Below are 114,007 nucleotides of genomic sequence, written 5' to 3' on the forward strand. Positions count from 1 at the left end.
GTGCCGCAAGAAGCATTTATGGCGGTCCTGAAAATGGACGACAGTCCGAAAAAATAATAGAAGCCGCCGCAGTCCTGTACTGCGGCTTCTTTCTGTAAAGAAGGTGAATCCGTTGAAATCAGCTTATATCCATATTCCATTTTGTGAGCATATTTGCCACTACTGCGATTTCAATAAATATTTTATTCAAAGTCAGCCTGTCGACGAGTATTTAAACGCACTCGAACAGGAAATGATAAATACATTAGCAAAAACTGGGCAGCCAGACCTCAAAACAATCTTTATCGGAGGAGGCACGCCGACCTCCCTGTCTGAGGAACAGCTCAAAAAGCTGATGGACATGGTCAATCGCGTGCTGAAGCCATCAAGCGACTTATCGGAATTTGCAGTAGAAGCGAATCCGGACGACTTGTCCGCAGAGAAATTAAAGATATTAAAAGAAGCAGGCGTAAACCGCCTCAGCTTTGGTGTTCAAACATTCGAAGACGATCTGTTAGAAAAAATCGGCCGAGTGCATAAGCAAAAAGATGTATTCGCCTCTTTTGAAAGAGCGCGGGAAATCGGTTTTGAGAATATCAGTCTTGATCTAATGTTCGGGCTCCCGGGGCAAACCCTCAAGCATCTGGAACATTCCATAGACACTGCTTTATCACTGGATGCCGAGCATTATTCCGTATACTCCCTTATTGTAGAACCGAAAACGGTATTTTATAATTTGATGCAAAAAGGGCGGCTTCATCTTCCGCCGCAGGAGCAGGAAGCTGAAATGTATGAGATGGTGATGAGCCGGATGGAAGCTCACGATATTCATCAATATGAAATCAGCAACTTTGCTAAGGCGGGCATGGAATCCAAGCACAATCTGACGTATTGGAGCAACGAACAATATTTTGGTTTCGGAGCAGGGGCCCACGGATATATCGGCGGCACACGAACAGTGAACGTCGGACCTGTTAAGCATTACATTGACCTGATTGCTGAAAAGGGTTTTCCGTACAGAGATACACATGAAGTGACAACAGAAGAACAGATTGAGGAAGAAATGTTTTTAGGTTTGAGAAAAACAGCCGGAGTCAGCAAAAAACGATTCGCAGAAAAATACGGCCGTTCCCTGGATGGACTTTTCCCAAACGTATTAAAAGACCTCGCTGAAAAAGGGCTGATTCACAATTCGGAGTCTGCCGTTTATTTGACTCATCAAGGGAAATTATTAGGCAATGAAGTTTTTGGCGCTTTTTTGGGTGAGTTATAATTGACATTTTTCTTGTGGTTTGATACTTTTGTTATAGAATTAGCACTCACTTATTGAGAGTGCTAACAGAGGTGATGATGATGTTAACAAATCGTCAGCTGCTGATCCTTCAGGTTATAATCAACGATTTTATTAAATCGGCACAGCCGGTAGGATCGAGAACTCTTTCGAAAAAAGATGAAATCACATTTAGCTCTGCAACAATTAGAAACGAGATGGCTGACTTGGAGGAATTGGGCTTTATTGAAAAAACCCATTCATCCTCAGGGCGTGTTCCGTCAGAAAAAGGGTATCGGTACTATGTTGACCATTTGCTGTCACCCGTTAAACTGACGAAAAGCGACCTGGACCAAATCCACTCGATCTTCAAAGAGAAAATTTTCGAGCTGGAGAAGACAGTTCAAAAATCAGCGCAAATTTTGTCCGATCTGACGAATTACACATCCATCGTACTCGGGCCGAAGCTGAGTGAGAATTACCTTAAACAGATTCAAATCATACCGATTCAGCCTGATATGGCGGTAGCGATTCTCGTTACCAATACGGGGCATGTGGAAAACAAAACGATTAACTTTCCGGCCAAAATGGATCTGTCTGATATTGAAAAACTGGTAAATATACTGAACGACCGTTTAAGCGGCGTTCCAATGGATGAACTGAATGAGCGCATATTTAAGGAAGTTGTCATGTACCTAAGACAGCACATTAAGAACTATGACAATATACTCGATGCGCTTCGTTCAACCTTTCATTCCACAAATCACGTCGAAAAGTTGTTTTTTGGCGGAAAAATCAATATGCTAAATCAGCCGGAGTTCCATGATATTACCCGAGTTCGGTCGCTGCTTTCATTAATTGAGAAGGAACAGGATGTTCTCAAGCTGGTTCAATCCCCGCACACGGGAATTTCGATTAAAATCGGGAAAGAAAACGACTATGAAGAGATGGAAAACTGCAGTCTGATTACGGCTTCTTATTCCGTAGACCAGAAACAGATCGGCTCAATTGCGATCATCGGTCCGACCCGCATGAATTATTCCAGGGTTGTCAGCCTGCTTCAGCATGTGACTTCGGACTTGTCAAAAGCATTAACAAATTTGTATGATGAATAAGGGAATTTTGGCAAATTTTATCGAAGGGCAGCGCCTGCTCTTCTCCTTACACTTTGAGGGAGGTGAACACAATGTCAGAAGAAAAACAAACCGTTGAACAAAACGAAACAGAAGAGCAAGAAATCATTGAAGAACAAGCTGCTGCTGATGAACAGCAGGAGGAAACAAATGAAAGCGAACTTCTTCAAAATCAAATTAACGAATTGCAAGGTTTGCTTGAGGAAAAAGAAAACAAACTTTTGCGTGTTCAAGCAGACTTTGAAAACTATAAACGACGCAGCCGTTTAGAGATGGAAGCGTCCCAAAAATACCGTTCTCAAAATATCGTGACTGATTTGCTGCCGGCTCTTGACAGCTTTGAACGAGCGCTTCAGGTTGAAACCGACAATGAACAGACGAAAAGTTTGCTCCAGGGAATGGAAATGGTCCACCGTCAGCTCGTAGAAGCCTTGAAAAAAGAAGGCGTCGAAGCCATCGAAGCTGTAGGGCAGGAATTTGATCCTAATCTGCACCAAGCCGTTATGCAGGCTGAAGACGAAAATTACGGCTCCAACATTGTTGTTGAGGAAATGCAAAAAGGCTATAAGCTGAAGGATCGCGTCATTCGCCCTTCCATGGTCAAAGTGAATCAATAATTACATAGCAGGAGGTTATTCAAGTGAGTAAAGTTATCGGAATCGACTTAGGAACAACAAACTCATGTGTGGCAGTGCTTGAAGGCGGCGAGCCTAAAGTTATTGCTAACGCTGAAGGAAACCGCACAACGCCATCAGTTGTTGCATTCAAAAACGGCGAACGCCAAGTAGGGGAAGTGGCTAAACGCCAATCTATCACAAACCCTAACACAATCATGTCTGTTAAACGCCATATGGGTACTGACTATAAAGTGGAAATTGAAGGGAAAGATTACACTCCTCAAGAAGTGTCTGCTATCATCCTTCAACACCTTAAATCATACGCTGAAAGCTATCTTGGCGAAACAGTATCAAAAGCAGTTATCACAGTTCCTGCTTACTTTAACGATGCTGAGCGTCAAGCGACAAAAGACGCTGGTAAAATTGCAGGTCTTGAAGTAGAACGTATCATCAACGAACCTACTGCAGCAGCGCTTGCATACGGACTTGATAAAACAGATGAAGATCAAACGATCCTAGTATACGACCTTGGCGGCGGTACATTCGACGTTTCAATCCTTGAACTTGGCGACGGTGTATTCGAAGTTCGTTCAACTGCAGGTGACAACCGTCTGGGCGGGGACGATTTTGACCAAGTCATCATCGATCACCTTGTATCTGAATTCAAAAAAGAAAACGGCATTGATCTGTCAAAAGACAAAATGGCGCTTCAACGTTTGAAAGACGCAGCTGAAAAAGCGAAAAAAGATCTTTCCGGGGTATCTTCTACGCAAATTTCTTTACCGTTTATCACAGCTGGAGAAGCAGGACCGCTTCACCTTGAACTTACATTAACTCGCGCTAAATTCGAAGAGCTTTCTTCTCATTTAGTAGAGCGCACAATGGGTCCTGTCCGTCAAGCGCTTCAAGATGCAGGACTTTCTGCAAGCGAAATCGACAAAGTTATCCTTGTCGGCGGATCAACTCGTATCCCTGCCGTACAAGAAGCAATCAAAAAAGAAACTGGAAAAGAAGCGCATAAAGGCGTAAACCCAGATGAAGTTGTGGCGCTTGGTGCTGCGATTCAGGGCGGCGTTATCACTGGTGACGTAAAAGACGTAGTTCTTCTTGACGTTACACCGCTTTCTCTCGGTATCGAAACAATGGGCGGCGTGTTCACTAAACTGATCGACCGCAATACGACGATCCCGACAAGCAAATCTCAAGTGTTCTCAACTGCTGCTGATAACCAAACAGCTGTTGATATCCATGTTCTTCAAGGTGAGCGCCCAATGTCTGCCGACAACAAAACACTCGGCCGCTTCCAGCTTACTGATATCCCGCCAGCACCGCGCGGCGTACCGCAAATCGAAGTTTCTTTCGATATTGACAAAAACGGTATCGTAAACGTAAGAGCGAAAGACTTAGGCACAGGAAAAGAACAAAATATTACAATCAAATCTTCTTCAGGTCTTTCTGATGATGAGATCGAACGCATGGTAAAAGAAGCGGAAGAAAATGCTGACGCTGATGCGAAGAAAAAAGAAGAAATCGAAGTCCGCAACGAAGCAGATCAGCTTGTTTTCCAAACTGAGAAAACATTAAAAGATCTTGAAGGCAAAGTGGATGAAGAACAAGTGAAAAAAGCCAACGATGCCAAAGACGCTTTAAAAGCGGCGATTGAGAAAAACGAATTTGAAGAGATCAAAGCGAAAAAAGATGAGCTTCAAGCAATCGTCCAAGAGCTTTCTATGAAGCTTTATGAAGAAGCTGCTAAAGCACAGCAAGCTCAAGGCGGAGCAAACGCTGAAGGCAAAGCGGATGACAACGTTGTCGACGCTGAATACGAAGAAGTAAACGACGACCAAAACAAAAAATAAATTCTTTTTAAAGTCAGTCCCGCTTCCGGGGCTGACAGAAAAGAACACATTTCATAATCTGATTCAATGATTAGAAAGTCAAAGTCAGGCATCTCTTGGCTTTGACTTTTTTTCTTGCCCGGGATAAAAGGAATTGAAAAATCATAATTCAAAATGATACAATCTAATTTATGTGAGAAATTCGGGAGAGTGAAGCGAGATGAGTAAGCGTGATTACTATGAAGTGCTGGGAGTAAGTAAGAGCGCTTCAAAGGATGAAATTAAAAAAGCTTATCGGAAGCTGTCAAAAAAATATCATCCAGATATTAATAAAGAAGCCGGATCAGATGAAAAATTTAAAGAGGTAAAAGAAGCGTACGAAGCGCTGTCAGATGACCAAAAACGTGCGCATTACGACCAATTTGGGCATACTGATCCTAATCAGGGCTTCGGCGGCGGAGGTTTTGGCGGCGGCGATTTCGGCGGTTTTGGTTTCGATGATATTTTTTCAAGTATTTTCGGCGGAGGCACAAGACGAAGAGATCCAAACGCACCGCGCCAAGGTGCCGATTTGCAATATACGATGACCCTGTCGTTCGAGGATGCCGCTTTCGGTAAAGAAACAACGATTGAAATTCCGCGCGAGGAAACGTGCGACACATGTAAAGGCTCAGGTGCGAAACCTGGAACAAACCCGGAAACGTGTTCCCACTGCGGAGGCTCCGGCCAGTTAAACGTGGAGCAAAATACGCCGTTTGGAAAAGTCGTGAACAGACGGGTCTGCCACCACTGTGAAGGTACGGGCAAAATTATTAAAGACAAATGTGCGGATTGCGGCGGCAAAGGAAAAATCAAAAAACGCAAAAAAATCAACGTGACAATTCCAGCCGGTGTAGATGACGGACAGCAGCTTCGTCTCTCGGGACAGGGTGAACCAGGAGTAAACGGCGGCCCTGCAGGGGATTTATTTGTCGTGTTCCACGTGCGCGCCCACGAGTTTTTCGAGCGTGACGGCGATGATATTTACTGTGAAATGCCGTTAACGTTTGCTCAGGCTGCTCTTGGAGATGAGGTAGAAGTTCCGACGCTGCATGGAAAAGTGAAATTGAAAATTCCAGCCGGTACACAAACAGGAACGAAATTCAGATTAAGAGGAAAAGGCGTTCAAAATGTCAGGGGCTATGGACAGGGTGACCAGCATATCGTCGTCCGCGTCGTTACGCCGACAAACCTGACAGATAAACAAAAAGACATTATCCGCGAATTTGCCGAAGTCAGCGGAAACCTGCCTGACGAACAGGAAATGAGTTTCTTTGACAAGGTAAAACGCGCGTTTAAAGGCGATTAATTATTGGATGAGGAGTTGGTAGTTTTGAAATGGTCCGAATTAAGCATTCACACAACACATGAAGCGGTCGAACCTATCTCAAATATATTGCATGAAGCTGGTGCAAGTGGGGTTGTGATAGAGGACCCGCTTGATTTAATTAAAGAACGTGAGAATGTGTACGGGGAAATCTACCAGCTCGACCCCAATGATTACCCAGATGAGGGTGTCATTGTCAAAGCATATCTGCCGGTTAACAGTTTTCTGGGCGAAACTGTAGACGGCATTAAAGAAACGATTAATAATCTCCTTCTTTACAATATTGATTTGGGCAGAAACCACATCACTATTTCTGAAGTAAATGAAGAAGAGTGGGCGACTGCCTGGAAAAAGTATTATCATCCTGTGAAAATTTCTGAAAAGTTTACAATTGTGCCGACGTGGGAGGAATATACGCCGGTCCATACTGATGAACTGATTATTGAAATGGACCCGGGAATGGCTTTCGGCACAGGGACACATCCAACAACCGTACTCTGCATTCAGGCGCTTGAACGCTTTGTGCAAAAGGGTGATAAGGTGATTGATGTCGGCACTGGTTCGGGAATTTTAAGTATTGCGGCTGCAATGCTAGAGGCTGAATCGGTTCATGCCTACGATCTTGATCCCGTGGCTGTAGAAAGTGCACGCCTCAATCTCAAGCTGAACAAAGTCAGCGATATTGCTCAAGTGAAGCAAAACAATTTGTTAGACGGGATTGAAGGGGAACATGATGTAATTGTGGCCAATATTTTGGCTGAAGTCATTCTTCGCTTTACTTCACAAGCGTACAGCCTGTTAAAAGAGGGCGGCCACTTTATTACGTCAGGAATCATCGGTCATAAAAAACAAGAAGTAAAAGAAGCACTGGAACAAGCTGGCTTTACCATTGTAGAAATCCTTTCAATGGAAGATTGGGTCAGCATTATTGCGAAAAAATAACAGTTAGTAGGTGTCACAGCGTATGCAACGATATTTTATCGAGCTCACGAAGCAGCAAATAAAGGAAGCGCCGGCTTTTTCGATTACCGGCGAAGATGTTCATCATATTGTAAACGTGATGAGAATGAATGAGGGAGATCAGATCATCTGCTGCTCTCGAGACGGCTTCGAGGCAAAATGTGAACTTCAATCTGTTTCCAAAGATAAAGTGTCCTGCCTTGTGATGGAATGGACGAATGAAAACAGAGAGCTTCCGATAAAGATCTATATTGCGAGCGGCCTCCCGAAAGGAGATAAGCTTGAATGGATTATCCAAAAGGGAACTGAGCTCGGAGCTCATGCCTTTATTCCTTTCCAAGCCGCGCGTTCTGTTGTCAAGCTGGATGACAAAAAGGCAAAGAAAAAGCGGGAAAGATGGACGAAAATTGCGAAGGAAGCGGCTGAACAATCGTACCGTAACGAAGTGCCGCAAGTGATGGATGTCCATTCTTTTCAGCAGCTTCTTCAAAGGATGCAGGATTTCGATAAATGTGTCGTTGCATACGAGGAGTCATCGAAGCAAGGGGAAATAAGCGCATTCAGCGCGGTTGTAAGCAGCCTTCCGAAAGGATCATCTCTTTTGATCGTATTTGGTCCCGAAGGCGGTTTAACAGAAGCGGAGGTTGAACGGCTCACTGAGAAAGACGGTGTGTCGTGCGGCCTTGGACCGAGAATTTTAAGGACAGAAACCGCTCCGCTATATGCGTTGAGTGCGATTTCTTATCAAACAGAGTTATTAAGAGGTGATCAGTAATGGCAACTGTTGCTTTCCATACGCTTGGCTGTAAGGTCAACCATTATGAAACAGAAGCAATCTGGCAGCTTTTCAAAGAAGCGGGCTATGAAAGAAGAGACTTTGAACAAACAGCTGATGTATATGTCATTAATACATGTACAGTAACTAATACTGGAGATAAAAAAAGCCGCCAAGTGATCAGACGCGCCATTCGTCAAAATCCTGACGGTGTCATCTGTGTCACAGGCTGCTACGCGCAAACCTCACCTGCTGAGATTATGGCGATCCCTGGTGTCGATATTGTAGTTGGAACACAGGACCGTGAAAAAATGCTTGGCTACATCGACCAATACCGTGAAGAACGCCAGCCGATTAACGGCGTAAGCAACATCATGAAAGCAAGAGTATATGAAGAGCTCGATGTGCCTGCTTTCACGGACCGGACAAGAGCGTCATTGAAAATACAGGAGGGCTGCAATAATTTCTGCACATTCTGTATCATTCCGTGGGCGCGCGGCCTGCTACGCTCCCGTGACCCTGAAGAAGTCATTAAACAAGCGCAGCAGCTTGTCAATGCCGGCTATAAAGAAATTGTTCTTACAGGTATTCACACGGGCGGCTACGGCGAGGATATGAAAGATTACAACTTCGCTAAGCTTTTAAGCGAATTAGACTCTCGTGTAGAAGGCGTGAAACGGATCAGAATTTCTTCAATTGAAGCCAGCCAAATCACTGACGAAGTGATCGAAGTCTTAGACCGCTCAGATAAGATAGTGAATCATTTGCATATTCCTATCCAATCCGGATCAAACACAGTGCTTAAACGGATGAGACGCAAATATACAATGGAATTCTTTGCAGACCGTTTAAACAAATTGAAAAAAGCACTGCCAGGCTTAGCTGTTACTTCTGATGTAATTGTAGGGTTCCCTGGTGAAACGGAAGAAGAATTTATGGAAACCTATAACTTTATTAAAGAACATAAATTCTCTGAACTGCATGTTTTCCCTTATAGTAAACGTACAGGAACACCAGCTGCGCGAATGGAAGACCAAGTGGATGAAAACGTGAAAAACGAACGTGTGCACCGCCTGATTGCTCTTTCTGACCAGCTTGCAAAGGAATACGCTTCTCAGTATGAAAATGAAGTGCTTGAGATTATCCCTGAGGAAGCGTTTAAGGAAACAGAAGAAGAAAATATGTTTGTCGGTTACACAGACAATTATATGAAGGTTGTTTTCAAAGGCACGGAAGATATGATCGGCAAAATTGTAAAAGTCAAAATCCTGAAAGCAGGTTATCCTTACAACGAAGGGCAATTTGTCCGCGTTGTTGAGGATGAAATAACTGAACATATGCGTTTGTCTTCTTAACCTAAAAAACCGGTGCATTTAAAATGTCCCGGTTTTTTATTTAGCTGGGATTAGAAGGTGAATCAATCGGTAAAACAAGTTTGTAAGCGGAAGAAATAAAAGAGCTGTCACTACATTAAATAAAAGGCTGAAATGGGCAATCCTTTGGGCGGGATCGGGTGATAACTGTTCTACAAAGCCAGTCGCTGCGGTCAGAAAAGGCAATACTAGAGCCACGCCTAGCACATTAAACACCACATGGGCATACGCTGTCTGTTTCGCCGCATATCCGCCGGATACAGCCGCCATGACAGCTGTAATGCATGTCCCGATATTTGATCCGAGCACAACGCTCATCGCCTGTGTCAATCCGATAATCCCTTCATTCATAAAACTCATTAAAATGCCGATACAGACAGAGCTGGAATGAATGATGGCAGTTAACACCATTCCGATGAGCAAAGCTGACCAGTTTGAATCGTTAACGTGGTATAGAACGTCGGCGCCCGTTTTCAGCTTTGTCAGCGGCCCGGCAAGGTGGCTGAATCCACTGATGCAAAAGAAGATGATGCCCAATCCGAGGAAGCTTGTTCCCAGCTGTTTTAAAGGATACCTGCCAGTCAGAAAAAACAATAAACCGCCTATTAAAAGAACCCAAATCAAAATATCCATTTTGATGGCAATAAATTCAGTTGTAAAAGTAGAGCCAACATTTGTCCCCAGAATCATCGGTATCGTCCGCTTAAAAGAAAGAACGCCTGCACTGACAAAGCCGATGACAATGACCATAAAGGCTGAACTGCTCTGAAGTATCCCCGTAAATACAATGCTGATAAGAAACGCTTTTAGCGGGTGATCCGTAAATAATAGCAAACGGTCTTCAATTTTTGAGTACGCCATCGATATTAAGCCTTTTCGAAGCATATTCATGCCTGCGAGAAAGAATAATATAAGAGCTGTAAAACTGATCAGAATCAACATCCTATTCACCAACCCCTTTCCATCATTATATAGACAGGCAGTCTCACTCATGACGGAAAAGTGAACTCACTTAGTTGACCTGACTGATGGCTTATATTATAATGTCAAAGTACATGTTTATATGTGTAACTTAAAGGTAGTCGATTGGTGTATTCGGAGGGAGGGAAAGAGAATGTCAAAAACGGTCGTTAGAAAAAACGAATCGCTTGAAGATGCTCTTCGTCGCTTCAAACGCAGTGTATCAAAGACAGGTACTTTGCAAGAAGCAAGAAAGCGTGAATTTTATGAAAAGCCTAGCGTAAAGCGCAAGAAAAAGTCTGAAGCTGCTAGAAAACGCAAATTCTAAAAGAGGGTGGATTTATGAGTCTTCTTGAGCGTCTCAACCAGGATATGAAGCTGTATATGAAAAACCGTGAGAAAGACAAACTGACTGTCGTTCGAATGGTTAAGGCTTCACTTCAAAATGAAGCAATTAAGCTTAAGAAAGACAGTTTGACCGAGGATGAGGAACTCACTGTCCTTTCTCGTGAACTTAAGCAACGTAAAGACTCCCTCCAGGAATTTTCAAACGCTAATCGTTTAGATTTAGTAGATAAAGTTCAAAAAGAGCTGGACATTTTAGAAGTTTATTTACCTGAGCAGCTGTCAGAAGAAGAGCTGCGTACAATCGTAAATGAAACCATCGCAGAGGTCGGTGCGAGCTCAAAAGCGGACATGGGCAAAGTGATGGGGGCAATTATGCCTAAAGTAAAAGGTAAAGCTGACGGAAGTTTAATTAATAAGCTTGTGAGCAGTCAACTGTCTTAAATGGCAAAGAAAAGGACATCTTTCTAAGAGAGATGTCTTTTTTTATACATAAAAAAATGAAACCTTTGATACATTTGTTACGTATGAAGAGAAGGCACTTATTATAAAAGGAAGGAGGGATACACAGCCCTTGCTTCAAATCAAAGGATTCCGTGCTGTTCTTTTGAGTATATTTTTACTTTCTTTATTTGGCGTACAGCTGAACGCAAAAGCAGAAAAACAAACTGTATATGTGATCCCGGTTGAGAAAAATGTCGAACAGGGTCTCGCCTCGTTTTTGTCCCGTTCGTTACAAGATGCAAAGGATGCACATGCAGCCCATATTATTCTTGATATCAATACACCGGGGGGATTAGTCAAATCTGCTATTGATATGGCGGATGTGATCACCGAAAGCGAGATCCCCGTAACTGCATATGTAAACAAACGCGCGTTGTCTGCTGGTGCATACATTGCGCTGCAAGCCGATCACATTTATATGGCGCCTGGCGGAAAAATGGGAGCCGCCGCGATTATTGATGGCCAAGGCAATGCCGCTGACCAAAAAGCTGAATCACTTTGGCTGGCAGAGATGGAAGATGCCGCAGTGAAAAATAATCGCGATCCAAAATATGCGCTCGCAATGGCTGACCCGGATATAGATGCCAAGGAAGTCGGCGCGCCTAAGGGAGATCTGCTGACACTTAACGCAGACAAGGCGAGGGAGGTAGGCTATTCAGAAGGCACTGCTGACAATGTATCCGCGCTCGTAAAGAAGCTTGGGTTCGAAAAAGCGCAGATCAGCTATGCAAAGGAAAGCTTTGCGGAAAAAACAGCAAGATGGCTGACGAGTCCGGTCATTGTCCCCATTCTGCTGACTATCGCTTTTTTAGGTCTGACAGTAGAGCTTTTTTCCCCGGGTGTCGGCCTCCCTGGAACGGCTGGATTCATTGCGTTATTGCTGTTTTTCTACGGTCATCTCGCAGCAGGCCTTGCCGGGTATGAGACGGTTCTCCTCTTTATCGCAGGGGTGATCCTCATCCTGCTTGAGATTTTCCTTCCTGGAGGAATCATTGGTTTACTTGGCTTGGGATCGATTATTGTGAGCCTGTTTTTAGCCGCGGGGAGCTTCACTGTCATGGCGGTTTCTCTCTTGATCGCCACAGCTGTTTCAATTACAGCTTTTATTTTACTGACAAGGGTGTTGGGAAAGCGTATGAAATTCTTTAGAAAATTGATATTAAATGATTCTACAAATACCGAGAGCGGCTACGTATCAAATCAAACGCGGACGGACCTAATGGGAAAGGTGGGTATAACCTCTACACCGCTGCGTCCTTCCGGTACCGTCATTATTGACGATGAACGCCTTGACGTTGTTTCGGAGGGATCGTTTACAGAAAAAGATAAGAAAGTAAAAGTGATTAAAGTAGAAGGCTCACGTATTGTCGTGAGAGAAATTTAAATAGAAACGAGGAGAAGTTATATGGATCCGTCAACATTTATGATTCTGGCAATTGTCGCAGTCGCGATCATTGTTTTGGCTGTATTTTTTACATTTGTGCCTGTAATGCTTTGGATTTCAGCTTTAGCAGCCGGAGTGAAAATCAGCATTTTCACCCTGGTTGGGATGAGGCTTCGCCGCGTCATACCGAATCGGGTTGTTAACCCGCTGATTAAAGCGCATAAAGCGGGACTTAATGTTGGAACAAACCAGCTTGAAAGCCACTACCTGGCCGGAGGTAATGTTGACAGAGTTGTCAACGCGCTTATCGCCGCCCAGCGAGCTAACATTGAACTCACATTCGAGCGCTGTGCTGCCATTGATCTTGCCGGCCGGGATGTATTGGAAGCTGTTCAAATGAGCGTTAATCCTAAGGTCATTGAAACGCCGTTCATTGCCGGTGTGGCCATGGACGGTATTGAAGTGAAAGCGAAAGCGAGAATCACAGTAAGAGCGAATATCGAACGTCTCGTCGGGGGAGCGGGGGAAGAAACCATTGTTGCCCGTGTCGGTGAAGGGATCGTCTCTACAATCGGTTCATCCGAAAATCACAAAAAAGTGCTTGAAAACCCCGACATGATTTCTCAGACGGTACTAGGAAAAGGATTGGACTCAGGAACGGCATTTGAAATTCTCTCGATTGATATTGCTGATGTTGACATCGGTAAAAACATCGGTGCGATTTTACAAACTGATCAGGCCGAGGCTGATAAAAACATCGCGCAGGCAAAAGCGGAAGAACGACGTGCAATGGCTGTCGCTCAAGAACAGGAAATGCGCGCCCGCGTAGAAGAAATGCGCGCGAAAGTGGTAGAAGCCGAGGCGGAAGTGCCGCTTGCGATGGCGGAAGCCTTGCGTGAAGGGAATATTGGCGTCATGGATTACATGAATATCAAGAACATTGATGCTGACACAGATATGCGTGATTCATTCGGCAAGCTGACGAAAGACCCGTCGGATGAAGACCGCAAATCATAATCTCTCTAAGAAGGGAGAACGCTGATGGAAGATCTACTGACAAATCCGCTTATTATTGCAGCGATCATCGGAATTATTTCTGCGATTTTCGGCAAAAAGAGCAAAGAAGAAAAGCAAAACAGCCAAAAAAGAAAAATACCTCAACAGGTGCAAACTGCTTCCCCTCAAAAGAAGCAGTCAAAAGAAGAAGCTCCTGCACCTATCCCTAACCGCATGGAACAGGCAAGACGGGAAGCGGAAGAAAGACGCAGGGAAACAGAAAGAAATCTGAAAGGGCTGGAACGAGATCTTGCTGCTGCCAAACAAAAAGCGGTATACACAAAACAAAAAATGCTCCAGGTGAATAAAGACACCGTGGTACAGGGGATCGTTCTAGGAGAGGTATTCGGACCTCCAAGGGCGAAAAAACCTCATCATACGATGCGCCCGGCCCGTAAAAATTAAAGTGTTAGAACCTCCTTTCAAATCATACATATGAGATGAAAGGGGGTTCTTTTTGTATGGGGCAAAGAAAGAATCGTGTGAAAGCTTGGCTGACAAGAGCATTGGAAATTCCCCCGGACGTTATGATGGATCTGCCGAGGATTACAATGGTTGGCAGACTTCATATCTACATAGAAAACCACAGAGGCCTTTTGCTTTTCAGCGAGAATGAAGTGAGGCTGATGCTGAAGCAGGGCCAGTGCATCATATCTGGTAAAAACTTTGTCATCAAGGCGATTCTTCCGGAAGAAATACTTTTGGAGGGTACGATTGATGTCGTTCGATATGTTGAGTCATAAAGCCGAGGGGGAAATGTTGTGAAAAATAAATGGCTGTCTTTTTTTTCGGGTAAGGTCCAGCTTGAATTGACGGGAAGAGGGATTGAGCGGCTCCTTAATGAATGCACAAGACAGGGGATTCCAGTCTTTCATGTCAAAAAAAAGAAAGAAGCCGTATCGTTATATATACAGCTTCAGGATGTACATGCCTTTCGGCGGGTGAGAAGTAAATTTAAATGTAAAGCCCGATTTATCAATCGGAAGGGATTTCCCTTCCTGTTGCTGAAATCAAAACTGAATATAGGGTTTACGATCGGTTTTGCGATTTTTTTCATCCTTTTGTTTTTGCTTTCCAATATGGTGTGGAAAATTGATGTGACAGGCGCTAAGCCTGAAACAGAGCATCAAATGAGGCAGCATCTTAATGAAATCGGCGTCAAAAAGGGCCGTCTGCAGTTTTTAATGATGTCGCCCGAAAAAATACAGAAATCATTAACCAATGGAATAGACAATATCACCTGGGTCGGCGTTGATCTGAAGGGGACGACCATTCACATGAAAGTCGTGGAGAAAAATGAGCCCGAAAAAGAAAAGTATGTTAGCCCGCGCAATATTGTCGCCAAAAAGAAAGCAACGATTACGAGAATGTTTGTGCAAAAAGGGCAGCCCATGGCCGCCATACACGACCACGTTGAAAAGGGACAGCTGCTTGTTTCTGGGCTGATCGGCAGTGAAGACCATCAGCAGGAAGTCGCCTCAAAAGCAGAAATTTACGGAGAAACCTGGTATAGATCAGAAGTGACAGTTCCGCTTGAAACATTATTTAACGTCTATACGGGCAAAGTAAGGACAAAGCACAAGCTTTCTTTTGGCTCGTTGGCAATCCCGATCTGGGGGATGACGTTTAAAAAAGAGGAATTGAAGCATCCAAAAACAGAACAAGAAAAGCACTCGCTTCATTTTCTCGGATTTAAGCTCCCTGTATCCTATGTCAAAGAGCAAACAAGAGAAAGTGAAGAGGCTTTGCGAAAATATACGAAAGAAGAAGCAGTTCAAGAAGGCATTAAATTGGGTAAACAGGATGTAGAGGATAAAATAGGCGAAAACGGCGAGGTGAAAAGTGAAAAAGTTTTGCACCAGACTGTTGAGAATGGTAAAGTAAAGTTGATTATTCTCTACCAAGTTATAGAAGATATCGTTCAAACCACACCTATTGTCAGGGAGACTGAAGAATGACAGAACATTTACTTGCGATGAATCAAAAACTGAAAAACCCGGACGAGGCGCTTTCACTCTTCGGGAACCAAGATTCTTTTTTGAAATTGATGGAGAAAGATCTGAATGTAAATATCATTACGCGCGGCGAGACGATTTATGTTTCAGGCGATGATGAATCGTTTCAGATTGCAGACAGGCTGCTGGGATCACTCCTCGCTTTAATTCGCAAGGGGATAGAGATCTCTGAACGTGATGTGATTTACGCCATCAAAATGGCAAAGAAGAATGAACTTGAATACTTTGAAAGCATGTATGAAGAAGAAATTACAAAAAACGCAAAAGGAAAATCAATCCGTGTAAAAACAATGGGACAGCGGGAATACGTGGCCGCTATGAAGCGGAATGACCTTGTATTCGGCATTGGTCCGGCGGGAACCGGGAAAACGTACCTGGCTGTCGTAAAAGCAGTCCATGCTTTAAAAAACGGACATATTAAAAAAATCATTTTAACAAGGCCTGCCGTGGAAGCCGGTGAAAGCCTCGGTTTTCTCCCAGGTGACCTAAAAGAAAAAGTAGATCCTTATTTGCGCCCGCTGTATGACGCTCTCCATGATGTGCTTGGGGCAGATCATACAGAACGTCTGATGGAAAGGGGCATCATTGAAATTGCTCCGCTTGCATATATGAGGGGACGGACGCTTGATGATGCTTATGTTATACTTGATGAAGCACAGAATACCACGCCTGCTCAAATGAAAATGTTTTTGACGAGACTGGGTTTTGGCTCTAAAATGATCATTACAGGTGACGTTAGCCAAATTGACCTGCCGAAAGGCGTCAAATCGGGACTTGCAGTAGCGAAGGAGATGCTGAAAGGAATAGACGGCATTTCTATGATTGAGCTAGACCAGACAGACGTGGTCAGACATCCGCTTGTTGCGAAAATTATTGAAGCATACGATAAGCAAAATTAATGCTGAATGACCCGATCGCGCGTTATCGGGTCATTTTTATGATTGCTTGTGGGCTTGATGTTTCAAGAGGAGGTTCTTGTGTTGAAAAAGAAGGCTAAGACCAAAAGCAGCTCAAAAAAATGGAGCAATTTTAAAAATGCCCGCTCCATGCATGTACTGCTGTATCTTCTGCTGGCTGCCATTATGTTTGCTTTGCTCTTTGTACATGTTAAGCCGGAAACACTTGATTTAGACCTGTTTTCAGTCAGCGACAAGACCATTTATGCTCCGGCAACCGTGGAAGATCAAAAAGCCACGGAGGAAAAAAAGCAAGCCGCTGAGGACGCGGTTGAGGATCAATATACATTAAAAAAAGAATACACAGATAATCGGATAGACCTTGTGTCATCAATATTCGACAGTATCAGTGAAGTGAAAAAATCATCGGAAGAAGGCAGCAAATCCCCATCGGAAAAATCAATGGTCAAATCCGTAAAGGATAAATTGACATCAGATGTGAATGATTCTATATCGGAGGATTCCATCAAGACATTGCTGAAAGCAGACAGTGAAGACTTTTCTTTTGTCAGAGATACGGTCATTACCGCGGTAAATACGGTCATGAGCAGTGAAATCCCTTCGGATAAACTATCTGATGCAAAGGATAAGGTAGAAAAAGAGCTAAAAAGCAATTCTATTCCTTCTAAATACTTGGGAGCTGCGACAGAAATCGGGCGTTTTGCTATTATTCCGAATTACGTCTTCGATCCGAAAGCAACAGAGGCAAAACGGCAGGAAGCCTCAGATAATGTCCAGCAGGTTCAAATCAAACAGGGGCAAGTGCTCGTGGAAGAAAATGACCTCATTGATCGGGAAGTGTACAGAAAACTTGAGCTGACCGGGTTATTAAATAACTCAAATCTCTTTAAACCGATCAGCGGGCTATTGATTATGATCGGACTTTTCATTGCAACACTTGTATATTATTTTGAAAAACAGAAACAAAATCTGAAGTTTAAAAACCAATCCATTCTGTTATTCTCCATAATCACAACACTTTTGCTTGTGATCATGGAGGTTGTCAGTTTGTTTCAGAAGATGGAGTATAATAATATCGGCTATCTGGTCCCCATTGCGGCCGGCGCCATCTTAATCAAACTGCTGATGAATGAACGCATTGCCATTTTGGGAAGTATCATTCTTGCGATTTGCGGAAGTATGATGTTTAATCAGGGTGTGACAGGAACATTCAATTATGTCATAGGGATTTATTATTTGATCAGCGGCATTTCAGGTGTATTATTTTTAGGAAAACACAATGCAAGATCAAAGATTTTGCAGACCGGACTTTTCGTGGCGTTTATTAATATGGTTGTCGTTCTATCCTTATTATTGATCCAGAACACTGCGCTGTCGGGTCTTGAAATCGGCACGTTAATGCTCATGGGGGTTGTGTCGGGGTTTGCTTCATCTGTATTGATCATCGGCCTGATGCCGTTTTTTGAGACGGGCTTTGGCATTTTATCCACCATGAGGCTGCTCGAGCTGTCTAATCCTAACCATCCGCTATTGCGCAAAATACTGACAGAAACACCAGGTACATATCATCACAGTGTAATGGTTGCCAATTTATCAGAGGCAGCCTGTGAAGCGGTTGGGGCTAATGGTTTGCTTGCAAGAGTCGGCGCATATTATCACGATCTCGGAAAAACAAAGCGCCCGCAATATTTTATTGAAAACCAAATGAATATTGACAATCCGCATGACAAGCTGTCACCTCAGCTGAGTAAAAATATTATCATCTCGCATACGACTGACGGTGCGAACATGCTGAGAAGCTATAAATTTCCGAAAGAGCTTGTCGATATTGCCGAGCAGCATCATGGAACCTCGCTTTTAAAGTTTTTTTACTATAAGGCGAAGGAAAAAGGCGACCAGATTACAGAGGAAGAGTTCCGTTATCCGGGGCCGAAGCCGCAGTCAAAGGAAGCCGCAATTATATCAGTGGCCGACAGTGTTGAAGCGGCCGTCAGATCCATGCATAACCCAAATCCTGAACGAATTGAAAAGCTTGTCCGGGGTATTATATCCGATAAGCTTCAGGACGGACAGTTCAGTGAATGCGATTTGACATTTAAAGAGCTGGATACAATCGCAAAAACGCTCTGTGCAACATTAAAAGGAATTTTCCACTCCCGGATTGAATATCCGGAGGCTACTAAGAAGGTGAAATAGATGAGTTTACTGATTGATATCGTTGATGAAACAGGAAGCGTCTCAGAAGAGATGCTCAAAGAAGTAGAAAATCTGCTTCAATTTGCTGCTGAGCGTGAAGGCGTTCAGGATCAGGCTGAGGTTTCTGTCACGATCGTTACCAATGATGACATACAGCAGATTAACAAAGAATACCGGGGAAAGGATACACCGACAGATGTCATCTCATTTGCTCTTGAAGAAGAGGGAGAAGGCGAGGTCGAAATCGTGGGCGCGGAGATGCCTCCGGTTTTAGGTGATATTATCATCAGTGCCGATCGCACAAGAGAGCAGGCAGAGGAGTATAATCATTCTTTTAAAAGAGAGCTCGGATTTCTTGCCGTACACGGATTTCTGCACCTTTTAGGATATGACCATATGACGAAAGAGGAAGAAGAGGAGATGTTTACTAAGCAAAAGGATTTGCTGGACGCTTATGGACTCAAGAGATCATAGAAATGAGCTGAAGCGATTCTACAAAAGCTTCGTGCATGCAGGCCGGGGAATCTGGAAAACAGCGCGGACGGAGCGGAATTTCCAATTTCATGCCGCAGCCGCCTGCGTTGTTCTCATTTGCGGCTTCCTTGTAGGACTCAGCACGATAGAGTGGGTGATTATATTCCTTTTGATTGGCGGAATGTTTTCGCTTGAGCTTTTAAATACAGCCGTTGAACATACGGTTGATTTAATAACTGACAAACATCACCCTCTTGCTAAAGCGGCCAAGGACGCTGCCGCCGGGGCTGTTTGCGTTTTTGCCGTCATTTCGTGTATCATTGGTTTACTTATTTTTTTGCCAAAGCTGTAATGGCTGAAAATTCTTACATTTATTTTACATTTTTAGAAATGGGCGTGAAAAAAAGCGCGCGATTATGTAAAATATAAAGTGATAGCGGTACCATTATAGGTAAGAGAGGAATGTACACATGAACAGACAAGAATTAATAACAGAAGCTTTAAAAGCGCGTGATATGGCATATGCGCCGTATTCTAAGTTTCAAGTAGGAGCCGCTCTTCTTACCAAGGATGGAAAAGTGTACAGAGGCTGCAACATTGAGAACGCTGCATACAGCATGTGCAATTGCGCTGAGCGTACCGCTTTATTTAAAGCTGTTTCTGAAGGGGATACAGAGTTTCAGATGCTGGCCGTTGCGGCTGACACCCCTGGACCGGTATCTCCGTGCGGAGCCTGCCGCCAGGTGATTTCTGAGCTTTGCACAAAGGACGTTGTTGTCGTACTGACTAATTTACAAGGACAAATAAAAGAAATGACTGTGGAAGAATTACTGCCAGGCGCATTTTCATCGGAGGATTTACATGACGAACGAAAGCTTTAAATCAGGATTTGTATCCATTATTGGAAGACCAAACGTAGGAAAGTCTACATTTTTGAACAGAGTCATAGGGCAAAAAATCGCGATCATGAGCGATAAGCCCCAAACGACGAGAAACAAGGTGCAAGGGGTATTAACGACAGGCACATCACAAACCATTTTTATTGACACACCAGGGATTCATAAACCTAAGCATAAGCTCGGGGACTTTATGATGAAAGTGGCGCAAAATACATTAAAAGAAGTTGATTTGATCTTGTTTATGATCAATGCCGAGGAAGGCTACGGGAAAGGCGACGAATTCATCATTGAGAAATTGCAGCAGATGTCTACGCCTGTATTTTTAATCGTAAACAAAATTGATAAAATTCATCCCGACCAATTGCTTTTGTTAATTGACGAATACCGCGGACGTTATCCTTTTAAGGAAATTGTTCCGATTTCTGCTCTAGAAGGAAATAACATCGAAACATTGCTCGCTCAGATTGAAGCGTATTTGCCGGAAGGGCCGCAATTCTATCCGAGTGATCAGGTCACCGACCACCCAGAGCGATTTATCATTTCTGAATTAATCAGGGAAAAGGTGCTGCATTTGACGAGAGAAGAAATCCCGCACAGCATTGCGGTGGCCATCGAATCCATCAAAGGGCAGGACAACGGTTCTGTGCATGTAGCGGCAACGATTGTGGTCGAGCGGGATTCCCAGAAAGGCATCGTGATTGGTAAAAAAGGAAGCCTTCTGAAAGAGGTCGGAAAAAGAGCGAGGGCGGATATTGAAGCACTGTTAGGCTCCCGTGTCTACCTTGAATTGTGGGTGAAAGTGCAGAAAGATTGGCGCAATAAAATGTCCCAGCTTCGCGATTTTGGCTTTAAAGAGGACGAATATTAATCTCTTGCCGTGTGGGACATTATCTCACAGGAACAGGGATACATTAGCAAATTTTGTTTAACATGAAATGGAGGACATCTGGTCAAGATAAAGGTAAGAATTTGGAATTTAGGTAAGCTAGTTTAACTACAGAAAGGTGGGTTTCTTGTGTTGAATTTTACCTGGAACGTATTTTCTCAAACAGGAAATGTTGATACGTATCTTCTTTTTAAAGAACTGGAAAAAGAGAACATGGAAAGACCCGAAGAACTAGAAGATGAGCTAGCCCGATTTGATTATCCAATTTTATAAACCTCTTGGCCGCTCCTGCTTTAGGAAGGTGCGGAAATGCTGACAAAATGTGAAGGGATCGTTCTTCGCACAAATGATTACGGAGAGACGAATAAAATCGTAACATTACTGACAAGAGAACACGGAAAAATAGGTGTTATGGCACGAGGCGCCAAAAAACCGAACAGCCGTTTATCAGCAGTCAGCCAGCCCTTTTTGTATGGTTCATTTTTAATGCAAAAAACATCAGGCCTCGGAACGCTTCAGCAGGGGGAAATGATCCTCAGCATGAGAGGCATCAGGGAAGACTTGTTTTTAACAGCCTATGCCGCATATATTGCTGAATTAGTCGACAGAGGCACAGAGGAAAGAAAGCCAAATCCTTATTTATTTGAATTTATATTAGAATCACTAAAACAGCTGAATGAAGGAACAGATCCGGATGTTATCACCTTCATTGTTCAAATGAAGATGCTCGGTGTCATGGGGCTGTATCCTGAGCTGAATCATTGTGTACATTGTAAAAGCCAAGACGGAACTTTTCATTTTTCTGTCCGTGATAATGGTTTTATATGCCATCGCTGTTTTGAAAAAGATCCTTACAGGATTCCGATTAAACCGCAAACAGCAAGGCTGTTGAGACTCTTTTATTACTTCGATCTGTCGAGGCTGGGCAATGTGTCCTTAAAAGAGGAAACAAAAGCTGAATTAAAGCAAGTGATTGATTTGTATTACGAAGAATATTCAGGGTTATATTTAAAATCAAAGCGCTTTTTAGATCAAATGGAAAGCATGAAACATCTTATGGGTGAAAACAAAAGTTGACATTTGGTCCATCTTTTTATATGATCATTTATTATAAAATATGTTGCAGTGAGAGAAAGAAGTACTTGCGTTTACCTCATGAAAGCGACCTTAGGGCGGTGTAAGCTAAGGATGAGCACGCAACGAAAGGCATTCTTGAGCAATTTTAAAAAAGAGGCTGGGATTTTCTTCTCAGCAACTAGGGTGGAACCGCGGGAGAACTCTCGTCCCTATGTTTGCGGCAGGCAAGCATAGAGACGGGAGTTTTTTGGTTGCTGCCGCAGTCATTTTATGAAAGAAAAGTGGAGGTGCTTGAAATGAATATTCAAGACATGATTCTTACCTTGCAAAAGCATTGGTCCAGTCAGGGCTGTGTGCTTATGCAGGCTTACGATGTAGAAAAAGGAGCCGGCACGATGAGCCCGTATACATTTTTGCGCAGCATCGGCCCTGAGCCGTGGAAAGTGGCTTATGTAGAGCCTTCAAGACGCCCTGCAGACGGCCGATACGGGGAGAACCCAAACAGATTGTATCAGCATCATCAGTTCCAGGTCATTATCAAACCGTCTCCTGATAACATTCAAGAGCTGTATTTAGATTCCTTGCGGGCTCTCGGAATTGATCCGCTTGAGCACGATATTCGTTTTGTTGAAGACAACTGGGAGAATCCGTCTTTAGGCTGTGCGGGTCTTGGCTGGGAAGTATGGCTTGACGGAATGGAAATTACACAATTTACGTATTTCCAGCAGGTCGGAGGACTTGAATGTAAACCGGTTTCAGTAGAAATTACGTACGGAATTGAGCGTCTCGCGTCTTATATCCAGGATAAAGAAAACGTGTTTGACTTGGAATGGACGTCAGGGTTTACAGTAAAAGATTTATTCATGATGGCTGAATATGAGCATTCTGTTTATACGTTTGAAACATCAGACGTCGATATGCTGTTCCAATTGTTCAGCACATATGAAAAAGAAGCGATCAAGCAAATGGATAACGGACTTGTTCATCCAGCATATGACTATGTGCTGAAATGCTCGCACACCTTCAACCTGCTTGACGCCAAAGGTGCGATCTCTGTTACCGAGCGGACGGGCTATATCGCAAGAGTGCGGAATTTAGCTAGAAAAGTAGCAAAAACCTATTATGAGGAACGAGAAAAACTAGGGTTCCCAATGCTTAAAGGGGAGGGTTCTTCTCATGAGTAAACAGGATTTACTTTTAGAGATCGGATTAGAGGAAATGCCGGCGCGCTTTTTGAATGAAAGCATGGTTCAGCTTGGCGAGAAGCTGACAGGCTGGCTTAACGAAAAAAATATTACTCACGGTGAAGTGAAGCTCTTCAATACACCGAGACGTCTTGCTGTGTTCGTTAAGGATGTTGCAGAAAAGCAGGATGATATAAAAGAGGAAGCAAAAGGACCTGCGAAAAAAATTGCCCTAGATGCAGACGGAAACTGGACAAAAGCGGCAATCGGATTTTCAAAAGGCCAAGGCGCGAATGTGGAAGACCTGTACATCAAAGAAGTAAAAGGCACAGAGTATGTATTCGTGCAAAAATTCCAAGCCGGCCAAGAAACGAAATCGCTGCTGCCAGAACTAAGCGGTTTAATTACAAGCTTGCATTTCCCGAAAAACATGCGCTGGGGAAATGAAGATTTGCGTTATATCCGACCAATCAAATGGATTGTCGCTTTATTTGGACAGGATGTCATTCCATTTTCGATCACAAACGTTGAATCTGGACGAACAACACAGGGACACCGTTTTCTCGGACATGAAGTATCAATTGAATCACCTTCAGCTTATGAAGAGCAGCTGAAAGAACAGCATGTTATTGCTGATCCTACCACCCGGAAGCGAATGATTCAATCTCAGCTGGAGGCAATGGCTGCTGAAAACAATTGGAGCATTCCGGTTGACGAAGACCTTCTTGATGAAGTGAATCATTTAGTAGAATACCCGACAGCTCTTTACGGTTCATTTGAATCTGAGTTTCTGTCAATTCCTGAGGAAGTGCTTGTCACGACAATGAAAGAGCATCAGCGCTACTTCCCTGTCAAAGACAAAAACGGTGACTTGCTTCCTCACTTTATCACAGTCCGAAACGGCAACAGCCACGCGATCGAAAATGTGGCCCGAGGCAATGAAAAGGTGCTGCGCGCGCGTTTGTCTGATGCTTCATTCTTCTACAAGGAAGATCAGAAACTGAACATTGATGCAAACGTGAAGAAGCTTGAAAACATTGTGTTCCATGAAGAGCTTGGTTCTCTAGCTGATAAGGTTAGAAGAGTCACATCAATCGCAGAGAAGCTTGCCGTTCGTCTCCAGGCTGATGGAGATACGTTAAAACATGTGAAGCGAGCTGCTGAAATTTCTAAATTCGACCTTGTCACGCATATGATATATGAATTCCCTGAACTTCAAGGAATTATGGGCGAAAAGTATGCGAGAATGCTTGGTGAAGATGAAGCTGTGGCTGCGGCAGTCAATGAACATTATATGCCTAGATCAGCTGGCGGAGAAACGCCTTCTACTTTTACAGGAGCTGTTGTAGCAATGGCGGATAAGCTTGACACAATCGCTTCATTCTTCTCAATCGGCGTTATTCCGACCGGTTCTCAGGACCCTTACGGACTGCGCCGCCAGGCAAGCGGTATTGTTGCGATTCTTCTTGACCGCAACTGGGGAATTTCATTTGAAGAGCTGCTTACTTTCGTTCAAACTGATAAAGAAAATGAACTGCTGGATTTCTTCACTCAGCGCCTGAAATATGTCTTGAATGCTGAACAAATCAGACATGATGTCATCGACGCCGTGCTGGAAAGCTCTGAGCTTGAGCCATACTCAGCGCTGCATAAAGCTCAAGTACTGGAACAAAAGCTTGGTGCACCTGGCTTTAAGGAAACAGCTGAAGCGTTAGGCCGAGTGATCTCTATCAGCAAAAAAGGAGTCCGCGCAGACATTCAGCCTGATCTGTTTGAAAATGAATACGAAGCAAAGCTGTTTGATGCCTACCAAACAGCGAAGCAAAATCTGCAGGAAAACTTCAGCAAAAAAGATTATGAGGCGGCGCTTGCTTCACTTGCAGCCTTAAAAGAACCGATCGATGCTTACTTCGACCATACAATGGTTATAGCGGATAATGAGGCATTAAAGGCAAATCGTTTAGCGCAAATGGTCAGCTTGGCGGATGAGATCAAGTCCTTTGCGAATATGAATGCCCTTATTGTAAAATAAAGAGAGAAAAGGCGGTTGCTGTGTGATCGGTAATCGTCTTTTCCCCATTTATAAGTTTTTTGTTTGATTACAAGATATTTACGCTATAATATGGATTATTATTTCTTTACATAGCTATGAAGTGAAAAGGTGGTGAGTACGATCGAACTAAATAAACGGCAAGAACATATTTTGCAGATTGTAAAAGAAAACGGGCCGATTACAGGGGAGCATATTGCAGAAAAGCTGAACCTAACCAGGGCGACATTGCGTCCGGATTTAGCCATACTCACCATGTCAGGATTCCTCGAGGCGCGCCCGAGAGTCGGTTATTTCTATACGGGAAAAACCGGCACACAGCTTTTGGCGGATAAACTCAAAAAGCTTCAGGTGAAAGACTTTCAATCTATCCCCGTAGTGATTCACGAAAACGTTTCTGTGTACGATGCGATTTGCACCATGTTTTTAGAAGATGTAGGTACTCTGTTTGTGGTGGACCGCGATGCTGTTTTAGTCGGGGTGCTTTCACGAAAGGACTTGCTCAGAGCGAGCATTGGCCAGCAGGAGCTTACATCGGTCCCTGTTCACATCATCATGACAAGGATGCCGAACATTACGGTGTGCAGACGTGAGGATTATGTAATGGACATTGCAAAGCACTTAATAGAAAAACAAATTGATGCGCTGCCTGTCATCAAAGATACCGATAAAGGCTTTGAAGTGATCGGCAGAGTGACAAAAACAAATATGACAAAAATACTTGTCAGTTTATCTGAAAATGAAATCCTATAAGATTGCAAACTAACGGGGGGATAATATGAATAACCGCATCATCTATGTTGTATCGGATTCCGTCGGTGAAACGGCCGAATTGGTAGTAAAAGCAGCACTCAGCCAATTTAACGGATCGGCGGATGATACACATGTAAGAAGAATTCCTTATGTTGAAGATATAGGCACTATCAATGAAGTGATTTCACTTGCAAAGGCAGACGGCGGCATTATCTGTTTTACACTCGTGGTGCCGGAAATCAGAGAATATTTGATAGCCGAAGCGGAAAAAGCAAATGTTTTATATTATGATATTATCGGCCCGTTAATTGATAAAATGGAAACGGCCTACGGTTTAACAGCGAAATACGAACCGGGGCGGGTCCGCCAGCTTGATGAAGATTATTTCAAAAAAGTGGAGGCCATCGAGTTTGCAGTTAAATACGATGATGGACGTGATCCAAGAGGGATTTTAAAAGCTGATATCGTTTTGATCGGCGTCTCAAGAACGTCTAAAACACCGCTGTCTCAATATCTCGCACACAAGCGCCTGAAGGTTGCCAATGTTCCGATTGTACCTGAGGTTGATCCACCGGAAGAACTTTTTAACGTTGATCCGAAAAAATGCATCGGCTTAAAGATTAGCCCTGATAAACTGAATCATATCAGAAAAGAACGCTTAAAATCACTCGGGCTTAATGATAAAGCGATTTATGCAAATATCAACCGAATCAAAGAGGAACTGGAGTATTTCGAAAAGATTGTGGATCGGATCGGCTGCCAGGTTGTTGATGTTTCAAATAAAGCGGTTGAGGAAACAGCGAATATTATCCATCATCTCAAAACAAAAAACTTATAACTCAGGACGCTCTATCCTGGGTTTTTGGCTATGCCAAAAGGGAATAATGAAAAACAATAGCTTCTTTGTGAAGTTTGTATTATAATAAAAAATTGTGATAAAATGATTAATTTTAGGTTTAAGGATCGTGTGATACGAATAAACTATTATGGGTAAGATGTCAAGAATTTCTCCCGGAAATTTTTCGACAAATTCATATACATCCACGATAATAAAGGATGTGCGATTTTGCTTGCTTTTATGCAGGAGTTTAATGGAGGGATGGAGAATTACTCTTCTTAATGAACAAGAAAAGACGATTTTTGTCGATGCTGATGCTTGTCCGGTAAAAGATGAAATTTTACAAACAGCATCCGAGTATGAAGTTCAAGTTCTTTTTGTCGCTTCATTTGAACATTATCAGCTTTCCAGAAGCAATGAAGAAAAATGGAAGTATGTTGATCCTCATAAAGAAGCTGCTGATTTATATATCGCAAATCACGTAAAACCGGGAGATATTGTTGTGACGCAGGACATCGGATTAGCATCTCTGCTGTTGAACAGAAATGTCTCTGTTATGTCGGAAAGAGGTCGTCTTTACAAAGAAGACACGATTGATTTTGCTCTTGAGAGCCGTCATTTTTCCGGCAAACAAAGGAGAAAAGGCGTATACGCCAAAGGGCCTAAAAAATTGAATAAAGAAGATCGAGAACGATTTATTACACTGCTGCAAAAAATCCTGTCGAACGATGAAGGGATTTTGCACTAAAGCATCGAATAATGTACGACGGAGTGTTATAAGATGGGAAATCGGATACCAGATGAAATTGTGGATCAGGTGCAAAAGTCGGCAGATATCGTTGAAGTCATAGGTGATTATGTTCAATTAAAAAAGCAAGGCCGAAACTACTTTGGACTCTGTCCTTTTCATGGAGAAAGCACACCTTCGTTTTCCGTATCGCCCGACAAACAGATTTTTCATTGCTTTGGCTGCGGAGCGGGCGGCAATGTTTTCTCTTTTTTAAGGCAGATGGAAGGCTATTCATTTGCCGAGTCGGTTTCTCACCTTGCTGACAAATACCAAATTGATTTTCCAGATGATATAACAGTCCATTCCGAAGCTCGGCCAGAGTCTTCTGGGGATCAAAAAATGGCTGAGGCACATGAGCTCCTGAAGAAATTTTACCATCATTTGTTAATAAATACAAAAGAAGGTCAAGAGGCACTGGATTATCTGCTTTCCAGGGGCTTTACGAAAGAGCTGATTGATGAATTTCAGATTGGCTATGCTCTTGATTCTTGGGACTTTATCACGAAATTCCTTGTGAAGAGGGGATTTAGTGAGGCGCAAATGGAAAAAGCGGGTCTTCTGATCAGACGCGAAGACGGAAGCGGATATTTCGACCGCTTCAGAAACCGTGTCATGTTTCCGATCCATGATCATCACGGGGCTGTTGTTGCTTTCTCGGGCAGGGCTCTTGGGAGCCAGCAGCCTAAGTATATGAACAGCCCTGAAACCCCGCTTTTTCATAAAAGTAAACTGCTTTACAATTTCTATAAGGCCCGACTTCATATCAGAAAGCAGGAAAGAGCAGTCTTATTTGAAGGGTTTGCCGATGTCATATCGGCTGTAAGCTCGGGTGTAAAAGAAAGCATAGCCACGATGGGAACGTCTCTTACAGATGATCATGTCAAGATCCTGAGAAGAAACGTCGAAGAAATCATTCTTTGCTATGACTCTGATAAAGCCGGTTATGAAGCCACCTTAAAAGCTTCGGAGCTTCTGCAAAAAAAAGGATGCAAAGTCAGAGTTGCAATGATTCCTGACGGATTGGACCCTGATGATTACATCAAAAAATTCGGCGGGGAAAAATTTAAAAACGACATTATTGACGCCAGTGTCACCGTAATGGCATTTAAAATGCAATATTTCCGAAAAGGAAAGAACCTGTCCGATGAAGGCGATCGCCTGGCTTACATTAAAGACGTACTGAAAGAAATCAGCACGCTTTCAGGGTCTCTAGAGCAGGAAGTCTATGTAAAACAGCTTGCTTCAGAGTTTTCGCTTTCACAGGAGTCTTTAACTGAGCAGCTGTCTGTTTTCAGCAAGCAAAACAAACCTGCTGACAATGGCGGTGAAACAAAAACACGGCGAGCGCATTTGACGACAAAAGCAAGGCAAAAACGTTTGCGCCCGGCGTATGAAAATGCAGAAAGGCTGTTACTCGCTCACATGCTTCGAGATCGGAGCGTCATCAAAAAAGTGATTGACCGGGTAGGGTTTCAATTTAATATTGATGAGCACCGAGCATTAGCCGCTTATCTTTATGCTTTTTATGAAGAGGGAGCCGAGCTGACGCCCCAGCATCTGATGGCCAGGGTGACAGATGATCATATAAGCCAGCTCTTGTCTGATATATTAATGCTTCAGGTTAATCAAGAGCTTAGCGAAGCTGAGTTATCAGATTATGTAAAAAAAGTGTTGAATCAAAGAAATTGGTCAATGATAAAAGAAAAAGAGGCGGAAAGAGCCGAAGCCGAAAGGCAAAAAGATTTTTTAAGAGCTGCTTCTCTGGCTCAAGAAATCGTTACATTGAACCGATCTTTAAAATAACTGGAAAACTGATGAGAAGCATTTATTGGCAATGATTCCTTGCGGAGGAGCAAATAGATCGCTTAACCTCATCATGAATTGTCATTTCATTATTCGCACATTTGTTAAAGGCAGTTCATATAGAAAACGCCTGAATGGACCGAATAAGAATCATACCGCTTATAGAATTCGTTGCAAGCTTTGGAAGGAGGGATCCATAATGGCTGATAAACAAACCCACGAGACAGAATTAACATTCGACCAAGTAAAAGAGCAATTAACAGAGTCTGGTAAAAAACGTGGCGTTTTGACATATGAAGAAATCGCTGAGCGTATGTCCAGCTTTGAAATTGAATCAGACCAAATGGATGAGTATTATGAATTTTTAGGTGAACAAGGTGTTGAATTAATTAGTGAGAATGAAGAAACAGAAGATCCTAATATTCAGCAGCTTGCCAAAGCCGAAGAAGAATTTGACCTTAATGACCTTAGTGTACCGCCTGGCGTTAAAATCAATGACCCAGTTCGTATGTATTTAAAAGAAATCGGTCGGGTTAACCTTCTATCTGCAAAAGAAGAAATCGCCTACGCTCAAAAGATTGAAGAAGGTGACGAAGAATCTAAACGCAGATTGGCTGAAGCGAACCTGCGGCTTGTTGTCAGTATCGCAAAACGGTATGTCGGACGCGGTATGCTGTTCCTCGACCTGATCCAAGAAGGAAACATGGGTCTGATGAAAGCCGTTGAAAAATTTGATTATCGCAAAGGTTATAAATTCAGTACGTATGCTACGTGGTGGATCAGACAGGCGATTACACGCGCTATTGCCGATCAGGCGAGAACGATCCGGATTCCCGTTCATATGGTGGAAACCATTAATAAATTAATCCGTGTGCAGCGTCAATTGCTTCAAGACTTAGGCAGAGAACCAACACCTGAAGAAATTGCGGAAGATATGGATTTAACGCCTGAAAAAGTACGCGAAATCTTAAAGATTGCACAAGAGCCGGTATCACTGGAAACACCGATCGGTGAAGAGGATGACTCACACCTTGGTGATTTTATTGAAGACCAAGAAGCAACTTCACCTTCAGATCACGCCGCATACGAGCTGTTAAAAGAGCAGCTGGAAGATGTACTTGATACGTTAACTGATCGTGAAGAAAATGTATTGCGTCTTCGATTCGGTCTTGATGATGGCCGTACAAGAACATTAGAAGAGGTCGGCAAAGTATTTGGAGTAACGAGAGAGCGTATTCGACAAATCGAAGCCAAAGCGTTGCGGAAACTAAGACATCCTAGCAGAAGTAAACGTTTGAAAGATTTCCTCGAATAAGATGGAACGGGTCTTGCAGATCCGTTCTTCTTTTTTTAAAAAAGATATATGGATAATATGCCTTTATTTTACTGAAAAATGATGTCATTTGCAAATGAACATTGTGATGAAAAATTTCAAAATCTAATTCCATATTTTCTATTGTAAGCGTATACAATACATTATACAATAGAATAAAAAGGATATTAGAGAAATAGGCATGTCTCTATTCAATTTTGTATAAAGTGTGAATAAAAAACTTTTGTATAGCAATCCATTTACTTTTTGTTAAAATAAGTTAGAATTAGAAGTGTTTACATAGGGGGAAGGATCAAAAAGGGGGAAGGGAAATGAAATGGAACCCGCTTATTCCATTTTTACTGATCGCTGTTTTAGGAATTGGTCTAACTTTCTTTTTATCAGTAAAAGGACTTGATGACTCTCGGGAGATTGCAAGCGGAGGAGAAAGCAAATCTGCTGAAAAGAAAGATGCAAACGCTTCACCAGAAGAAATTTACAAGGCAAACTGCATCGCATGCCACGGTGAAAATTATGAAGGTGTTTCGGGTCCGAGCTTAAAAGGTGTAGGGGATAAGAAAGATGTCGCTGAAATTAAAACAAAGATCGAAAAAGGCGGTAATGGAATGCCTTCCGGTCTTGTTCCGGCAGATAAGCTGGATGATATGGCAGAGTGGGTGTCAAAAATTAAATAAAAGAACCATTTTTCTCGTTATACATTCACAGGCCGCCGAGATGTTCTCGACAGCCTTTTATTTTTGACAGCCGCGTACAGACCCGCATCAAAAGAAATAATCTCAAAATCATTTGCTTCAGCTTGGATTCCGAGCTGATTTTTTATATGATAGTAAAGGAAAAAATGATTGAGAAAAGTTGTGATGACAAGTGAACGAATTAAAATTATCTAAACGATTGCAAACAGTAGCAGAATACATACCGAATGGAGCGGTGATGGCCGATATCGGGTCTGACCACGCATACCTTCCTTGTTATGCGGTGCTGAATCATAAAGCCAGCGGAGCGATTGCCGGAGAAATAACAGACGGCCCGTTTTTGTCTGCAAAGCGGCAGGTTGAAAAATCAGGTTTAGACTCGCGTATTTCTGTAAGACAGGGAGACGGACTGGAAGTGATTAAAAAAGGTGAAGCTGATGCCATTACGATTGCCGGAATGGGCGGGGCTTTGATCGCTCACATTTTAGAAGCGGGTAAAGACAAATTAACGGGGAAGGAACGCCTTATTTTACAGCCGAATATTCATGCTGTCCATATCAGGGAGTGGCTTTATAAAGAAGGGTATGCGCTGATAGATGAGGTAATCCTTGAAGAGGACGGAAAGTGCTATGAGGTGCTGGTAGCCGAAGCGGGAGACAGAGATGCGGCTTATGCCGGTATTTCTTTATCAGCCGGAATGCTCGTCGGCCCTTTTTTGGCAAAAGAAAAAAATGCTGTCTTTTTGAAAAAGTGGACACAAGAGCTTCAGCACACTCAAAACATTTATGAGCAGATTAGACAAGCCGCAGGCACAGAGCAAAATAAACAAAAATTAAAGGAGCTCTCCGATCGAATGGAGCTGTTAAAGGAGGTAATCGATCATGGCTAAAAGCGTAAATGGGCAGCAGATCATCCAGCTGTTTGAACAATTTTCCCCGAAAGCCTATGCGGTCGAAGGAGATAAAATCGGCCTGCAAATCGGCACCTTAAATAAACCGATTAAAAATGTGATGGTTACACTTGATGTGTTGGAGAGCGTTGTCGATGAAGCGATTGAAAAAGAGGTTGATTTGATTATTGCACACCATCCTCCTATTTTTCGGCCGCTCAAGCATATTTCAACAGATCAGCCTGCCGGAAGGTTAATTGAAAAGTGTTTGAAGCATGATATTGCTGTTTATGCAGCTCATACAAATTTAGACGTTGCGGACGGCGGCGTGAATGATTTGCTTGCTGAAGCACTAGAGCTGCGTGAGACGGAAGTGCTGGCGCCTACTTATACGGATCCTCTAAAAAAGCTGGCCGTCTACGTGCCGAAGGAATATGAAGAGCAGGTCAGAGCCGCGCTTGGAAATGCTGGCGCCGGCCATATCGGCGAATACAGCCATTGCGCGTTTTCGTCTGAAGGGATCGGCAGCTTCAAGCCATTGGACGGAGCTAAGCCTTTTATCGGTGAAGTAGGAGAGCTTGAGCTTGTTCATGAAGTAAGGCTTGAGACTGTATTTCCTAAAAGTATCGAAAAAGCTGTTATCAATGCAATGATAAAAAGCCATCCATACGAAGAAGTCGCTTACGACATCTATCCTGTTGAACAGTCTCCCGCCGAAAAAGGGCTCGGCCGTGTCGGAACCCTTAAAAATGAGATGACGCTCAAGGAATTTGCTTTATATGTGAAAGACAAGCTTGATGTCAATGGTGTCAGAATGGTGGGGGATGCTGACAGTATGGTGAAAAAGGTAGCTGTTCTTGGCGGAGATGGGAACAAGTATATTCACCATGCAAAACGAAAGGGCGCCGATGTTTACGTTACAGGAGATTTATATTTCCATGTGGCCCATGATGCGATGATGCTTGGCCTGAATGTGGTTGATCCGGGCCATTACGCGGAAAAAATCATGAAAGAAGGCGTCACGAGAAAACTGACATCAATGTGTAATGATAAAAAATATGACGTGAATATCTTTGTTTCTGAAACAGATACAAATCCATTTACATTTCTATAAAAAAACTGAGGCTTTTACAGCCTCAGTTTTTTGCTTTTACTTTTGGAAGTATTTTTTTGAGCGGTACATTGTGATCAGTTGTCCAAGTTGATGGATCTTCGTGATCGAACTGCTCCAAAAAGCGAATGACTTCTTTTGTGATCGGCGTAGGTGTTGAAGCTCCCGCTGTAACTGCAACGGTATTAACGCCTTTCAGCCATTCGAGCTTTAATTCGCTTAAGTCGCCGATCCGATATGCTTTTGTGCCGGCTATTTCCTCTGACACTTGTGCAAGCCGATTTGAATTGTTGCTTTTCGGGTCTCCGACAACGATTGTTAAGTCTGCTTTTTTCGCCTGCTCTGATACAGCTTCCTGCCGCACTTGAGTAGCAAGGCAAATCTCTTGGTGATATTCGACATGAGGATATTTTTCTTTGACAAGCTCCATAATGTCGTGAACATCCCATTGAGACATGGTTGTTTGATTCGTCACGATTAACTTATCTGCTTGGATATCAAGGTTTTTTACATCTTCTTCTGTTTCAACTAAGTGAACGATTTCCGGCGCTACGCCAACGGCTCCCTCAGGCTCCGGATGCCCTTTTTTGCCGATATAGATCACGTGATATCCTTTTTCTTTCATCTCTAAGATTAGATTATGAGTTTTCGTCACATCCGGACATGTAGCATCAATTGCTACCAATCCTTTTTCGTCTGCGATTCTTCTGACTTCGGGAGAAACACCGTGCGCAGTGAAAATGACAGTTCCTTTGTCAACCTGCTTTAGAATGTCCAGACGGTTAGAGCCGTCCAATGTAAAGATCCCTTCCTCTTCAAACGCATCAGTGACGTGTTTATTATGAACAATCATCCCGAGTATATAGATGGGTCTTGGCAAACTTTTATCTAGTGCCGCATTTTTGGCAATGACCATAGCATCAACAACGCCATAGCAATAGCCGCGCGGCGAAATTTTAATTACGTCCATTTTCGGTTGTCCTCCAATACTGAAGTGAGTAAAGGCAATATAAAAAGCCGTAATCAAACGGCTTTATTCTTGCATTCTTCTGATCTCATTATAGCCAATCTCACTTCAGATATCAAAGAATGTTAAATATATAATCTCGGTTTTGAACTGCCTGATGTTCTTTTCGGAGCAGGAGAGGCAGCTTCTTTTTTCTTCGGAGCAGATGTTTTTGATTCTTGCTCTTTATTGTCAGGTGTTTTTGATTTCTTAGGCAGAGAAGAACTTTTTGGTTTTGATTTTTTGTTCCCGTCTGAGGTTTTTGTTTCATCCTCTTTCTCTTTTTCTGATAATTCATCTGAATCCGATTGTTTTTTACTTTCCTCATCGCTCTCTGTCTCTGTATCATCACTTTTACTTAATTGGCTGTACAGCTTCATCAATGACGGCAGATTGCGGACTAAAGGGCCGTACTGCTGGATCATAGGGGTGACTTGCTGCGCCATGCCGAGTACTTTTTGCACATTTCCAAGCATACTGGATAAAGATGCAGGATTGGCGATATTTTGAATGCCTTGCAGACCTGCACCTCCGCTCGCTGCTGCACCTGCTCCAGGAACGCCGGGAACGCCGGCGCCTCCAGCGCCTCCTCCGCCGGGGAGGAACTTTGACAGCATCCCTTTTAAGCCTCCGCCCGCACCATTTCTCGCTCCGGCATTTGCCTGAGGAAGAAATTGTCCCGCTTGCTGAAAACCCTGCTGCTGTGCAGCTCCAAATGAAGGCCCTCGCATATTAGGCGGTCTTCTCCCCATCATTCGCTGATTTGGCATAGGGCGGGGCGGTCCGGGCTGTGGATAATTTCTCATTGGCTGCTGCGGTGAAAACATACTTGTACCTCCTTTCAGCTCTCTCTGCTATTAGAATATGCAGGGGCTGCGGTATTTGCTTTACATAACTGAATAAAACAAACGCCTTGCAAACGTGGTGTTTTTAAGCGAAATCGGGTATAATGTGATGATGGACACATAATGTGCCGCTTTAAGGAGCTGGGAAAAATGAAAGAAACGAAATTTGAACTTTATGAATTGAAACCGTTTATCATAGATGCAGTACATCGCCTTGGTTTTTACGAACCGACTGATATCCAGAAAAGGCTGATTCCTGCAGTGCTAAAAAAAGAAAGCGTCATCGGCCAGTCTCAGACGGGAACTGGAAAAACCCACGCTTATTTACTGCCTTTATTAAACAAAATCGATCCTGCTAAGGATGTCGTTCAGGTTGTTATTACGGCTCCGACAAGAGAGCTTGCCAACCAGATTTATCAGGAAGCGCTTAAAATCACGCAGGGTGAAGAAGGAAGTCAGATTCGCTCGAAATGTTTTATCGGAGGCACCGACAAACAAAAATCAATTGATAAATTGAAAATACAGCCGCATCTTGTTGTCGGTACACCCGGACGGATTGCTGATTTAATCAAAGAACAGGCGTTAAGTGTTCATAAAGCGGAAGCTCTTGTTATTGATGAAGCGGATTTAATGCTGGACATGGGATTCCTTGCAGATGTAGATTACATCGGTTCCCGTATGCCTGAGGATCTGCAAATGCTTGTGTTCTCAGCGACCATACCGGAAAAGCTGAAACCATTTTTAAAGAAATACATGGAAAATCCAAAATACGCCCATGTGGAGCCAAAGCAGGTGACTGCTGCGAAAATTGAGCATATCCTTATCCCTTCGAAACATCGTGACAAGGATAAGCTCCTTTTTGACATCATGTCGCATCTGAATCCATACCTGGGGATTGTGTTTGCCAACACGAAAAACATGGCTGATCATATTGCCCAGTATCTGACTGGAAAAGGCATGAAAATCGGCCTGCTGCACGGCGGATTAACACCACGTGAGCGGAAAAAAGTCATGAAGCAGATCAATGATCTGGAATTCACTTATGTCATTGCAACTGACCTTGCTGCAAGAGGCATTGATATTAAAGGTGTCAGCCACGTTATCAACTATGAGCTGCCGGATGATCTCGATTTTTATGTTCACCGTGTAGGCAGAACAGCCCGAGCCGGCTCATCAGGACAAGCGATGACCATTTATGAGCTTTCTGATGAGGATGCATTAGTAAAACTTGAGAAAATGGGCATCGAATTTGATTACTTAGAGCTTGAAAAGGGCGAATGGAAAAAAGGCGATGACCGCCAGCGCCGCAAAAAGCGTAAAAAAACGCCGAACGAAGCAGATGAAATTGCTCATCGTCTCGTGAAAAAGCCGAAGAAGGTTAAGCCTGGATATAAAAAGAAAATGAGCTATGAGATGGAGAAAATCAAGAAAAAACAGAGAAGAAACCAATCTAAGAAAAGAAAGTAGGGGAACCTGTTGTTGAGAATAGGCTCACACGTCTCTATGAGCGGAAAACATATGCTTCTGGCAGCAAGCCAGGAAGCAGTCTCTTATGGGGCGAACACGTTTATGATCTATACAGGCGCACCGCAAAATACGCGCCGAAAGAAAATTGAAGACTTAAATATAGAAGCAGGCCGGGCACATATGCAAGAAAACGGCATTGACGAGATTATCGTACATGCGCCTTATATTATTAATATTGGCAACACGACAAATCCGTCCACTTTTGAGTTGGGTGTTGATTTTCTTCGTTCTGAAATTGAACGGACAGCAGCCATCGGAGCGAAGCAAATTGTCCTTCATCCTGGCGCTCATGTAGGGGCAGGAGCTGAAGCCGGCATCAAAAAAATTATTGAAGGTTTAAATGAAGTGATTGATCCGAATCAAAATGTCCAGATTGCATTAGAAACAATGGCAGGTAAAGGATCAGAATGCGGCAGAAGCTTTGAGGAACTTGCACAGATTATCGAAGGCGTTACACACAATGAGCATTTGTCGGTGTGCTTTGACACTTGCCATACACATGATGCCGGGTATAACATTGTTGAGGACTTTGACGGGGTGCTGAATGAGTTCGATAAAATCGTCGGCATTGACCGTATTAAAGTGCTTCATATTAATGACAGCAAAAATGTCAAAGGCGCGAGAAAAGACCGCCATGAAAATATCGGCTTTGGTGAAATAGGTTTTGACGCTCTGCAATATGTTGTTCACCATGAGCAGTTAAAAGACATTCCTAAAATTCTAGAAACACCGTATGTCGGTGAGGATAAAAAGAACAAAAAACCGCCATACCGTTTTGAGATCGAAATGCTGAAAGAAAAACAATTTGATGATACATTGCTCGAAAAGATTTTACAGCAATAAAAAATGGGGGATAATTCCCCCATTTTTTAGCTTGTGAATTGTTTGAATAGTTCATTAACGGTTCGAGCTGTTTCTTTCGATGTAATTGTCTCTACTTGTTTCAACAGCCGCATCCGTTCACTCTCATTAAAGATGTTTACATTTTTGCCGTTTAACAGGTTCGCCACTTCAACGGCCTGCGATCTTGTTAAGCTGATTCCGTATTGTTTTGAGTACTTCAGCAAATCGTCAGCAGTAGCCTGATTAAGCCGCTGCAAAATAATTCTTTGAAATAAAATCATCGATCATTCCACCTCCAGACTTAATGTATGGGCAAATCAGTAAAATGTGTCAGTGTTTAATGGTAAAATAGATTTATAATGTATTTAAAATAGTTATTGCAGGAAAGGAGATTTTATGACCCCAACAAAACAACATAAGAGAGAAACATTTTCCCATTTTATTTTCAGGGTTTTTATGATTCTGGCAGGAGCTGCATCTGCGGCTGTAAGTATCGAATTATTTTTAATCCCCAATGATTTTATTGATGGCGGGATCATCGGTGTATCACTTATTTTAGACCACCTCTTTATATCAAACCCCTTTCTGAATTTCGCTTTTTTCGTTGTCATATTAAATATTCCTTTTATGATCTTCGGATATAAATATATCGGTAAGACCTTCCTTATCTCTACGTTTATAGGGATTGTCGGGCTTGCCGTTATTGAATCCTCACTTCACCATGTAGAAGCCTTTACAACCCAGCCTATTTTGGCTACTGTGTTCGGGGGTCTGTTGCTCGGCTTTGGCGTCGGGCTCGTTATACGAAACGGAGGTTCAATGGATGGCACTGAAATCCTCGGTATTTTGCTGACGAAAAAGCTGCCTTTTTCAGTGGGTGAGTTCGTTATGCTCATCAATGTTTTCATTTTCATTTGGGCTGGTTTTGAGTTTGGTCCTGAGCAAGCGATGTACTCTTTCATGACTTATTACATTGCGATGAAAACCATTGATGCCGTCATCCAAGGGCTTGATGAAACAAAAGCGGTCATTATTGTATCTGATCAGTATGATGAGATTTCGGATGCTATTTTGCACCGTCTCGGCCGGGGAACAACAAAGCTGAAGGGCAAAGGCGGATATACGGACGAAGAAAAGGACGTGATTTACGCGGTTGTCACAAGGCTGGAAGTGACAAAGCTCAAATCAATCGTGTTTGAAGTTGATCAAAATGCATTCATCACAATTATGAATACTCATGAAACGAGAGGCGGAAAATTCAAAAACGCAATCCACTAGGCTTTCATTTACTTTTATTCATTTTATGGGTATAATTTTATCTGCGGTAAAGAAAATGGCTTGCTGACAGACAGCTGCCATTTTCTTTTTCATACATGGGATACGTTCTTAAGCAAAGCGAAAAGGGGGACCCTTCATGAACGTACAAGAAGCGCTGAACCTACTAAAAGAAAACGGATATAAATATACAAACAAACGGGAGGATATGCTGCAGCTTTTTGCTGATTCAGACAGATATCTTACCGCTAAAAACGTACTGTCTGCATTAAATGATGATTATCCAGGCTTAAGCTTTGATACAATCTACAGAAATCTTTCTTTATATGAAGAACTTGGGATTTTGGAAACAACTGAGCTGTCTGGTGAAAAGCTCTTCCGATTTAAGTGTTCATTCACTCATCACCACCATCATTTTATTTGTCTTGCCTGCGGCAAAACAAAGGAAATTGAATCATGTCCGATGGACAAGCTTTGTGATGATTTGGATGGCTATCAGGTCAGCGGGCATAAATTTGAGATTTACGGCACTTGCCCTGATTGTACAGCGGAAAACCAAGAAAACACTACTGCGTAATGCGTATATATGAAAAAGGGGCCCGGTTTGGGCTCCTTTTTTAGTTATTGACACGTATCAAGTGGTGCTTGTTGTTGTTCATCCATTGGACGGCTTCCAGCCAGTTGTTCACTCTGATGATGCTTGAATCAATCGGAAGCTGATTATAAGGGGAATTGAACAAAATCACCGGTATCCCGGCTTCCTTCGCAATCATCATGGCGTTTCCGTGATGATCCTCAAAAAACAGGTCGATGTTATGGTTTTTGACCGCTTCAACTTTGTGATGACCGCCAACAAGTTCGATGTGATCATAATGAATGTTTTGTCTGTCAAACCATTCATAGGTAACATCAGTTAAATGAGTCCGTCTCGCTGTAATATAAATAAGCTTGTGCTCCTCTTTGAGGAGGTCAAGTGACTGTTTTGCATGCTGTGCAAGCAATGCTTCCTTATATATAATTGCTTCATTTTGATTCATCCAATCCCAAAATTCTTCCTGGGTAATGTTTAACAGCTTTGTTAAATCATAATCCGTCATATCGTTTAATGAAATGGAAAGATTAAACGAACGGTTCAAATAAGGGACGAATGTATCCTGAGCCGTAATTGTGCCGTCAATATCTATTCCTAAGCGTAACATGCCCACACTCCTTCAGTTTCATCCTTTCAAGTGTAACATAAACAATTGACATTAACAGAAAAGTTTAGCAAACATGAATCAGGCAAAATGGATCAAACTATAAAAGCTCCTTTAATAAAACAGAAGGGGGAATTGAAGGTGGCATACGATTACGAAAAGCGTGATAACAACAGTTACTATGTTGATCATGGATCTGAAGGAACAAATATTACCCGCGACAATGACGGTTTTTTTGAGGAAACAGCTGCTGAAATTGCAGAGCCTTATCGTGCTGCTGACCGCAGCAATGACCGAGATAACGATCGCAGCGGCGGCAATGTCAATGAAGGACGGGGAATAGGATATATTGCTTTAGCCTTGTCCATTATTTCATTGTTTGTACTGCCTGTTTTATTGGGAGCTGCCGGTATTATTGTCGGCTATATCGCAAGAAGAAGAGGTGCTCAAGGTCTGGGTGCTTGGGCAATGGGTATCGGTGTCGTTTCATTAGTGCTTGGAATATTTATTATTCCATTTTTCTAACACAAAAAAGCTTGACGGGTTCCCGTCAAGCTTTTTGTGTTTCTTCTTTTAAATTTGCTTTTTCAGCTTCAAGCTTTGCATAGTGTTCCTCAGCAAGAATGTCAATTTCTTTTTTGAGTTCCTCAACCATCGTTTCCTCGGGAACCTTACGGACAATTTTTCCTTTCCGGAACAGCAGTCCTTCACCGCGTGCGCCGGCGATTCCGATATCAGCTTCTCTCGCTTCACCAGGTCCGTTTACAGCGCAGCCGAGAACAGCCACTTTAATCGGCGCTTTTATCTTAGAGATATATTCTTCCACTTCATTGGCAATGCTGATCAGGTCAATCTCAATACGGCCGCAAGTCGGGCATGAAATGAGCGTGGCAGCATTGGAGGCTAAACCGAAAGATTTCAGAAGCTCCCTTGCTACTTTTACCTCTTCCACAGGGTCTGCGCTTAATGAAATGCGCAGGGTGTTTCCGATGCCTTTGCTTAAAATGGCGCCGAGCCCTGCTGCGCTTTTTACTGTGCCGGCAAACAATGTTCCTGACTCGGTGATGCCGAGGTGCAGCGGGTAGTCAAACGCTTTTGCCGCTTTTTCATAGGCCTCGATCGCAAGGTTCACATCAGATGCCTTCATGCTGACGATAATATCGTGAAAATCAAGATCTTCAAGAATTTTAATGTGATGAAGTGCACTTTCTACCATTCCGTCGGCTGTCGGGTAACCGTATTTTTCTAAAATCCGTTTTTCAAGTGAACCTGCGTTTACTCCGATTCTGATCGGAATGCCCTTGTCTTTGGCCGCTTTAACAACCGCTTCCACTTTTTCGCGACGGCCGATGTTGCCGGGATTGATTCGGATTTTATCTGCGCCGCCTTCAATGGCCTTCAACGCAAGTTTATAATCGAAATGTATGTCAACAACGAGAGGGATGGTAATGCGCTTTTTAATATCCGCAATGGCGTTTGCCGCCCGTTCATCCGGACATGCTACCCGAACAATTTGGCATCCGGCTTCAGCCAAACGGTTAATTTCCGCAACCGTTGCTTCTACATCATGTGTTTTTGTTGTTGTCATGCTTTGGATGACAACTTCATTGTTGCCGCCTATTGTTAAAGGTCCCACTTTGACGGGACGCGTTTTTGTACGATGTGTGATTTCACTCACTTGCAATCGCTCCTTAATTGTAGTTGCCGCTTCTAGATATAACAATTCTAGTATGGTTTATGTGAATTTATTTTACAAATTACATTGTAACAGTGTCTTCGCCGAACTGACAAGAAATTAACGTTAAATTAAGGGTAGACCGGGAATTTGTATGCTGTTCCGGCTTGAATGGCGTTGGCTTTCACATTCGGATTCAATGCTTCAAAATCCTTTACTATGTCATCTGGGGAACCTGCTGATCCGACTATCGACATAACCGTATCACCCGGCTTTACCTTAACCGTTTTATATGCTGGTTCTTGTGAAACACTTTTTGCTGATGCTTCATAGACAGGGAGGTCCTGAATGGGTATCGTTCCAATTTTAAGGTCATAAAAAAGAATAAAAAGAATAAAAACAATACTGCATACTAAGGTGAGACGCTTCATCGCTTTTCCTCCCGCATACGAAATTTTATACCATAGTATGCTTGTCCATTTAGAATCATGACAAAAGAAAAGAGACTGCGAATGCAGTCTCGGTTTATACAGGAGCTTTTTTGGATGGGATCTCTTTTAAAACGAGAAACAGGATGACAAAGTTGACAAACCAGTTAAGCAAAAATTCACTTGGAACGGTTGCTTCTAATGCCCGCATGATTGTAAAGAATACAGTCGAAAGGGTGATGGAATAAGCAGAAAGCTTCCAAAGCTGATGATAGGATAGATGTTTTTTCTGCGAATTCTTAATGATTAACCCGATAAGCGCTAAGAATGACACTTCAATAAATTTCCCCGCTGCTGTTACGAGAAAAATAAGTGCTGAGAGAACAGTTACGATCATCGCTTTATTTTGGTTTAAACCTGCAATGACATCTTTTTTCTGTAACTCTGACGGCATCATTGAGTAAGGCATTTCTTGGGCTTGTCCGTCAATGGCCAAAACAAATTTGTTCTGAAGGATGCCGATCGCGTTTTGCTTTGCTTCAATTTGTTTCGTGCCATAGGCGTCTGTCGGATCGAACACGATAACGAAACCATTTGCCTGAGATTCCGTGGCTTTTTTCTCATCCGTTTGAAGTTTGCCGTTTGAAATTGTGAAATCAGGGAAATCTTTGTTTAAAACAGTTTTAAAGCCATTCATTGATTTTACGGTCCCTGTACTTACATAATATGCGGTAGGGATTGCAAACAGGACAGAGAGCAAAAATACATAAAGAATCGCTTTACCGATTCCTTGAAATCTTGTTTTTGCAATATCACGGGGAGAGTATGTACTTTTAATGAAAAGCTGAAACACATTCACTATCTTCACTTCCTAGCTAAACTAATATATGTTGCTTATTGTATCGTTGCATGCGTGTGAATACAAGGAAGACATGAAGAAGACAGAGTAAAATGGGAGGATGGAAGCTATGGATATGTTGTATTGGCTGTTAATTGCAGCGGTTTTTATCATCGCCTTTATCGGGCTGGTGTATCCTGTTATTCCGAGTGTAGTATTTATTGTTGCCGGATTCATATTATACGGATTTTTATTTTCATTCAGTCCGTATTCCTATATGTTCTGGCTCGTTGAGGCAGTTTTTGCTGCAGTATTATTCGCGGCAGATTACGTGTCTAATCTGCTTGGAGTGAAAAGGTTCGGAGGAAGCAAGGCCGCCATATGGGGAAGCACGATCGGTTTATTAATCGGACCTTTTGTCATTCCGGTTGCAGGAATCATATTGGGTCCGTTTATCGGTGCTGTTTGTGCAGAACTTATCGTCCATCAGAAGGACTTAAAGTCAGCGTTTAAAATTGGCCTCGGTTCACTAATTGGTTTTTTAACAGGCGTCATTGCAAAGGGCATCATACAGCTTTTGATGATCGGATATTTTTTATGGACGGTCCTATAAGAAATACTGGCGGGAGGTTTAATGGTGCTGATTATCGGTTAAAGTGAAATATGTCCGCTGAAATGAGCCAAATTGTGAGCTTTTTCATTGATTACAATGCATTCTTTTGTTACATTGAATGAAGAAAGGCTCGCTGTGAAGCGGCATTTCAGTACATATATATTAAGGAGGAATTATCATGGCTTACGAACTTCCAGAATTACCTTATGCGTACGATGCTTTAGAACCGCATATCGACAAGGAAACTATGACTATTCACCATACGAAACACCACAACACATACGTTACAAATTTAAACAAAGCGGTTGAAGGAAACACTGCTCTTGCAAACAAATCAGTTGAAGAGCTTGTTGCAGATCTTGATTCTGTTCCTGAAAACATCCGCACTGCAGTCCGCAACAACGGCGGCGGACACGCGAACCACAAATTATTCTGGACACTTTTATCTCCAAACGGCGGAGGCGAACCGACTGGCGCGCTTGCTGAAGAGATCAACAGTGTATTTGGAAGCTTTGACAAATTCAAAGAGCAATTCGCAGCTGCAGCGGCTGGACGCTTTGGTTCTGGCTGGGCATGGCTTGTTGTGAACAACGGCAAACTTGAAATCACAAGCACGCCAAACCAAGATTCTCCACTTTCAGAAGGCAAAACGCCTATCTTGGGTCTTGACGTTTGGGAGCATGCTTACTATCTTAACTATCAAAACCGCCGTCCTGATTACATTTCAGCTTTCTGGAAAGTTGTAAACTGGGATGAAGTGGCTCGTCTATACAGCGAAGCAAAATAATGACACAAACAAGGTCCTCAATAAAGGACCTTGTTTTTTTATGTCTTCTTTTTACATATCTCAGTTTGAGTGAGACAGACTAAGGGATAGTAAAGGGGAGTCAGTAATGAGCAAACTAAAAAAAGTGATAGGCGATGTAGACGTAAACAAAGGGTTACTCTTTCTGCTGACCATTGGCGGGCTTTACTCGCTGGGAATTGCACTGTCCAATACATTTGTTAATGTGTATCTTTGGAAGCAGTCAGGGAAATTTATTGATTTGGCGATATATAATTTATCCGTTGTGACAATGCAGCCGATAACCTTTTATTTGGCTGGACGGTTAGCCAAAAAAATAGACAGGGTGTTTATTTTAAGATTCGGCGTCATTTTCTTAGCCGCCTTTTATTTAAGTGTGCTTTTAGCCGGAGAAACGGCGGCCAGCCGTCTCGTGCTGATCGGAGCGGTGCTCGGAGTGGGCTATGGCTTTTATTGGCTAGCGTTTAACGTGCTGACCTTTGAAATAACAGAGCCGGATACGCGAGACTTTTTCAACGGGTTTATGGGCATTCTGTCTTCCTCTGCAGGAATGATCGGCCCGATTGTAGCGGGATTTGTGATCTCAAGGCTTGAAAATAATACGGGTTATACCGTCATTTTCAGTCTCTCCCTCAGCTTATTTGCCCTCGCTGTCGTGATGAGCTTTTTCTTAAAACGGAGAGAATCAAAGGGCCGTTTTATGCTGAGCAAAGTATTTGGAGAGCGCCACAGCAATATGAATTGGCGGAGAATTACGAATGCGCATTTTTTTCAGGGCTTGAGAGAAGGGATTTTTGTCTTTTTAATCAGTGTGTTTGTATTTATTGAGACAAACAGCGAACTTGCCCTCGGTACATTCGGCCTTGTCAATTCAGCTGTTTCCTTCTTTGCCTACTACTTTGCATCTAGGCTGATTAAGAAAAAGGCCAGAAAAAAATCGATTTTGCTGGGCGGACTTATTTTGTATGGCGCGCTGTTTTTGATTCTGTTCCATATGAGCTTTTCGACATTATTAACGTATGGCGTTTTTATTGCCATCGGCTATCCTCTGTTGCTTGTGCCATATGTATCACTTACATATGATGTGATAGGGCGCGCGAGGCATGCCAGAAAAGCAAGAATTGAATATATCGTGCTAAGGGAAATGTTTTTGAACGCCGGCAGAATTGTTTCGATTTTATGCTTCCTCCTGATCGTGGCCCTTCTGAAAGAGGACGTGGGAATTCCTTTGTCACTTGCGATATTGGGTATAGGGCATCCTTTGATTTATTACTTTGTCAAGGATATCCGTTTTAAGGAGAAGGAAGGGGAAAATGAAACCATGGAAGAAGACGGCCAAAAACGGGTAACAGAACCGACCCTTTTAAAAGGCGAGAGATAATTTTTTTGCCAAAAAGGGGTTATCTGTAGAAAAAAGTCGAAAAAACCTTTAAAATGAAAACTGGCACTCTTACTGAGTGTCTTTTCTTTCTGTAAATAGAAAAAGGTGATGTTATGAGGAGAAATAAACCAAAAAAACAAAATCATAAAGAGAAAAAGAAGTCGCTTCCGATCCGGCTGAATATTTTATTTTTAGCTGCTTTTGTTATATTTACCTGGATCATTGTGGAACTGGGCATCAAGCAGATCGTGCAAGGCGATGATTACAAAAATCAAGCGAATAAGCAGGAACAAAGTGAAGTCAGCTCGGCGGTGCCGCGCGGGAAAATTTATGATCGAAACTTTAATGCCATTGTGACAAATAAGGCTTTAAATGCAATCACATACACAAGATCTAAATCGACCACGCAAGAACAGCGCTTAAAGATCGCAAAAAAGCTGTCTGACATGATCAAAGTCGATACAAAAAAAGTAACAGAACGGGATAAAAAAGATTATTGGATTTTGACTAGACCGAAAGAAGCAAAAAAGCTGATTAGCTCTAAAGAAAGACAGCAGGTTGAAGACAAAAAAATATCCGATGACGATTTATACCAGCTTCAGCTAAAACGGATTACTGATAAGCAGCTGAATGAATTGACGGATAAAGATATGCAGATCCTCGCTATCAAAAGACAGATGGATTCGGGCTATGCATTGACCCCTCAATATATCAAAAACGAAGATGTATCAGCGAAGGAAATGGCAGTGGTAAGTGAACATTTAGACGAACTGCCGGGTGTTGATGTTACCTCCGATTGGGAACGTGAATATCCGTATAAAAACCTTCTTCGCTCAGTGCTCGGAAGTGTTTCCAGCTCTAATGAAGGATTGCCGTCCAACTTGCTCGACCATTATTTGTCGCTTGGCTACAGCCGTAATGACAGGGTCGGAAAAAGCTATTTGGAATACCAATACGAAAGCCTTCTGCAGGGCCAAAAAGCCAAAGTCGAAAATATCACAGATTCAAACGGCAATGTCACGGGAACGAAAACGGTATCTGAAGGCAAAGCCGGGAAAGATCTTGTACTAACAATTGATATTGATTTGCAAAAAGAAGTGGAAAAAATCATTGAGAAGAACCTCAAAGCTGCTAAAGCAAGACCAAGCACTCAATTGTTAGACCGGGCATTCGTTGTGATGATGGACCCAAGAAACGGTGAAGTGCTTTCAATGGCAGGCAAGCAGATTAAACAAGAAAATGGGAAATATAAAATTGATGATTATGCTTTAGGTACAATGACGTCATCTTACGCCATGGGTTCAGCAGTCAAAGGCGCAACAGTCTTGACAGGCCTTCAAACCGGAGCCATCAATCTGAATACTGTTTTTCAAGATGAACCTTTATATATTGGTCAGGATAAACGCGGTAAAAAGTCATGGACTAACTTAGGTCCGGTCAATATTCAAAGAGCCTTAGAGCAGTCTTCCAACGTATTTATGTTTAAAACTGCGATCGCGCTCGGAAAAGGTGAATATAAACCGCACCAAGCTTTACCGATTGATACGACGGCCTTTGATACGTTCCGTAATTACTTCAGCCAATTTGGATTAGGTGTCAAAACTGGAATTGATCTTCCGAATGAAATGACAGGCTATAAAGGAACAGACAGATTGACGGGATTCTTGCTTGACTATGCGATCGGCCAATACGACACGTATACACCGCTGGAACTCGCGCAATACGTATCAACGATTGCAAACGGCGGATATCGCTTAAAGCCTCAGCTTGTAAAGGAAGTCAGAGAACCTGATGCTAAAAGAGGGATCGGTGCTGTCGTACAATCCGTTCAGCCGGAAGTGCTGAATAAAATCGACATGAAGAGTGAATATATTAAAGAGGTTCAGGCCGGATTCAGACGGGTGATGACAAAAGGGACAGCTGCCAGCCAATTTGCTTCAGCGTCATATCAGCCTGCCGGTAAAACAGGAACAGCACAATCGTTCTATGATGGACCTGATAAATCAAAAACAGGAACATCGACTTATAATACGACACTTGTTGCCTATGCACCGGCTGATAATCCTGAGATTGCGATCTCTGTAGTAGTCCCTTGGGCTTATATTGATTACAGCGCTAAATATAGCATCACAAACGAAATCGGCAGGGAAGTAATGGATAAATATTTTGAGCTGAAATCGAAGCAGGACAAAGAAGATACGCAACAAAAGAATAAAAACAAAATCGAAGAAAATGCAGAAAACACAACGCCTTCTGATAACTAAAAAGAAACGCTCACATAATGTGGGCGTTTTTTTTATACAAAAAAACGCATTGATTTACAAAACCTTAACATTCGATTCAAACCCTTTTTACATAGAACCTTTACTCTATACGTGTAGGACAAATTACACATTATACGCAGGGGGAATTCAGGAAATGAAAAAAAACAAATTGGTGCTTATGCTTCTGATGGCTGCTTTTATGATGATTGCAGCTGCATGCGGAAATGCAGGAGAAAGTAAAAAATCGAATAGCGATTCTGCAAAAGGAGAAGAAAAGGCATCAGGTTCTTTAACCATTTCTGGTTCATCGGCTATGCAGCCGCTAGTACTTGCTGCCGCGGAAAAATTTATGGAAGAAAACCCTGATGCTGATATACAGGTACAAGCTGGCGGTTCTGGAACAGGGCTTTCTCAAGTCTCAGAAGGAGCTGTTCAGATCGGGAATTCAGACGTTTTTGCTGAAGAAAAAGAAGGCATCGATGCAAAAGCGCTTGTTGATCATCAAGTCGCAGTAGTTGGTATGGCAGCAGCTGTAAACCCTAATGCTGGTGTGAAGGATATTTCAAAAGATGAATTGAAAAAAATCTTCACTGGCAAAATCAAAAACTGGAAAGAGCTTGGCGGCAAAGACCAAAAGATTACACTTGTAAACCGTCCTGATTCTTCTGGCACACGTGCTACATTTGTGAAGTATGCGCTTGATGGAGCAGAACCTGCAGAAGGCATTACTGAAGATTCCTCCAACACAGTGAAAAAGATCATTGCTGATACTCCGGGAGCGATTGGATATCTTGCATTCTCATATTTAACAGATGACAAAGTAACTGCGCTATCTATTGATGGAGTTAAGCCTGAAGCGAAAAATGTAGCAACTGGCGAGTATCCAATCTGGGCTTATCAGCATTCTTATACAAAAGGTGAAGCGACAGGTTTAGCTAAAGAGTTTCTCGATTATCTAAAGAGTGAAGACATTCAAAAAAGCATTGTTACTGACCAAGGCTACATTCCGGTTACTGATATGAAAGTGACACGTGATGCCAACGGGAAGCAAAGCTGATCTTAATAAAAAGAGGAGTGCGGGGACAACCGTTTCTCCTCTTAACACATTCATAGGAGTGTAAAAAATGATAAACAATAGAGAAAATATGTCTGTGAGCGAGCGTTTAATCAGCTCGAGGCAAAATCGGCAATTGGATGAGGTTCGGGGAAGAATGATAGTCACAGCTTGTGCACTGATTATGATTGCGGCATCTGTTGCGATTACCATTTTCCTCGGCGTGAAGGGGCTGCAATCTTTTCTTGTAAATGGTGTAAGCCCAATTGAATTCTTAACGAGCTTAAATTGGAATCCTACAGATAGTGATCCGAAATACGGAGTGCTGCCATTTATTTTTGGCTCATTTGCAGTAACGATTCTTTCTGCTCTAATCGCTGCGCCGCTTGGCATTGCAGGTGCGATTTTTATGACAGAGATTGCCCCGAATTGGGGAAAGAAAGTGCTGCAGCCGGTGATTGAGCTTTTAGTCGGTATTCCATCTGTTGTTTATGGATTCATAGGTCTTACAGTATTGGTGCCGTTTATCGCCCAGTTCAAATCGAGCGGAACAGGGCACAGTTTATTGGCGGGAACGATTGTCCTTTCCGTCATGATTCTGCCGACGATCACATCGATTTCTGCTGATGCAATGGCTTCTCTTCCGAAGAGTTTACGAGAGGGTTCTTACGCGCTTGGTGCCACAAGATGGCAGACGATCAGAAAAGTACTTGTGCCTGCAGCTTTTCCAACATTGATGACAGCTGTTGTGTTAGGCATGGCTCGGGCTTTCGGTGAAGCTTTGGCTGTTCAGATGGTCATTGGAAATACAAGAGTATTGCCGGAAAGCCTGTTTGACACTGCGGGAACGCTGACAACGATCATCACGCTGAATATGGGCCACACCACATACGGAAGTGTTGAAAACAATACGCTGTGGTCAATGGGGCTTGTGCTTCTGGTGATGTCATTCTTGTTCATCCTGCTTATTCGCTACTTGTCATCTAGGAGGAAAGTGTAATGAACCGCAAAATAACAGATAAACTGGCGACCGGAATGTTTGGTTTGTGTGCAGCCATTATCGCTGCCATTTTAGTAGGTTTGTTTTCCTATATTATTATAAACGGTGTTTCTCAGCTCAGTTTTCAATTTATTACAACAAAGTCGAGCGCCATTGCAGCTGGAGGAGGCATACGAGATCAGCTGTTTAACTCCTTTTATATTTTGTTTATTACAATGCTGATTACAATCCCGCTCGGTGTGGGCGGCGGAGTCTTCATGGCTGAATACGCGCCTAATAACAAAGTAACTGACTTCATCAGAACATGTATAGAGGTGCTTTCATCTCTTCCGTCTATTGTCATTGGGATGTTTGGATTATTGATGTTTGTCAACTTAACAGGCTGGGGATATACGATCATAGGCGGAGCGCTTGCGTTAACTGTTTTTAACCTTCCTGTCATGGTGCGTGTGACAGAAGACGCGATCCGTTCAGTCCCTAAAGATCTGAAGGAAGCCTCTCTCGCTTTAGGTGTATCACGCTGGCATACCGTAAAAACAGTTTTAATTCCAAGTGCGATTCCTTCTATCATCACAGGAGCAATTTTAGCGTCAGGAAGGGTGTTCGGGGAAGCGGCCGCATTATTATTTACGGCAGGCCTGACAACACCGCGTCTTAATTTTACGGAGTGGAACCCGTTTTCGGAAACATCACCGCTTAATATTTTCAGGCCCGCTGAAACACTTGCGGTCCACATTTGGAACGTCAATACACAAGGAATGATTCCGGATGCTGAAGCGATTGCCAACGGTGGTTCTGCCGTGCTGGTGATTTCTGTTCTTGTGTTTAATCTCGCGGCGAGATGGCTTGGCACGATGATCTACAAAAAGCTTACGGCAAATTAGAACGGAAAGAGGCGAAAAACATGTCTGAACAAATGGTAAAAGAAAAACCTGAGCGAGCTGTTATTGTTCCGAAGCAGAACCACGTGCTCGAGGTCAAAGACCTGTCTATTTTTTACGGAAATAAACAAGCGGTTCATCATGTGAACATGGATATTGAAAAGAATGCGGTGACTGCTTTAATTGGGCCGTCGGGATGCGGAAAATCTACTTTTTTGAGAAATATTAACCGAATGAATGATTTAATTCCTTCTGCAAGAGCTGAAGGTGAAATCCTTTATGAAGGATTAAATATATTGGGCGGCAATATTAACGTCGTCAGCTTGAGAAGAGAAATCGGAATGGTTTTTCAAAAACCAAATCCTTTTCCGAAATCGATCTATGCAAATATCACACATGCATTGAAATATGCCGGAGAGCGTAATAAAGCGGCCTTAGATCAAATTGTGGAAGAGAGTTTAACAAAAGCAGCGCTCTGGGATGAGGTGAAGGATCGTTTACATTCATCCGCACTCTCGTTATCCGGCGGCCAGCAGCAGCGTTTATGCATTGCGAGAACGCTTGCGATGAAGCCGGCTGTTCTTCTGCTTGATGAACCAGCTTCAGCGCTTGATCCGATTTCAAATGCAAAAATAGAGGAATTAATAACAGAATTGAAAAGAGAATACTCGATTATTATAGTCACGCACAATATGCAGCAGGCTCTGCGGGTTTCTGATCGGACGGCATTCTTTTTAAACGGCGAGCTTGTAGAATACGGACAGACTGAACAGATCTTCACGAGTCCGAAACAGCAAAAGACAGAGGATTATATTAACGGGAAATTCGGATAGGAGGGCGGCAATGAGCATTGCTACCGAAGCTGTAATGAAACAGGAAGTCTATCAAGTCAATGGAATGAACTTATGGTATGGACAGCATCATGCTTTAAAAAATATCAATTTGAGCATACATGAAAACGAGGTCACGGCGATTATCGGGCCATCGGGATGCGGGAAATCGACCTTTATCAAAACATTGAATTTAATGATTCAAATGACGCCGAATGTAAAGCTTGCAGGTGAGCTGAACTATAATGGCAGCAACATTTTAAAGGATAAAGTGGATATCGTGGATTTGCGAAAAAATATCGGTATGGTATTCCAAAAAGGGAACCCGTTTCCCCAATCTATTTTTGATAATGTAGCTTACGGACCGAGAGTCCACGGCACCAAAAATAAAAAGAAGCTTCAAGAAATTGTGGAAAAATCATTGAAAGACGTGGCGCTATGGGATGAGGTGAAGGATCGATTGCATACGTCCGCTCTTTCCTTGTCAGGCGGCCAGCAGCAGCGTCTTTGTATCGCCAGGGCACTTGCGACCAATCCAGATATTTTGCTGATGGATGAACCGACATCTGCATTAGATCCAATCTCAACAAGAAAAATTGAAGAACTCATTCTTGAGCTGAAGAATAAATATACGATTGTCATTGTCACGCATAACATGCAGCAGGCAGCGAGGGTTTCTGATCAAACCGCCTTTTTCTATATGGGCGAGCTTGTTGAATGCGACAATACGAATAAAATGTTCTCTAACCCGCAGGACCAAAGAACCCTCGATTACATTACAGGAAAGTTTGGGTGAAAAAAACAGGCTGAGTTTTCAGCCTGTTTTTTATCGTGTTAACGTTTTTACGAGCTTTTTAAAGCTCATATCTGATTTTACTTTAAACTCGCCGGCACGGATTTCTTTGTGATAGCCGGCATCAATGACATAGTCATTAAAGTCTTGAGCCGAGGAGATAATGCCTTCTTTTTCAAGAAGAGCAGATACATCTGCAGTGCTCATGCCGTCTTTAATTTTCAGTTTGTACGTTTTGACCTTGTCTGTTTTCGTGTCTGATTCGCTGTCATTGGTCAAGGATTTCTCTTTTGAATCGAGAAGTTTTTGATATTCATCGCGATTCACAGAAACCATTTTTTTAGAATCAAGGTAATTGTTCACGTCTTGTTCGGTTACTGTTTTATTTTCTTTTACAGCAGCGGCCTGGTCTTCGTCAGTCAGATAAAAAACAGCTGCAAGAACGGCTGTAGCCAAAATGATGCCGCCAGCAAATGCCTGAATGCCTCGTTTTGTCATACGAGCACCTTCTCGTTATCTTTGATAATCGTATTTACGTCTTCCACTGACACATGCTCAGCTTTAGCAATCGCTTCAGCGGACATGCCGTTATTATATTTAGAAAGTATTTGTTTAGCAATTTTTTGATTGATGTCGCTCTGCTTTGATTTGCGGATGACAAGGTTTGTTTCCAGTAATTCTTCCTCAAGCACGGTCATTTTCTTTTTGAGCTTGTAAATTTCCTGCATCGCAGAAAGCTGCAGAGTTTCGAGCTCTTGTTCTACATCTTTCATCGGGTCTCTTTGAGAATATGAGAATGCAATTAGCGCTATACTGACGATAAACAACGCAATAATAGCAATTTCCACGTTTCATCACCTTCTATTCTTTTTTTATCCTTCTTTTTTATACCATAAAACCAATAGTTTCTAAAGGAATTCGCGAAAAAAACGAGATTTTGTCGAGAAATCTTTCTTTGCTTCTTCTCTAAGTAATGGTTTAATAGGATCACTAAGTGAACGATAGGAAAGGAGAATGTTAGGAGTCCATGGATAAACACCCATTTCCCTATAATATACGACATAAGCTTTCTTTTTTTAGGGACACATTCGACATGAACATTCAAAACGCTCATACCTTGACCGTATGCTGGGAAATCTCAGAAGAAACAATGCGGCTGGCTGAAGCGGTCCTTTTCGAAAAAACGCAGGATATGATGAAAGAATTGCGCATTGTCATCAAAAGAAAAGATATCGAAGCTGTCAGGACTAAACGCACACCGTATGATAAAGGGGAATGGACGATTGGACAGGCGGCTGGTGATGCTGTATATCGGGCTGAATACAGAATGGTTAACTCCATGAATGTCTCTCTCAAGCTTGCCTGCACAGACGACATCTATCTTGATGAAAATGGGATTCGTCATATCAACAGCTTTCAGATTAAGGAGACGCACACCAGGTGGGAGGCGCAATTTTCTGCATACACCTGTTATGGAGAAGGAGAAAAAGAACGGTGAACATTCTCATGCTTTCACTCGAACATCCCGATGGCCCGAAAAGCGGGCTCGGTGTCTATTTAAACCGTCTCATTTCCTATTTAAATCCTCATATCAACATGACGGTTTGTACTCCGAGAGGGCAGTTGTCTTCATATGCGAAGTTTGAAGATTACATAGCCGATGCCAACTTTACAATGGTTCGCCAGGTGTTATCCGGCAATGAACGCTTTGATCTGATTCATGCGCATGATGACACAACAGTCCCTGCCGCCCAGTATTTGAAACAACGGCTTGGCCTTCCGCTTGCTGCGACAATCCACGGTCTTGAAAGCGAAAGGAAGAAGGTGTGCCGAGAAGTCCCACACCCATACAGGCTCAAGACCGAACAGCTCCTTATAGAGTCCGCCGATGCTTTGATCGTATTAAGCACATTTATGAAGCAGTCTTTAAATAAGGCAGCACATAAAAAAACAACCGTTATTCCGAGCCCTGCATCTATGGAGGAAGAGAAGGGGAAAATCCCAAGAAGCATAAATAGAAGATTCCTCTTTTCATATGGAAGGTTCGTTCCGGAAAAAGGATTTTCTCAGCTGTTAAAGGTGTTTGCCATCTTGAAGCAGCGGCAGCCTGACCTCTATCTAGTGCTGGCTGGGGAGGGTCCGTCTCTGTCCTCCTATGAGAAATTGGCTGCGGCATTGAACCTAAAGGATCGAGTCATGTTCCTGCCGTTTCTGAATAGAAAAGACATTAGAATGTTACTGTCTCACTGTGAAATGGCAGTTTTCCCTAGTTCTTATGAACCGTTTGGGCTTGCCGCACAGGAAAGCATGGAACAAGGTGTGCTGACTGTCGTTTCTCAGTCGGGTGGTTTTTGTGATTATGCCGTTCATGACAAAACGGCAATCATCGCTGATTTTACGCACGTACAGGAAGCGGCTGATCTGCTGGACCGTTTTTTAAAAGACCGGGAAAAAGCCCGCCGGATAAAGGAAGCTGGCAGACAACAAGTGTTTAAGCTCCACCACCCCCGACTCATTACGGCATCATATGTGCAGCTTTATGAGCGTATCATCAATAATTCAGCAATTCATTGAAAAACAGCCTAGCATTCCGTCCATTATAGTGGTATTATATATAAGTCTGAATAAGTAAATGATTTTAGTTTGGAGGGAAAATAATGCGCGTTAATATTACTTTGGCTTGCACTGAATGTGGTGAGCGTAACTATATTTCTAAAAAGAACAAACGCAATAATCCAGACCGCGTTGAATTTAAAAAATATTGCCCACGTGATAAAAAATCTACGTTACACCGTGAAACAAAATAACAGCTTTGCTGTTTGAGGTGTAAGAAAAAAGCCAGAGCTTTGAAAAAGGTTCTGGCTTTTTTCTATTCCGAGGGGGATGAGAAATGAAATCACAATTAAGAAAAAAGACGATGGAGGCACTGTCTGCTTTATCAAATGAAGATTTGCTTCAAAAAACGGAACGTATGTATAAGGATTTGTTTTCTCTGCCGGACTGGCAAAATGCCAGCACCATTGCCGTCACCATTTCCAGAGGACTAGAGATACCGACGCGTCCGGTCATTGAGCAGGCTTGGGAGGAAAGAAAGCAAGTTTGCATCCCAAAATGCCACCCGGACACGAAGAAAATGCAATTTCGCGCATATCAGACTGATGATCAGCTCGAAACCGTTTACGCCGGACTCCTTGAGCCGATAATTGAAAAAACAAAAGAAGTAAACCCATCACAAATTGACTTGATGATCGTTCCAGGTGTTTGTTTTGATGTTAACGGTTTTAGGATCGGCTTTGGAGGCGGCTATTATGATCGTTTTTTAAGTAAATATGAAGGAAAGACAGTCTCTCTGCTTTTCGAGTGCCAGCTGTTTGCGCACGTACCCCGTCTGCCGCATGACATGCCGGTACATAAGCTGATAACAGAGGATCGCATCATTTCTTGTTATTCATAACTTTCCTGCCTCTTTTTCGAGAATAAATCAGGTAGAATAACAAACCCTATTGGCAGGAGGGATATCATGAAAAAACTTTTGATTTATGCCATTTTTGCTGTTTCTGCCGTCATGTTTTATCAAAATCGCTACCGTCTTATGAATACTGTACTCAGCCAGCCAGGAATCAGGCGGTCTTTTATCCATTTGTTTTTAAGAATTCCGTTTATCCGTAATAAGTTTATACAGCAAGCTTTCTAAAATCCCGTGAAAAACGGGATTTTTTGCTTTCAGTAGGCGTTTTTGACCGCCAGCTGTTATAATGGAAAAAAACTATTGGAGCGGTAAATATGTTTTTGCTGGAGTATACATATTGGAAAGTGGCAACGCACCTGGTGAAAAGCGGGTATGGCGTCATACAAGCCGGCGAGTCAGATGAAATATGGCTGGAAGCACCGGACAAGTCCTCTCATGATCTAGTTCGTCTGTATAAGCACGATCTTGATTTCCGTCAAGAAATGGTTAGAGACATCGAAGAGCAGGCCGAACGAGTAGAAAGAGTCAGAAATCAATTGGGCAGACGAAGGATGAAGCTGCTGAATGTATTTTTTTCAACTGAAGCCCCTGTTGATGACTGGCAAGAAATTTCCAAACGACCTTTTGAGAAGGGAACTGTGTCAGTTGAGCCTCTGATCGTTAGAGGATCGATGCTTCGAGATGATCTTCAAGCGGTTTTTCCATCATTTCGTACAGAAGAAAACGTTTCGTTTGAAGACACGCAAATAGCAAGGGAACGCTTCCTTTCGTTAGTGCAGAAACAAGAAGAACAGAGAAAAACTGAAGCGGCGGTTTTTCAAAATGGAAAACCTATCTTTACATATTTATTTATTGCGCTTCAGGTCCTAATGTTTTTCGTGCTCGAAATAAACGGGGGCAGCACAAATACGGAGACGCTGGTCGCTTTTGGAGCAAAGGAAAACAGCCTGATTGCACAAGGAGAATGGTGGCGTCTTCTGACACCGATCGTGCTTCACATTGGCATAGCGCATTTAGCTTTTAATACGCTGGCTTTATGGTCGGTTGGTACAGCGGTTGAGCGCATGTATGGATCGGGCAGGTTTCTGCTGATTTATCTGGCGGCTGGCATTACGGGATCGATTGCGAGCTTTGTGTTCAGCCCGTATCCTTCAGCAGGCGCATCAGGAGCCATATTCGGATGCTTAGGCGCACTGCTGTATGTAGCTTTGTCAAATCGGAAAATGTTTTTGAGAACCATAGGAACCAATATTATTGTCATTATTATCATCAATCTGGGCTTTGGTTTTGCGGTTTCGAATATTGATAATTCGGGACATATTGGCGGCTTGATTGGCGGCTTTTTCGCCGCTGCAGCACTGGGGCTGCCCAAAGCCGGAGCCTTTGGAAAAAGATTGTTGTCAGCGGTTTTACTGATTGCTTTGGCGGCTGGATTTTTATATTACGGATTGCATTCGCCTTCCCACCAGGAGTCAGCGCTGATTCAGCAGGCAAGTGAGCTTTATCAGGAAGGAAAGTATGAAGAAGTAACGGAATTGCTAAACGGAGAAGCAGAGCAAAAAGATGCTTCTGCCGATCTGTTGAAAATCTTGGCGGTTTCTGATATTCAACTCGGCGAATACGATCAGGCGATTTCCCTTTTGGAACGAGCAGTGAAAAAAGAACCTAAAGACCATGCTTCATATTACAATTTAGCCGTATTGTATGTGGAAAAAAATGAGCTGGGCCAAGCAGAAAAGGCCATCCGGACGGCTGTAAAACTGAAGCCGAAGGAGAAGCGCTACAAAGAGCTTCAGCAGCAAATTGAAAACAATAAACAATCATAAAGGTTGAATAGGGTAAGGGGGCATGCTTTTTTGTCAGCGTTTTCTTCTTGACGGACCGCTTCCATATGAATACGCTTATGATAAGTTAAGATCAAGAAATGGTGAGGAAAAATGAATACATTTTATGATGTGCAGCAGCTGTTAAAAACGTTTGGCCACATTGTTTATTTTGGAGACAGAGAGCTTGAAATTGAGTTTATGTTAGATGAATTAAAGGAATTATACATGAACCACATGATTGAAAAGGAGCAGTGGGCCAGAGCGGCAGCTGTCCTTCGAAAAGAATTGGAACAAACAAAAAACGTTAAGAGATTTTTATAAAGGCTAAGGTGATAAAAATGGATGAGATTTGGTTTGCGGGCATTGACCTGGGAGGAACGACGATTAAACTCGCTTTTATTAATCAATATGGTGAAATTCAGCATAAATGGGAAGTCCCGACTGATAAAACCGGCGACACCATTACCGTTACAATTGCAAAAACAATCGACAGCAAGCTGGATGAGCTGCAAAAACCGAAGCACCTCATTAAATACATCGGAATGGGCGCACCGGGTCCTGTAGATATGGCGGCAGGAGTTGTTTATGAAACCGTAAATCTAGGATGGAAAAATTACGCTTTAAAAAACCATTTGGAGACAGAGACCGGCATCCCAGCAGTGATAGAAAATGACGCGAATATTGCTGCGCTCGGGGAAATGTGGAAGGGAGCGGGTGATGGCGCGAAGGACGTCATTCTTGTGACGCTTGGCACAGGAGTTGGCGGCGGCATTATTGCAAATGGTGAAATTGTACATGGCATAAATGGCGCCGGCGGAGAAATCGGCCATATTTGCAGCATCCCTGAAGGCGGAGCGCCTTGCAACTGCGGCAAGACGGGCTGTATCGAAACCATTGCATCGGCAACAGGAATTGTAAGAATTGCAAAAGAAAAAATAGCGAATGCTAAGCAGACGACACGTTTAAAAGCAACTGAACAATTGTCAGCGCGGGATGTGTTTGAAGCGGCTGGTGAAAATGATGAAATTGCCCTTGAGGTGGTTGATTATGTAGCCAAGCACCTTGGTTTGGTGCTCGGAAATTTGGCAAGCTCGCTTAATCCGTCAAAAATCGTTCTTGGCGGCGGCGTATCGAGAGCCGGAGAGCTGCTGAGATCAAAAGTCGAGAAAACATTCCGCAAATGCGCGTTTCCGCGGGCAGCCCAAGCTGCTGATATTTCAATCGCAGCACTTGGAAATGATGCCGGCGTTATTGGAGGCGCTTGGATCGCTAAAAACGAATGGCTAAAACACCAAAATTGTTAAAAATGTGTAAATGAAATTGATTTTTTGTTGTGCTCAGGTTAAGATTTAATTTGATGTGTTAATGAGAATGTTGGGAATTGACTGATTTTTTTGAGCGTGCTGCATAGGAGGTTGAAATGCGAAAAACGTTTTTTTCGAAGATTTCATTTATGCTGATTGCCATTTTATTGATGTGGCTGAAAACGTATGCTGTTTACAAAACCAGTTTTCATATTAAAATCGACAATCTAACACAGGAATTTATTCTGTTTATCAACCCATTGAGTTTTTTGTTGCTTATTTTTGGCCTCAGCCTGTTTTTAAAAGGCAAAAACAGAAATCGTTACATTATCGCGATGAGCTGTCTTGTCACGTTTGTATTGCTGGCTAATATGGTTTTTTACCGTTTTTACAATGATTTCTTAACAATCCCTGTTCTTTTTCAAACGAGCAATATGGGTGATCTCGGAAGCAGCATAGGAACACTTCTTGAACCGACAGACCTCCTATTGGGTGTAGATATTGTGGTTTTAATATGGCTTTACATCCGGCAAAAAGCTTTTCAATCGGACATTCCCTCTACGAAAAATGAACGGGCGGCTTATTTTTTGTTCGTTGCTTCTGTTTATTTCTTCAATCTGGGCTTGTCTGAGGCGGAAAGACCTCAGCTATTGACACGCTCATTTGACAGAGAAATGCTTGTTAAAAACATTAGCCTGTTTAATTTTCATATTTACGACGGTGTTCTTCAGTCAAAGCAATCCGCACAGAGAGCGTTGGCAGATAGCAACAGCCTGACGGAAATTGAAAACTATGTAACCGCTAATGCGAAAGATGCCAACAAAAGCTTATTCGGCGCTGCAAAAGGAAGGAATGTCATTCTCGTATCCTTAGAGTCGACGCAAAGCTTCGTGATTAATGAAAAAGTGAATGGAGAAGAAATCACGCCTTTTCTGAATGACTTTATAAAACAGAGCTACAACTTTAATAATGTTTACCACCAGACAGGCCAGGGGAAAACCTCGGATTCTGAATTTATCGTGGACAATTCACTGTATCCGCTTGGACGAGGTGCCGTGTTTTTTACGAATGCGGGCAATCAATATATGGCAGCTCCTGAAATTTTGAAAAACAGCGGATATTATTCAGCGGTGCTTCACGCTAATAATAAAAGCTTTTGGAATCGTGATTTAATGTACGACTCATTTGGATATGATTCGTTTTTTGATAGTAACTCGTATGATGTTACGGACGAAAATTCAGTCGGCTGGGGACTAAAGGATAAAGAATTTTTTGAGCAGTCTTCAGAGCTGATGAAAAATCTGCCTCAGCCGTTTTACTCGAGGCTGATCACACTGACGAACCACTTCCCATTTGATCTTGATGAAGAGGATCAACTGATTGATGAATATGATTCAAGCAGCCAGACGCTAAATAAGTATTTTCCGACAGTGCGTTATCAGGATGAGGCGCTGAAACGGTTTATCGAAAAGCTGAAGGAAGACGGGTTATACGACAACTCTGTTATTGTATTATACGGTGACCATTATGGTATATCGGAAAACCATAATGAAGCGATGGGGCAGTTTTTAGGAAAAGAAATAACCCCATTTGAAGAGGTGCAGCTCCAAAAAGTGCCGCTTGTCATTCATATTCCGGGTATTACCGATAAAAAGCCGCAAACCATTGAAACAGTAGGCGGGCAGATTGATATCAGGCCGACGCTGATGAATCTTTTAGGAATTGATACGAAAGATCATATTCAATTCGGAAACGATCTGCTTTCGGACGAAAAACTGGATTTTACAGTGCTCCGGGACGGGAGCTTTATCACGGATCAGGTTGTATATACAGACGGTGCGTGTTATGACAAAGAGACGGGAAAACCGTTAGAAGAGACACAACAATGCGAAGCATTTGCTGATAAAGCGAAACAAGAGCTATCACTTTCTGATGAAATCATTTATGGAGATTTGTTGCGATTTTATGATCAGAAAAGGCTGGACAATTCGTCAAAACGGAAAGAAAAACAAATGCTTGATCAAGCATCGTAATTACAATGTCTCCCGCATCAAAGTGAGCGGGAGGCTTTCTTTTTTTAAATGCGCTGTCATATAGTAACAAAAAAGGGGGATGATGATGGCGTTTATTACGGTGAAGCCTGAGATCAAGAACAATTTGTCCAGAGTGGCGAGAGATCTGAAGATAGACGAGGAATTGCTTAGACGTGCAAATTGTATCGCACAGGAACACCAATTGTATTGCCCTGGTTATGTGATAGAAGAGCATAGTGGCAAAGAGCTTCAAACCATACAGGACATAAAGCGTTTTTTACAGCCTCGGCAGCTGGACTTTTCTGATAACTGGATTGAGCAAGAGAAAATCTACGATGATTCAGCTGTTGAAGAGGAAATAAAGAAGATCATTGATGTGTTTCCGTTTGTCTCATGCAGGGAAATTGGCCGTTCTGTACTCGGAAGGCCTATCTGGGAGCTGAAGGCTGGTGGGGAGCATACCGTAAAAAAGGTCCATATGAATGCATCATTTCATGCGAATGAGTGGATTACTACGTCTGTCCTGCTAAAATGGTTTAAGGAATACTGTATGTCATTATGCCGCAACTCGCCCTTCTTCGGCTTTTCTCCCATACAGCTGTTTAGCAGTACATCCTTATCCCTCGTTCCTCTTGTCAATCCGGATGGCGTTGATCTTGTCTTAAACGGATCAGAAGTTATGGGAGCCAGAAGAGATGAGCTCGAAAGGCTAAATGAACATCGTCCGAATTTTAATGAATGGAAGGCGAACATAAACGGGGTTGATTTAAATAAGCAATTCCCTTCGTTATGGGAAATTGAAAAATACCGAAAACCGACAGCACCCAGCTACCGCGATTTTCCGGGAATCTCTCCGCTTACAGAGCCGGAATCCATTGCGATGTACCGGCTGATAACGGAGAATCCGCCTGACAGACTGCTGGCTCTCCATACTCAAGGGGAAGAAATTTATTGGGGCTATAAAGGCCTTGAGCCTGAAGAATCTGCCGCTGTTATAAAGGATTTTGAGGAGATAAGCGGGAACATTTATAAGGGAGTAAGGGATATAGACAGCTACGCGGGATTTCGCGATTGGTTTATTCACCACTATTTTAAAGAAGGGTACACGGTGGAACTTGGAAAAGGCCGAAATCCTTTGCCGTTTCAGCAGTTTTCACATATATATAACGCCACAAACGGCATCTTGTGGAGAGCGTTATTTTTTCATGAGTAACTAAAACTTTTTCTTTTTTCTGCCGAAGCAAATATGAGACAATAAAGAGGATCGGAGGGGAAGGCTGATGAGATCAGTTTGTTTCATTCTGCTGTCTGCATTGCTGTTTAGTTTATCGGCATGCGAACCATCTCATCAGCAGCAAAAACAGGCATCGGCGGCAAAAGATGAGGAAAAAGATATCATACCGCTTTCCGCGGAAAAAGCGGACGGTGCGGAAGGCTGGCTGAATAACAGCACCATTTTATATACTGCGTCTAATCCGACGAAAACAGAGCTTTTTGCGTACCGTATCTTTACAGGCAAAGCGAAAAAGCTCTATCAAACGGATGGTCAAATCGTTGATGTTCAAATCAATGCGAGGGAGCAGATGATTCTGCTGCAAATCACACATAGCCAAAAGACAGCAGTGGTTTTGCTTAATTCAGAAGGAGAGCCGCTTTACGAAAAAGATTACGAAACATATGAACTGGAGGCTGCTTGGAATCAGTATGATCCTTATCAAATAATGGTGACGGAATTCAGTGAAAACTGGGATTTCCATACATATCAGGTGAATGCTAAAAAAGATGAGTCTTTCTTAAGTCCGGTACAGGTTCCGTTCATTCATTGGACATCCAAAAATACATTTGATTATGTAAAAGAGGGAAGAGACGAAAAAACAGGGCCTTTATATACGTTTAATACAGCCTCTAAGACGGAGCAAAAGCTTGAGGATAACGTTCTGTTCTTCGATTCTTTCCATCAAATGAGTTTTACTGTGAAGTCAGCTTCCGGAGAGAAAGGGACGTATCAGTTTGAAACGCCGCATACAAAATCACCTGTTACAGTGAAATGGCCGCTCCAAACGAAATATACAAGTTTGGCTCCAATGGAGTATGACTATGATGAAGCGGGAGGCCTGTTTTATACGTTCAAACAAAGCGGTGATGCTTATAAGCTTGCTGCAATCAATGTGGCATCGGGTGAGACAAAAGATCTTGTCTCTCTGCGGGAAATGGAGCCGATTCAAATATCTCCGAACGGGAAATATGCGTTATACGGCTTTCATTTTGAGCAAATCATTTTATTGAAATCACATAAAACGAAGCAACTCATTATTGATCAAAAGGAGATGGAGTAACGATGGCTATCGCAGATGTGACCATTATCCCAATCGGTACGGAAACACCCAGTGTCAGTGCTTACGTGGCCGATGTGCAAAAGATTTTAGAAGGATATCAAGCTGAAGGGAAAATCAAATATCAGCTGACACCGATGAATACGCTGATTGAAGGTGAACTCAGTGACCTTTTCACAGTCATTCAGGCGATTCACGAAGCGCCATTTCAAAAAGGATTGCACAGAGTGGCAACGAATATCCGCATTGATGACAGACGTGACAAAAAAACGACGCTTGAGAGCAAAATAGAAAGTGTCAATAAACATTTACAGCCATAAAAATAAACCTGTATCCCATCGGATACAGGTTTTAATGTGCGGTTGGATAGCCGCTGTTTATGACGGTCATCACGGTAAACCAGCCAAAGACAAATAAGGTGGCGCCGGCTAATAAAAACCCGAGTATATTTTTATTTCTAACAGAACGCAAGACTCCCCATAAAGCGAAAAGAGCGACAAGGCCGAAAATCACGACAAGTAACATAACACAGCCCCCTTTACATTGAAAAACCTGCAATTCTTTCCAGTTTTATTCTACCTGTTTTTTATAGGTTTGTCGATAGCGTTTTCATTGCGATTGTTTGAATCTTTTTTTAAAAACCCTCATAATAAGAGCATAAAAAAGAAAGAGGTGATAATAGTGAAATGGAGACGAATGCCAGTAGGGCCGATTCAAGCGAACGCATATTTTCTCATCAGCGATGATCAATGCCTGATTTTTGATCCGGGCGGCGAGGGACATAAAATCAATCAATACATAAAAGAAAAAGGGCTGACGCCTTTAGCCATTTTGCTTACACATGCCCATTTTGACCACATTGGGGCGCTTGATGAAGTGAGAGAAAAATGGGATATTCCTGTTTACTTACATCAAAATGAAAAAAATTGGCTTACGGATGCCTCTCTAAACGGCTCCGGCATGCTGCGAGGGATAGAGGTTACAGCTAAGCCTGCAGATCATCTGATTGAAGGCGACGGTGAGTTGAATATCGGGCCGTTTCATTTGGAAACATTATTTACGCCGGGACATTCACCAGGCAGTGTGTCTTACTATGTGAAAGACGCAGACCTGGTCATCTCCGGAGATGTCCTGTTTCAAGGCGGTATAGGGCGTACGGATTTAATAGGCGGCGATCAAGAGACGCTGTTGACATCCATTCATGAAAAACTGCTTACGCTGCCGGAACATACGCTGGTGTTAAGCGGCCATGGACCTGAAACAGACGTACTGACTGAGCAGGATCAAAATCCGTTTTTAAATGGGTTTTCATTGTAAAAAAAGAGACAAACCGATAAGGTTTGTCTCTTTTTGCATTTAATGGCCTCCGCCGCCGGGCACCATAATAAAAATCGAGTAATATGTAAAGCCGGCGAAGAAAATCGTTAAATAAGCGCCAAAAATATAAATATACATGCGTTCAGTTAAGTTCAAATACGATAGGAACACAAATAAAATCGTCTGTCCAAAAAATAAAAGGGAAGCATCTTTCATATCACCTAAATAAAACATGACTGCAAAAATTCCCGTCCAAAATCCTAACACCCGGAACATGCGATTCATTTTTTATCCCCTCCCGAGAGTCCCTCTGACTGTTATTATAATAGATCACACCTAGAAATGTAAACATTTTCATGATTAATATACATATGGAATTTGTCCTTTTGATTGCGTTCTCTATTGTATGAATATTTTTTAAAAAATAATCCGAAAAAAGTTCTGTAAATGGTTTAAATGAAAAATGATCCGGGTAGTTATTCTACAAAGAGATGGTTAACTGAGGAGGAAAATAAACAATGGAACAACAATTAACTTTTTACTCATACCCAAGCTGCACGTCATGCCGAAAAACAAAACATTGGCTTAAAGCACATCAAATTGAATTTAACGAACGGCACTTATTCAGAGAAACCCCAACAATAGATGAATTAAAGTACATCTTATCGTTAACGACAGAAGGAATTGATGAAATTTTAGCGACACGAAGCCAGACCTTCAAAAATTTAAATTTAAACATCGAAGAAATGACGGTAAATGAGGTGCTGGAACTTTTAATCGAGAAGCCAAAGCTTTTGCGACGCCCAATTCTAGTGGATAACAAAAAGCTGGTGATCGGTTACAATCCGGGAGAACTGTTGAAATTATCAAAGAAGAAAACGGTTCATCAATCTGCATGATGAAAAACCGAAGATCCGCTGATTTATACGAATCAGCTTATCTTCGGTTTTTCACCTGTTCAGAAACTGGGCTAGCTGGATTCGAACCAACGATCACGGAGTCAAAGTCCATTGCCTTACCGCTTGGCTATAGCCCATTGAATGTAAACATAGTATGTGTAAAGGCAGATGCGTTATACATATAAAGCATAATTTTCAAAAACAGGAGGTAACTCATTAAGATGGCAGCTCTTGATCAGCATTTAACAGAGCACAAAGAAGATATCACGCAACAATGGCTGGAAGTTTGTACGTCAAAAGGCAGCTGGCTGTATTCGGCGAAAGATCAGCAAAAACTAGCACAAAAGTTAAAAGACCAACATGAATTATTGGTGACCATCGTAGCAAAATCCCTTGGAAAAGAAGACGTAACGGAGGAGCTCAATCGATGGTCTCTTCAATGCGCCAGAGACCGTGCCGTTCATGAAGTGACGGTAACAGAAAGTGTCGGCCAGTTTAACGCCTTCAGGCACATTATGTTTGAATGGATTCAAAAATTCAGCGAAGCTTCTTCTCATGAAATCAGCATTCAGGATTTTTATGAATGGAGCCGGATCTTGAATCAAAACATTGATAGGATCATCGAAGTGTTTACGGAGGAATATCATCAGGTGACCATAATACAATTAAACGCGCAAAAAGAAATGATTAATGAATTGAGTGCGCCGATTATGCCGATTACTGAGGGAATAGGGATTCTTCCGCTTGTCGGTGAAATTGATACCTACAGAGCGAGGACGATTTTGGAGTCGGTGCTGGAGCAGTGCTCAGCGTTAAAGCTCTCCTATTTATTTTTAGATATTTCTGGCGTTCCTATCGTTGATACCATGGTGGCCTATCAAATTTTTAAAGTGATTGACAGTACCAAATTGCTCGGGATTGAGACGATTATTTCAGGAATCAGGCCGGAAATTGCCCAAACTGTCGTGAAGCTGGGTCTGGATTTTTCGAATGTGAAAACCGAGCAAAGTCTTGCTAAAGCTCTGGCCAATAAAGGATTTAAAATAAAAGAGTGTTGATGCTTTTGCCATTCATTCTGAAAGTAGAAGCTGAACAGCCTTTCTCAGGCTATTCAGCTTTTTTTACTTCTATAAATAAAATGTGATGGCTGTCGATGTCTTTTACCTTAAAAGAGTAGCCGTCATATTCGATGACACTTTCAGGCTCAGCGTCTATGTTTTGTGTCAGAAACCAGCCGCCCAAGGTGTCTACTTCCGCGTCTGATAAATCTGTACCAAGCAGGCTGTTGACGTCGGTGATTAATAATTTTGCATTTAATAAATAGTGATCCTTTCCAAGTTCGCGTATATGAGGCACTTCATCCGCATCAAATTCATCACGGATTTCTCCTACAATTTCTTCGATAATATCCTCGACAGTGACCAAACCGGAAGTCCCGCCGTATTCATCTATTAGGATCGCCATATGAGTGCGTTCCTTTTGCATTTTCAGCAGTAGTTTATAAATAGGAATCGTCTCAATGACATGGATAACAGGCTGAACGAAAGGTTCAATTTGATGCTTTTTGAGTGAAAAATCTTTCGTCAGCATGGAAAACAACACTTCTTTCATATTGATCACGCCAATGACGTTATCTTTATCCTCTCTTACAACTGGATACCGCGTATATTTTGTTTGCTTGACTGTTTCCTGAAGATTTGAAATTGAGCCTTCATCTAGTGATAAACTGACCATTTCATTTCGCGGCACCATAATTTCCTTTGCCATTCGTTTATCAAAGGTGAAGATATTATTCATGTACTTTAATTCACTTTTTCTGATCTCACCGCTTTTATAGCTTTCAGCCAATAGGACCCGCAGCTCTTCTTCTGTATATGCCAGTTCATGCTCTGATGCCGGTTTCAGTCCGAACACTCCTGTAATCAATCGGGCTGAGTGGTTCAGCAGCCAAATGAATGGAAACATGATCTTATAAAACCAAATAAGCGGTTTAGCGAACAATAAGGTAATGCTCTCTGCCTTTTGAATGGCGAAACTCTTTGGCGCCAGCTCCCCAATCACGACATTTAAATACGTAACCGCTAAAAACGCGATGACGAGTGAAAGTAGGTGTGTAAGCGATTCATTTAAGCCTGCTTTATGAAAAAGCGGCCGAAGCAGCGTTTGCACCGTCGGCTCTCCAAGCCATCCCAATCCTAAAGCTGCGACTGTGATGCCCAGCTGACAGGCTGATAAATATTCATCAAGGTGAGTGATGACATGCTTTGCCGCTTTAGCACCTTTCTTTCCTTTTGCGACAAGCTGATCAATTCTGGATCGCCGCACTTTTACAATTGAAAATTCTATGGCGACAAAAAATCCTGTTAACAAAATGAGAATAGCGACTGCTAGTAAATTGACAAATTCCAAAACAACTGCCTTCTCCAAGGAAGGCATGCACCTCCCTTTTCCGATGTCTTTCTTCATTCCATACCACCGGAAAATGCTCACAAAACATGGTTAAAGCCGCACAATGGTTTAGTGACGCCGTTATTGGGCAATTAAAGTATAAAGAACAAAAGTTTGGAGGAGCTTGACATGAAGGCACATACGGGAAAAGATTGGTTTTGGTACCAAATGGGGCCTCAGGAAAGAAGTAAAGCAAGGGATCTCATTCACTTTTCTCACTGGTCTCAGTGTGAAAAGTGGTTTGAAAATAACCATCACGTTAATTTTTTGCGAGTAGATACAGCTGAAACGGACAATGAAGCGGTATTTGGGTCGATTGTTTATGATCAGGGGCTTGGTGAAGAAAAAGACCATACTGTTTTTCACTTTTATATCACAAGGCAATATTTTTTTACAATCAACTTTGACTTTGCGATTTTGAGAGAGATTAAAGGAAAAGAAGTTGTCCGGCAAATGGAAAGAGCGGACAATGCGATAGAGGGGTTTTTAATTCTTCTCGGCGAACTAATGAATGCGTATTTAATCGGTGTCGATGAATTTGAAGTAAAGCTGAGAAAGTTGCGATGGCAAATTAAAGATGACAATAGCAAAAGCATTTTAAACCGTGTCCATCTCCTGCGCCATGAACTGATGATTTGGAAAAATTTAATATTAAGCGCCAAAAAAATTGAAATGGCATTGAAAGAAACCTTTTTACCTCAAGATGAAGGGAAAAAGGATTATCAGCGGACACATCAGAAAATTGACAGAGGATTTACATACATCAGCGAATTTGAAGGGGAGCTGAACAATCTGCTGCATTCAGAGGAAGTCATTACCTCACACAGGGGGAATGAAATTGTAAAAGCATTGACCATTTTCACGACGCTATTTACGCCGATTACAGCTCTGGGCGCCTTATGGGGAATGAACTTTTCAGTAATGCCGGAGCTGAATTGGAAATATGGCTACCTCTTTTCTCTCTTATTGATTGTCACATCTACGGTTCTGATCTACCTATATTTGAGGAAAAAAGGCTGGACGGGAGATATGCTGCAGGAGCGGAAGAAGAAAAGGAAATCTCGAAAAAGGCGGACCTTATAAGATGTTTCATATTTTGTGCAGTGGATAAAGAATAAATAGAACACGGTAAAGGAGGAATGAACATGAAAATAAGAGACATCATGACGAAGAATGTAGAATGCTGTGAGCCAAACGCTTCAATCACGGAACTAGCGAAAAAGATGAGAGACTCCAATGTCGGTTCTATTCCAATCTGTGAAAATGGCACGCTTCAGGGGATTGTATCTGATCGGGATATTGTGACGAGATGCTTAGCTGAAAATCAGATGGATGCAAAAGCAAGTGACATCATGAGCACTGACCTCGTATCGGGCCACCCTGATATGTCTGCTGAAGAAGCGGGGCAGCTTATGGCTGAGCATCAAATCCGCCGTTTACCGATCCTTGAAAATGGGCACATTACCGGTATCGTTGCCTTAGGCGATCTTTCTGTTGAGAAAGATACTGATCAAAAAGCCGGAGAAGCATTAAGTGAAATTTCTAAAACAGCATAATGAAAATGGAATGAAGCAGGCATGGTGACCATGTCTGCTTTTTTATATTGGGAAAATAATAATGAAAGGGGTACATTCCAGTTGAAAGTCTTTTTTCTGCCAGCAGGAATTGATTTTTCAGTATATAACGCCTTCACGAAATCACGTTTTTCCTGTTTGATTACCGCCTCTTCTTTTTCTACAATACGCATGGAAAGGAGAGGGAATCAAATTGGATTCAATAGAAAAGATAAGCAAAAACTTGATTGAAGAGGCATATCTAACAAAGGCTTCTGATATTCACATCGTGCCGAGGGAGCGAGACGCTATCATTCATTTTCGGGTCGATCATGCCTTGCTGAAAAAAAGGAACATGAAAAAAGAAGAGTGCGTAAGACTGATTTCACATTTTAAATTTCTTTCTGCAATGGACATAGGGGAAAGGCGAAAGCCGCAAAACGGTTCGCTTACGTTAAAGCTGAAAGAGGGAAATGTTCATTTAAGAATGTCAACGCTTCCCACAATTAATGAAGAAAGCCTCGTGATCAGAGTGATGCCTCAATACAATATCCCTTCGATTGATAAACTGTCGTTATTTCCAAAGACAGGAGCCACATTACTCTCATTTTTAAAACATTCCCATGGCATGCTCATTTTTACCGGGCCGACTGGTTCAGGGAAGACTACCACATTATACTCTCTGGTTCAATACGCAAAAAAACACTTTAATCGAAATATTGTTACATTAGAGGACCCTGTTGAAACTAGGGACGAAGACGTTCTTCAGGTTCAGGTGAATGAAAAAGCCGGTGTAACTTATTCCGCAGGTCTGAAGGCAATTTTGCGCCATGACCCCGATATGATTATTTTAGGTGAGATCAGAGATGCGGAAACAGCTGAAATTGCGGTGCGGGCAGCGATGACGGGACATCTGGTACTGACGAGCCTTCATACGAGAGACGCAAAGGGCGCAATTTACAGGCTGCTTGAATTCGGTATCAATATGAATGAAATTGAACAGACCGTCATTGCAATAGCGGCTCAGCGCTTGGTTGATTTGGCTTGTCCATTTTGTGAAAACGGATGTTCATCAGTATATTGCCGTCAGTCACGAAATACCAGAAGAGCTAGCGTTTATGAGCTTCTTTATGGGAAAAACCTTCAGCAATGTATACAGGAGGCCAAAGGAAATCATGCAAATTACCAATATCAAACGCTTCGTCAAATTATCAGAAAAGGAATTGCGCTCGGCTATTTAACGACAAACAACTATGACCGGTGGGTTTATCATGAAAAAGATTAGAAAAACCTGGCCGTTAAAGGATCAGGCCCTGTTATTAAAGCGGCTCGGAGAAATGACGGCAAGCGGATATACACTTCTGGATGGATTGCGCCTGATGGAACTTCAGATGAATAAGAGGCAGTCAGCTGACTTGACTGACACGGTCACTCGTTTGAGGGAAGGAGCTCCGTTTTATCAAGTATTAAAGCGTTTGTCATTTCATAAGGAAGCTGTAGGTATTTGTTATTTTGCTGAAACACATGGTGAACTGCCTGCTTCCATGATCCAGAGCGGAGAGCTGCTTGAACGAAAAATTGCACAGGCAGACCAGCTGAAAAGGGTGCTGCGCTATCCGCTTTTCCTCATCTTCACCGTTGCTGTCATGTTTTATATGTTACAGTCCATCATCATTCCTCAATTTTCCGGTATCTATCAATCGATGAATATGGAAACCTCACGTTCAACCGATATGCTTTTTGCTTTTTTTCAGCATATTGATCTTGTGATCATTTTGCTGATTCTTTTTTCAGCTGGTATCGGGATTTATTATGGGTTTGTGTTTAAGAAAAAATCACCTGCCCGGAAAATGCTTTTTTGTGTCAGGATTCCTTTTGTCGGAATGCTTGTCAGACTGTTTAACAGCTACTTTTTTTCTTTGCAGCTAAGCAGCCTTTTAAAATCAGGCCTCTCAATTTATGACAGCCTACATGCATTTAAACATCAAACGTTTCTCCCTTTCTACCGCTGCGAGGCAGAACACGTGATTGAACGGCTAAAAGCCGGTGAATCAATTGAAGCGGCTATTTGTGGGAGCCCTTTTTTTGAAACTGATTTTTCAAAAGTCATATCCCATGGCCAGCTGAGCGGCCGTCTAGATCGTGAGCTTTTCACATACAGCCAGTTCATATTGCAGCGGCTGGAACATAAAGCGCAAAAATGGACAGGCATCCTTCAGCCGATGATTTACGGATTTGTTGCTGCAATGATCTTACTTGTGTATTTATCTATGCTTTTGCCTATGTATCAGATGATGAATCAAATGTGAAAGGAAGAGGCTGATGAATGAAAAAGGATTTACACTTGTTGAAATGTTGATCGTGCTCTTCATTATTTCGATATTGCTTTTAATTACAATACCGAACGTGACAAAACATAATCAAACCATTCAAAAAAAGGGCTGTGAAGGCTTACAAAACATGGTTAAAGCACAAATGACTGCTTTTGAGCTTGATCATGAAGGACAAACTCCGAGCCTTGCCGATTTGCAGTCAGAGGGCTATGTGAAAAAGGATGCTGTCTGTCCAAATGGGAAGCGCATTATCATCACTGGCGGAGAAGTTAAGGTTGAACATTAAATTAAACGAGGAGGAGGGGTTTACCCTTTTAGAAAGTTTGCTTGTGTTAAGCATTACCTCTATCCTCCTAATTGCCGTCTTCACCACACTTCCTCCTGCTTATGACAATACAGCTGTCCGACAGGCAGCATGGCAGATGAAAAATGATATGATGCTCGCACAGCAGACTGCGATTTCCAGTCAACAAAGAACAAAAATTCTCTTTCACAAAAAAGAATATCAATTAGTCATGGGTGATACGGTAATTAAACGTCCTTATGCAACGGGACTTTCTATAAAACCGCTGACATTAAAAGACCGTTTGGAATTTAATGAGAAAGGGCACCCGAATGCAGGCGGGAAAATACAAGTAAAAGGCTATGCGACTTATGACATAACAGTTTATTTAGGGAGCGGGAGAGTCAATGTGGATAGGAAGTAAAGGTTTTTCTACAATAGAAACAATGTCTGCGCTAAGCCTATGGCTGTTTGTGCTGCTGACAGTTGTTCCCTTGTGGGACAAGCTGATAGCTGATGAAAATATGGCGGAATCACGAGAAATCGGTTATCAGATGATGAATGAGAGCATTAGCAAATATGTCATGACTGGTGAAGGAGCCGCTTCAAAAACGTTGACAAAGAACAACCAGACCTATGCTATGACGTGGGAGGAGGAGGGCGAATATCAAAACGTATGTATCTCAGCGGCAGCTTATAAAGAGAAATCATTTTGCCTCAGCATTCTGCAGACAGAATGGCTACACGCTTCTTAACGTATTATTTTCTCTCTCTGTCTTTTTGCTCATATCAGGATCGTTAGCGACGATTTTCCATCTGTTTTTATCTCGACAGCAGGAGCATGGCGGTTTCACACAGCAAGAATGGATGATTTCGATAGAACAGATGATGAATGAATGCAAGGAGTCACAGGCAGTTAAGACAGCCGAGCATGGGAGCGTTTTAATTTGCACCAACCTTTCCGGGCAAGACATCCGTTTTGAAGTTTATCATTCTATGGTAAGAAAAAGAGTGGATGGCAAAGGGCATGTTCCCATTTTAGATCATATTACAGCTATGAAAGCTGATATTGAAAATGGTGTTGTTTTGCTGAAAATTGAGAGTGAGAAAAAAGTGTATCAAACTTCTTTTCCGGTTTATTCGTATTTAGGAGGAGGGTGAATGTACCGTACGAGAGGGTTTATTTATCCAGCAGTTCTTTTTGTGTCAGCGCTTGTGCTGTTAATCGTGAACTTTACTGCTGCTCAATATATTTCACGCTGCATGTTTGAGAAGGAAACGAAAGAGTTATATACAGGAGAGAATTTGCTTCAGAATGGTGCGCTTCTTTCAATTCGGCATGTCCTTGAGCAACAGAAAGGGCAGAAGGGTACGCAGCAATTTCCATATGGACAGGTTTTTTATTATATTCACGATACATCAATAAAAGAGCAAAAAGAAATCAACTTAAAAGTGTTGACGGAGTCGGGAACAGAAAGAACTGCACTGATCGTGTTTGATCAAAAACAGAAAAAAATGCTGAGCTGGATAGAATAAAGCAGTGGAAAGGGTATAAAAAAAGTCATATGAGACAACACTTCATAATAATTGAATGATGAGGTGATCACGTGAAAACGAATGATTATGTGAAATATATGACGCAGCAATTTGTCAAATATATAGATACTCCGAGAGATGAGCGAAAAGAACGAAAAGAGGTGCGGAAAGAAACAAAAACGCCCGCTTCCCAGCAGTGGTTCGGTATTTTACCCTATGGCTTCCGTCTTTGGCTCAAGCGGAAAAAATAACCGCAAATTAACGAATAAGGTCCTTCAAAAATGGAGGACCTTATTGATATTCTTCTAAAATGGCAATTTTATTGACCTTTTGGCTATAAGGATCAAATGAAATCGTCACAAAAACACCGAATTCTTTTGACCCTTCCCTCAAAGTTAAATGGTATTGCTTCACTGCTTCATCTTTTCTTTTGCGGTCCCATACTTTTTGTTTGAACAGTACCTGTGCGAGCGGGTACCTTTTTTTTGCTTCTTTTACAGCGATTTCTTCCCATTTGGACATGTGGCGGGCGGTTACGAGCGGTGCGTCTTCTGCGTGAGCGGCAGCGGTGCCGAAGACGAGAAGAGATAGACAAATCACACATTGTTTGATCATCATGCTGTCACCCTTTCTTTGTTTATTATTACCAAATTAGAGCGGGATATGCATTTAATTTCTCACATAACAATCCCAAAAATTTCTAAAAAATTGAAAACGTGAGCAATATGGAGCGAGACTTTGTAATATGGCGAAAACATTCTTTTAAACGAACAAAATGGTCGATTTTGATGTTTTTAAATCTATAAATCGTTGATTATACTCTATTTGTGTAGTTCTTTAAAGAGAACGATTGTCATATCAAGTTACAGTGTTTTACAGGAGGTAAGATATGTTTCGATTGTTTCGCAATCAGCAAAAGGCGAAGACAAAACTGAAAGTGCTGCTTATCTTTCAGCTTTCAGTCATTTTCAGTCTGACTGCCGCAATATGCTTACAATTTTCCGATGATACAAGCGCTGCTTTTCATGATATTGAAACGTTGGATGTCTCACTTCAAACGTGTAAAGACTTTCAGCATACAGATAAAAACTGCCATTATGATAAACGCTGGGATCAAAGTGATTTGCACATATCAGATCAAACAAATACGAAAGGGACTGTATGCTCACCTATTACCTTATTTGCTGAGCTCAAAAATACAGGTGAGAAACTTAAGAAATCAAAGTGGAAGTGGGAGCTTCATAAGCTGGAAAATGCCCGCAAACCGTTAAAGAATGGGAATGTGATCGAAAAAGGGTTTGTCTCCAATCAAATTGGCGATTCACTTTATAAAATTGAGACGAAGAAAAAAATGAAACCCGGCATTTATGCATTTAAAGTATATAAACCGGCCGGCTACCCGGCAGACGGCAGTACATTTGAGTGGTCGGAGCCTATGACGCTTGCAAAATGCGATGAAAAACCGACAGTTCCTAAAAAAGAAACGAAGTCGCACGTCAACAAGGAAACAACACAAAACGATATACAGAAAAAAACAATTAAAGAAGAAACATCTCAAGAAGCTGTAATAAAAGAAAATGAAACTCAAACAGATCAGAAGGAAAGCGGGGAAGAGGATGAAAAAAGCAATGAAGCTGATCAGTAATATTCTTTATGTGATCATCTTTACTCTTATTATAGTGCTGACACTTGTCGTGATTTCAACACGTTCATCCGGGGGAGAGCCGGCAGTGTTTGGGTACACGCTGAAATCAGTTCTGTCAGGTTCGATGGAGCCGGAGTTCAATACAGGTTCCTTAATATTGGTCAAAGAAATCACTGATGTGAAAGAGCTCCAAAAAGGTGATGTTATTACATTTATGCAGGATGCAAATACGGCGGTCACCCACAGAATTGTTGGCATCACTAAGCAAGAAGACCATTTGTTATTTAAAACAAAAGGTGATAATAATGCTGCAGCCGATTCAGCGCCTGTATCCGACGAAAATGTTCGCGCGCAATACACAGGTTTTCAGCTTCCATATGCCGGCTATATGCTTCATTTTGCCAGCCAGCCGATTGGAACGGCAATTTTATTAATTGTTCCTGGCGTGATGCTGCTAGTGTACGCTTTTGTGACGATCACCAGCGCCATCAGAGAAATTGAAAGAAAGACAAAAGCCTTGGAAACAGATACAAAGGACAGCACCATGTCCACTTAACCTCAGTTGTAAACCTGGCAACAGGTTTCGATATAAAAATATTCAATAAAAGGGGAGTTAGCCATGGGTATGAAAAAGAAATTGAGTTTAGGAGTTGCTTCTGCGGCATTAGGATTAGCTTTAGTTGGAGGAGGAACATGGGCAGCATTTAACGATATTAAATCAAAGGATGCTACTTTTGCATCAGGTACGCTTGATTTATCTGCTAAAGAGAATTCAGCGAGTGTGAACTTATCAAATCTAAAGCCGGGAGATAAGCTGACAAAGGATTTCCAATTTGAAAATAACGGCTCACTTGCGATCAAAGAAGTGTTAATGGCGCTTAATTATGGAGATTTTAAAGCAAACGGCGGCAGCAATACATCTCCGGAAGATTTTCTCAGCCAGTTTGAAGTGACATTATTGACAGTTGGAAAAGAGGGCGGCAATGGTTACCCGAAAAACATTATTTTAGATGATGCGAACCTTAAAGACTTGTATTTGATGTCTGCTAAAAATGATGCAGCGGCTGCTGAAAAAATTAAAAAACAAATTGACCCTAAATTCTTACATGCAAGCGGTAAAGTCAATGTAGCAACAATTGACGGTAAAACCGCTCCTGAATATGATGGTGTTCCAAAAACACCAACTGATTTCGATCAGGTTCAAATGGAGATCCAATTCAAAGATGATAAAACAAAAGATGAAAACGGGCTTATGGTTCAAAATAAATACCAAGGCAACTCCATTAAGCTTCAATTCTCGTTCGAAGCTACACAGTGGAACGGCCTGACAATCAAAAAGGACCATACTGATAAAGACGGTTACGTGAAAGAAAATGAAAAAGCGCACAGCGAGGATAAAAATTAAAAACAGCAATAAAAAGAGGCGGCCCAGTATATTGTATACTGGGCCGTCTCGATGTTTATTGACAAAAGAGGAGTTAGTGCCTCTGCTCAGGCACTACTCCTCTTTTTGGGATTTTCTCCATTTTTGATAATCTAAAAATTCACGAAATTGTTTTTTCGATACCCCGGATGTCATTGCATCGCGAACCAATTTCTCCCATTCACTATCTAATTGACCATCGTATTCGGTTTCATGTTTCTCATCGAGCAAAGTATGAACCGAGACGTCCAGAACAGCGGAGACTTTTTCGAGAAATTGAATGGAGGGGTTCGTTTGTAGATTTCGTTCTATTGAGCTTAAATAAGACTTCGCTACCCCAGCTTTTTCAGCTAGTTCTGATAGTGAGTAGCCTTTTTCTTTACGGTATTGTTTAATACGCTGGCCAATCAATGTCATCACCTTCCTTGTGATATTATAGCACATTCAGAAAGGATTTACGGTATGACTTCTGGCTGCCGGACCAGGATGAGCAGACTTTTTGTTTAAAAGTAAATATTTTCGTATTTCTTCCGGGCTGATATTTGCCTCTTTGGCTTCCACCATTAATTCAACCCATTCTTGATCCAATTCAAAGTGCTCTTGTTTTGCATTTTTCATGCAGTTTCTCCTCCTAAAATACTTGTTTATGTATTTCAGCCAGTCCGGCCATGACTCATTGTATGCTTCATTAGTCTCTGGAAGTCATTTGCCATTACAATTACCAGAATTTTTTTCCAATATACTTTTATTATAATCGCATTTTCTTAAAAAAAACGAGAACGGTGTCGAATGGTAAAAAAGTTAGCTTGAAATATTATTTTGCAGATAAAACAATCCGCCATTTTCAATTTCAACTGAAATCTTTGGTTGATACAACGTTTTCAGCGCCTGTTTTTCTAGATGGTATTCTTCTGGTTTTTCTTCTATATGCTCGTAAAACTTATCAAGCAATGTCATATCATTTCTCCACCTGTCAACCGCCTGTTCCGCCCAGTCGGACGGCTCCTGCATAGCGGATTTGGAAATATAGTTTTCCATACGTTTAAGCCCGCTTTCTGGTTTGATCATAGGTGAAATAGTGAAGCAATAGTCACATATTTGAGATGTCAGTGAAAGCTGTGTCAGCTTGCTTTGAAAATCTTCAATAATCGTTCCAGAGACTAGGTGAAGACCTAGTGACAATAGCTTATCCTTTTTCATGTCGGACTGGTATGAAATCGTGACATTTATACCAAGCCAAGGCTGAAGTGGGACTTTGGCTCCGGCTGATTCAATTTTCTCATACATTCTGGTAAATCTCCCATTTTGTTTAACAGCTTTAAATATTTGAAAAAGGCGCGGGGCCCCAAAATATATAAATTCGCCATCTAGGTCTTTTGGCGCATTTTCTTTATCTGTAATAAAGGTGATTTTCATTGGATTCGGATCACCGCCTGTCTTCTCACGCCAATGCCAATAGAAAGGGCGGTTCATGATCTGTTTGTCCATTTCAACTGTAAGCTGTACTGTCATATAGCCTAAGCCTTGATCGACGATTTGGCAGCTGTTTGCTTGAAAAAAACGCAGCAGAAAATCGTGAACCTCTCGCTGTCTCACTACTAAAACCTCCTTACAGGCTAAGATCCTCTTTTTTCAGCAGGCTGCTGTTTTTTATAAGACAAAAATGAGGTTAAGTTATCCATTTTTATTTTCATTTCTTCTTCTGTTGCTGAGTGATACAAAATGTCATGAAGGTGTTCTTCAAAATTGTTCACTTGAATTTTCGTTAAAATATCATCAAGTTCGCCAACCACTTTTTCAAACAAATGAATTTTTTCATATAAAAGCTTTAGAATATGCTCTTCCACCGTATGTTTTGTTGCCATGTTATAAATGTGCACGTCACGCTCCTGCCCTAGCCTGTGAATTCTTCCGATTCTTTGCTCAAGTCGCATCGGGTTCCATGGCAAGTCATAGTTGATCATGTGATTGCAAAATTGAAGGTTAATCCCCTCACCGCCCGCTTCAGTTGCAATAAGGACTTGAATCTTTCCGCGGAAAAGGTCCTTCATCCAGTCTTTTTTCCCGCGTTTAAATCCGCCTCTAAACGGCACAGAACTGATCCCGTTTTGTTGAAGAAACCACTGCAAATAAATCTGGGTTGCCCGGTATTCTGTAAAAATGATGACCTTATCGTCAATCTTTTTGATTAAATCAACGACTTGAAGCGCTTTAGAATTTTGTGTCACTTGATTGATGCGCTCTATTAAAACTGAAATCGTATGCTCATCAATGGCAGGTGCTTGTTTCTCTTTTTGATCAAGCATTTTTTTCAGCGTCATATATACCGCTTCTCTGCTCGAACAGCATTCTCTTTGCAAGGTCATAATTGAGAACATGCTGGCCGGCTTATTGATACTTTCCTTCAAGCGGGAAATTTCATCATAAAGGGCCTGCTCTGAAGGAGAAAATTCAATCGGCACTGTTTCAACATGGCGCTGTTTCCAATTCAGCCCGGTATCATGCCGCCTATTGCGGATCATGACTTTATTCACAAGATCTTTTAAATGTTCATGCGCTTCTAAACTGGTTTTCTTGTTGGCGAACTCCTCCTGAAAGTGATTCTGGCTGCCTAAATGCCCCGGTTTTAGTAAGGACACCAAATTGAAAATCTCTTCGATACGGTTCTGAATTGGCGTCGCGGTAAGAAGCAGGCAATATTTTTTTACGAGATTCCGGACAAATTCATAGTTCTTCGTTTTGCTATTTTTCAGTTTGTGCGCCTCATCAATAATGACAAGGTCATATGGGATTGACAGAACGATTTCGCGATGGGGCGAGCGTTTCGCGGTATCGATTGATGAGACGACAATATCGCATTGTTCCCACACATAGCTTTTCTTTTGTTCAACAGCCGGAATCAAAAATTTTTCCTGAAGCTCTTTGACCCACTGTGACACAAGGGAAGCGGGTACAAGGATCAAAATTTTTTTTGCTAATCCGCGAATCATATATTCTTTTAAAATTAAACCGGCTTCAACCGTTTTTCCTAGACCAACCTCATCTGCTAAAATCGCTTTCCCGTTCATTTTTTCAACCACTTTTTGCGCCACCTCAAGCTGGTGTGGGAGCGGCGTAAAGGAAGGCAGATATAAAGGAGCCCGTAAGCCTTCAAACTCTGGAATTGCTAACGTTTTCTGGATTTCTGCAGAGAGTTTGTACAGTTCCCAGTTTGCCCAAGGGCCATCGTTTTTCAGCCTTTCAGCAAATTCTTCAGGCCATTTTGCATCGTAGATCATTTCTGCATTCATTGCTTTGAAACCGCCTTTCTTATTCTTCGATTCTTAAGATGAACAATATAAGAAAAATCTGCCCAAATTGCTGTTGCCCAGCATATAGTGATGATGGTAGGATATGAGTATGTATTTGATGTAAGATATTGCTATAGTATGTCCACAACAGCATGAAAATATGAGCGAATGACAGCAAGGGGAGAGACCTGACCGAAAACCTCGGGATACAGGCGCCGAAGGAGCAAACTGCGGAGTGAATCTCTCAGGCAAAAGAACTCTTGCTCGACGCAACTCTGGAGAGTGTTTGCGCGGATGCGCAAACCACCAAAGGGGACGTCTTTGCGTATGCAAAGTAAACTTTCAGGTGCCAGGACAGAGAACCTTCATTTTACATGAGGTGTTTCTCTGTCCTTTTTTGTATGTTTTTTAGCTGCGCCGTTGAAAAAGGGGAGGAATTAGATGCTGAAAAGAACGCCGTTATTTGACCTGTATAAGGAATATGGAGGAAAAACGATTGATTTCGGAGGCTGGGAGCTGCCTGTCCAATTTTCTTCTATAAAAAAAGAACACGAGGCTGTCCGAACTGCAGCCGGTTTGTTTGATGTATCCCATATGGGAGAAATCGAAGTATCAGGAAACGATAGTCTGTCTTTTTTGCAAAGGCTGATGACAAATGATGTTTCCGCGTTAACACCAGGACGTACTCAATATACGGCGATGTGTTATCCGGATGGCGGAACCGTCGATGATTTGCTTATCTATCAAAAAGGAGAAAACCGCTATCTGCTTGTCATTAATGCTTCTAATATAGATAAAGACTTGGCTTGGATGAAAGAACATGCAGCAGGTGATGTGCAGATTGACAATCAGTCAGATCAAATCGCGCTCTTGGCTGTACAGGGGCCGAAAGCAGAAGCGATCTTAAAAAATCTGACAGCTGCAGATGTGTCTGTCTTAAAGCCGTTTGCGTTTATGGATGAAGCCGATATTAGCGGCTGCAAAGCGCTTATTTCCCGAACTGGCTATACGGGTGAAGACGGGTATGAAATTTACTGCCGCAGTGATGATGCTGTTCATATTTGGAAAAAAATCATTGATGCAGGGGATGCATATGGACTGATTCCATGTGGTCTCGGAGCACGTGATACGCTTCGATTTGAAGCGAAGCTCCCGCTGTATGGTCAGGAGCTGACCCGGGATATTACACCGATTGAAGCAGGTATAGGCTTTGCCGTAAAGCACAAAAAGGAGTCTGACTTTTTCGGGAAATCAGTATTGAGTGAACAAAAAGAAAACGGAGCGAAGCGTAAACTTGTCGGTCTCGAAATGATTGACAAAGGGATACCGCGGCACGGATATGAAGTTTTTCATAATGGCAAATCCGTAGGAAAGGTGACAACCGGCACGCAGTCACCCACATTAGGGAAAAACGTCGGCCTTGCCTTAATTGCTTCGGAAGCGAGTAATATCGGGACTGTTGTAGATGTAGAGATTCGCAAAAAATTAGTGAAAGCAAAGGTTGTCAAAACACCATTTTATAAACGCTAATATTTTTCTTGGAGAGAGGAGTCAACACATGAAGCACCGTTATTTGCCCGCAACAGAAAAGGATAAACAGGAAATGCTTGCCGCGATCGGCGTAAGCAGCGTCGATGATTTATTTGCTGATATACCGGAGAACGTCAAATATAAAAAAGAGTATCAAATCAAAAAAGCGAAATCAGAAACGGAATTAACAAGAGAACTGACAAAGCTGGCCTCTAAAAATCGTGATACCGTACAATACGCTTCTTTCTTGGGAGCGGGTGTATATGACCACTATCAGCCTGTCATTGTGGATCATGTCATTTCGCGCTCTGAGTTTTATACCGCATATACGCCTTATCAGCCAGAGATTTCACAAGGAGAGCTTCAGGCGATTTTTGAATTCCAAACGATGATCTGTGAGCTGACGGGAATGGATATCGCCAACTCCTCTATGTATGATGGCGGTACAGCTTTGGCAGAAGCAGCAATGCTTGCTTCAGGCCACACGAAAAAGAAAAAAATCGTTGTGTCAAAAACCGTGCATCCTGAATCGCGGGAAGTGCTGAAAACGTACGCAAAAGGTCAGTATATCGAAGTTGTTGAAGTACCCGCTGCAGATGGCGTTACAGATCTTGATGCTTTGCGCCAAACCGTTTGCGAGGACACAGCCGCAGTGATCGTTCAATACCCGAATTTTTTTGGCCGGATTGAGCCGTTACAGGATATTGAGCCTATCGCTCATCAAGGGAAATCCATGTTTATTGTATCAGCCAACCCGCTTGCGCTGGGCCTCCTCACGCCACCTGGCAAGTTTCACTCTGATATCGTCGTCGGTGATGCGCAGCCTTTCGGCATTCCTTCAGCATACGGCGGCCCGCACTGCGGCTTTTTTGCCGTTACGAAAAAATTGATGAGAAAGGTGCCGGGCCGCCTCGTCGGGCAAACGGAAGACGAAAACGGGAAAAGAGGCTTTGTGCTTACATTGCAAGCCAGGGAGCAGCATATTCGCCGGGATAAAGCAACATCAAATATTTGCTCGAACCAAGCTTTAAATGCGCTGGCGGCATCAGTGGCCATGACTGCTCTCGGAAAAAACGGTGTAAAAGAAATAGCCCGCCAAAATCTCTTAAAAGCCAACTATGCAAAGCAAGAAGCAAAAAAAGCAGGCCTTACCGTTATGTTTGACGGACCGATGTTTAATGAATTTGTCATCAAACTGGAGGAACCAGTGAGAGCTGTGAACCAGCGTTTGCTGGCAAAAGGAATGATTGGCGGATATGATCTTGGGCTGACGTACCCGGAGCTAAACTGTCATATGCTGGTTGCTGTAACGGAGCTGAGAACAAAAGAAGAAATTGACGCACTCATTCAGGAATTGGGGGATCGCCATGAGTAATCAGGATCAGGCACTTATTTTTGAGCTTTCCAGAGAAGGCCGTATCGGCTACAGTCTGCCGGAGCTCGATGTACCGGAAATCAAATTGGAGGGCCTCTTGTCAGACACCTATATTCGTGACGAAGACGCAGCGCTGCCGGAGGTTTCAGAGCTGGATATCATGCGCCATTATACGGCGCTGTCCAAACGCAATCACGGGGTGGATTCCGGCTTTTACCCGCTCGGTTCTTGCACGATGAAATATAATCCGAAAATCAATGAGAAAATCGCGCGTATTCCCGGTTTTGCTGCGATTCACCCCCTTCAGGATGAAAGCACGGTACAAGGCGCGTTAGAGCTTTTATATGATTTAAGCAAGCACCTTGAAGAAATAACGGGAATGGATGAAGTCACGCTTCAGCCTGCTGCCGGAGCGCACGGTGAATGGACGGGGCTGATGATGATTCGCGCCTATCATGAAGCGCGCGGGGATTTCAAGCGGACGAAGGTCATTGTCCCTGATTCCGCGCACGGGACGAATCCTGCATCAGCGACAGTAGCAGGCTTTGAAACCGTTACGGTGAAATCGAATGAAAATGGGCTTGTTGATTTAGAGGATTTAAAAAGAGCAGTGAATGAAGAAACTGCAGCTCTTATGCTGACGAATCCGAACACGCTCGGCTTGTTTGAGGAACAGATTACAGAGATGGCGGAGATTGTTCACGAAGCGGGAGGGAAATTGTACTATGACGGCGCTAATTTAAATGCCGTTTTAAGCAAAGCGAGACCTGGGGATATGGGATTTGACGTGGTGCACCTCAACCTGCATAAAACATTCACAGGCCCTCATGGCGGCGGAGGCCCCGGCTCAGGCCCTGTCGGCGTAAAACAAGATCTGATTCCGTATTTGCCAAAACCCGTTTTAGTCAAAAAAGAAGGGCGCTTTACGTTTGATTATGACCGCCCTCATGCGATCGGCCGCGTGAAGCCGTATTACGGCAACTTTGGCATTAATGTCAGAGCGTATACGTACATCCGTTCCATGGGGCCTGACGGGTTACAAGCTGTTACTGAGAACGCAGTGTTAAACGCCAACTATATGATGAGAAAGCTCGCGCCTTATTACGATCTTCCGTTTGACCGCCATTGCAAGCATGAATTTGTATTGTCAGGGAAGCGGCAGAAAAATCTGGGAGTGCGTACGCTTGATATTGCAAAACGGCTGCTTGATTTCGGCTATCATCCGCCGACAATTTATTTCCCGCTTAATGTTGAAGAATGCATCATGATTGAGCCGACAGAGACAGAATCAAAGGAAACACTGGATGCGTTTATTGATGCTATGATTCAAATCGCAAAAGAAGCGGAGGAGAATCCGGAGCTTGTTCAGGAGGCGCCACATACAACGATTGTAAAAAGAATGGATGAAACAAAAGCGGCGAGACACCCGGTGCTCAGATACGAGGCGGAAGAGAAATAAATAAAAACAGCTGTCTGCCAGACAGCTGTTTTGCTTTATTTCTTCGCTTTAATCTTTCCGCCCCATTTTTTAAAGCCGCCTTTTAGGTTATAAATCTCAGTGCAGCCGTTTTTGCGCAGGGTTTGTGCCGCGCGTCCGCTGCGGACACTGTTTTGGCAGTATAGGTAAACAGGCTTGTCCGGACGGATTTCATTTTTTCTCTGTTTCAGCTGGGACAGCGGGATGTTGCGGGCGCCCAAAATATGTCCGCCCTCAAACTCATTCGGTTCACGAACGTCAATAAGCTGCGCTTTGCGGTAACCCGCGCGGAATTCTTCTTCGGTAAGTGTTTTCATAATACGCTGCTGATAAACATATGAAGCAATCATATAGACAATAAATGCAGCAAAAATAATCAAAACGATCATATTAGACAATGTGATTCTACTCCTTTAGCATATAAAATCAAAACCCTGCTTCATAAAACAAGGTCATAGAGCCGTTTTCGACAAATACTATTATAGTAAAGCACAGCGTGATTGTCATCTATAATGGAACTAAAATATTTTTCATTTTCTCGGCAGTTTGATAAACTGATTCTATTAAAACGGTAAGGAAGGTCTTAAAATGCAAAAAGAAACTTGGCGGTTTATAGACTCAGGCAATGCAAGTCCTGCATTCAATATGGCGCTTGATGAAGCGCTTTTATATTGGCACAGCGAGAAGAAAATTCCCCCGGTTATCCGTTTTTATGGCTGGAATCCGGCGACGCTTTCTGTAGGGTATTTTCAAAATATTAAAAAGGAAATCAATTTTGAAGCAGTACATAAGTATAATCTCGGATTCGTCAGACGCCCGACCGGAGGGAGAGGCGTTCTGCACGATCAGGAATTGACATACAGCGTGATTGTTTCGGAAGAGCACCCCGAAATGCCGGCGACTGTTACTGAGGCATACCGGGTTATTTCAGAAGGCATACTTCAAGGCTTTAGAAATCTCGGTCTGGACGCCTACTTTGCCATCCCGAGAACCGAAAAAGAAAAAGAAAGCTTAAAAAATCCGCGGTCATCCGTTTGTTTTGACGCGCCCTCGTGGTATGAGCTAGTGGTTGAGGGTCGCAAGGTGGCGGGAAGCGCGCAAACGAGACAAAAAGGCGTGATTCTTCAGCATGGCTCCATTCTTCTTGATTTAGATGAGGACAAGCTGTTCGATCTGTTCTTATATCCAAGTGAAAGAGTAAGAGAGCGGATGCAGCGCAATTTCAAAAATAAAGCGGTTGCCATTAATGAACTAACCGAAAAACGGGTGACGATGGATGAGGCTCGTAAAGCCTTTAAAGAAGGATTTGAAACAGGTCTTAACATTCATCTGGAGCCGTACGAACTTTCTCAGGAAGAGCTTGATTTCGTTCATCACTTGGCTGAAACAAAGTATGCTTCAGATGAATGGAATTATAAGCGGTAAACAGGGCTTTTGACCCGCGGAGCATCCTTGTTTTTTCAAGTTCATTAGTGTAAACTTGTAATGGTTTATAAAGTTAAGGTGCTTTTTGGGAGGGTTTCGATGACAACACCAAGTATGGAAGATTATATTGAACAGATTTATATGCTGATTGAAGAAAAAGGATATGCGCGAGTTTCCGATATCGCGGAAGCATTGGCAGTCCATCCCTCCTCTGTAACAAAAATGGTTCAAAAACTAGATAAAGACGAATATTTAATTTATGAAAAATATCGCGGTCTCGTGTTAACGTCTAAAGGGAAAAAAATAGGCAAACGGCTGGTTTACAGACATGAATTGCTTGAGCAGTTTTTAAGAATCATTGGTGTTGATGAAGAGAAAATATATAACGATGTCGAAGGAATCGAACATCATTTAAGCTGGAACAGCATTGATCGCATCGGGGATCTTGTTCAATATTTTGAAGAAGATGATACCCGTAAAAAAGATCTGAAATCAATCCAAAAGAAAACAGAACATCATAATCAGTAAAAAGGCGGTCTCAAAGGAGGCCGTCTTTTTTGATGCGGTGGCGCCGCCCATCATTCGTTGGTCTATTTCTTCGCGTGTTTTCTTAAAATGGTAATAAACGATCGGGTGGAGGGGGAGGGAATGAGATGTATATTGACGGTGTGTTTTCCGGCGGAGGAGTAAAAGGCATTGCGCTTGCAGGTGCTTATGAAGCGCTTGAGGAAAAAGGCTTCCGCTTTAAAAGGGTTGCGGGAACAAGCGCGGGCGCCATTATTGCCGCTTTCATTGCGTCAGGTTACACCAGTAAGGAAATCCACGCTTTAATTGAAGAAGTGGACGGAGAGAAATTGCTGGATCAGAGGTACTCTTTTCTCCCCTTAAAAATGCTCCAGTGGGTGTCCATATACTGGCGTCTTGGATTATACAAAGGCGATACGATAGAAAAATGGATTGCTGATCTGTTAAGAGCGAAAGGCATAAGGGTTTTCGGCGATTTGCAGAAAGGGTCTCTGCGCCTTATTGCTTCTGATCTGACAAACGGCACCATGATTGTTTTGCCGGACGATTTGCCCCGTTACGGGTTAAATCCCGATATGTTCCCGGTTGCCAGAGCGGTCAGAATGAGCTGCAGCATTCCGTATTTTTTTGAACCGATAAAATTAAAAACGGACACAGGCACCGCCACGGTTGTTGACGGTGGTGTGTTAAGCAATTTCCCCATCTGGCTGTTTTCAAAGGAAAGAAAGCGGCCTGTGATCGGTGTGACGCTTGCGCCGCGTGAAAGGGAACGTCCGAAAAAAAATATCCGCAACGCCTTCGAACTATTCGGCGCCCTGTTTGAAACGATGAAGGATGCCCATGACGCAAGACACATAGCATCACGCTATGAACAAAATATTATTTTTCTCCCTGTTGATGACGTAATGGCGACTGATTTTCATTTAACGCAACAAAAAAAACTAGCCCTGATTGAGCTAGGTAAAAGACGGACAGAGCTGTTTTTAAAGCAGTGGACCTATTAAAAAAGCGCTCTGTTTTTCTTTTTATTTTTTTTTCCTTCTATAACAGTCAGCTGAGTCTGGCTTTTTTTCTTGAGAATCATCGGCTTAGGCTTGCTGGCGCTCGGAACGCTTCGCAGGTGGCTGACACGTCCCTTATGTCCGGCGCGGTGTTTTGCTTTTTGTTCTTTCATCCGGCGCCGCGATTGTTTCGCCGCTTTTTTAAAGGCTGCTCCTTCGCTGCCCGCATTTCGATTCATTACATATTTCACAATAAAATAAATAATGATACCTGCCACGATGACGGTAACCGCCATTTTTGCCATTTCCCCGGGATTGGTTACCAGCACATAGAGAAAACCGAACGCTCCCAGCGCAATTAATACAGCAACAATAGGTTGTACACGATGATTCATAACTGTCCACCTCCGAAAGTAGTAGCAGGGCAACGGATTTTAGATGACGTTGTGAGAAGGCTTCTGATTTTGCTCAGACAATTCTTCGAGTCTGAGAAGTTCGTTAAAGCTTTCAATGGCAACTTCAACCTGGTCATCCTTAGGTTCCTTCGTAGTTAACAGCTGAAGCCAAAGTCCCGGGTACCCTAGTAATTTCAGACCGCGAATATCACGCACTTTGTTTGTCAGCTGCAGAACTTCAAAGGATATACCAAGTACGACCGGTATCAGTGCGACACGATCTATCACACGCAGCCAAAGCGGATCTGTCGGAACGAGTAAATAAACAAACATGCCGACAATAATCGTGAATAAAATAAAGCTTGATCCGCAGCGGTAATGAAGCCGAGATTGGTTTTGGACATTCTCCACAGTAATTGGCAAATTCTGTTCATAACAGTTTATGACTTTATGTTCGGCTCCATGATATTGAAACACTCTTTTAATGAGCGGTGTCATGGACAAAAAATAGATGTAACCGAGCAGCAAAATCAACTTAAACAGGCTTTCAACCGTGATTTGAGCTATGTCCGATGAAAAAATCGGCCTTGTCAGTTCAGCTAAGAAAACCGGAACCAATGTAAATACGAATTTACTGAACAAAAATGAAAGGACGCCGATAACCGCGAGGCTGAGATACATAGACAGTCCAGACGATTTTTTTTCTTCCTGCTCAAGTGTCTCGTCTTCAGATGGATCGAGCCCGTAACGTTCGCTTGAAAAATTCAAATGCTTTGTGCCGTTTGCACTCGCTTCGATAATGGCCGCGATCCCCCGTAAAAACGGTATCTTTTTTACGATGTTCAGTTTCGGGTTGTGTTTGCGGGGAAGCTTAAAAAAGTTCATGCTTCCATCCGTTCTTCTGATGGCTGTAACGTAATGATGCTTTCCGCCAAACATAACGCCTTCCACAACAGCCTGCCCGCCGTAAGCGGGCGGAATTTTATGTTTTGACATATTATCAACCTGCCTATTTCTTTAGGATTGCTAACCATTTCCTTTCACTCTATTGTACAGGAAACAGCGCTAAACCTCTAGATTGACAGGCTGAAAAATTGCCATAGCCTTGCTTTTTCTACATGCATTATACCCGTTATTTTCAAATTTTACTCGCAGCTGTCAAAAAGTGTGAGCTTTTTTATTGACATTTCATTTTTTGGGCACACTTTAACTGGAGGTGCCATGATGACAAGCGAAAAAGATACAGAACAAAATGAAGAATTGAATGAGAAGCAAGGGCCGCCTGTTTCGATGGCCGGCAGGGTGGCAGCAACAGGTTTTTGCGGAGGCGTATTATGGAGTTTCGTTGCTTATATCGCATATTTGTTTCATTTTTCTGAAATCAGCCCGAATATGATTTTGCAGCCGTTTGTGCTCGGAGAGTGGAAAAAACATGGACTAGGAACGGTGATCAGCATCATTTTGATTGGAGTGATTTCAATTGGCGCAGCGTTTCTTTATTTTCTTCTATTGAAACGTTTAAAAACAATGTGGCCGGGTATTTTATACGGCTTGGTGCTTTGGCTGCTCGTGTTTTTTGTTTTTAATCCGATTTTTCCAGATGTGCGCACGGTGAACGAACTGACATCAGATACCATTATTACGACGATTTGCATTTATTTGCTTTACGGGCTGTTTGTCGGGTATTCCATTTCATTTGAATACAATGAGCTGAATTCGGAAAAGCTGGCACGTGCGCTGGGAATGCATAGAGAATAGTGTATAAACCTTTTCCAGTATGATAAAATGTTCACGAGAAGTGAACATTTTTTGCATGAGAAACCCTCGCGAAAAGGAGAGATCATGTGCCTCATTTTTTGATTTTGAACGGACCGAATGTCAATCGGCTTGGGAAGCGTGAGCCTGAAGTATTCGGCCGCCAGACGCTGACCGATATTGAAACAGATTTATTTCAATTTGCTGAAGCCTTACATATCCAGCTCACTTTCTTCCAGTCTAATCACGAAGGTGATTTGATCGATGCGATACATGAGGCTGAGGAGCAATACAGCGGGATTGTTCTGAACCCCGGCGCCCTGAGCCATTACAGCTATGCGATCAGGGATGCTGTTTCAAGCATCAGTCTTCCTGTGGTTGAGGTGCATTTATCAAACTTATACGCCAGGGAAGAATTCAGGCATCAGTCGGTTATCGCTCCGGTTGCGAAAGGGCAGATTGTCGGTCTTGGAGCTGAAGGCTACAAGCTTGCTGTTCGCTACTTATTAAGCCAGCAAGGGGGAGAATAAGGATGAAGCTAGAGAAATTAAGAAACCTTTTTGAACAGCTGGGAATTGACGGCATGCTGATTACAAGCAGCACGAATGTACGCTATATGACAGGGTTTACAGGTTCTGCGGGTTTGGCTGTTATATCGGGTGACAAAGCAGCGTTTATTACGGATTTTCGTTATACAGAGCAGGCGAAGGTTCAGGTCAAAGGTTTTGAGATCATTGAACATGGCGGCAGCCTGATTCAGACCACTGCCGACACTGTGGAATCGTTCGGCATCAAGCGTCTCGGCTTTGAACAGAACAGCATGACATATGGCACTTATGCTTCATACAGCGCCGTTATCAGTGAGGCCGAATTAGTGCCTGTGGCTGAATCCGTGGAAAAGTTGCGCTTGATTAAGTCTAGTGAAGAGATTAAGATATTAGAGGAAGCTGCGAAGATTGCAGATGATGCCTTCAAACATATCTTGACGTTTATGAAACCCGGCATTTCTGAAATCGCTGTTGCCAATGAGCTGGAATTTTATATGAGAAGCCAAGGAGCTGACAGCTCTTCTTTTGATATGATTGTCGCCTCGGGCCTTCGGTCAAGCCTTCCTCACGGTGTGGCCAGTGACAAACTGATTGAAAGCGGAGACCTTGTTACGCTTGATTTTGGCGCTTATTATAAAGGATATTGTTCTGATATTACCCGTACGGTCGCTGTTGGTCAGCCCAGTGATCAATTGAAGGAGATCTATCAGGTTGTATTTGATGCTCAGGCGCTCGGCGTCGCACATATTAAGCCGGGAATGACAGGAAAAGAGGCTGACGCCCTCACAAGGGATCACATTGCGGCAAAAGGCTACGGTGAATATTTCGGTCATTCAACCGGGCACGGGCTCGGCATGGAAGTTCATGAATCGCCGGGATTATCCGTCAGATCTTCAGCTATCCTTGAACCGGGCATGGTGGTCACAGTGGAGCCGGGCATTTACATACCAGAAACAGGCGGTGTCCGTATTGAAGATGACATCGTGATTACAGAAAACGGCAACCGGACAATCACCCATTCCCCAAAAGAACTTATTATTTTGTGATTGTAATATAGGAGGACATTAAACATGATTTCAGTTAACGATTTCCGTACAGGATTAACAATCGAAGTAGATGGCGGCATTTGGCGCGTCGTTGACTTCCAGCACGTAAAACCTGGAAAAGGTGCGGCCTTTGTCCGCTCTAAACTTCGCAACCTTCGCACTGGCGCCATTCAGGAAAAAACCTTCCGCGCTGGTGAAAAAGTAGCGAAAGCGCAAATCGAAACAAAAACAATGCAATATCTATATGCAAACGGAGATCAGCACGTATTTATGGATACTTCTTCTTATGAGCAGCTTGAACTGAGCGCAACTCAAATCGAAGAAGAATTAAAATACCTGCTTGAAAACATGTCTGTGCATATCATGATGTACCAGGATGAAACACTTGGCATCGAACTTCCAAACACAGTTGAGCTGAAAGTTGTTGAAACTGAACCTGGTATTAAAGGTGATACAGCATCAGGCGGTACAAAACCTGCGAAAACTGAAACCGGACTTGTTGTAAACGTGCCGTTCTTTGTGAATGAAGGCGACACACTTGTTGTCAATACATCAGACGGTTCTTACGTTTCAAGAGCATAGAAAGAAAAAAAGAAGTCTGTTCCCAAATTGGGAGCAGGCTTTTTTTTGTGCCCAAAAACAGAATCTTTCTTTTATACGAAAATGACAAGACTACTTCAGCAAGCTAGAGCATATCATATAAAAAAACAGGAGGTTGGGAGAGTGCTATGAAATTTTTCCTTGGAAATATCAATTCTACTGTTTTAACAATGGCGGGATTACGAGTTTTATCCTCTATGATTGAGCTGACTGCAGCCATTATCATGCTTGTGACAAACGATGTCCGGAAGGCAGTTGTGGTTAACAGCATTCTTGCTATTGTAGGGCCGTTGATTTTTATCATTACGATGACAGTCGGAATCTACCAAATTGCCGGGCAGCTTTCGTATGCAAAGCTGATTCTGATTTTTACGGGTGTTGTTTTGATTTTGGCGGGTGTTCATAAATAAGAAGAGGCTTGTCATAAAGTCTGCCTCACATCATACATTTTAAAGAAGCCAATCGGTAGAAAGGAGGAGGCTCTGTTGAATGAAATCGCTGAGGTTCTCCCTGAATCCATGAAAAACGCCCTTTCTGAAATACCGGAACAACAATGGCTGGAAATCGAAGAAGTCAGAATTCGGGTCAACCGCCCCATTGAATTGATTCGAAAAGGACAACCTGTTTTTTTATCCTATGCGGGTACGGCCGAGGATGCCCATCTGATCCTGAGCCGGCTCAGCAACTATAGCATGTATACTCTTGAAGAAGAGCTGAAGAAAGGGTATGTCACGATCAGAGGCGGCCACAGAGTCGGACTGGCAGGCAGAGTCATTACGGAAAACGGGGGTGTGAAAGGACTCCGTGACATCGCATCTTTTAATATACGAATTGCCAGGCAAAAGCTGGGGATTGCGGAGCCGCTGCTTCCGTACTTATATCAAACCAGCTGGCTGAATACGCTGATTATCGGACCGCCCCAAACCGGCAAAACAACACTTCTTCGGGACCTTGCGAGGCTCTCGAGCACCGGTAAAAACCGCATGCTGCCCGTAAAGACAGGCATCGTCGATGAACGGTCAGAAATTGCCGGATGTCTGCGCGGCATTCCGCAACATCAATTTGGACAGAGAATTGACGTATTAGACGCCTGTCCGAAGGCTGAGGGGCTGATGATGATGATTCGATCCATGAGTCCTGAGGTGATGATTGTCGATGAAATCGGGCGTATGGAAGATACAGATGCGCTTCTGGAGGCGTTGCATGCAGGTGTTTCAGTAATCGTATCGGCGCATGGCTGGAGCATATCCGATCTCATGAAGCGGCCTTCATTGAAGCGTTTGTGGGAAGAAAGAGCCTTTGACCGCTATTTGGAATTATCAAGAGCAAAAGGGCCGGGCACAGTGAGCCGCATTTATGACAAAGACGGACATGTGCTGTCTAGGACACCGGGCGTGAAAACATGCTGAAGCTGCTGGGCGCAGTATTCATTGTGGTAGCGACAACATGGACAGGTTTTGAGATGGCGAAGATTTATACAGAACGGCCGCGGCAAATCCGCCAGCTGCGTGCGGCGCTTCAATCCCTCGAGGCTGAAATCATGTACGGCCATACACCGCTTCATACCGCTTCACAGCAGATTGCCAAGCAGCTCGCACAGCCTGTTTCAGCTCTTTTTTCCGCATTCAGTGATCAGCTGGAAAAGGGAAGCGATTCCGCGAAAACGGCGTGGGAGCAAAGCTTAAAAAAGGTATGGGACACCATGTCTTTGAAAAAAAGCGAATACGAGGTGCTAAAGCAGTTTGGCGAGACGCTCGGGATTCATGATCGAATCTCACAGCAAAAGCACATCAAGCTGGCGCTGACACATTTGGAAGCCTCAGAAGCGGATGCTGAGCAGGCGCAAGCGAAAAACGAAAAGATGATAAAGAGTTTGGGCTTTTTAGCGGGCTTGTTACTCATTCTTCTATTGATGTAAACATGAGGGGAGCAAAAATAAAATGGGAGTAGATGTGAATGTCATATTTCAAATCGCCGGAGTGGGAATCGTGGTCGCTTTTTTACACACGATATTGGATCAGATGGGCAAGAAAGAATACGCTCAGTGGGTGACGCTGTTAGGTTTTATCTATATTTTATTTATGGTGGCCACCATTGTAGATGACCTATTCAAAAAGATAAAAGCTGTGTTTTTATTCCAAGGATAGGGGGGCTTGCAGATTGACATTGTTCAAATTGTAGGTTTAGGGCTGATCGCCACCTTCCTTTCTTTAATAGTAAAAGAACAAAAGCCGACTTTTGCTTTTTTAATCGTCGTTTTTGCCGGATGTGCCATTTTTCTTTATTTAGTAGACCAAATCTACGACATTATACGAATGATAGAAAAAATCGCGATTAATGCAAATGTCAACATGGTCTATGTTGAAACCATTTTAAAGATTATCGGAATCGCCTATATTGCTGAATTCGGGGCACAGCTCACAAAAGATGCCGGTCAAGGAGCCATCGCCTCGAAAATAGAATTGGCGGGGAAAATTTTAATTCTCGTTATGGCTGTGCCTATTTTAACCGTCATTATTGAAACGATTCTCGGACTCATACCTTCTATGTCATAACCGAAAGGAGGCGGTAGATTGAAGCGTTTTCAATGGGTTTTGCTTTTGGCCGTGCTGATCATAGCAGGGCGTGCAGAAATTGTACAAGCAGCCGGTAATCACGAACAAACGGAAGATCATGCTGAAACGGCCGAGCAATTAGCGGAAAGGACAGCAGCCTCGCTTGAAACAGATAAGATCGGAGAATTTTGGAATGATATTATGACAGAATACGGCGGACTGCTGCCGGAAAGCCAAAAAGGCAGTTTAATCGAGTTTATCAACGGCGAGAAATCATTCTCACCCCAAGAATGGCTGAAAGCTCTCTTTTCTTATTTGTTCCATGAAGTGCTAGCCAATGGAAAGCTGCTGGGCACATTGATTTTGCTCACGATTTTTTGCGTCATTCTGCAGCTTCTGCAAAATGCGTTTCAGCAAAGCACTGTCAGTAAGGTTGCATACTCAATTGTGTACATGGTGCTGATTATCCTTGCGCTGAACAGCTTTCATGTGGCAATCAATTATGCAACTGAGGCCATTCAGACGATGACCAGCTTTATCCTGGCACTCATTCCGCTCCTCTTGGCGCTTTTGGCTTCCTCAGGCGGAGCTGTATCTGCTGCCTTCTTTCATCCTGTTATCCTCTTTCTGATGAACACGAGCGGTCTCTTGATTCAAAATATTGTCATGCCGCTGATTTTCTTATCAGCGATTCTGAGCATTGTCAGCACAATGACCGAACAATACAAAGTAACGCAGCTGGCCAACCTGCTCAGAAATATCGCCATCGGAGCACTGGCTGTTTTTCTTACCATCTTTCTCGGCGTCATCTCTGTTCAGGGAGCCTCAGCTGCAGTGACAGACGGCATTACGCTCAGGACGGCTAAATTCATAACCGGAAATTTTATTCCAGTGCTTGGCCGGATGTTTACAGACGCAACAGATACAGTAATCAGCGCCTCCTTACTGCTGAAAAATACGGTAGGGATTCTGGGTGTCGCTATTTTGATCTGTATCGCGGCATTTCCGGCAATCAAAGTGCTTTCCCTCGCTTTTATTTATAAGCTGGCAGCCGCGATTCTTCAGCCGCTTGGAGGCGGGCCCGTCATCACCTGCCTCGACGTCATCAGCAAAAGCGTCATCTATATTTTTGCAGCTCTCGCCATTGTGTCCCTCATGTTTTTTTTAAGCCTTACTGTCATAATCACAGCCGGGAACCTCACGATGATGATGAAATAAAGGAGGCAGGCGAATGAGTTTTTTAACAGAATGGCTTACCACCATCGTGTTGTTTATCCTATTTGCAATTGTGATTGATATGCTGCTGCCAAGCTCCAGCATGCAAAAGTACGCAAAAATGGTAGTCAGCCTGCTCTTGATTGTCGTCATGCTTACGCCAATTTTTAAACTTTTCAAGACAGACCCCGAAGTCATCTTTGAATACCTGACAAAAAACGAGCAATCAGAGTCCGCCGACATAAAAAATCAAATCAATTCAAAAAAAATAGAAATACAAGCTTCCCAGCGCGCATATATTCTAGAAGAAATGGCTGTCCAACTAAAAAAGAAAGCGGAGGAGAGATTCAGTCATGATGAATATAAAGTAGGCAGCATCAAACTCACGGCAGGAGAAAAGGTAGATTCAGAAGAGGATATTAAAACAATCAGCGTGTATATGGCCCCGTCTTCTGAAAAAACGGTCCAAACGGTCGCGCCGGTCCACATTGATACAGATCATGCATACGTAACGAAAGAAGCAGCCGAACAAAAAGAAGCCAAACAGATCCAAACGCAGCTCGCGGACATTTGGGAAATCGGAAGTAAGAAAATTACGGTTCATATGGAAGGCGGGGAGAGTGTCGGCAATGAATAAAAACGGATTATGGAATGTATTGAAAAAGCAGTTTCTTCCGGGGCAAACGAAGGACGGCGAAAAGCCGAAGCTGACCAAATATCATTACTTTCTGTTCGTTTTTGTTCTCGGAGTTTCCTTTATGCTTGTCAGCCAGTTGTTTTCTTCACCTGAGAAAACAGAAAACGCCAAAACGATAACGGCCGTATCCTCACAAAATTCTGGAGGCAGCAAAGAGAAAACAACTGAAGTGTTTAAAGCCTCAAAATCTGACGAGCCTAAAAACTCGATCGATGATTATGAAAAAGAATACGAAAATCAGCTGAAAGAAATTCTTGAAACAATCATTGGAGTGGATGATGTCTCGGTTGTCGTGAATGTTGATGCAACGTCCCTGAAAGTATATGAAAAAAACAAATCAAACAAAAATACGACCACTGAAGAAACAGACAAAGAAGGCGGAACAAGAAGTGTTACAGACCAGACATCGGAGGAAGAAATCGTTATGATCAAAAACGGCGATAAAGAAACACCAGTCGTCGTCCAAACGAAAAAACCTGATATACGCGGTGTACTCGTTGTTGCTCAAGGAGTGGACAACGTTCAAATAAAACAAACCATTATTGAAGCGGTGACACGGGTCCTGGATGTTCCAAGCCACCGGGTTGCGGTTGCCCCTAAAAAAATAAAGGAGGATTCATAAATGCTTAAAAAACAAACCGTTTGGCTATTAACAATGCTCAGTCTTGTCGTGGTGTTAAGCGTCTACTATATCATGTCGCCGGAAAGCAAAAACGCCGTGCAAATGCAAAGTGAAAAAAGCGCGTCTGACAGTGGAGAGGTCGCAACTGAAAAAGCGCCTGCCAAGCAAGACACGAAGGAAAAAAGCGGTACAGAAACTGAAAAAGGAAAAGAAGATGGAACAAAGGGAACGAAAGATTCATCAGCAGACAAGGAAACATCCGCTGAAGCCAGTGAAAAAGGAACTGTTGTTACGGAAACAGCCGATGATGATCTGTTTACAACGTACCGTCTGGATTTAGAAGATGCCAGAAGCAAAGAAAGAGAAGAGCTGAATGCCATTGTGTCAAGCGATGATGCAACAGCCAAGGAGAAAAGCGAAGCATACGATAAAATGACGGCTCTCAGTGAAGTGGAAGGAACAGAAAAACAGCTGGAAACGCTGATTAAAACACAAGGTTACGAGGATGCGCTCGTCAATGCTGAAGGAGATAAAATCAATATTACAGTCAAATCAGACAAACACTCCAAATCGAAGGCGACAGCCATTATCGACCTTGTTGCAAAAGAAATCAAAACAATGAAAGATGTCGCTGTCACATTTGAACCCTCTAAATAAGAATGAGGAGAAAAAAGCCCGCTAAACAAGCGGGCTTTTTGCGTTGCTATCATATTAGAGTTGAATTCAAAAGTCCGCTCCTGTAAGATGAACATAGTATGTACTTTTAGTAGTAACCTATAAAAAAAGAAATTTCATACATAGGAGTGCGATTGAATGTTAAATATCAAAGAAATCCACGAGCTGATTAAAGCAATTGACGAGTCTACAATTGACGAATTCGTATATGAAAATGAAGGTGTATCCTTAAAACTGAAAAAACACGAAGCAGGCACTGTTCAAGTCATGCAGCAGGCGCCGGCAGCACCTGTACAGGCACAGGCTCCGCAGGCAGTTCAGCCGCAAGCGCAGCAAGCAGCGTCTGCACCTGCCCAAGAAGCACCAAAGCAAGATGAGAATCTACATAAAATCACTTCACCAATGGTAGGAACATTTTATGCATCTTCATCACCGGAAGCTGGCCCGTATGTAACAGCCGGTTCAAAAGTGAATGAAAACACAGTTGTCTGCATTGTAGAAGCGATGAAGCTTTTCAACGAAATCGAAGCAGAAGTGAAAGGCGAAATCGTTGAAGTATTAGTAGAAAACGGCCAGCTGGTCGAATACGGACAACCTCTATTTCTTGTAAAAGCAGAGTAAGGAGACTGAACATGATTAAAAAGCTATTGATCGCCAACAGAGGAGAAATTGCTGTCAGAATCATCAGAGCCTGCAGAGAGCTCGGTATTGAGACTGTCGCTGTTTATTCAGAAGCTGATAAAGATGCCCTTCATGTTCAAATGGCCGATGAAGCTTTTTGTATCGGGCCAAAAGCATCAAAAGACAGCTATTTAAACGTTACAAATATTGTGAGTGTTGCAAAGCTGACTGGCACGGACGCTATTCATCCGGGATATGGATTTTTAGCTGAAAATGCTGATTTCGCTGAATTATGTGAAGAAGTGAATGTCACGTTTGTCGGCCCGAGCGCTGACGCCATTTCAAAAATGGGAACAAAAGACGTTGCGCGGGAAACGATGAAACAGGCCGGCGTGCCAATCGTACCGGGTTCACAGGGAATTATAGAAAATGTGGAAGAAGCGGTTTCGCTTGCTAATGAAATTGGGTATCCTGTAATTATAAAAGCCACCGCAGGCGGAGGCGGAAAAGGAATCAGAGTTGCCCGCACTGAAGAGGAACTGATTAATGGCATTAAGATTACACAGCAGGAAGCTGCAACAGCATTCGGAAATCCAGGCGTATACATCGAAAAATACATAGAAGATTTTCGCCATGTTGAAATCCAAGTGCTTGCCGATAACTACGGAAACACCATCCATTTGGGAGAACGCGACTGCTCGATCCAAAGACGCCTGCAAAAGCTTTTGGAAGAATCACCATCTCCAGCCCTTGATTCAGAAATCAGGGAGCAGATGGGAGATGCAGCAGTAAAGGCTGCAAAAGCGGTTGGCTACACAGGTGCTGGAACAGTTGAATTTATCTATGACTACAATGAACAGCGCTATTACTTCATGGAAATGAACACGAGAATCCAGGTAGAGCACCCAGTCACAGAAATGGTGACGGGAACGGACCTGATTAAGGAACAAATCAAGGTGGCATCAGGAATGGAACTGGACCTTAAGCAAGAAGATGTTGAATTTGAAGGCTGGTCCATCGAATGCCGAATCAACGCAGAAAACCCAAGTAAAAATTTCATGCCGTCACCTGGTGAAATTAAAATGTACCTGCCTCCTGGCGGTCTTGGTGTCCGCGTCGATTCAGCTGCGTACCCGGGCTATTCCATCCCGCCGTACTATGACAGCATGATTGCAAAGGTAATCACATACGGAAAAACGAGGGATGAAGCAATTGCCCGCATGAAACGCGCATTGAGCGAATTCGTCATCGAAGGCATTGAGACAACAATCCCGTTCCATTTAAAACTGCTTGAACACGAAACATTTGTGAGCGGAGAGTTTAATACGAAATTTTTAGAAACATATGATGTAATGGGCTCATAATTTTTACGGAGGTGAATTGAATGAAAGACAACAGCTTGCTTAAAATGGATCAAGAAGATACGCATTTAGGTAAGGTTGAGATTGCACCGGAGGTCATTGAGGTCATTGCCGGCATTGCAGCATCAGAAGTTGATGGGGTTGCCGAAATGCGCGGAAACTTTGCGACAGGCGTCGTCGAGCGCTTTGGCAAAGTGAATCATGGCAAAGGCGTCAAAGTCGACCTGGCGGATGCCGGAATTACGATCGATGTATACTGTGTCGTTACATTTGGCGTTTCGATTCCGAAAGTTGCAGCGTCCGTTCAGGAAAACATTCGTCAAACCTTATTAAATATGACGTCTCTTTCGATTAACGAGATTAATATTCACATCGTCGGCATTCAATTTGACACAAAAGCCCAGGAAGTCCAAATCGACGAAGAAATGTAAATGGCTTAACACGAAACCAAGGGGAGGGCGGCCCTTTGGTTTTTTTACACGTTACCCTTTATTTCAAAGCATGAAGAAAGCCGGCTCAAAAGCCGAGTTTCTTCATGAACGTGAAATCCGAATGATCATATTAAGGTTTATGAAAATATTCGGTAATAGGGCGGAAAAACCTTGATTTCAATATGCGGATACGAAAAAAATATGTTATGATCTCTTTGTGGCTTAACGACAAGCGTATAAAGAGGATCAAAGGAGAAAGAAAATGAAAAGAAGAACAGCAAGAGAAAAAGCTTTGCAGGCACTATTTCAAATTGATGTCAGCGATATTGCAGTGAATGAAGCCATAGAACACGCACTGGATGAAGAAAAAACAGATCCTTTCTTTGAACAGCTTGTACACGGGGTATTGGAACACCAAGACCAGCTGGATGAAATGATCTCCAAGCATCTGGTGAATTGGAAGCTCGATCGGATAGCCAATGTTGACCGTGCGATTTTGCGCCTGGCAGCATATGAAATGGCATATGCCGAAGACATTCCGGTGAATGTCTCCATGAACGAAGCGATTGAGCTGGCAAAACGGTTTGGTGATGACAAAGCGACAAAGTTTGTAAACGGGGTTCTTTCTAACATTAAATCTGATATTGAACAATCATAGGAGGAAAGAAAATGACTGCAACAATCATCGACGGAAAAGAAACGGCTAGAGAAAAACGCGAACAATTGGCAAAAGAGGTAGAAGAGCTTAAAAAGCAAGGTGTCACTCCTGGACTGGCGGTTATTTTGATTGGAGATGATCCTGCTTCTCACTCTTACGTGCGAGGAAAGAAAAAAGCGGCTGAAACAATGGGAATGAATTTCAAGCTCGATCAATTTGACAGCAGCCTCACCGAAGCTGAACTGCTTTCCATTATTGATCAATATAACCAAGACCCTGAGTTTCACGGCATTCTCGTTCAGCTTCCGCTTCCAGATCATATTTCTGAAAAAGCGGTGATCGAACGTATCTCTCCTGATAAAGATGTAGACGGGTTTCATCCGTTAAACGTAGGGAAAATGCTGCTTGGTGAAGATACGTTTCTCCCTTGCACGCCTCATGGAATTGTTGAGCTTTTGAAGAAAACCAATATCGACCTTTCCGGTAAAGAGGTTGTTGTAGTCGGCCGAAGCAACATTGTCGGCAAACCTGTCGGCCAGCTTTTATTAAATGAAAACGCGACGGTTACTTACTGTCATTCAAGAACAGAAAATATTACTGATCATACGAAAAAAGCGGACATCCTGGTGGTGGCAGTGGGAAGAGCCAACTTCATCAGTGCAGACCAGATCAAAGAGGGCGCTGTTGTCATTGACGTCGGCGTTAATCGTCTGGAAAGCGGAAAGCTTTGCGGAGACGTTGAATTTGAAGGGGCAAAGGAAAAAGCGTCCTTCATCACGCCGGTTCCAGGCGGAGTAGGTCCGATGACCATCACGATGCTTGCGCATAATACTGTTAAATCTGCGAAACGTACGTTATCATAGATAATTGGAGATATTCACAGGCGGGGCGTATTGCCCGCCTTGAATATGAGCACGATACCCGCTTCTTTGGCTCCTAAAGCCAGGGCGGGTTTTTCTTTAGTTATGGTGCAGGAATGCTTAGGAGAGGAGTTTTTAGACATGGGTGAAGCAGCGTATGTTACCGTCTCAGCGCTGACGAAGTATATAAAACGAAAATTCGATGTAGATCCTCACCTTGAAAATATTTGGATTAAAGGCGAATTATCGAATGTAAAGATACACACACGAGGCCACATTTATTTCACTTTGAAAGACGAAAACGCAAGAATGCAGTCGGTGATGTTCGCGAGACAAAGCGAGCGTCTGCCTTTTAAACCTGAAAACGGTATGAAAGTGCTGGTCAGAGGCGGAATTTCCGTATATGAACCGAGCGGAAACTATCAATTATATGCCAAAGAAATGCAGCCTGACGGGGTCGGAGCGCTTTATTTAGCGTACGAAGAATTAAAAAAGAAGCTTGCCGGAGAAGGTTTATTTGACGACCGCTACAAAAAACAAATCCCCGCATTTCCAGCCACAATCGGGGTTGTGACATCTCCAACGGGTGCCGCTGTCAGAGACGTTATTACAACTCTAAAAAGAAGATATCCCCTTGTAAAAGTCATTGTTCTTCCAGCGCTCGTACAAGGCGAAAATGCGAGCAGATCCATCGTTACGCGCATTGAAGAAGCAAATGAAAAAGAGATCTGCGACGTATTAATTGTCGGGAGAGGCGGCGGTTCGATAGAAGAACTGTGGGCATTCAATGAAGAAATTGTAGCTCGCGCAATCTTTGCTTCCAATATTCCAATTATATCGGCAGTTGGGCATGAGACGGATTTTACGATCAGTGATTTTGTCGCAGATATCAGAGCAGCGACGCCGACAGGGGCAGCTGAGATTGCCGTGCCTCATACCACTGATTTAATCGAACGGACAAAAACAGCGGAAGTCAGGATGACAAGAGCGATGCAGCAGCATCTCGGCCAGAAAAAAGAACGGATTCAAACGTTGCAATCGTCCTATGCCTTTCGTTTTCCAAAGCGATTGTATGCGCAAAAAGAGCAGCAGTTTGACCTCGCGTACCAGCAGTTTCAAGCACAGCTGACCGCTCTTTTAGATCGGAAAAGCAGACAGTTGGAGCGGGAAACGTACAGATTAGAGGCACTGCATCCTCATGAACAGCTGAAGCAAGCGAAAACACGCTACGAGGAACAGACAAATCAGCTAAGAAAAAATATGAATATCCAAATGAAGCAGCTGCATTCCCAATTCCAAACAGTTCTTGGCAAGCTGAATGCACTAAGTCCTCTTCAAGTGATGGAAAGAGGATACAGTCTTGCTTATAAAGAAGATAAACTCATTAAAAGTGTCAATCAGATAGAAGAGAAGGATCGGCTAGAAGTCAAGCTGACGGATGGCGTGCTGACCTGTGAAGTATTAGAAAAGAGAGGGGAAGAAAAATGACAGACGTGAAAAAAAATGAAAACATGACTTTTGAAGAAGCGATGAAAGGGCTTGAGAGCATTGTCTCAAAGCTTGAAGAGGGGGATGTGCCTCTAGAGCAAGCGATTAACTATTTCCAAGAAGGCATGGCTTTATCAAAAATGTGCCATGAAAAGCTGCAAAAAGTCGAAAAGCAAATGGACTTCATTTTAAAAGAAGACGGCGAACTGGCACCTTTCAGTGTTCAGGAGGAAGACGAAGGTGACAAATAAATTAACGAGTTTTCTGGCGGACCGGAAAAAAACAATTGAAAATCAGCTTTTTGTATATACAGAAAAGCTTGATATGCCGGACTCATTAAAGAAATCTATGCTGTATTCTCTAGAGGCCGGCGGAAAGCGGTTGCGTCCTCTGATTGTACTGGCTGTATTAAACGCATATGGAAAAAGCGAACAAGACGGCATTCCGGTCGGCTGTGCTGTCGAAATGATTCACACGTATTCGCTAATTCATGATGATCTTCCATGCATGGATGATGACGATTTGCGCCGCGGGAAGCCGACAAATCATAAAGTATTTGGTGAAGCGACAGCAGTATTAGCGGGTGACGGACTGCTCACGGAAAGCTTTAAGCTCATCACCTCCCACGTGTCAGACGAGGTGTCAGCAGAAAAGCGCCTTCGGCTTGTCAATGAACTGATTTTAGCGGCAGGCACCGAGGGCATGGTCGGGGGGCAAGTCGCTGATATGGAAGCGGAAAACCGCCAAGTCACGCTTGAAGAGCTCGAATCCATTCATGAACGGAAAACTGCCAAGCTTCTAGGTTTTTGCGTAATCGCCGGCGCGATTTTGGCGGATGCACCTGAGGAAGATATTGAAACCCTGCGTACCTTCAGCAGCCACATTGGAATCGGTTTTCAAATCAGAGACGATATTTTAGATTTAGAAGGCAGTGAAGAGAAAATCGGCAAACGTGTCGGCTCGGATACCATAAATGACAAATCGACTTACCCGTCACTTCTTTCACTGGAAGGGGCCAAACGTAAATTGGATGCTCATATAAAAGAGGCGAAGCGATTAATCGGCGGACTCTCTCTTCAAAAAGACCTTTTGTATGAGCTTTGTGATTTAATTGCGGCAAGAGATCACTAAAACGATCCTAATTTGAAGCGGCTGCACGAGATATGGTAAAATGTAAGCAGTTTATATGAAAAACGAAAAGGAAAGCGCGTTTGTCTTTTTTTATGTCCGAGATGATTGTCCAGCTCGGCATTCTGGAAGACATGTGTCATTGCAGAAATTCATGCTGAAAGTGAGTTGATCCGCTTTGGATCTTTTATCAATACAGGACCCGTCGTTTTTAAAAAACATGTCCATTGATGAATTAGAGAAATTAAGTGATGAAATCCGTCAGTTTTTAATTACAAGTTTATCCGCTTCCGGCGGCCACATCGGCCCAAACTTAGGTGTCGTAGAGCTTACTGTTGCACTGCATAAGGAATTTAACAGCCCGAAAGACAAGTTTTTATGGGATGTAGGCCATCAGTCGTATGTCCATAAGCTGCTGACAGGTCGCGGAAAAGAATTTGCGACGCTTCGCCAGTACAAAGGGCTTTGCGGATTTCCAAAGCGGAGCGAAAGCGAGCACGATGTTTGGGAAACCGGGCACAGCTCGACTTCTCTGTCAGGCGCGATGGGAATGGCAGCTGCGCGTGATATTAAAGGAACGGATGAATATATTATTCCGATTATTGGGGACGGCGCGCTGACCGGCGGAATGGCGCTTGAAGCCCTTAATCACATCGGCGACGAGAAAAAAGACATGATTGTCATTCTTAATGATAATGAAATGAGTATTGCACCAAATGTCGGCGCCATTCATTCTATGCTCGGACGGCTTCGCACTGCGGGGAAATACCAGTGGGTCAAAGATGAGCTTGAATACTTATTTAGAAAGATTCCGGCAGTTGGAGGCAAGCTTGCCGCGACAGCTGAACGGGTCAAAGACAGCCTGAAATACATGCTCGTCTCCGGAATGTTTTTCGAGGAGCTTGGTTTTACGTATTTGGGCCCGGTGGACGGACATTCTTATCATGAGCTGATTGAGAATCTTCAATACGCCAAAAAAACGAAAGGCCCTGTTCTCCTGCATGTCATCACGAAAAAAGGGAAGGGGTACAAACCGGCTGAGACCGATACAATTGGAACATGGCACGGTACCGGACCATACAAAATTAATACCGGTGACTTTGTAAAACCGAAAGCCGCAGCTCCTTCATGGAGCGGCCTTGTCAGTGGAACTGTGCAGCGAATGGCGCGCGAAGACGGACGCATTGTAGCCATTACGCCGGCTATGCCTGTCGGTTCAAAGCTTGAAGGGTTCGCAAAGGAATTCCCTGACCGGATGTTCGACGTAGGAATCGCAGAACAGCATGCGGCAACAATGGCTGCAGCTATGGCAATGCAGGGTATGAAGCCGTTTTTGGCAATTTACTCAACCTTCCTGCAAAGGGCATATGACCAAGTCGTTCATGACATCTGCCGCCAAAACGCCAATGTGTTTATTGGAATTGACCGTGCAGGACTCGTTGGCGCAGATGGAGAGACACATCAAGGCGTGTTTGATATTGCGTTTATGCGTCACATTCCAAACATGGTCTTAATGATGCCGAAAGACGAAAATGAAGGCCAGCACATGGTTCATACAGCACTTAGCTATGACGAAGGTCCGATAGCGATGCGTTTTCCGCGCGGAAACGGACTCGGCGTAAAAATGGATGAACAGTTGAAAACGATTCCGATCGGTACGTGGGAGGTGCTGCGTCCAGGGAACGATGCTGTCATCTTAACATTCGGTACAACAATTGAAATGGCGATTGAGGCAGCCGAAGAGCTGCAGAAAGAAGGCCTTTCCGTGCGCGTTGTGAATGCGCGTTTTATTAAGCCGATTGATGAAAAGATGATGAAGAGTATCCTAAAAGAAGGCTTGCCCATTTTAACAATTGAAGAAGCGGTCTTAGAAGGCGGTTTCGGAAGCTCGATTTTAGAATTCGCTCATGATCAAGGTGAATATCATACACCGATCGACAGAATGGGTATCCCTGATCGGTTTATTGAACACGGAAGCGTAACCGCGCTTCTAGAGGAAATTGGACTGACAAAACAGCAGGTGGCAAACCGTATTAGATTACTGATGCCGCCAAAGACACACAAAGGAATTGGATCATGACGTCAAAGAAAGAACGATTAGATGTATTATTAGTGGAAAGAGGGCTGGCGGAAACGCGTGAAAAAGCCAAAAGAGCCATTATGGCGGGGATCGTCTATTCAAACGAAAACCGCTTGGACAAGCCTGGAGAAAAAATTGACCGCGACCTTCCGTTAACCGTAAAAGGAAACCCGCTGAGGTATGTGAGCAGGGGCGGTTTAAAGCTCGAAAAAGCGCTGAAGGAATTTCCCGTCTCTGTCAAAGATAAAATTATGATTGATATTGGCTCCTCCACTGGCGGTTTTACGGACTGCGCTTTGCAAAATGGAGCTAAACAGTCATACGCTGTGGATGTAGGCTATAATCAGCTTGCGTGGAAGCTCAGACAGGATGAACGGGTCGTCGTGATGGAACGGACGAACTTCCGTTATGCAACACCGGCAGACTTTACAAAGGGCATGCCGGAGTTTGCCACAATAGATGTGTCCTTTATTTCCTTGCGGCTCATCCTTCCTGTCCTTAAAACATTGCTCGTACCGGGCAGCGACTGCATGGCTCTTGTTAAGCCTCAGTTTGAAGCGGGACGGGAATCGGTCGGCAAAAAAGGGATTGTCAGAGATCCTAAAGTGCATGCTGATGTGCTCAAGCGAATGATCAGTTTTTCTGCCGCTGAAGGCTATATCTGTAAAGGCCTGTCATTTTCTCCGATCACGGGAGGAGACGGAAATATTGAGTTTCTCCTTCATTTGTATTGGCCGGGAGAGGGACAGGCAGGTCAGGAACTGCCGGAAGAAGAGATCATGCGCGTTGTAGAAGAGGCACATACGACGTTAAAAGAAAAAAAAGCAGATGTACCGGAATAATAGTGCGCTATTATTCCTTTTTTCTGCATTCATGTACAATGTGCAGAGAATCATATAACATAAAAGAACAGATAAGCTGGAAATAGAGGTGCTTACATGAACAAAGGCCAGAGGCATATTAAAATCAGAGAGATCATTACGAGCAATGAAATCGAAACGCAGGATGAATTGGTCGACATGCTGAAGCAGGATGGCTACAAAGTGACGCAAGCGACGGTATCACGGGATATTAAAGAACTTCACCTTGTAAAAGTCCCTACGAATAATGGTTCTTACAAATACAGTCTTCCGGCGGACCAGCGTTTCAATCCGCTTTCAAAGCTAAAGCGGGCATTGATGGACGCATTTGTGAAAATAGACTCAGCAAGCCATATGATTGTGCTGAAAACGATGCCGGGCAATGCCCAGGCAATCGGGGCGCTGATGGACAATTTGGACTGGGATGAAATGATGGGGACCATTTGCGGAGATGATACGATTTTAATTATTTGCCGGACTCCTGAAGATACAGAAGGCGTAAAAAACAGGCTGCTTGAACTGCTGTAACAGAAAAACTAACAAAGATAAGAGGTGTAATGCTGTTTGTTAGCTGAACTATCGATTAAAAACTTTGCCATTATTGAGGAACTGACGGTTTCTTTTGAACGCGGGCTTACGGTTTTAACAGGAGAAACCGGAGCCGGCAAATCCATCATTATAGATGCCATTTCTCTTTTAGTCGGAGGCCGCGGATCATCTGAATTTGTTAGATATGGGGAAGCAAAAGCAGAACTTGAAGGGCTGTTTCTTTTGGAGAGCGGCCATCCCGTTTTAGGCGTATGCGCTGAGCAGGGAATCGACGTTTCAGACGAAATGATCATCATGAGAAGAGATATCAGCACGAGCGGGAAAAGCGTTTGCCGTGTCAATGGCAAGCTTGTCACGATTGCCTCGCTAAGAGAGATCGGCAGGCTTTTATTAGATATTCACGGGCAGCACGATAACCAGCTGTTAATGGAAGACGAAAATCATCTTCAGCTCTTGGACAAGTTTGCCGGAGCCGAAGTGGAAAGCGCGCTCCAAGCGTATCAGGAAGGGTACCATCGGTATATGAAGCTGCTCAAAAAGCTAAAACAGCTTTCTGAAAGCGAACAGGAAATGGCCCATCGCCTTGATCTCATTCAATTTCAGCTCGAAGAAATCGAATCAGCAAAGCTTGAGATCAACGAAGATGAACAGCTTCAAGAAGAGCGTCAGCAAATTTCAAACTTTGAGAAGATATATGAATCGCTGCAAAATGCATATAATGCGCTTCGCAGTGAACAGAGCGGATTGGACTGGGTCGGAATGGCATCAGCCCAGCTTGAAGATATATCTGATATTAACGAACCGCTGAAAAAACTGTCTGAGAGTGTTTCGAACTCCTACTATCTGCTTGAGGACGCTACATTTCAGATGAGAAATATGCTGGATGAGCTTGAATATGATCCAGAACGCCTGAACTATATTGAGACGCGGCTCAATGAAATCAAACAGCTGAAACGAAAATACGGTGCCACTGTCGAGGACATTTTGGAATACGCTTCTAAAATTGAAGAAGAAATTGACCAAATTGAAAACAGGGACAGCCACCTCCAAAGTCTGAAAAAGGAGCTTGACTCCGTTGGCAAGGATGTCGCAGTGGAAGCGGCAAATGTTTCTCAAATCCGGAAAACATGGGCGAAAAAACTGGCTGATGAGATTCATCGGGAATTAAAAAGCCTGTACATGGAAAAATCAACGTTTGATACGGAATTCAAAATCAGACAAGCGTCACGCAATGAAGAGGCACCGGTTGTAAACGGCCAGCCTGTTCAGCTGACTGAACAAGGGATCGATCTGGTGAAGTTTTTAATTTCAACCAATACAGGCGAGCCGCTGAAATCTCTTTCGAAAGTCGCTTCAGGTGGAGAGCTGTCACGGGTGATGCTTGCCATAAAAAGCATTTTTTCCTCACAGCAGGATGTGACATCGATCATTTTTGATGAGGTTGATACCGGTGTAAGCGGCAGGGTCGCACAGGCAATCGCTGAGAAGATCCATAAAGTGTCAATAGGATCACAAGTGCTTTGTATTACACACTTGCCTCAGGTGGCTGCCATGGCCGATACGCATCTTTATATTGCGAAGGAGTTAAAAGACGGCAGAACGACGACACGTGTCAAGCCGCTTTCTAAGCAGGAAAAAATAGTGGAAATCGGACGCATGATTGCAGGTGTCGAGGTAACCGATTTAACGAAACGCCATGCGAAAGAACTTTTAAAACAAGCGGATCAAGTCAAAACAACTGGGTAAGCTGCGCGAAAAGCGCAGCTTATTTTTTTTGTTTACATCCATTCGTTCATCAGTATATCCAATGTTTTTCTTCATATGACAGTTATAAATAAGCCGCCAGAAGGCAAAATTAAATGATGTAGCAGCAAGTCATAAAGAAGGTGTGGGATAGGAGCGAGGAGAGTGAAGTAGTGAATGCCCGATAACATCAGAAAAGCAGTAGGTTTAATTCTCCTTGTTTCGTTATTAAGTGTAGGTTTATGCAAACCGCTAAAAGAGTATTTACTGATTCCAACGCAAATGAGAGTATTTGAAACCCAAACACAAGCGATTGAAACAAGTTTATCGGTAAACGCTCAGACATCAGAATCATCAGAAGCGTTTACAGTAAAAAAAGATCCGCACGAAATTAAGGTGACAGGCAAAAAGTCAGGTGAGTCAGAATTAGTATACGATCTTGCCGGATTTCCAATTAAAAAAACAAAAGTGCAAGTTCTTCCTGATTTAAAGGTGATACCTGGCGGACAATCAATCGGTGTAAAACTTCATTCCGTCGGTGTTCTTGTCGTCGGATTCCATCAAATCAATACAAGTGAAGGCAAAAAATCTCCGGGAGAAACGGCCGGAATTGAAGCGGGCGACATTATTATTGAGATGAATGGACAGAAAATTGAAAAAATGAACGATGTAGCCCCATTTATCCAAAAAGCCGGAAAAACCGGTGAATCTTTAGATTTACTGATCAAACGTGACAAACAAAAAATCAAAACAAAGTTGATTCCACAAAAGGATGAACAAGAAGGCAAATACAGAATCGGATTATATATCAGGGATTCTGCTGCCGGCATTGGCACTATGACCTTTTATGAACCGAAAACAAAAAAATATGGAGCACTTGGACACGTGATTTCCGATATGGACACAAAGAAACCAATTGTGGTGGAGAATGGAGAAATCGTTAAATCCACTGTAACATCAATTGAAAAAGGGACAGGCGGTAATCCGGGAGAAAAACTGGCACGATTTTCCTCAGAACGCAAAACGATCGGGGATATTAACAGAAACAGCCCATTCGGGATTTTCGGCACGCTGCATCAGCCGATTCAAAACAACATTTCAGATCAAGCACTGCCGGTTGCATTTTCTACTGAAGTCAAAAAAGGGCCGGCTGAAATTTTAACGGTCATTGATGATGACAAGGTGGAAAAATTTGATATTGAAATCGTCAGCACAACGCCGCAAAAATTCCCTGCGACAAAAGGAATGGTGTTGAAAATTACTGATCCAAGGCTGTTGAAAGAAACAGGAGGCATCGTACAGGGGATGAGCGGAAGCCCGATCATTCAAAATGGAAAAGTGATCGGCGCTGTCACCCATGTGTTTGTAAATGACCCGACAAGCGGCTACGGTGTTCATATTGAATGGATGCTGTCAGAAGCAGGAATCGATATTTACGGAAAAGAAAAAGCAAGCTGACTGCCGGAGTTTCCGGCAGTTTTTTTGTTTTGATCCCTCTTCACTTCTCAGAATACATACGGTAAAATATACAAAAGAAGATTTTTCGACAAATTCACGTTTCCTTGTTTGTCAAATTTCATTTTTAGTCGAAAAACAGAGAAAAACATAGAATAACAAAGATATGCCACTAATATTGGTGATTATGATTTTTTTAGAGGGTATATAGCGGTTTTGTCGAATGTAAACATGTAGCAAGGGTGAATCCTGTTAACTACATTTGGGGAGGAAGAAACGTGGAGAAAATTAAAGTTTGTGTTGCTGATGATAATCGAGAGCTGGTAAGCCTGTTGAGTGAATATATAGAAGGACAGGAAGACATGGAAGTGATCGGCGTTGCTTATAACGGACAGGAATGCCTGTCGTTGTTTAAAGAAAAAGATCCCGATGTGCTCGTATTAGATATTATTATGCCGCATTTAGACGGACTTGCGGTTTTAGAGAGGCTGAGGGAATCAGATCTGAAAAAACAGCCGAATGTCATCATGCTGACAGCCTTTGGGCAGGAAGATGTCACGAAAAAGGCCGTCGATTTAGGCGCGTCCTACTTTATTCTCAAACCGTTTGATATGGAAAACCTTGTCGGTCATATCCGCCAGGTCAGCGGAAATGCCAGCAGTGTGACGCATCGTGCGCCATCATCGCAAAGCAGCATTATACGCAGCAGCCAGCCTGAACCAAAGAAGAAAAATCTCGACGCGAGCATCACAAGCATTATCCATGAAATCGGCGTCCCAGCCCATATTAAAGGCTATCTCTATCTGCGTGAAGCAATCTCAATGGTATACAATGACATCGAATTGCTCGGCAGCATTACAAAAGTCCTCTATCCGGACATCGCCAAAAAATTCAACACAACCGCAAGCCGTGTAGAAAGAGCGATCCGCCATGCAATTGAAGTGGCATGGAGCAGAGGAAACATTGATTCCATTTCCTCGCTGTTTGGTTATACTGTCAGCATGACAAAAGCTAAACCTACCAACAGCGAATTCATTGCAATGGTTGCGGATAAGCTTAGATTAGAACATAAGGCTTCTTAAACATGTGGATATTATGTGATAATTAAATCAAACGTCTTTTATTTATTGGTTTGCGCTGATAAATAGGAGGCGTTTTGTTTTTGGGGACATTTGTTATCATAGGTGATGGATATGAAAAATTTATTTTCCGTAAGGAGTGAGGTATGGGTTTGAAAAATATGGTCTGCTGATTGCTTTATTTATTCTTGCGCTTTGCGTCAATTCGAACATCATTACAGATTCACGCTTACTAGGCACCCTGATTGACTTTATCTCATTTACAGTCATGGTTTCATGTGTTCTCGCTGCTTGGATTATCAAAAACAATCAATCAGGATCAAATTGAAACCTTTCTCCTGCAAAATCGTAAGTAAGGCGTATTGATGTAAAAAGGAGACGTACGAATGAAAAAGAAAAAAACAAGAAAGCGTGATGGACTTTTCCTAGATTTTCTTTTTGAAGTAGGTGGGGAGCTCTTTCTTTTGCTGTTTCGGTGTGTACATAAACTATTTATATAAGGGAAAAAAGACTGCCGAATCGTTTCGGCAGTCTTTGCATATTAATCTTTATAAGGCACCCAGCCAGGCGTGTTCACAATTGCTTGCCATAGTGGTTCAGGCAAATGATATTTTTCTTTATCTGTGCCTTTGATTACTGTTTCGATTTGCTTTTCTCGGCCTTCTTTTACTTTTACCGCCCAGTCAGGGTCAACTAAAATTTCTCGTCCCATTGCGACTAGCGGAATACCGTTTTCGATGACGGCCAGCGCGTCATCTGCGGAATGGATGGAACCAACGGCGATCAGCGGCACTTTGTTTCCGACACGTTCATTCAATAAGTCCATGCGCGTGCGAGTTGGATCTGCACCGCGGCGTGCTTTTGAGTTCACGTCCATCAGTGAAATATGAAGATAATCCAATTCTTTATCCCCTAAAGCGTCAACAAGCGTAAAGGTTTCAGTCATTGTCAACCCTGGTGTCTCAGGTTCTTCCGGAGACAGACGGTAGCCGACTAAGAACGCGCCCTTGGCATGTTCTGAAGCGGCTTTTTTCACTTCGTCGACAATAGCAAGCGGGAAGGCTAATCGTTTCTCATCGCTTCCTCCCCAGCGGTCCGTGCGCTGATTGGTTTTTGGAGAATAAAACTGCTGAATTAAGTAGCCGTTTGCACCGTGAATTTCGACACCGTCAAAGCCGGCTTCAATGGCGCGTCTTGTCGCTTCTCCAAACGCCTTCACAATGTTTTCCACTTCTTCTTCTTTTAATGCGCGAGCAATTTGTTTGCCGTTATCAAACACGTCACTTGGCCCCACAACATCCTGTTGAGGAACGAGCTCAGATGGGCATTCGATGCCGCCATGATGAATTTGCACAACGGCTTTAGCGCCTTGTGCCTGAATGGCTTGTGCTAATGTTTTTAAACCTAGAATGTTGGAATCGTCGTGGATGGCCGGCTGCCCAGGAAATGCTTTTCCGTCCGGTGTGACGTTTGCGCAGGCTGTAATCACCATTCCCATCTCTTTTGAACGAGGGATGATGTAGTCAAGCTCTGCTTCAGAAATTGTACCGTCTTCATTAGAAGCGTAATGAGTCATTGGTGCTACTGCGATCCGGTTGTCGATTGTAACACCGCTTTTAAACGTGAAGGGTTCAAACAGCGGCTTATACTTAGGATTCATTTGATCATCTTCTTTCGTTTGGATTCGCACATATTCTAGCCTATATGTAAAAATTAATGCAATTGATCTGCTTTACCGGCTGAATATCTTGAGTACAGAGTGATGTTTTCGCCGCTCTTTTTCAGGGTCTTTGTAGCCGCCGCTGATTTGGTGGCCGATGGAGCATGTGATGAGAGCTGC

At 42.9% G+C, this 114,007-nt stretch carries 131 protein-coding genes, 1 tRNA gene, 1 pseudogene, 1 riboswitch and 1 other annotated feature (2 of these 135 cut by a window edge); of the genes and pseudogenes, 109 read left to right on the forward strand and 24 right to left on the reverse strand.

All coding sequences use genetic code 11. The features are described 5' to 3' along the window. From lepA to mtaB, 9 genes are all read left to right on the forward strand, one after another. On the forward strand, positions 1-57 hold the end of the coding sequence (gene lepA, locus ACQXR1_RS05320; protein WP_014664662.1) for a translation elongation factor 4. The gene continues 1,779 nt to the left of window position 1, outside the view; only the last 57 of its 1,836 coding nucleotides appear in the window; its start codon lies beyond the left edge, outside the window; it ends in the stop codon at positions 55-57. 55 nt (positions 58-112) lie between these two features. Further along, the gene (gene hemW, locus ACQXR1_RS05325) at positions 113-1,252 is read left to right on the forward strand and encodes a radical SAM family heme chaperone HemW (protein WP_326273235.1); all 1,140 of its coding nucleotides are present in this window, start codon (positions 113-115) and stop codon (positions 1,250-1,252) included. An 80-nt stretch (positions 1,253-1,332) separates the two neighbouring features. Then, positions 1,333-2,364 (forward strand): heat-inducible transcriptional repressor HrcA, encoded by a 1,032-nt coding sequence (hrcA, locus tag ACQXR1_RS05330; protein WP_003226167.1) that lies wholly within the window; start codon positions 1,333-1,335, stop codon positions 2,362-2,364. Between the two features lie 71 nt (positions 2,365-2,435). Then, positions 2,436-2,999: a nucleotide exchange factor GrpE gene (gene grpE, locus ACQXR1_RS05335; RefSeq protein ID WP_014664659.1), complete on the forward strand. Its 564-nt coding sequence runs from the start codon at positions 2,436-2,438 to the stop codon at positions 2,997-2,999. A 23-nt stretch (positions 3,000-3,022) separates the two neighbouring features. After that, a complete protein-coding gene (dnaK, locus tag ACQXR1_RS05340) occupies positions 3,023-4,858 on the forward strand; it encodes a molecular chaperone DnaK (RefSeq protein ID WP_014114462.1) in 1,836 nt (611 codons plus the stop codon). 199 nt (positions 4,859-5,057) lie between these two features. Next, on the forward strand, positions 5,058-6,185 hold the full coding sequence (gene dnaJ, locus ACQXR1_RS05345; RefSeq protein WP_014114461.1) for a molecular chaperone DnaJ: 1,128 nt from the start codon (positions 5,058-5,060) through the stop codon (positions 6,183-6,185). A 24-nt stretch (positions 6,186-6,209) separates the two neighbouring features. Beyond that, the gene (prmA, locus tag ACQXR1_RS05350; protein WP_004398884.1) at positions 6,210-7,145 is read left to right on the forward strand and encodes a 50S ribosomal protein L11 methyltransferase; all 936 of its coding nucleotides are present in this window, start codon (positions 6,210-6,212) and stop codon (positions 7,143-7,145) included. Positions 7,146-7,167: 22 nt separating this feature from the next. Continuing rightward, positions 7,168-7,938 (forward strand): 16S rRNA (uracil(1498)-N(3))-methyltransferase, encoded by a 771-nt coding sequence (locus ACQXR1_RS05355; RefSeq protein WP_430771832.1) that lies wholly within the window; start codon positions 7,168-7,170, stop codon positions 7,936-7,938. After that, on the forward strand, positions 7,938-9,293 hold the full coding sequence (mtaB, locus tag ACQXR1_RS05360) for a tRNA (N(6)-L-threonylcarbamoyladenosine(37)-C(2))-methylthiotransferase MtaB (RefSeq protein WP_069149893.1): 1,356 nt from the start codon (positions 7,938-7,940) through the stop codon (positions 9,291-9,293). The genes ACQXR1_RS05355 and mtaB overlap by 1 nt, the downstream gene beginning before the upstream one ends. A gap of 36 nt (positions 9,294-9,329) precedes the next feature. On the opposite strand, the gene ACQXR1_RS05365 is transcribed toward mtaB, so the two are convergent. After that, positions 9,330-10,253, reverse strand: coding sequence for a Na/Pi symporter (locus ACQXR1_RS05365; protein WP_014664654.1), 924 nt, complete (start codon positions 10,251-10,253; stop codon positions 9,330-9,332). Between the two features lie 172 nt (positions 10,254-10,425). On the opposite strand from ACQXR1_RS05365, the gene rpsU reads away from it, so the two are divergent. From rpsU to ACQXR1_RS05490, 25 genes are all read left to right on the forward strand, one after another. Beyond that, positions 10,426-10,599 carry a 30S ribosomal protein S21 gene (rpsU, locus tag ACQXR1_RS05370; protein ID WP_003152957.1) on the forward strand — a complete coding sequence of 58 codons (174 nt, stop codon included), beginning with the start codon at positions 10,426-10,428 and terminating at the stop codon, positions 10,597-10,599. A gap of 14 nt (positions 10,600-10,613) precedes the next feature. Beyond that, a complete protein-coding gene (locus ACQXR1_RS05375) occupies positions 10,614-11,060 on the forward strand; it encodes a GatB/YqeY domain-containing protein (protein WP_003230022.1) in 447 nt (148 codons plus the stop codon). A gap of 130 nt (positions 11,061-11,190) precedes the next feature. Next, on the forward strand, positions 11,191-12,504 hold the full coding sequence (locus ACQXR1_RS05380; RefSeq protein WP_227098798.1) for an NfeD family protein: 1,314 nt from the start codon (positions 11,191-11,193) through the stop codon (positions 12,502-12,504). A 21-nt stretch (positions 12,505-12,525) separates the two neighbouring features. Further along, positions 12,526-13,521 (forward strand): flotillin-like protein FloA, encoded by a 996-nt coding sequence (gene floA / locus ACQXR1_RS05385; protein ID WP_014664652.1) that lies wholly within the window; start codon positions 12,526-12,528, stop codon positions 13,519-13,521. A 24-nt stretch (positions 13,522-13,545) separates the two neighbouring features. After that, positions 13,546-13,965 carry a hypothetical protein gene (locus ACQXR1_RS05390; protein ID WP_014664651.1) on the forward strand — a complete coding sequence of 140 codons (420 nt, stop codon included), beginning with the start codon at positions 13,546-13,548 and terminating at the stop codon, positions 13,963-13,965. 56 nt (positions 13,966-14,021) lie between these two features. Then, on the forward strand, positions 14,022-14,303 hold the full coding sequence (gene yqfC / locus ACQXR1_RS05395) for a sporulation protein YqfC (protein WP_003237082.1): 282 nt from the start codon (positions 14,022-14,024) through the stop codon (positions 14,301-14,303). Between the two features lie 18 nt (positions 14,304-14,321). Next, entirely contained in the window at positions 14,322-15,518 is a 1,197-nt protein-coding gene (gene yqfD / locus ACQXR1_RS05400; protein ID WP_003230033.1) for a sporulation protein YqfD, read from the forward strand. After that, positions 15,515-16,474 (forward strand): PhoH family protein, encoded by a 960-nt coding sequence (locus ACQXR1_RS05405; RefSeq protein ID WP_014477373.1) that lies wholly within the window; start codon positions 15,515-15,517, stop codon positions 16,472-16,474. Before yqfD ends, ACQXR1_RS05405 begins: the two co-directional genes overlap by 4 nt. A 78-nt stretch (positions 16,475-16,552) precedes the next feature. Next, positions 16,553-18,688: a cyclic-di-AMP phosphodiesterase PgpH gene (pgpH, locus tag ACQXR1_RS05410; RefSeq protein WP_014664649.1), complete on the forward strand. Its 2,136-nt coding sequence runs from the start codon at positions 16,553-16,555 to the stop codon at positions 18,686-18,688. Then, positions 18,689-19,162, forward strand: a complete 474-nt coding sequence (gene ybeY, locus ACQXR1_RS05415) for an rRNA maturation RNase YbeY (protein WP_014664648.1) — start codon at positions 18,689-18,691, stop codon at positions 19,160-19,162. Next, positions 19,143-19,514 (forward strand): diacylglycerol kinase family protein, encoded by a 372-nt coding sequence (locus tag ACQXR1_RS05420; protein ID WP_069149890.1) that lies wholly within the window; start codon positions 19,143-19,145, stop codon positions 19,512-19,514. The genes ybeY and ACQXR1_RS05420 overlap by 20 nt, the downstream gene beginning before the upstream one ends. 118 nt (positions 19,515-19,632) lie before the next feature. Then, complete coding sequence (locus ACQXR1_RS05425; protein WP_014664646.1) at positions 19,633-20,043, forward strand: cytidine deaminase; 411 nt, start codon at positions 19,633-19,635, stop codon at positions 20,041-20,043. Then, positions 20,024-20,929: a GTPase Era gene (gene era / locus ACQXR1_RS05430; RefSeq protein WP_014664645.1), complete on the forward strand. Its 906-nt coding sequence runs from the start codon at positions 20,024-20,026 to the stop codon at positions 20,927-20,929. Before ACQXR1_RS05425 ends, era begins: the two co-directional genes overlap by 20 nt. Before the next feature lie 147 nt (positions 20,930-21,076). Beyond that, positions 21,077-21,220 (forward strand): YqzL family protein, encoded by a 144-nt coding sequence (locus tag ACQXR1_RS05435; RefSeq protein WP_003230053.1) that lies wholly within the window; start codon positions 21,077-21,079, stop codon positions 21,218-21,220. Between the two features lie 36 nt (positions 21,221-21,256). Beyond that, positions 21,257-22,024, forward strand: coding sequence for a DNA repair protein RecO (gene recO, locus ACQXR1_RS05440; protein ID WP_014664644.1), 768 nt, complete (start codon positions 21,257-21,259; stop codon positions 22,022-22,024). Positions 22,025-22,063: 39 nt separating this feature from the next. Next, positions 22,064-22,238 (forward strand) — a binding site (T-box leader). 82 nt (positions 22,239-22,320) lie between these two features. Next, on the forward strand, positions 22,321-23,208 hold the full coding sequence (glyQ, locus tag ACQXR1_RS05445; protein ID WP_003226213.1) for a glycine--tRNA ligase subunit alpha: 888 nt from the start codon (positions 22,321-22,323) through the stop codon (positions 23,206-23,208). Continuing rightward, positions 23,201-25,240 carry a glycine--tRNA ligase subunit beta gene (gene glyS / locus ACQXR1_RS05450; RefSeq protein ID WP_430771833.1) on the forward strand — a complete coding sequence of 680 codons (2,040 nt, stop codon included), beginning with the start codon at positions 23,201-23,203 and terminating at the stop codon, positions 25,238-25,240. Before glyQ ends, glyS begins: the two co-directional genes overlap by 8 nt. 132 nt (positions 25,241-25,372) lie before the next feature. Continuing rightward, the gene (gene ccpN / locus ACQXR1_RS05455) at positions 25,373-26,011 is read left to right on the forward strand and encodes a transcriptional regulator CcpN (RefSeq protein WP_003237058.1); all 639 of its coding nucleotides are present in this window, start codon (positions 25,373-25,375) and stop codon (positions 26,009-26,011) included. Positions 26,012-26,036: 25 nt separating this feature from the next. After that, positions 26,037-26,849, forward strand: a complete 813-nt coding sequence (locus ACQXR1_RS05460) for a pyruvate, water dikinase regulatory protein (protein WP_014664641.1) — start codon at positions 26,037-26,039, stop codon at positions 26,847-26,849. A 253-nt stretch (positions 26,850-27,102) separates the two neighbouring features. Next, complete coding sequence (locus tag ACQXR1_RS05465) at positions 27,103-27,597, forward strand: YaiI/YqxD family protein (protein ID WP_071578553.1); 495 nt, start codon at positions 27,103-27,105, stop codon at positions 27,595-27,597. A gap of 33 nt (positions 27,598-27,630) precedes the next feature. Beyond that, positions 27,631-29,442 (forward strand): DNA primase, encoded by a 1,812-nt coding sequence (dnaG, locus tag ACQXR1_RS05470; protein ID WP_071578554.1) that lies wholly within the window; start codon positions 27,631-27,633, stop codon positions 29,440-29,442. A gap of 199 nt (positions 29,443-29,641) precedes the next feature. Continuing rightward, positions 29,642-30,757 carry an RNA polymerase sigma factor RpoD gene (gene rpoD / locus ACQXR1_RS05475; protein ID WP_003226225.1) on the forward strand — a complete coding sequence of 372 codons (1,116 nt, stop codon included), beginning with the start codon at positions 29,642-29,644 and terminating at the stop codon, positions 30,755-30,757. A gap of 329 nt (positions 30,758-31,086) precedes the next feature. Beyond that, on the forward strand, positions 31,087-31,449 hold the full coding sequence (cccA, locus tag ACQXR1_RS05480) for a cytochrome c550 (protein WP_003230068.1): 363 nt from the start codon (positions 31,087-31,089) through the stop codon (positions 31,447-31,449). A 256-nt stretch (positions 31,450-31,705) separates the two neighbouring features. Then, entirely contained in the window at positions 31,706-32,356 is a 651-nt protein-coding gene (gene trmK / locus ACQXR1_RS05485) for a tRNA (adenine(22)-N(1))-methyltransferase TrmK (RefSeq protein WP_250621244.1), read from the forward strand. Next, on the forward strand, positions 32,349-33,470 hold the full coding sequence (locus ACQXR1_RS05490; protein ID WP_069149884.1) for a Nif3-like dinuclear metal center hexameric protein: 1,122 nt from the start codon (positions 32,349-32,351) through the stop codon (positions 33,468-33,470). Before trmK ends, ACQXR1_RS05490 begins: the two co-directional genes overlap by 8 nt. Positions 33,471-33,492: 22 nt before the next feature. Here the strand turns inward: ACQXR1_RS05490 and ACQXR1_RS05495 are convergent, their stop codons facing one another. Together ACQXR1_RS05495 and ACQXR1_RS05500 are read right to left on the reverse strand one after the other, a co-directional pair. Beyond that, on the reverse strand, positions 33,493-34,437 hold the full coding sequence (locus ACQXR1_RS05495) for a 4-hydroxy-3-methylbut-2-enyl diphosphate reductase (RefSeq protein ID WP_069839503.1): 945 nt from the start codon (positions 34,435-34,437) through the stop codon (positions 33,493-33,495). A gap of 122 nt (positions 34,438-34,559) precedes the next feature. After that, the gene (locus ACQXR1_RS05500; RefSeq protein ID WP_430771834.1) at positions 34,560-35,300 is read right to left on the reverse strand and encodes a YqfQ family protein; all 741 of its coding nucleotides are present in this window, start codon (positions 35,298-35,300) and stop codon (positions 34,560-34,562) included. 168 nt (positions 35,301-35,468) lie between these two features. Here ACQXR1_RS05500 and cshB point away from each other — a divergent pair, with 168 nt between their 5' ends. Together cshB and ACQXR1_RS05510 are read left to right on the forward strand one after the other, a co-directional pair. Then, positions 35,469-36,785 (forward strand): DEAD-box ATP-dependent RNA helicase CshB, encoded by a 1,317-nt coding sequence (gene cshB, locus ACQXR1_RS05505; protein WP_071581453.1) that lies wholly within the window; start codon positions 35,469-35,471, stop codon positions 36,783-36,785. A 9-nt stretch (positions 36,786-36,794) separates the two neighbouring features. After that, complete coding sequence (locus ACQXR1_RS05510; protein ID WP_071581452.1) at positions 36,795-37,688, forward strand: deoxyribonuclease IV; 894 nt, start codon at positions 36,795-36,797, stop codon at positions 37,686-37,688. A gap of 26 nt (positions 37,689-37,714) precedes the next feature. On the opposite strand, the gene ACQXR1_RS05515 is transcribed toward ACQXR1_RS05510, so the two are convergent. Beyond that, positions 37,715-37,969 carry a DUF2624 domain-containing protein gene (locus tag ACQXR1_RS05515; protein ID WP_069149881.1) on the reverse strand — a complete coding sequence of 85 codons (255 nt, stop codon included), beginning with the start codon at positions 37,967-37,969 and terminating at the stop codon, positions 37,715-37,717. A 115-nt stretch (positions 37,970-38,084) separates the two neighbouring features. On the opposite strand from ACQXR1_RS05515, the gene ACQXR1_RS05520 reads away from it, so the two are divergent. After that, positions 38,085-38,966: a YitT family protein gene (locus tag ACQXR1_RS05520; protein ID WP_069149880.1), complete on the forward strand. Its 882-nt coding sequence runs from the start codon at positions 38,085-38,087 to the stop codon at positions 38,964-38,966. A 136-nt stretch (positions 38,967-39,102) separates the two neighbouring features. Next, complete coding sequence (zur, locus tag ACQXR1_RS05525) at positions 39,103-39,540, forward strand: zinc uptake transcriptional repressor Zur (protein ID WP_004398578.1); 438 nt, start codon at positions 39,103-39,105, stop codon at positions 39,538-39,540. Between the two features lie 40 nt (positions 39,541-39,580). On the opposite strand, the gene ACQXR1_RS05530 is transcribed toward zur, so the two are convergent. Then, the gene (locus ACQXR1_RS05530; protein WP_014664629.1) at positions 39,581-40,162 is read right to left on the reverse strand and encodes a nucleotidase; all 582 of its coding nucleotides are present in this window, start codon (positions 40,160-40,162) and stop codon (positions 39,581-39,583) included. A gap of 132 nt (positions 40,163-40,294) precedes the next feature. Between ACQXR1_RS05530 and ACQXR1_RS05535 the strand changes: the two genes are divergently transcribed. After that, positions 40,295-40,684, forward strand: coding sequence for a DUF308 domain-containing protein (locus ACQXR1_RS05535; RefSeq protein WP_080478340.1), 390 nt, complete (start codon positions 40,295-40,297; stop codon positions 40,682-40,684). Positions 40,685-40,709: 25 nt separating this feature from the next. On the opposite strand, the gene ispG is transcribed toward ACQXR1_RS05535, so the two are convergent. From ispG to ACQXR1_RS05550, 3 genes are all read right to left on the reverse strand, one after another. After that, entirely contained in the window at positions 40,710-41,843 is a 1,134-nt protein-coding gene (gene ispG / locus ACQXR1_RS05540; RefSeq protein ID WP_080478249.1) for a flavodoxin-dependent (E)-4-hydroxy-3-methylbut-2-enyl-diphosphate synthase, read from the reverse strand. A gap of 122 nt (positions 41,844-41,965) precedes the next feature. Then, positions 41,966-42,265 carry a LysM peptidoglycan-binding domain-containing protein gene (locus ACQXR1_RS05545; protein WP_430771835.1) on the reverse strand — a complete coding sequence of 100 codons (300 nt, stop codon included), beginning with the start codon at positions 42,263-42,265 and terminating at the stop codon, positions 41,966-41,968. A 94-nt stretch (positions 42,266-42,359) separates the two neighbouring features. After that, entirely contained in the window at positions 42,360-43,121 is a 762-nt protein-coding gene (locus ACQXR1_RS05550) for a DUF1189 domain-containing protein (protein WP_103030659.1), read from the reverse strand. A 109-nt stretch (positions 43,122-43,230) separates the two neighbouring features. Between ACQXR1_RS05550 and ACQXR1_RS05555 the strand changes: the two genes are divergently transcribed. From ACQXR1_RS05555 to pstB (ACQXR1_RS05595), 9 genes are all read left to right on the forward strand, one after another. Continuing rightward, positions 43,231-43,713, forward strand: a complete 483-nt coding sequence (locus ACQXR1_RS05555) for a DUF456 domain-containing protein (protein WP_014664624.1) — start codon at positions 43,231-43,233, stop codon at positions 43,711-43,713. Between the two features lie 178 nt (positions 43,714-43,891). Further along, positions 43,892-44,500 (forward strand): superoxide dismutase SodA, encoded by a 609-nt coding sequence (gene sodA, locus ACQXR1_RS05560; protein ID WP_069839500.1) that lies wholly within the window; start codon positions 43,892-43,894, stop codon positions 44,498-44,500. A 106-nt stretch (positions 44,501-44,606) separates the two neighbouring features. Next, entirely contained in the window at positions 44,607-45,899 is a 1,293-nt protein-coding gene (locus ACQXR1_RS05565) for an MFS transporter (protein WP_014664622.1), read from the forward strand. Positions 45,900-46,012: 113 nt separating this feature from the next. Beyond that, a complete protein-coding gene (pbpA, locus tag ACQXR1_RS05570) occupies positions 46,013-48,163 on the forward strand; it encodes a penicillin-binding protein 2A (protein ID WP_430771836.1) in 2,151 nt (716 codons plus the stop codon). A gap of 154 nt (positions 48,164-48,317) precedes the next feature. Then, entirely contained in the window at positions 48,318-49,220 is a 903-nt protein-coding gene (locus tag ACQXR1_RS05575) for a phosphate ABC transporter substrate-binding protein (protein ID WP_103749577.1), read from the forward strand. Positions 49,221-49,287: 67 nt separating this feature from the next. Next, entirely contained in the window at positions 49,288-50,217 is a 930-nt protein-coding gene (gene pstC, locus ACQXR1_RS05580) for a phosphate ABC transporter permease subunit PstC (RefSeq protein ID WP_014477352.1), read from the forward strand. Beyond that, the gene (gene pstA / locus ACQXR1_RS05585; RefSeq protein WP_003230103.1) at positions 50,217-51,101 is read left to right on the forward strand and encodes a phosphate ABC transporter permease PstA; all 885 of its coding nucleotides are present in this window, start codon (positions 50,217-50,219) and stop codon (positions 51,099-51,101) included. Before pstC ends, pstA begins: the two co-directional genes overlap by 1 nt. Positions 51,102-51,121: 20 nt before the next feature. Continuing rightward, complete coding sequence (pstB, locus tag ACQXR1_RS05590) at positions 51,122-51,931, forward strand: phosphate ABC transporter ATP-binding protein PstB (RefSeq protein ID WP_014664617.1); 810 nt, start codon at positions 51,122-51,124, stop codon at positions 51,929-51,931. 10 nt (positions 51,932-51,941) lie between these two features. Further along, on the forward strand, positions 51,942-52,724 hold the full coding sequence (gene pstB / locus ACQXR1_RS05595; RefSeq protein WP_040082619.1) for a phosphate ABC transporter ATP-binding protein PstB: 783 nt from the start codon (positions 51,942-51,944) through the stop codon (positions 52,722-52,724). 30 nt (positions 52,725-52,754) lie between these two features. On the opposite strand, the gene ACQXR1_RS05600 is transcribed toward pstB (ACQXR1_RS05595), so the two are convergent. Together ACQXR1_RS05600 and ACQXR1_RS05605 are read right to left on the reverse strand one after the other, a co-directional pair. After that, positions 52,755-53,219, reverse strand: coding sequence for an endolytic transglycosylase MltG (locus tag ACQXR1_RS05600; RefSeq protein ID WP_069839497.1), 465 nt, complete (start codon positions 53,217-53,219; stop codon positions 52,755-52,757). Further along, positions 53,216-53,569 (reverse strand): hypothetical protein, encoded by a 354-nt coding sequence (locus tag ACQXR1_RS05605; protein WP_014477348.1) that lies wholly within the window; start codon positions 53,567-53,569, stop codon positions 53,216-53,218. Before ACQXR1_RS05605 ends, ACQXR1_RS05600 begins: the two co-directional genes overlap by 4 nt. 179 nt (positions 53,570-53,748) lie before the next feature. Here ACQXR1_RS05605 and ACQXR1_RS05610 point away from each other — a divergent pair, with 179 nt between their 5' ends. The 12 genes and pseudogenes from ACQXR1_RS05610 to ACQXR1_RS05665 all read left to right on the forward strand — a co-directional run bounded on the left by ACQXR1_RS05610 (position 53,749) and on the right by ACQXR1_RS05665 (position 64,006). After that, entirely contained in the window at positions 53,749-54,219 is a 471-nt protein-coding gene (locus tag ACQXR1_RS05610) for a hypothetical protein (RefSeq protein ID WP_430771837.1), read from the forward strand. Then, on the forward strand, positions 54,216-55,295 hold the full coding sequence (locus tag ACQXR1_RS05615; RefSeq protein ID WP_430771838.1) for a glycosyltransferase family 4 protein: 1,080 nt from the start codon (positions 54,216-54,218) through the stop codon (positions 55,293-55,295). Before ACQXR1_RS05610 ends, ACQXR1_RS05615 begins: the two co-directional genes overlap by 4 nt. A gap of 83 nt (positions 55,296-55,378) precedes the next feature. Continuing rightward, positions 55,379-55,528 carry a 50S ribosomal protein L33 gene (gene rpmG, locus ACQXR1_RS05620; protein WP_003153056.1) on the forward strand — a complete coding sequence of 50 codons (150 nt, stop codon included), beginning with the start codon at positions 55,379-55,381 and terminating at the stop codon, positions 55,526-55,528. Between the two features lie 83 nt (positions 55,529-55,611). Beyond that, positions 55,612-56,175: a 5-formyltetrahydrofolate cyclo-ligase gene (locus tag ACQXR1_RS05625; RefSeq protein WP_430771839.1), complete on the forward strand. Its 564-nt coding sequence runs from the start codon at positions 55,612-55,614 to the stop codon at positions 56,173-56,175. A gap of 66 nt (positions 56,176-56,241) precedes the next feature. Continuing rightward, positions 56,242-56,415 carry a hypothetical protein gene (locus ACQXR1_RS05630; protein ID WP_003230126.1) on the forward strand — a complete coding sequence of 58 codons (174 nt, stop codon included), beginning with the start codon at positions 56,242-56,244 and terminating at the stop codon, positions 56,413-56,415. 89 nt (positions 56,416-56,504) lie between these two features. Further along, positions 56,505-58,016, forward strand: coding sequence for a rhomboid protease YqgP (gene yqgP, locus ACQXR1_RS05635; RefSeq protein WP_430771840.1), 1,512 nt, complete (start codon positions 56,505-56,507; stop codon positions 58,014-58,016). Positions 58,017-58,127: 111 nt separating this feature from the next. After that, positions 58,128-58,344: pseudogene (locus tag ACQXR1_RS05640) on the forward strand (YqgQ family protein). A gap of 10 nt (positions 58,345-58,354) precedes the next feature. Further along, a complete protein-coding gene (gene glcK / locus ACQXR1_RS05645; protein WP_014664607.1) occupies positions 58,355-59,320 on the forward strand; it encodes a glucose kinase GlcK in 966 nt (321 codons plus the stop codon). Between the two features lie 116 nt (positions 59,321-59,436). Continuing rightward, on the forward strand, positions 59,437-61,353 hold the full coding sequence (locus tag ACQXR1_RS05650) for an LTA synthase family protein (protein ID WP_326273291.1): 1,917 nt from the start codon (positions 59,437-59,439) through the stop codon (positions 61,351-61,353). Positions 61,354-61,435: 82 nt separating this feature from the next. Further along, the gene (locus ACQXR1_RS05655; protein WP_418657143.1) at positions 61,436-62,566 is read left to right on the forward strand and encodes a M14 family metallopeptidase; all 1,131 of its coding nucleotides are present in this window, start codon (positions 61,436-61,438) and stop codon (positions 62,564-62,566) included. Positions 62,567-62,633: 67 nt separating this feature from the next. Continuing rightward, positions 62,634-63,689: a hypothetical protein gene (locus ACQXR1_RS05660; RefSeq protein ID WP_071581441.1), complete on the forward strand. Its 1,056-nt coding sequence runs from the start codon at positions 62,634-62,636 to the stop codon at positions 63,687-63,689. Positions 63,690-63,691: 2 nt separating this feature from the next. Beyond that, a complete protein-coding gene (locus tag ACQXR1_RS05665) occupies positions 63,692-64,006 on the forward strand; it encodes an MTH1187 family thiamine-binding protein (RefSeq protein WP_014664603.1) in 315 nt (104 codons plus the stop codon). Positions 64,007-64,037: 31 nt separating this feature from the next. On the opposite strand, the gene ACQXR1_RS05670 is transcribed toward ACQXR1_RS05665, so the two are convergent. Continuing rightward, positions 64,038-64,211 (reverse strand): DUF2759 domain-containing protein, encoded by a 174-nt coding sequence (locus ACQXR1_RS05670; protein WP_003230141.1) that lies wholly within the window; start codon positions 64,209-64,211, stop codon positions 64,038-64,040. A gap of 156 nt (positions 64,212-64,367) precedes the next feature. On the opposite strand from ACQXR1_RS05670, the gene ACQXR1_RS05675 reads away from it, so the two are divergent. Then, on the forward strand, positions 64,368-65,003 hold the full coding sequence (locus tag ACQXR1_RS05675) for an MBL fold metallo-hydrolase (protein ID WP_014480263.1): 636 nt from the start codon (positions 64,368-64,370) through the stop codon (positions 65,001-65,003). Between the two features lie 39 nt (positions 65,004-65,042). Here ACQXR1_RS05675 and ACQXR1_RS05680 read toward each other — a convergent pair whose 3' ends face one another. After that, positions 65,043-65,288 (reverse strand): DUF2626 domain-containing protein, encoded by a 246-nt coding sequence (locus ACQXR1_RS05680; RefSeq protein WP_003226300.1) that lies wholly within the window; start codon positions 65,286-65,288, stop codon positions 65,043-65,045. Positions 65,289-65,521: 233 nt separating this feature from the next. On the opposite strand from ACQXR1_RS05680, the gene mgsR reads away from it, so the two are divergent. After that, positions 65,522-65,902, forward strand: coding sequence for a transcriptional regulator MgsR (mgsR, locus tag ACQXR1_RS05685; RefSeq protein WP_014664601.1), 381 nt, complete (start codon positions 65,522-65,524; stop codon positions 65,900-65,902). Positions 65,903-65,968: 66 nt separating this feature from the next. Here mgsR and ACQXR1_RS05690 read toward each other — a convergent pair. Further along, positions 65,969-66,039: transfer RNA gene (locus ACQXR1_RS05690), tRNA-Gln, on the reverse strand. A gap of 84 nt (positions 66,040-66,123) precedes the next feature. Between ACQXR1_RS05690 and ACQXR1_RS05695 the strand changes: the two genes are divergently transcribed. Then, positions 66,124-66,960: an STAS domain-containing protein gene (locus ACQXR1_RS05695; RefSeq protein WP_071581440.1), complete on the forward strand. Its 837-nt coding sequence runs from the start codon at positions 66,124-66,126 to the stop codon at positions 66,958-66,960. Positions 66,961-67,009: 49 nt separating this feature from the next. Here ACQXR1_RS05695 and ACQXR1_RS05700 read toward each other — a convergent pair whose 3' ends face one another. After that, positions 67,010-68,338 carry a hemolysin family protein gene (locus ACQXR1_RS05700; RefSeq protein WP_040083766.1) on the reverse strand — a complete coding sequence of 443 codons (1,329 nt, stop codon included), beginning with the start codon at positions 68,336-68,338 and terminating at the stop codon, positions 67,010-67,012. Positions 68,339-68,479: 141 nt separating this feature from the next. On the opposite strand from ACQXR1_RS05700, the gene corA reads away from it, so the two are divergent. The 10 genes from corA (at position 68,480) to ACQXR1_RS05750 (ending at position 74,306) form a co-directional block, all read left to right on the forward strand. Beyond that, the gene (gene corA, locus ACQXR1_RS05705; RefSeq protein ID WP_430771841.1) at positions 68,480-69,433 is read left to right on the forward strand and encodes a magnesium transporter CorA; all 954 of its coding nucleotides are present in this window, start codon (positions 68,480-68,482) and stop codon (positions 69,431-69,433) included. Between the two features lie 62 nt (positions 69,434-69,495). Then, positions 69,496-69,906 (forward strand): CBS domain-containing protein, encoded by a 411-nt coding sequence (locus tag ACQXR1_RS05710; protein ID WP_168781104.1) that lies wholly within the window; start codon positions 69,496-69,498, stop codon positions 69,904-69,906. A 211-nt stretch (positions 69,907-70,117) separates the two neighbouring features. Beyond that, entirely contained in the window at positions 70,118-71,188 is a 1,071-nt protein-coding gene (gene comGA / locus ACQXR1_RS05715) for a competence protein ComGA (protein ID WP_095431688.1), read from the forward strand. Continuing rightward, on the forward strand, positions 71,175-72,212 hold the full coding sequence (gene comGB / locus ACQXR1_RS05720) for a competence type IV pilus assembly protein ComGB (RefSeq protein ID WP_430771842.1): 1,038 nt from the start codon (positions 71,175-71,177) through the stop codon (positions 72,210-72,212). The genes comGA and comGB overlap by 14 nt, the downstream gene beginning before the upstream one ends. Before the next feature lie 13 nt (positions 72,213-72,225). Further along, positions 72,226-72,522, forward strand: coding sequence for a comG operon protein ComGC (comGC, locus tag ACQXR1_RS05725; RefSeq protein ID WP_003230162.1), 297 nt, complete (start codon positions 72,226-72,228; stop codon positions 72,520-72,522). After that, positions 72,512-72,943 carry a competence type IV pilus minor pilin ComGD gene (gene comGD / locus ACQXR1_RS05730; RefSeq protein ID WP_151257320.1) on the forward strand — a complete coding sequence of 144 codons (432 nt, stop codon included), beginning with the start codon at positions 72,512-72,514 and terminating at the stop codon, positions 72,941-72,943. Before comGC ends, comGD begins: the two co-directional genes overlap by 11 nt. Beyond that, positions 72,927-73,274 carry a competence type IV pilus minor pilin ComGE gene (gene comGE, locus ACQXR1_RS05735; RefSeq protein WP_151257321.1) on the forward strand — a complete coding sequence of 116 codons (348 nt, stop codon included), beginning with the start codon at positions 72,927-72,929 and terminating at the stop codon, positions 73,272-73,274. Before comGD ends, comGE begins: the two co-directional genes overlap by 17 nt. A gap of 25 nt (positions 73,275-73,299) precedes the next feature. Continuing rightward, positions 73,300-73,680: a ComGF family competence protein gene (locus ACQXR1_RS05740; protein WP_014664591.1), complete on the forward strand. Its 381-nt coding sequence runs from the start codon at positions 73,300-73,302 to the stop codon at positions 73,678-73,680. After that, positions 73,681-74,055, forward strand: a complete 375-nt coding sequence (gene comGG / locus ACQXR1_RS05745) for a competence type IV pilus minor pilin ComGG (protein WP_243572238.1) — start codon at positions 73,681-73,683, stop codon at positions 74,053-74,055. 71 nt (positions 74,056-74,126) lie between these two features. Then, on the forward strand, positions 74,127-74,306 hold the full coding sequence (locus ACQXR1_RS05750) for a YqzE family protein (protein WP_014480252.1): 180 nt from the start codon (positions 74,127-74,129) through the stop codon (positions 74,304-74,306). A gap of 40 nt (positions 74,307-74,346) precedes the next feature. On the opposite strand, the gene ACQXR1_RS05755 is transcribed toward ACQXR1_RS05750, so the two are convergent. Further along, positions 74,347-74,673 carry a YqzG/YhdC family protein gene (locus ACQXR1_RS05755; protein ID WP_014664589.1) on the reverse strand — a complete coding sequence of 109 codons (327 nt, stop codon included), beginning with the start codon at positions 74,671-74,673 and terminating at the stop codon, positions 74,347-74,349. A gap of 271 nt (positions 74,674-74,944) precedes the next feature. On the opposite strand from ACQXR1_RS05755, the gene tapA reads away from it, so the two are divergent. The 3 genes from tapA (at position 74,945) to tasA (ending at position 77,105) form a co-directional block, all read left to right on the forward strand. Next, positions 74,945-75,700 (forward strand): amyloid fiber anchoring/assembly protein TapA, encoded by a 756-nt coding sequence (gene tapA / locus ACQXR1_RS05760; protein ID WP_014664588.1) that lies wholly within the window; start codon positions 74,945-74,947, stop codon positions 75,698-75,700. Beyond that, entirely contained in the window at positions 75,684-76,256 is a 573-nt protein-coding gene (sipW, locus tag ACQXR1_RS05765) for a signal peptidase I SipW (RefSeq protein ID WP_014664587.1), read from the forward strand. The genes tapA and sipW overlap by 17 nt, the downstream gene beginning before the upstream one ends. A gap of 63 nt (positions 76,257-76,319) precedes the next feature. After that, positions 76,320-77,105, forward strand: coding sequence for a biofilm matrix protein TasA (tasA, locus tag ACQXR1_RS05770; protein ID WP_014664586.1), 786 nt, complete (start codon positions 76,320-76,322; stop codon positions 77,103-77,105). Between the two features lie 93 nt (positions 77,106-77,198). Here the strand turns inward: tasA and sinR are convergent, their stop codons facing one another. From sinR to ACQXR1_RS05790, 4 genes are all read right to left on the reverse strand, one after another. Then, on the reverse strand, positions 77,199-77,534 hold the full coding sequence (sinR, locus tag ACQXR1_RS05775; protein ID WP_003226345.1) for a transcriptional regulator SinR: 336 nt from the start codon (positions 77,532-77,534) through the stop codon (positions 77,199-77,201). Positions 77,535-77,567: 33 nt separating this feature from the next. Further along, on the reverse strand, positions 77,568-77,741 hold the full coding sequence (gene sinI / locus ACQXR1_RS05780; RefSeq protein ID WP_003230187.1) for an anti-repressor SinI: 174 nt from the start codon (positions 77,739-77,741) through the stop codon (positions 77,568-77,570). A gap of 183 nt (positions 77,742-77,924) precedes the next feature. After that, positions 77,925-78,719, reverse strand: a complete 795-nt coding sequence (locus ACQXR1_RS05785) for a YqhG family protein (protein WP_069839479.1) — start codon at positions 78,717-78,719, stop codon at positions 77,925-77,927. Positions 78,720-78,739: 20 nt separating this feature from the next. Beyond that, entirely contained in the window at positions 78,740-80,413 is a 1,674-nt protein-coding gene (locus ACQXR1_RS05790) for a DEAD/DEAH box helicase (protein WP_069149860.1), read from the reverse strand. A 168-nt stretch (positions 80,414-80,581) separates the two neighbouring features. Next, positions 80,582-80,683, forward strand: a riboswitch (glycine riboswitch). Between the two features lie 171 nt (positions 80,684-80,854). On the opposite strand from ACQXR1_RS05790, the gene gcvT reads away from it, so the two are divergent. Genes gcvT through gcvPB form a run of 3 tightly spaced genes read left to right on the forward strand, consistent with a single transcriptional unit; the run spans position 80,855 to position 84,777 of the window. Then, on the forward strand, positions 80,855-81,943 hold the full coding sequence (gene gcvT / locus ACQXR1_RS05795) for a glycine cleavage system aminomethyltransferase GcvT (protein WP_430771843.1): 1,089 nt from the start codon (positions 80,855-80,857) through the stop codon (positions 81,941-81,943). Between the two features lie 28 nt (positions 81,944-81,971). Beyond that, entirely contained in the window at positions 81,972-83,318 is a 1,347-nt protein-coding gene (gene gcvPA, locus ACQXR1_RS05800) for an aminomethyl-transferring glycine dehydrogenase subunit GcvPA (protein ID WP_227098781.1), read from the forward strand. Continuing rightward, positions 83,311-84,777: an aminomethyl-transferring glycine dehydrogenase subunit GcvPB gene (gene gcvPB, locus ACQXR1_RS05805; RefSeq protein WP_430771844.1), complete on the forward strand. Its 1,467-nt coding sequence runs from the start codon at positions 83,311-83,313 to the stop codon at positions 84,775-84,777. The genes gcvPA and gcvPB overlap by 8 nt, the downstream gene beginning before the upstream one ends. A gap of 35 nt (positions 84,778-84,812) precedes the next feature. Here gcvPB and ACQXR1_RS05810 read toward each other — a convergent pair whose 3' ends face one another. Next, positions 84,813-85,193, reverse strand: coding sequence for a rhodanese-like domain-containing protein (locus ACQXR1_RS05810; protein WP_014664580.1), 381 nt, complete (start codon positions 85,191-85,193; stop codon positions 84,813-84,815). A 190-nt stretch (positions 85,194-85,383) separates the two neighbouring features. Between ACQXR1_RS05810 and lipM the strand changes: the two genes are divergently transcribed. From lipM to ACQXR1_RS05825, 3 genes are all read left to right on the forward strand, one after another. Continuing rightward, on the forward strand, positions 85,384-86,220 hold the full coding sequence (gene lipM / locus ACQXR1_RS05815) for an octanoyltransferase LipM (RefSeq protein WP_014664579.1): 837 nt from the start codon (positions 85,384-85,386) through the stop codon (positions 86,218-86,220). A 99-nt stretch (positions 86,221-86,319) separates the two neighbouring features. Continuing rightward, on the forward strand, positions 86,320-86,748 hold the full coding sequence (gene mntR, locus ACQXR1_RS05820; RefSeq protein WP_014664578.1) for a transcriptional regulator MntR: 429 nt from the start codon (positions 86,320-86,322) through the stop codon (positions 86,746-86,748). A gap of 125 nt (positions 86,749-86,873) precedes the next feature. Next, on the forward strand, positions 86,874-87,749 hold the full coding sequence (locus ACQXR1_RS05825; protein WP_014664577.1) for a patatin-like phospholipase family protein: 876 nt from the start codon (positions 86,874-86,876) through the stop codon (positions 87,747-87,749). Here the strand turns inward: ACQXR1_RS05825 and ACQXR1_RS05830 are convergent. Together ACQXR1_RS05830 and ACQXR1_RS05835 are read right to left on the reverse strand one after the other, a co-directional pair. Beyond that, entirely contained in the window at positions 87,746-88,141 is a 396-nt protein-coding gene (locus tag ACQXR1_RS05830) for an SA1362 family protein (RefSeq protein WP_014664576.1), read from the reverse strand. The genes ACQXR1_RS05825 and ACQXR1_RS05830 overlap by 4 nt on opposite strands. 39 nt (positions 88,142-88,180) lie before the next feature. Beyond that, positions 88,181-89,137: a DUF1385 domain-containing protein gene (locus tag ACQXR1_RS05835; protein WP_430771845.1), complete on the reverse strand. Its 957-nt coding sequence runs from the start codon at positions 89,135-89,137 to the stop codon at positions 88,181-88,183. A gap of 225 nt (positions 89,138-89,362) precedes the next feature. Between ACQXR1_RS05835 and ACQXR1_RS05840 the strand changes: the two genes are divergently transcribed. The 27 genes from ACQXR1_RS05840 (at position 89,363) to spo0A (ending at position 112,170) form a co-directional block, all read left to right on the forward strand. Beyond that, positions 89,363-89,899, forward strand: coding sequence for a YqhR family membrane protein (locus ACQXR1_RS05840; RefSeq protein WP_014664574.1), 537 nt, complete (start codon positions 89,363-89,365; stop codon positions 89,897-89,899). Positions 89,900-89,985: 86 nt separating this feature from the next. Further along, a complete protein-coding gene (aroQ, locus tag ACQXR1_RS05845) occupies positions 89,986-90,426 on the forward strand; it encodes a type II 3-dehydroquinate dehydratase (protein WP_014664573.1) in 441 nt (146 codons plus the stop codon). 2 nt (positions 90,427-90,428) lie between these two features. After that, positions 90,429-91,490 (forward strand): aminopeptidase PapA, encoded by a 1,062-nt coding sequence (gene papA / locus ACQXR1_RS05850; RefSeq protein WP_014664572.1) that lies wholly within the window; start codon positions 90,429-90,431, stop codon positions 91,488-91,490. A 24-nt stretch (positions 91,491-91,514) separates the two neighbouring features. Then, on the forward strand, positions 91,515-92,072 hold the full coding sequence (efp, locus tag ACQXR1_RS05855) for an elongation factor P (RefSeq protein WP_003226377.1): 558 nt from the start codon (positions 91,515-91,517) through the stop codon (positions 92,070-92,072). 146 nt (positions 92,073-92,218) lie between these two features. Next, positions 92,219-92,500: a YqhV family protein gene (locus ACQXR1_RS05860; RefSeq protein ID WP_014664571.1), complete on the forward strand. Its 282-nt coding sequence runs from the start codon at positions 92,219-92,221 to the stop codon at positions 92,498-92,500. Positions 92,501-92,575: 75 nt separating this feature from the next. Beyond that, positions 92,576-93,499, forward strand: a complete 924-nt coding sequence (spoIIIAA, locus tag ACQXR1_RS05865) for a stage III sporulation protein AA (RefSeq protein ID WP_069149854.1) — start codon at positions 92,576-92,578, stop codon at positions 93,497-93,499. Further along, on the forward strand, positions 93,493-94,008 hold the full coding sequence (gene spoIIIAB / locus ACQXR1_RS05870; RefSeq protein WP_071578607.1) for a stage III sporulation protein SpoIIIAB: 516 nt from the start codon (positions 93,493-93,495) through the stop codon (positions 94,006-94,008). Before spoIIIAA ends, spoIIIAB begins: the two co-directional genes overlap by 7 nt. 22 nt (positions 94,009-94,030) lie before the next feature. Further along, the gene (gene spoIIIAC / locus ACQXR1_RS05875) at positions 94,031-94,237 is read left to right on the forward strand and encodes a stage III sporulation protein AC (protein WP_003153142.1); all 207 of its coding nucleotides are present in this window, start codon (positions 94,031-94,033) and stop codon (positions 94,235-94,237) included. A 6-nt stretch (positions 94,238-94,243) separates the two neighbouring features. Then, positions 94,244-94,645 carry a stage III sporulation protein AD gene (spoIIIAD, locus tag ACQXR1_RS05880; RefSeq protein WP_003230228.1) on the forward strand — a complete coding sequence of 134 codons (402 nt, stop codon included), beginning with the start codon at positions 94,244-94,246 and terminating at the stop codon, positions 94,643-94,645. Positions 94,646-94,663: 18 nt separating this feature from the next. Next, the gene (gene spoIIIAE, locus ACQXR1_RS05885; RefSeq protein ID WP_071581431.1) at positions 94,664-95,863 is read left to right on the forward strand and encodes a stage III sporulation protein AE; all 1,200 of its coding nucleotides are present in this window, start codon (positions 94,664-94,666) and stop codon (positions 95,861-95,863) included. A gap of 13 nt (positions 95,864-95,876) precedes the next feature. After that, positions 95,877-96,497, forward strand: a complete 621-nt coding sequence (gene spoIIIAF, locus ACQXR1_RS05890) for a stage III sporulation protein AF (RefSeq protein WP_040082662.1) — start codon at positions 95,877-95,879, stop codon at positions 96,495-96,497. Beyond that, the gene (gene spoIIIAG / locus ACQXR1_RS05895; protein ID WP_418657151.1) at positions 96,490-97,179 is read left to right on the forward strand and encodes a stage III sporulation protein AG; all 690 of its coding nucleotides are present in this window, start codon (positions 96,490-96,492) and stop codon (positions 97,177-97,179) included. Before spoIIIAF ends, spoIIIAG begins: the two co-directional genes overlap by 8 nt. Then, on the forward strand, positions 97,180-97,836 hold the full coding sequence (spoIIIAH, locus tag ACQXR1_RS05900) for a stage III sporulation ratchet engulfment protein SpoIIIAH (protein ID WP_003230250.1): 657 nt from the start codon (positions 97,180-97,182) through the stop codon (positions 97,834-97,836). It begins immediately after the preceding gene. A 156-nt stretch (positions 97,837-97,992) separates the two neighbouring features. Continuing rightward, positions 97,993-98,475, forward strand: coding sequence for an acetyl-CoA carboxylase biotin carboxyl carrier protein (gene accB, locus ACQXR1_RS05905; protein WP_014664564.1), 483 nt, complete (start codon positions 97,993-97,995; stop codon positions 98,473-98,475). A gap of 11 nt (positions 98,476-98,486) precedes the next feature. Then, the gene (gene accC, locus ACQXR1_RS05910) at positions 98,487-99,839 is read left to right on the forward strand and encodes an acetyl-CoA carboxylase biotin carboxylase subunit (protein ID WP_014664563.1); all 1,353 of its coding nucleotides are present in this window, start codon (positions 98,487-98,489) and stop codon (positions 99,837-99,839) included. A gap of 20 nt (positions 99,840-99,859) precedes the next feature. Next, positions 99,860-100,267: a fatty acid biosynthesis protein YqhY gene (gene yqhY, locus ACQXR1_RS05915; protein WP_147772226.1), complete on the forward strand. Its 408-nt coding sequence runs from the start codon at positions 99,860-99,862 to the stop codon at positions 100,265-100,267. A 262-nt stretch (positions 100,268-100,529) separates the two neighbouring features. After that, on the forward strand, positions 100,530-100,925 hold the full coding sequence (gene nusB / locus ACQXR1_RS05920; RefSeq protein ID WP_003230256.1) for a transcription antitermination factor NusB: 396 nt from the start codon (positions 100,530-100,532) through the stop codon (positions 100,923-100,925). A gap of 11 nt (positions 100,926-100,936) precedes the next feature. Next, positions 100,937-101,788, forward strand: a complete 852-nt coding sequence (folD, locus tag ACQXR1_RS05925) for a bifunctional methylenetetrahydrofolate dehydrogenase/methenyltetrahydrofolate cyclohydrolase FolD (protein WP_430771846.1) — start codon at positions 100,937-100,939, stop codon at positions 101,786-101,788. A gap of 138 nt (positions 101,789-101,926) precedes the next feature. Continuing rightward, entirely contained in the window at positions 101,927-103,273 is a 1,347-nt protein-coding gene (gene xseA, locus ACQXR1_RS05930) for an exodeoxyribonuclease VII large subunit (RefSeq protein WP_430771847.1), read from the forward strand. After that, a complete protein-coding gene (locus ACQXR1_RS05935) occupies positions 103,270-103,524 on the forward strand; it encodes an exodeoxyribonuclease VII small subunit (protein ID WP_003226409.1) in 255 nt (84 codons plus the stop codon). Before xseA ends, ACQXR1_RS05935 begins: the two co-directional genes overlap by 4 nt. Beyond that, positions 103,514-104,404, forward strand: coding sequence for a polyprenyl synthetase family protein (locus ACQXR1_RS05940; RefSeq protein ID WP_430771848.1), 891 nt, complete (start codon positions 103,514-103,516; stop codon positions 104,402-104,404). Before ACQXR1_RS05935 ends, ACQXR1_RS05940 begins: the two co-directional genes overlap by 11 nt. Positions 104,405-104,579: 175 nt before the next feature. Continuing rightward, positions 104,580-106,481 (forward strand): 1-deoxy-D-xylulose-5-phosphate synthase, encoded by a 1,902-nt coding sequence (gene dxs / locus ACQXR1_RS05945; RefSeq protein ID WP_069839471.1) that lies wholly within the window; start codon positions 104,580-104,582, stop codon positions 106,479-106,481. Beyond that, positions 106,478-107,323 (forward strand): TlyA family RNA methyltransferase, encoded by an 846-nt coding sequence (locus ACQXR1_RS05950; RefSeq protein WP_014664557.1) that lies wholly within the window; start codon positions 106,478-106,480, stop codon positions 107,321-107,323. Before dxs ends, ACQXR1_RS05950 begins: the two co-directional genes overlap by 4 nt. Before the next feature lie 96 nt (positions 107,324-107,419). Continuing rightward, positions 107,420-107,869 carry an arginine repressor ArgR gene (gene argR / locus ACQXR1_RS05955; protein WP_003230265.1) on the forward strand — a complete coding sequence of 150 codons (450 nt, stop codon included), beginning with the start codon at positions 107,420-107,422 and terminating at the stop codon, positions 107,867-107,869. 36 nt (positions 107,870-107,905) lie between these two features. Continuing rightward, positions 107,906-109,636 (forward strand): DNA repair protein RecN, encoded by a 1,731-nt coding sequence (recN, locus tag ACQXR1_RS05960; protein WP_095431668.1) that lies wholly within the window; start codon positions 107,906-107,908, stop codon positions 109,634-109,636. Positions 109,637-109,810: 174 nt separating this feature from the next. Then, on the forward strand, positions 109,811-111,091 hold the full coding sequence (gene spoIVB / locus ACQXR1_RS05965) for a SpoIVB peptidase (RefSeq protein ID WP_069149849.1): 1,281 nt from the start codon (positions 109,811-109,813) through the stop codon (positions 111,089-111,091). A 275-nt stretch (positions 111,092-111,366) separates the two neighbouring features. Further along, entirely contained in the window at positions 111,367-112,170 is an 804-nt protein-coding gene (gene spo0A, locus ACQXR1_RS05970; RefSeq protein WP_003226427.1) for a sporulation transcription factor Spo0A, read from the forward strand. 538 nt (positions 112,171-112,708) lie between these two features. On the opposite strand, the gene ACQXR1_RS05975 is transcribed toward spo0A, so the two are convergent. After that, positions 112,709-113,827 carry an NADH-dependent flavin oxidoreductase gene (locus tag ACQXR1_RS05975; protein ID WP_430771849.1) on the reverse strand — a complete coding sequence of 373 codons (1,119 nt, stop codon included), beginning with the start codon at positions 113,825-113,827 and terminating at the stop codon, positions 112,709-112,711. A 72-nt stretch (positions 113,828-113,899) separates the two neighbouring features. Next, positions 113,900-114,007 carry the 3' portion of a hypothetical protein gene (locus ACQXR1_RS05980; RefSeq protein ID WP_430771973.1) on the reverse strand. It continues 33 nt past the right edge of the window, so 108 of the gene's 141 nt are visible here — the last part of the coding sequence; the start codon falls outside the window, past its right edge; it ends in the stop codon at positions 113,900-113,902.

Origin of the sequence: Bacillus sp. ATD (genome assembly GCF_050585765.1) — a bacterium.
Classification (GTDB): domain Bacteria; phylum Bacillota; class Bacilli; order Bacillales; family Bacillaceae; genus Bacillus; species Bacillus stercoris.

Coding starts and splice junctions, on each gene's coding strand:
- zur (WP_004398578.1), top strand. CDS start 39,103: ATGAACGTACAAGAAGCGCTGAACCTACTAAAAGAAAACGGATATAAA.
- ACQXR1_RS05660 (WP_071581441.1), top strand. CDS start 62,634: ATGAGATCAGTTTGTTTCATTCTGCTGTCTGCATTGCTGTTTAGTTTA.
- recO (WP_014664644.1), top strand. CDS start 21,257: ATGCTGACAAAATGTGAAGGGATCGTTCTTCGCACAAATGATTACGGA.
- accC (WP_014664563.1), top strand. CDS start 98,487: ATGATTAAAAAGCTATTGATCGCCAACAGAGGAGAAATTGCTGTCAGA.
- cccA (WP_003230068.1), top strand. CDS start 31,087: ATGAAATGGAACCCGCTTATTCCATTTTTACTGATCGCTGTTTTAGGA.
- ACQXR1_RS05515 (WP_069149881.1), bottom strand. CDS start 37,969: ATGATTTTATTTCAAAGAATTATTTTGCAGCGGCTTAATCAGGCTACT.
- pstA (WP_003230103.1), top strand. CDS start 50,217: ATGAACCGCAAAATAACAGATAAACTGGCGACCGGAATGTTTGGTTTG.
- ACQXR1_RS05830 (WP_014664576.1), bottom strand. CDS start 88,141: ATGAATCATCGTGTACAACCTATTGTTGCTGTATTAATTGCGCTGGGA.
- sinI (WP_003230187.1), bottom strand. CDS start 77,741: ATGAAAAATGCAAAACAAGAGCACTTTGAATTGGATCAAGAATGGGTT.
- ACQXR1_RS05695 (WP_071581440.1), top strand. CDS start 66,124: ATGGCAGCTCTTGATCAGCATTTAACAGAGCACAAAGAAGATATCACG.
- spoIVB (WP_069149849.1), top strand. CDS start 109,811: ATGCCCGATAACATCAGAAAAGCAGTAGGTTTAATTCTCCTTGTTTCG.
- pbpA (WP_430771836.1), top strand. CDS start 46,013: ATGAGGAGAAATAAACCAAAAAAACAAAATCATAAAGAGAAAAAGAAG.
- spoIIIAH (WP_003230250.1), top strand. CDS start 97,180: ATGCTTAAAAAACAAACCGTTTGGCTATTAACAATGCTCAGTCTTGTC.
- dnaG (WP_071578554.1), top strand. CDS start 27,631: ATGGGAAATCGGATACCAGATGAAATTGTGGATCAGGTGCAAAAGTCG.
- rpoD (WP_003226225.1), top strand. CDS start 29,642: ATGGCTGATAAACAAACCCACGAGACAGAATTAACATTCGACCAAGTA.
- yqhY (WP_147772226.1), top strand. CDS start 99,860: ATGAAAGACAACAGCTTGCTTAAAATGGATCAAGAAGATACGCATTTA.
- mgsR (WP_014664601.1), top strand. CDS start 65,522: ATGGAACAACAATTAACTTTTTACTCATACCCAAGCTGCACGTCATGC.
- pstB (WP_040082619.1), top strand. CDS start 51,942: ATGAGCATTGCTACCGAAGCTGTAATGAAACAGGAAGTCTATCAAGTC.
- ACQXR1_RS05935 (WP_003226409.1), top strand. CDS start 103,270: ATGACAGACGTGAAAAAAAATGAAAACATGACTTTTGAAGAAGCGATG.
- ACQXR1_RS05375 (WP_003230022.1), top strand. CDS start 10,614: ATGAGTCTTCTTGAGCGTCTCAACCAGGATATGAAGCTGTATATGAAA.
- sipW (WP_014664587.1), top strand. CDS start 75,684: ATGAAGCTGATCAGTAATATTCTTTATGTGATCATCTTTACTCTTATT.
- dnaJ (WP_014114461.1), top strand. CDS start 5,058: ATGAGTAAGCGTGATTACTATGAAGTGCTGGGAGTAAGTAAGAGCGCT.
- ACQXR1_RS05520 (WP_069149880.1), top strand. CDS start 38,085: ATGACCCCAACAAAACAACATAAGAGAGAAACATTTTCCCATTTTATT.
- gcvPB (WP_430771844.1), top strand. CDS start 83,311: ATGAGTAATCAGGATCAGGCACTTATTTTTGAGCTTTCCAGAGAAGGC.
- accB (WP_014664564.1), top strand. CDS start 97,993: ATGTTAAATATCAAAGAAATCCACGAGCTGATTAAAGCAATTGACGAG.
- nusB (WP_003230256.1), top strand. CDS start 100,530: ATGAAAAGAAGAACAGCAAGAGAAAAAGCTTTGCAGGCACTATTTCAA.
- ACQXR1_RS05860 (WP_014664571.1), top strand. CDS start 92,219: ATGAAATTTTTCCTTGGAAATATCAATTCTACTGTTTTAACAATGGCG.
- ACQXR1_RS05700 (WP_040083766.1), bottom strand. CDS start 68,338: ATGCCTTCCTTGGAGAAGGCAGTTGTTTTGGAATTTGTCAATTTACTA.
- trmK (WP_250621244.1), top strand. CDS start 31,706: ATGGCCGATATCGGGTCTGACCACGCATACCTTCCTTGTTATGCGGTG.
- ACQXR1_RS05600 (WP_069839497.1), bottom strand. CDS start 53,219: ATGACAAAACGAGGCATTCAGGCATTTGCTGGCGGCATCATTTTGGCT.
- ACQXR1_RS05755 (WP_014664589.1), bottom strand. CDS start 74,673: ATGATGATCAAACAATGTGTGATTTGTCTATCTCTTCTCGTCTTCGGC.
- lipM (WP_014664579.1), top strand. CDS start 85,384: ATGCAAAAAGAAACTTGGCGGTTTATAGACTCAGGCAATGCAAGTCCT.
- ACQXR1_RS05355 (WP_430771832.1), top strand. CDS start 7,168: ATGCAACGATATTTTATCGAGCTCACGAAGCAGCAAATAAAGGAAGCG.
- yqfC (WP_003237082.1), top strand. CDS start 14,022: ATGGGGCAAAGAAAGAATCGTGTGAAAGCTTGGCTGACAAGAGCATTG.
- ACQXR1_RS05460 (WP_014664641.1), top strand. CDS start 26,037: ATGAATAACCGCATCATCTATGTTGTATCGGATTCCGTCGGTGAAACG.
- pstB (WP_014664617.1), top strand. CDS start 51,122: ATGTCTGAACAAATGGTAAAAGAAAAACCTGAGCGAGCTGTTATTGTT.
- ACQXR1_RS05530 (WP_014664629.1), bottom strand. CDS start 40,162: ATGTTACGCTTAGGAATAGATATTGACGGCACAATTACGGCTCAGGAT.
- rpsU (WP_003152957.1), top strand. CDS start 10,426: ATGTCAAAAACGGTCGTTAGAAAAAACGAATCGCTTGAAGATGCTCTT.
- floA (WP_014664652.1), top strand. CDS start 12,526: ATGGATCCGTCAACATTTATGATTCTGGCAATTGTCGCAGTCGCGATC.
- ybeY (WP_014664648.1), top strand. CDS start 18,689: ATGAGTTTACTGATTGATATCGTTGATGAAACAGGAAGCGTCTCAGAA.
- ACQXR1_RS05420 (WP_069149890.1), top strand. CDS start 19,143: ATGGACTCAAGAGATCATAGAAATGAGCTGAAGCGATTCTACAAAAGC.
- comGG (WP_243572238.1), top strand. CDS start 73,681: ATGTACCGTACGAGAGGGTTTATTTATCCAGCAGTTCTTTTTGTGTCA.
- ACQXR1_RS05840 (WP_014664574.1), top strand. CDS start 89,363: ATGATGACAAGCGAAAAAGATACAGAACAAAATGAAGAATTGAATGAG.
- ACQXR1_RS05680 (WP_003226300.1), bottom strand. CDS start 65,288: ATGAATCGCATGTTCCGGGTGTTAGGATTTTGGACGGGAATTTTTGCA.
- ACQXR1_RS05835 (WP_430771845.1), bottom strand. CDS start 89,137: ATGTCAAAACATAAAATTCCGCCCGCTTACGGCGGGCAGGCTGTTGTG.
- papA (WP_014664572.1), top strand. CDS start 90,429: ATGAAGCTAGAGAAATTAAGAAACCTTTTTGAACAGCTGGGAATTGAC.
- mntR (WP_014664578.1), top strand. CDS start 86,320: ATGACAACACCAAGTATGGAAGATTATATTGAACAGATTTATATGCTG.
- pstC (WP_014477352.1), top strand. CDS start 49,288: ATGATAAACAATAGAGAAAATATGTCTGTGAGCGAGCGTTTAATCAGC.
- ACQXR1_RS05975 (WP_430771849.1), bottom strand. CDS start 113,827: ATGAATCCTAAGTATAAGCCGCTGTTTGAACCCTTCACGTTTAAAAGC.
- glyS (WP_430771833.1), top strand. CDS start 23,201: ATGAGTAAACAGGATTTACTTTTAGAGATCGGATTAGAGGAAATGCCG.
- grpE (WP_014664659.1), top strand. CDS start 2,436: ATGTCAGAAGAAAAACAAACCGTTGAACAAAACGAAACAGAAGAGCAA.
- ACQXR1_RS05555 (WP_014664624.1), top strand. CDS start 43,231: ATGGATATGTTGTATTGGCTGTTAATTGCAGCGGTTTTTATCATCGCC.
- folD (WP_430771846.1), top strand. CDS start 100,937: ATGACTGCAACAATCATCGACGGAAAAGAAACGGCTAGAGAAAAACGC.
- ACQXR1_RS05610 (WP_430771837.1), top strand. CDS start 53,749: ATGGATAAACACCCATTTCCCTATAATATACGACATAAGCTTTCTTTT.
- ACQXR1_RS05365 (WP_014664654.1), bottom strand. CDS start 10,253: ATGTTGATTCTGATCAGTTTTACAGCTCTTATATTATTCTTTCTCGCA.
- ACQXR1_RS05630 (WP_003230126.1), top strand. CDS start 56,242: ATGAAAAAACTTTTGATTTATGCCATTTTTGCTGTTTCTGCCGTCATG.
- ACQXR1_RS05790 (WP_069149860.1), bottom strand. CDS start 80,413: ATGAATGCAGAAATGATCTACGATGCAAAATGGCCTGAAGAATTTGCT.
- ACQXR1_RS05500 (WP_430771834.1), bottom strand. CDS start 35,300: ATGTTTTCACCGCAGCAGCCAATGAGAAATTATCCACAGCCCGGACCG.
- ACQXR1_RS05825 (WP_014664577.1), top strand. CDS start 86,874: ATGTATATTGACGGTGTGTTTTCCGGCGGAGGAGTAAAAGGCATTGCG.
- ACQXR1_RS05490 (WP_069149884.1), top strand. CDS start 32,349: ATGGCTAAAAGCGTAAATGGGCAGCAGATCATCCAGCTGTTTGAACAA.
- tapA (WP_014664588.1), top strand. CDS start 74,945: ATGTTTCGATTGTTTCGCAATCAGCAAAAGGCGAAGACAAAACTGAAA.
- sodA (WP_069839500.1), top strand. CDS start 43,892: ATGGCTTACGAACTTCCAGAATTACCTTATGCGTACGATGCTTTAGAA.
- ACQXR1_RS05565 (WP_014664622.1), top strand. CDS start 44,607: ATGAGCAAACTAAAAAAAGTGATAGGCGATGTAGACGTAAACAAAGGG.
- ACQXR1_RS05465 (WP_071578553.1), top strand. CDS start 27,103: ATGGAGGGATGGAGAATTACTCTTCTTAATGAACAAGAAAAGACGATT.
- glcK (WP_014664607.1), top strand. CDS start 58,355: ATGGATGAGATTTGGTTTGCGGGCATTGACCTGGGAGGAACGACGATT.
- ACQXR1_RS05950 (WP_014664557.1), top strand. CDS start 106,478: ATGACGTCAAAGAAAGAACGATTAGATGTATTATTAGTGGAAAGAGGG.
- ACQXR1_RS05405 (WP_014477373.1), top strand. CDS start 15,515: ATGACAGAACATTTACTTGCGATGAATCAAAAACTGAAAAACCCGGAC.
- xseA (WP_430771847.1), top strand. CDS start 101,927: ATGGGTGAAGCAGCGTATGTTACCGTCTCAGCGCTGACGAAGTATATA.
- ACQXR1_RS05665 (WP_014664603.1), top strand. CDS start 63,692: ATGGCTATCGCAGATGTGACCATTATCCCAATCGGTACGGAAACACCC.
- era (WP_014664645.1), top strand. CDS start 20,024: ATGACGAACGAAAGCTTTAAATCAGGATTTGTATCCATTATTGGAAGA.
- corA (WP_430771841.1), top strand. CDS start 68,480: ATGAAGGCACATACGGGAAAAGATTGGTTTTGGTACCAAATGGGGCCT.
- ACQXR1_RS05495 (WP_069839503.1), bottom strand. CDS start 34,437: ATGGACGTAATTAAAATTTCGCCGCGCGGCTATTGCTATGGCGTTGTT.
- ACQXR1_RS05650 (WP_326273291.1), top strand. CDS start 59,437: ATGCGAAAAACGTTTTTTTCGAAGATTTCATTTATGCTGATTGCCATT.
- spoIIIAC (WP_003153142.1), top strand. CDS start 94,031: ATGGGAGTAGATGTGAATGTCATATTTCAAATCGCCGGAGTGGGAATC.
- comGB (WP_430771842.1), top strand. CDS start 71,175: ATGAAAAAGATTAGAAAAACCTGGCCGTTAAAGGATCAGGCCCTGTTA.
- comGC (WP_003230162.1), top strand. CDS start 72,226: ATGAATGAAAAAGGATTTACACTTGTTGAAATGTTGATCGTGCTCTTC.
- gcvPA (WP_227098781.1), top strand. CDS start 81,972: ATGAAGCACCGTTATTTGCCCGCAACAGAAAAGGATAAACAGGAAATG.
- cshB (WP_071581453.1), top strand. CDS start 35,469: ATGAAAGAAACGAAATTTGAACTTTATGAATTGAAACCGTTTATCATA.
- argR (WP_003230265.1), top strand. CDS start 107,420: ATGAACAAAGGCCAGAGGCATATTAAAATCAGAGAGATCATTACGAGC.
- ACQXR1_RS05425 (WP_014664646.1), top strand. CDS start 19,633: ATGAACAGACAAGAATTAATAACAGAAGCTTTAAAAGCGCGTGATATG.
- spoIIIAG (WP_418657151.1), top strand. CDS start 96,490: ATGAATAAAAACGGATTATGGAATGTATTGAAAAAGCAGTTTCTTCCG.
- rpmG (WP_003153056.1), top strand. CDS start 55,379: ATGCGCGTTAATATTACTTTGGCTTGCACTGAATGTGGTGAGCGTAAC.
- comGE (WP_151257321.1), top strand. CDS start 72,927: ATGTGGATAGGAAGTAAAGGTTTTTCTACAATAGAAACAATGTCTGCG.
- ACQXR1_RS05390 (WP_014664651.1), top strand. CDS start 13,546: ATGGAAGATCTACTGACAAATCCGCTTATTATTGCAGCGATCATCGGA.
- yqgP (WP_430771840.1), top strand. CDS start 56,505: ATGTTTTTGCTGGAGTATACATATTGGAAAGTGGCAACGCACCTGGTG.
- ACQXR1_RS05670 (WP_003230141.1), bottom strand. CDS start 64,211: ATGTTACTTGTCGTGATTTTCGGCCTTGTCGCTCTTTTCGCTTTATGG.
- ACQXR1_RS05655 (WP_418657143.1), top strand. CDS start 61,436: ATGATGGCGTTTATTACGGTGAAGCCTGAGATCAAGAACAATTTGTCC.
- efp (WP_003226377.1), top strand. CDS start 91,515: ATGATTTCAGTTAACGATTTCCGTACAGGATTAACAATCGAAGTAGAT.
- ACQXR1_RS05575 (WP_103749577.1), top strand. CDS start 48,318: ATGAAAAAAAACAAATTGGTGCTTATGCTTCTGATGGCTGCTTTTATG.
- gcvT (WP_430771843.1), top strand. CDS start 80,855: ATGCTGAAAAGAACGCCGTTATTTGACCTGTATAAGGAATATGGAGGA.
- tasA (WP_014664586.1), top strand. CDS start 76,320: ATGGGTATGAAAAAGAAATTGAGTTTAGGAGTTGCTTCTGCGGCATTA.
- ACQXR1_RS05625 (WP_430771839.1), top strand. CDS start 55,612: ATGAAATCACAATTAAGAAAAAAGACGATGGAGGCACTGTCTGCTTTA.
- mtaB (WP_069149893.1), top strand. CDS start 7,938: ATGGCAACTGTTGCTTTCCATACGCTTGGCTGTAAGGTCAACCATTAT.
- glyQ (WP_003226213.1), top strand. CDS start 22,321: ATGAATATTCAAGACATGATTCTTACCTTGCAAAAGCATTGGTCCAGT.
- ACQXR1_RS05545 (WP_430771835.1), bottom strand. CDS start 42,265: ATGAAGCGTCTCACCTTAGTATGCAGTATTGTTTTTATTCTTTTTATT.
- spoIIIAB (WP_071578607.1), top strand. CDS start 93,493: ATGCTGAAGCTGCTGGGCGCAGTATTCATTGTGGTAGCGACAACATGG.
- ACQXR1_RS05710 (WP_168781104.1), top strand. CDS start 69,496: ATGAAAATAAGAGACATCATGACGAAGAATGTAGAATGCTGTGAGCCA.
- hrcA (WP_003226167.1), top strand. CDS start 1,333: ATGTTAACAAATCGTCAGCTGCTGATCCTTCAGGTTATAATCAACGAT.
- spoIIIAF (WP_040082662.1), top strand. CDS start 95,877: ATGAGTTTTTTAACAGAATGGCTTACCACCATCGTGTTGTTTATCCTA.